The sequence below is a fragment of the Mesorhizobium xinjiangense genome, from assembly GCF_009749525.1.
GTDB lineage: Bacteria > Pseudomonadota > Alphaproteobacteria > Rhizobiales > Rhizobiaceae > Mangrovimarina > Mangrovimarina xinjiangensis.
In genome coordinates this window covers 1-109,591 of sequence record NZ_WOAC01000018.1, presented here as the reverse complement: position 1 = coordinate 109,591, position 109,591 = coordinate 1, and the positions used below count along the sequence as shown (strand labels likewise).

Annotated in this window: 103 protein-coding genes and 3 tRNA genes; 57 read left to right on the top strand and 49 right to left on the bottom strand. The window is 64.2% G+C overall.

The window, feature by feature from the left end:
- Positions 1–466: 466 nt before the first annotated feature.
- Positions 467–543 (bottom strand) — tRNA-Met (locus GM909_RS18930).
- Positions 544–785: 242 nt separating this feature from the next.
- Here GM909_RS18930 and GM909_RS18925 point away from each other — a divergent pair.
- Positions 786–1,739: a Gfo/Idh/MocA family protein gene (locus GM909_RS18925; protein ID WP_157018723.1), complete on the top strand. Its 954-nt coding sequence runs from the start codon at positions 786–788 to the stop codon at positions 1,737–1,739.
- A 179-nt stretch (positions 1,740–1,918) separates the two neighbouring features.
- Positions 1,919–3,064 (top strand): DegT/DnrJ/EryC1/StrS family aminotransferase, encoded by a 1,146-nt coding sequence (locus GM909_RS18920; RefSeq protein ID WP_157018721.1) that lies wholly within the window; start codon positions 1,919–1,921, stop codon positions 3,062–3,064.
- Positions 3,065–3,365: 301 nt separating this feature from the next.
- Here the strand turns inward: GM909_RS18920 and mnmA are convergent, their stop codons facing one another.
- Positions 3,366–4,556 carry a tRNA 2-thiouridine(34) synthase MnmA gene (gene mnmA, locus GM909_RS18915; protein WP_157018719.1) on the bottom strand — a complete coding sequence of 397 codons (1,191 nt, stop codon included), beginning with the start codon at positions 4,554–4,556 and terminating at the stop codon, positions 3,366–3,368.
- Between the two features lie 316 nt (positions 4,557–4,872).
- Between mnmA and sciP the strand changes: the two genes are divergently transcribed.
- A complete protein-coding gene (sciP, locus tag GM909_RS18910) occupies positions 4,873–5,148 on the top strand; it encodes a CtrA inhibitor SciP (protein ID WP_157018717.1) in 276 nt (91 codons plus the stop codon).
- A gap of 506 nt (positions 5,149–5,654) precedes the next feature.
- On the opposite strand, the gene GM909_RS18905 is transcribed toward sciP, so the two are convergent.
- Positions 5,655–6,032 carry a flagellar export protein FliJ gene (locus GM909_RS18905; protein ID WP_157018715.1) on the bottom strand — a complete coding sequence of 126 codons (378 nt, stop codon included), beginning with the start codon at positions 6,030–6,032 and terminating at the stop codon, positions 5,655–5,657.
- 437 nt (positions 6,033–6,469) lie between these two features.
- On the opposite strand from GM909_RS18905, the gene ctrA reads away from it, so the two are divergent.
- Positions 6,470–7,165: a response regulator transcription factor CtrA gene (gene ctrA, locus GM909_RS18900; protein WP_157018713.1), complete on the top strand. Its 696-nt coding sequence runs from the start codon at positions 6,470–6,472 to the stop codon at positions 7,163–7,165.
- Positions 7,166–7,270: 105 nt separating this feature from the next.
- Here the strand turns inward: ctrA and GM909_RS18895 are convergent, their stop codons facing one another.
- Both GM909_RS18895 and chpT read right to left on the bottom strand, forming a co-directional pair.
- Positions 7,271–7,639 (bottom strand): response regulator, encoded by a 369-nt coding sequence (locus tag GM909_RS18895; protein WP_157018711.1) that lies wholly within the window; start codon positions 7,637–7,639, stop codon positions 7,271–7,273.
- A 172-nt stretch (positions 7,640–7,811) separates the two neighbouring features.
- Positions 7,812–8,450 (bottom strand): histidine phosphotransferase ChpT, encoded by a 639-nt coding sequence (gene chpT / locus GM909_RS18890; protein ID WP_157018709.1) that lies wholly within the window; start codon positions 8,448–8,450, stop codon positions 7,812–7,814.
- A gap of 298 nt (positions 8,451–8,748) precedes the next feature.
- Between chpT and GM909_RS18885 the strand changes: the two genes are divergently transcribed.
- Complete coding sequence (locus tag GM909_RS18885; protein ID WP_157018707.1) at positions 8,749–9,333, top strand: DUF1134 domain-containing protein; 585 nt, start codon at positions 8,749–8,751, stop codon at positions 9,331–9,333.
- A 181-nt stretch (positions 9,334–9,514) separates the two neighbouring features.
- Positions 9,515–10,519, top strand: a complete 1,005-nt coding sequence (locus GM909_RS18880; protein WP_157018705.1) for a coiled-coil domain-containing protein — start codon at positions 9,515–9,517, stop codon at positions 10,517–10,519.
- A 14-nt stretch (positions 10,520–10,533) separates the two neighbouring features.
- Here the strand turns inward: GM909_RS18880 and GM909_RS18875 are convergent, their stop codons facing one another.
- The 7 genes from GM909_RS18875 to GM909_RS18845 form a co-directional block, all read right to left on the bottom strand.
- Positions 10,534–11,334 carry a TrmH family RNA methyltransferase gene (locus tag GM909_RS18875; protein ID WP_235911967.1) on the bottom strand — a complete coding sequence of 267 codons (801 nt, stop codon included), beginning with the start codon at positions 11,332–11,334 and terminating at the stop codon, positions 10,534–10,536.
- Positions 11,335–11,453: 119 nt separating this feature from the next.
- A complete protein-coding gene (locus GM909_RS18870; RefSeq protein ID WP_157018702.1) occupies positions 11,454–11,750 on the bottom strand; it encodes an ArsR/SmtB family transcription factor in 297 nt (98 codons plus the stop codon).
- A gap of 155 nt (positions 11,751–11,905) precedes the next feature.
- Positions 11,906–12,673, bottom strand: a complete 768-nt coding sequence (locus tag GM909_RS18865; protein ID WP_157018701.1) for a HugZ family pyridoxamine 5'-phosphate oxidase — start codon at positions 12,671–12,673, stop codon at positions 11,906–11,908.
- A gap of 34 nt (positions 12,674–12,707) precedes the next feature.
- Positions 12,708–13,871 carry a CaiB/BaiF CoA transferase family protein gene (locus tag GM909_RS18860; RefSeq protein WP_157018700.1) on the bottom strand — a complete coding sequence of 388 codons (1,164 nt, stop codon included), beginning with the start codon at positions 13,869–13,871 and terminating at the stop codon, positions 12,708–12,710.
- Positions 13,872–13,881: 10 nt separating this feature from the next.
- Positions 13,882–14,643, bottom strand: a complete 762-nt coding sequence (locus GM909_RS18855) for a 3-hydroxyacyl-CoA dehydrogenase (protein WP_157018699.1) — start codon at positions 14,641–14,643, stop codon at positions 13,882–13,884.
- A gap of 193 nt (positions 14,644–14,836) precedes the next feature.
- Positions 14,837–16,129, bottom strand: coding sequence for an NCS2 family permease (locus GM909_RS18850; protein WP_198174311.1), 1,293 nt, complete (start codon positions 16,127–16,129; stop codon positions 14,837–14,839).
- A gap of 387 nt (positions 16,130–16,516) precedes the next feature.
- A complete protein-coding gene (locus GM909_RS18845) occupies positions 16,517–17,134 on the bottom strand; it encodes a TetR/AcrR family transcriptional regulator (protein WP_157018697.1) in 618 nt (205 codons plus the stop codon).
- Positions 17,135–17,320: 186 nt separating this feature from the next.
- Here GM909_RS18845 and GM909_RS18840 point away from each other — a divergent pair, with 186 nt between their 5' ends.
- On the top strand, positions 17,321–18,391 hold the full coding sequence (locus tag GM909_RS18840) for an efflux RND transporter periplasmic adaptor subunit (RefSeq protein ID WP_198174310.1): 1,071 nt from the start codon (positions 17,321–17,323) through the stop codon (positions 18,389–18,391).
- Between the two features lie 12 nt (positions 18,392–18,403).
- Positions 18,404–21,499 carry an efflux RND transporter permease subunit gene (locus GM909_RS18835; RefSeq protein WP_157018695.1) on the top strand — a complete coding sequence of 1,032 codons (3,096 nt, stop codon included), beginning with the start codon at positions 18,404–18,406 and terminating at the stop codon, positions 21,497–21,499.
- 255 nt (positions 21,500–21,754) lie between these two features.
- Here GM909_RS18835 and choV read toward each other — a convergent pair whose 3' ends face one another.
- From choV to GM909_RS18820, 3 genes are all read right to left on the bottom strand, one after another.
- Positions 21,755–22,936, bottom strand: a complete 1,182-nt coding sequence (gene choV, locus GM909_RS18830) for a choline ABC transporter ATP-binding protein (protein ID WP_157018694.1) — start codon at positions 22,934–22,936, stop codon at positions 21,755–21,757.
- Complete coding sequence (gene choW / locus GM909_RS18825; RefSeq protein ID WP_157018693.1) at positions 22,933–23,787, bottom strand: choline ABC transporter permease subunit; 855 nt, start codon at positions 23,785–23,787, stop codon at positions 22,933–22,935. Before choW ends, choV begins: the two co-directional genes overlap by 4 nt.
- 79 nt (positions 23,788–23,866) lie before the next feature.
- Positions 23,867–24,811 (bottom strand): choline ABC transporter substrate-binding protein, encoded by a 945-nt coding sequence (locus GM909_RS18820; RefSeq protein ID WP_157018692.1) that lies wholly within the window; start codon positions 24,809–24,811, stop codon positions 23,867–23,869.
- A 250-nt stretch (positions 24,812–25,061) separates the two neighbouring features.
- Between GM909_RS18820 and GM909_RS18815 the strand changes: the two genes are divergently transcribed.
- From GM909_RS18815 to GM909_RS18795, 5 genes are all read left to right on the top strand, one after another.
- On the top strand, positions 25,062–25,673 hold the full coding sequence (locus GM909_RS18815; RefSeq protein ID WP_157018691.1) for a thymidine kinase: 612 nt from the start codon (positions 25,062–25,064) through the stop codon (positions 25,671–25,673).
- Between the two features lie 231 nt (positions 25,674–25,904).
- On the top strand, positions 25,905–27,029 hold the full coding sequence (locus GM909_RS18810) for a DUF2333 family protein (protein ID WP_157018690.1): 1,125 nt from the start codon (positions 25,905–25,907) through the stop codon (positions 27,027–27,029).
- Between the two features lie 139 nt (positions 27,030–27,168).
- A complete protein-coding gene (locus GM909_RS18805) occupies positions 27,169–27,384 on the top strand; it encodes a hypothetical protein (protein WP_157018689.1) in 216 nt (71 codons plus the stop codon).
- Between the two features lie 152 nt (positions 27,385–27,536).
- Positions 27,537–27,944: a hypothetical protein gene (locus GM909_RS18800; RefSeq protein WP_157018688.1), complete on the top strand. Its 408-nt coding sequence runs from the start codon at positions 27,537–27,539 to the stop codon at positions 27,942–27,944.
- A gap of 184 nt (positions 27,945–28,128) precedes the next feature.
- Entirely contained in the window at positions 28,129–29,808 is a 1,680-nt protein-coding gene (locus tag GM909_RS18795; protein WP_157018687.1) for a formate--tetrahydrofolate ligase, read from the top strand.
- A gap of 288 nt (positions 29,809–30,096) precedes the next feature.
- Here the strand turns inward: GM909_RS18795 and GM909_RS18790 are convergent, their stop codons facing one another.
- Positions 30,097–30,729 (bottom strand): cysteine hydrolase family protein, encoded by a 633-nt coding sequence (locus GM909_RS18790; protein ID WP_157018686.1) that lies wholly within the window; start codon positions 30,727–30,729, stop codon positions 30,097–30,099.
- A 136-nt stretch (positions 30,730–30,865) separates the two neighbouring features.
- Between GM909_RS18790 and GM909_RS18785 the strand changes: the two genes are divergently transcribed.
- The 3 genes from GM909_RS18785 (at position 30,866) to GM909_RS18775 (ending at position 35,322) form a co-directional block, all read left to right on the top strand.
- Positions 30,866–31,837 (top strand): GlxA family transcriptional regulator, encoded by a 972-nt coding sequence (locus GM909_RS18785; protein ID WP_157018685.1) that lies wholly within the window; start codon positions 30,866–30,868, stop codon positions 31,835–31,837.
- Positions 31,838–32,051: 214 nt separating this feature from the next.
- On the top strand, positions 32,052–34,241 hold the full coding sequence (locus tag GM909_RS18780; RefSeq protein ID WP_157018683.1) for an anthranilate synthase: 2,190 nt from the start codon (positions 32,052–32,054) through the stop codon (positions 34,239–34,241).
- Between the two features lie 172 nt (positions 34,242–34,413).
- On the top strand, positions 34,414–35,322 hold the full coding sequence (locus GM909_RS18775; RefSeq protein WP_157018681.1) for a cation diffusion facilitator family transporter: 909 nt from the start codon (positions 34,414–34,416) through the stop codon (positions 35,320–35,322).
- Positions 35,323–35,343: 21 nt separating this feature from the next.
- Here GM909_RS18775 and GM909_RS18770 read toward each other — a convergent pair whose 3' ends face one another.
- Positions 35,344–35,808, bottom strand: coding sequence for an aminoacyl-tRNA deacylase (locus tag GM909_RS18770; protein WP_157018680.1), 465 nt, complete (start codon positions 35,806–35,808; stop codon positions 35,344–35,346).
- A gap of 228 nt (positions 35,809–36,036) precedes the next feature.
- Positions 36,037–36,666 (bottom strand): methyltransferase family protein, encoded by a 630-nt coding sequence (locus tag GM909_RS18765; protein WP_157018678.1) that lies wholly within the window; start codon positions 36,664–36,666, stop codon positions 36,037–36,039.
- Between the two features lie 181 nt (positions 36,667–36,847).
- Between GM909_RS18765 and GM909_RS18760 the strand changes: the two genes are divergently transcribed.
- Together GM909_RS18760 and GM909_RS18755 are read left to right on the top strand one after the other, a co-directional pair.
- Positions 36,848–37,927: an AbrB family transcriptional regulator gene (locus GM909_RS18760; RefSeq protein ID WP_198174309.1), complete on the top strand. Its 1,080-nt coding sequence runs from the start codon at positions 36,848–36,850 to the stop codon at positions 37,925–37,927.
- A 132-nt stretch (positions 37,928–38,059) separates the two neighbouring features.
- Entirely contained in the window at positions 38,060–38,326 is a 267-nt protein-coding gene (locus GM909_RS18755; protein ID WP_157018674.1) for a DUF6460 domain-containing protein, read from the top strand.
- On the opposite strand, the gene GM909_RS18750 is transcribed toward GM909_RS18755, so the two are convergent.
- Positions 38,310–39,239: a histone deacetylase family protein gene (locus GM909_RS18750; RefSeq protein WP_157018672.1), complete on the bottom strand. Its 930-nt coding sequence runs from the start codon at positions 39,237–39,239 to the stop codon at positions 38,310–38,312. The genes GM909_RS18755 and GM909_RS18750 overlap by 17 nt on opposite strands.
- 139 nt (positions 39,240–39,378) lie before the next feature.
- On the opposite strand from GM909_RS18750, the gene GM909_RS18745 reads away from it, so the two are divergent.
- Positions 39,379–40,737: an MATE family efflux transporter gene (locus GM909_RS18745; protein WP_235911969.1), complete on the top strand. Its 1,359-nt coding sequence runs from the start codon at positions 39,379–39,381 to the stop codon at positions 40,735–40,737.
- 6 nt (positions 40,738–40,743) lie between these two features.
- On the opposite strand, the gene GM909_RS18740 is transcribed toward GM909_RS18745, so the two are convergent.
- Together GM909_RS18740 and GM909_RS18735 are read right to left on the bottom strand one after the other, a co-directional pair.
- Positions 40,744–41,829, bottom strand: a complete 1,086-nt coding sequence (locus GM909_RS18740; RefSeq protein WP_157018670.1) for a quinone-dependent dihydroorotate dehydrogenase — start codon at positions 41,827–41,829, stop codon at positions 40,744–40,746.
- Entirely contained in the window at positions 41,826–42,173 is a 348-nt protein-coding gene (locus GM909_RS18735; protein ID WP_157018668.1) for a DUF952 domain-containing protein, read from the bottom strand. The genes GM909_RS18740 and GM909_RS18735 overlap by 4 nt, the downstream gene beginning before the upstream one ends.
- A 158-nt stretch (positions 42,174–42,331) precedes the next feature.
- Here GM909_RS18735 and GM909_RS18730 point away from each other — a divergent pair, with 158 nt between their 5' ends.
- Entirely contained in the window at positions 42,332–42,769 is a 438-nt protein-coding gene (locus tag GM909_RS18730) for a hypothetical protein (protein ID WP_157018666.1), read from the top strand.
- Here GM909_RS18730 and GM909_RS18725 read toward each other — a convergent pair.
- Together GM909_RS18725 and GM909_RS18720 are read right to left on the bottom strand one after the other, a co-directional pair.
- Positions 42,766–43,587: an acyl-CoA thioesterase gene (locus tag GM909_RS18725; protein WP_157018664.1), complete on the bottom strand. Its 822-nt coding sequence runs from the start codon at positions 43,585–43,587 to the stop codon at positions 42,766–42,768. The two genes, GM909_RS18730 and GM909_RS18725, sit on opposite strands and share 4 nt — an antisense overlap.
- A 176-nt stretch (positions 43,588–43,763) precedes the next feature.
- A complete protein-coding gene (locus GM909_RS18720; protein WP_157018662.1) occupies positions 43,764–44,162 on the bottom strand; it encodes a hypothetical protein in 399 nt (132 codons plus the stop codon).
- Positions 44,163–44,390: 228 nt separating this feature from the next.
- Between GM909_RS18720 and GM909_RS18715 the strand changes: the two genes are divergently transcribed.
- Entirely contained in the window at positions 44,391–45,050 is a 660-nt protein-coding gene (locus tag GM909_RS18715) for a response regulator transcription factor (RefSeq protein ID WP_157018660.1), read from the top strand.
- Between the two features lie 149 nt (positions 45,051–45,199).
- Here GM909_RS18715 and GM909_RS18710 read toward each other — a convergent pair whose 3' ends face one another.
- The gene (locus GM909_RS18710; protein WP_157018658.1) at positions 45,200–48,697 is read right to left on the bottom strand and encodes a PAS domain-containing hybrid sensor histidine kinase/response regulator; all 3,498 of its coding nucleotides are present in this window, start codon (positions 48,695–48,697) and stop codon (positions 45,200–45,202) included.
- Positions 48,698–48,915: 218 nt separating this feature from the next.
- Between GM909_RS18710 and mscL the strand changes: the two genes are divergently transcribed.
- Both mscL and GM909_RS18700 read left to right on the top strand, forming a co-directional pair.
- Complete coding sequence (mscL, locus tag GM909_RS18705; protein WP_157018729.1) at positions 48,916–49,341, top strand: large conductance mechanosensitive channel protein MscL; 426 nt, start codon at positions 48,916–48,918, stop codon at positions 49,339–49,341.
- An 83-nt stretch (positions 49,342–49,424) separates the two neighbouring features.
- Entirely contained in the window at positions 49,425–50,591 is a 1,167-nt protein-coding gene (locus GM909_RS18700) for a pyridoxal phosphate-dependent aminotransferase (protein ID WP_157018656.1), read from the top strand.
- Here GM909_RS18700 and GM909_RS18695 read toward each other — a convergent pair whose 3' ends face one another.
- The 3 genes from GM909_RS18695 to GM909_RS18685 form a co-directional block, all read right to left on the bottom strand.
- Entirely contained in the window at positions 50,592–50,894 is a 303-nt protein-coding gene (locus tag GM909_RS18695; RefSeq protein WP_157018654.1) for a helix-turn-helix domain-containing protein, read from the bottom strand.
- Complete coding sequence (locus GM909_RS18690; RefSeq protein WP_157018652.1) at positions 50,891–51,214, bottom strand: type II toxin-antitoxin system RelE/ParE family toxin; 324 nt, start codon at positions 51,212–51,214, stop codon at positions 50,891–50,893. Before GM909_RS18690 ends, GM909_RS18695 begins: the two co-directional genes overlap by 4 nt.
- A gap of 261 nt (positions 51,215–51,475) precedes the next feature.
- Positions 51,476–51,550 (bottom strand) — tRNA-Thr (locus tag GM909_RS18685).
- Between the two features lie 126 nt (positions 51,551–51,676).
- On the opposite strand from GM909_RS18685, the gene GM909_RS18680 reads away from it, so the two are divergent.
- The 10 genes from GM909_RS18680 (at position 51,677) to GM909_RS18635 (ending at position 57,850) form a co-directional block, all read left to right on the top strand.
- Entirely contained in the window at positions 51,677–51,865 is a 189-nt protein-coding gene (locus GM909_RS18680; RefSeq protein ID WP_157018650.1) for a hypothetical protein, read from the top strand.
- Between the two features lie 168 nt (positions 51,866–52,033).
- Complete coding sequence (gene murA / locus GM909_RS18675; protein WP_157018648.1) at positions 52,034–53,323, top strand: UDP-N-acetylglucosamine 1-carboxyvinyltransferase; 1,290 nt, start codon at positions 52,034–52,036, stop codon at positions 53,321–53,323.
- Between the two features lie 174 nt (positions 53,324–53,497).
- Positions 53,498–53,932: a DUF2948 family protein gene (locus GM909_RS18670; protein WP_157018646.1), complete on the top strand. Its 435-nt coding sequence runs from the start codon at positions 53,498–53,500 to the stop codon at positions 53,930–53,932.
- Between the two features lie 11 nt (positions 53,933–53,943).
- Positions 53,944–55,236: a histidinol dehydrogenase gene (gene hisD / locus GM909_RS18665; protein WP_157018644.1), complete on the top strand. Its 1,293-nt coding sequence runs from the start codon at positions 53,944–53,946 to the stop codon at positions 55,234–55,236.
- 11 nt (positions 55,237–55,247) lie between these two features.
- The gene (locus tag GM909_RS18660) at positions 55,248–55,730 is read left to right on the top strand and encodes a UPF0262 family protein (protein WP_157018642.1); all 483 of its coding nucleotides are present in this window, start codon (positions 55,248–55,250) and stop codon (positions 55,728–55,730) included.
- Positions 55,730–56,209, top strand: a complete 480-nt coding sequence (locus GM909_RS18655; RefSeq protein ID WP_157018640.1) for an arsenate-mycothiol transferase ArsC — start codon at positions 55,730–55,732, stop codon at positions 56,207–56,209. The genes GM909_RS18660 and GM909_RS18655 overlap by 1 nt, the downstream gene beginning before the upstream one ends.
- A gap of 143 nt (positions 56,210–56,352) precedes the next feature.
- Positions 56,353–56,571 carry a translation initiation factor IF-1 gene (gene infA / locus GM909_RS18650; protein ID WP_157018638.1) on the top strand — a complete coding sequence of 73 codons (219 nt, stop codon included), beginning with the start codon at positions 56,353–56,355 and terminating at the stop codon, positions 56,569–56,571.
- A gap of 48 nt (positions 56,572–56,619) precedes the next feature.
- The gene (locus GM909_RS18645; RefSeq protein WP_157018636.1) at positions 56,620–57,252 is read left to right on the top strand and encodes a Maf-like protein; all 633 of its coding nucleotides are present in this window, start codon (positions 56,620–56,622) and stop codon (positions 57,250–57,252) included.
- A 74-nt stretch (positions 57,253–57,326) separates the two neighbouring features.
- The gene (gene yacG / locus GM909_RS18640) at positions 57,327–57,530 is read left to right on the top strand and encodes a DNA gyrase inhibitor YacG (protein WP_157018634.1); all 204 of its coding nucleotides are present in this window, start codon (positions 57,327–57,329) and stop codon (positions 57,528–57,530) included.
- A 244-nt stretch (positions 57,531–57,774) separates the two neighbouring features.
- Positions 57,775–57,850 (top strand) — tRNA-Phe (locus GM909_RS18635).
- Between the two features lie 353 nt (positions 57,851–58,203).
- Here the strand turns inward: GM909_RS18635 and GM909_RS18630 are convergent.
- Positions 58,204–58,587, bottom strand: a complete 384-nt coding sequence (locus tag GM909_RS18630; protein ID WP_157018632.1) for a DUF4168 domain-containing protein — start codon at positions 58,585–58,587, stop codon at positions 58,204–58,206.
- Positions 58,588–58,824: 237 nt separating this feature from the next.
- Here GM909_RS18630 and GM909_RS18625 point away from each other — a divergent pair, with 237 nt between their 5' ends.
- Together GM909_RS18625 and GM909_RS18620 are read left to right on the top strand one after the other, a co-directional pair.
- A complete protein-coding gene (locus GM909_RS18625) occupies positions 58,825–59,157 on the top strand; it encodes an ArsR/SmtB family transcription factor (RefSeq protein ID WP_157018630.1) in 333 nt (110 codons plus the stop codon).
- 10 nt (positions 59,158–59,167) lie between these two features.
- Positions 59,168–60,586 carry an MFS transporter gene (locus tag GM909_RS18620; RefSeq protein ID WP_157018628.1) on the top strand — a complete coding sequence of 473 codons (1,419 nt, stop codon included), beginning with the start codon at positions 59,168–59,170 and terminating at the stop codon, positions 60,584–60,586.
- Between the two features lie 29 nt (positions 60,587–60,615).
- Here the strand turns inward: GM909_RS18620 and GM909_RS18615 are convergent, their stop codons facing one another.
- Positions 60,616–61,788 carry an AI-2E family transporter gene (locus GM909_RS18615; protein ID WP_157018626.1) on the bottom strand — a complete coding sequence of 391 codons (1,173 nt, stop codon included), beginning with the start codon at positions 61,786–61,788 and terminating at the stop codon, positions 60,616–60,618.
- A gap of 162 nt (positions 61,789–61,950) precedes the next feature.
- Positions 61,951–63,891: an adenylate/guanylate cyclase domain-containing protein gene (locus GM909_RS18610; RefSeq protein WP_157018624.1), complete on the bottom strand. Its 1,941-nt coding sequence runs from the start codon at positions 63,889–63,891 to the stop codon at positions 61,951–61,953.
- A 195-nt stretch (positions 63,892–64,086) separates the two neighbouring features.
- Here GM909_RS18610 and nspC point away from each other — a divergent pair, with 195 nt between their 5' ends.
- Together nspC and GM909_RS18600 are read left to right on the top strand one after the other, a co-directional pair.
- Positions 64,087–65,184, top strand: a complete 1,098-nt coding sequence (nspC, locus tag GM909_RS18605; protein WP_157018622.1) for a carboxynorspermidine decarboxylase — start codon at positions 64,087–64,089, stop codon at positions 65,182–65,184.
- Between the two features lie 60 nt (positions 65,185–65,244).
- A complete protein-coding gene (locus GM909_RS18600; protein WP_157018620.1) occupies positions 65,245–66,489 on the top strand; it encodes a saccharopine dehydrogenase family protein in 1,245 nt (414 codons plus the stop codon).
- Positions 66,490–66,534: 45 nt separating this feature from the next.
- Here the strand turns inward: GM909_RS18600 and GM909_RS18595 are convergent, their stop codons facing one another.
- The 3 genes from GM909_RS18595 to gcvA all read right to left on the bottom strand — a co-directional run bounded on the left by GM909_RS18595 (position 66,535) and on the right by gcvA (position 70,886).
- Positions 66,535–67,752, bottom strand: a complete 1,218-nt coding sequence (locus GM909_RS18595) for an MFS transporter (RefSeq protein WP_157018619.1) — start codon at positions 67,750–67,752, stop codon at positions 66,535–66,537.
- On the bottom strand, positions 67,752–69,848 hold the full coding sequence (locus GM909_RS18590) for a TonB-dependent siderophore receptor (protein WP_157018617.1): 2,097 nt from the start codon (positions 69,846–69,848) through the stop codon (positions 67,752–67,754). The genes GM909_RS18595 and GM909_RS18590 overlap by 1 nt, the downstream gene beginning before the upstream one ends.
- A gap of 126 nt (positions 69,849–69,974) precedes the next feature.
- On the bottom strand, positions 69,975–70,886 hold the full coding sequence (gcvA, locus tag GM909_RS18585; protein WP_157018615.1) for a transcriptional regulator GcvA: 912 nt from the start codon (positions 70,884–70,886) through the stop codon (positions 69,975–69,977).
- Positions 70,887–71,004: 118 nt separating this feature from the next.
- Between gcvA and GM909_RS18580 the strand changes: the two genes are divergently transcribed.
- On the top strand, positions 71,005–71,193 hold the full coding sequence (locus GM909_RS18580; protein WP_157018613.1) for a hypothetical protein: 189 nt from the start codon (positions 71,005–71,007) through the stop codon (positions 71,191–71,193).
- A 200-nt stretch (positions 71,194–71,393) separates the two neighbouring features.
- A complete protein-coding gene (locus GM909_RS18575; protein ID WP_157018611.1) occupies positions 71,394–72,731 on the top strand; it encodes an NAD(P)H-dependent oxidoreductase in 1,338 nt (445 codons plus the stop codon).
- Between the two features lie 13 nt (positions 72,732–72,744).
- On the opposite strand, the gene proC is transcribed toward GM909_RS18575, so the two are convergent.
- Positions 72,745–73,557, bottom strand: coding sequence for a pyrroline-5-carboxylate reductase (gene proC, locus GM909_RS18570; RefSeq protein WP_157018609.1), 813 nt, complete (start codon positions 73,555–73,557; stop codon positions 72,745–72,747).
- Between the two features lie 173 nt (positions 73,558–73,730).
- Here proC and GM909_RS18565 point away from each other — a divergent pair, with 173 nt between their 5' ends.
- From GM909_RS18565 to GM909_RS18550, 4 genes are all read left to right on the top strand, one after another.
- Entirely contained in the window at positions 73,731–74,630 is a 900-nt protein-coding gene (locus GM909_RS18565; RefSeq protein WP_157018607.1) for a bifunctional methylenetetrahydrofolate dehydrogenase/methenyltetrahydrofolate cyclohydrolase, read from the top strand.
- Between the two features lie 68 nt (positions 74,631–74,698).
- Entirely contained in the window at positions 74,699–75,661 is a 963-nt protein-coding gene (locus tag GM909_RS18560; RefSeq protein WP_157018605.1) for a GlxA family transcriptional regulator, read from the top strand.
- 1,157 nt (positions 75,662–76,818) lie between these two features.
- Positions 76,819–77,778, top strand: a complete 960-nt coding sequence (locus tag GM909_RS25820) for a retron St85 family effector protein (RefSeq protein ID WP_198174308.1) — start codon at positions 76,819–76,821, stop codon at positions 77,776–77,778.
- Positions 77,775–78,731 carry a retron St85 family RNA-directed DNA polymerase gene (locus tag GM909_RS18550; RefSeq protein ID WP_198174307.1) on the top strand — a complete coding sequence of 319 codons (957 nt, stop codon included), beginning with the start codon at positions 77,775–77,777 and terminating at the stop codon, positions 78,729–78,731. Before GM909_RS25820 ends, GM909_RS18550 begins: the two co-directional genes overlap by 4 nt.
- Before the next feature lie 198 nt (positions 78,732–78,929).
- Here the strand turns inward: GM909_RS18550 and edd are convergent, their stop codons facing one another.
- Genes edd through zwf form a run of 3 tightly spaced genes read right to left on the bottom strand, consistent with a single transcriptional unit; the run spans position 78,930 to position 82,959 of the window.
- Positions 78,930–80,744: a phosphogluconate dehydratase gene (gene edd, locus GM909_RS18545; protein ID WP_157018599.1), complete on the bottom strand. Its 1,815-nt coding sequence runs from the start codon at positions 80,742–80,744 to the stop codon at positions 78,930–78,932.
- A 26-nt stretch (positions 80,745–80,770) separates the two neighbouring features.
- Positions 80,771–81,487, bottom strand: a complete 717-nt coding sequence (gene pgl / locus GM909_RS18540) for a 6-phosphogluconolactonase (protein WP_157018597.1) — start codon at positions 81,485–81,487, stop codon at positions 80,771–80,773.
- Positions 81,487–82,959, bottom strand: a complete 1,473-nt coding sequence (zwf, locus tag GM909_RS18535) for a glucose-6-phosphate dehydrogenase (RefSeq protein WP_157018594.1) — start codon at positions 82,957–82,959, stop codon at positions 81,487–81,489. The genes pgl and zwf overlap by 1 nt, the downstream gene beginning before the upstream one ends.
- A gap of 201 nt (positions 82,960–83,160) precedes the next feature.
- On the opposite strand from zwf, the gene GM909_RS18530 reads away from it, so the two are divergent.
- The 5 genes from GM909_RS18530 (at position 83,161) to GM909_RS18510 (ending at position 88,081) form a co-directional block, all read left to right on the top strand.
- Positions 83,161–84,636, top strand: coding sequence for an aldehyde dehydrogenase family protein (locus tag GM909_RS18530; protein ID WP_157018592.1), 1,476 nt, complete (start codon positions 83,161–83,163; stop codon positions 84,634–84,636).
- A gap of 45 nt (positions 84,637–84,681) precedes the next feature.
- Positions 84,682–84,978 (top strand): nucleotidyltransferase family protein, encoded by a 297-nt coding sequence (locus GM909_RS18525; protein WP_157018590.1) that lies wholly within the window; start codon positions 84,682–84,684, stop codon positions 84,976–84,978.
- Between the two features lie 13 nt (positions 84,979–84,991).
- Complete coding sequence (locus GM909_RS18520; RefSeq protein ID WP_235911965.1) at positions 84,992–85,303, top strand: HepT-like ribonuclease domain-containing protein; 312 nt, start codon at positions 84,992–84,994, stop codon at positions 85,301–85,303.
- 18 nt (positions 85,304–85,321) lie between these two features.
- Positions 85,322–86,071: an SDR family oxidoreductase gene (locus GM909_RS18515; protein WP_157018586.1), complete on the top strand. Its 750-nt coding sequence runs from the start codon at positions 85,322–85,324 to the stop codon at positions 86,069–86,071.
- Between the two features lie 231 nt (positions 86,072–86,302).
- Positions 86,303–88,081, top strand: a complete 1,779-nt coding sequence (locus tag GM909_RS18510; protein WP_157018584.1) for an SLC13 family permease — start codon at positions 86,303–86,305, stop codon at positions 88,079–88,081.
- 3 nt (positions 88,082–88,084) lie between these two features.
- On the opposite strand, the gene GM909_RS18505 is transcribed toward GM909_RS18510, so the two are convergent.
- From GM909_RS18505 to aceA, 6 genes are all read right to left on the bottom strand, one after another.
- On the bottom strand, positions 88,085–89,374 hold the full coding sequence (locus GM909_RS18505; protein WP_157018582.1) for an NAD(P)/FAD-dependent oxidoreductase: 1,290 nt from the start codon (positions 89,372–89,374) through the stop codon (positions 88,085–88,087).
- Between the two features lie 75 nt (positions 89,375–89,449).
- On the bottom strand, positions 89,450–89,818 hold the full coding sequence (locus GM909_RS18500) for a four helix bundle protein (protein ID WP_157018579.1): 369 nt from the start codon (positions 89,816–89,818) through the stop codon (positions 89,450–89,452).
- 61 nt (positions 89,819–89,879) lie between these two features.
- Positions 89,880–91,313: a glutamine synthetase family protein gene (locus GM909_RS18495; protein ID WP_157018577.1), complete on the bottom strand. Its 1,434-nt coding sequence runs from the start codon at positions 91,311–91,313 to the stop codon at positions 89,880–89,882.
- A gap of 31 nt (positions 91,314–91,344) precedes the next feature.
- On the bottom strand, positions 91,345–91,779 hold the full coding sequence (locus GM909_RS18490) for a PleD family two-component system response regulator (protein WP_198174306.1): 435 nt from the start codon (positions 91,777–91,779) through the stop codon (positions 91,345–91,347).
- Between the two features lie 289 nt (positions 91,780–92,068).
- Positions 92,069–92,308 carry an SMc00767 family acetate metabolism repressor gene (locus GM909_RS18485; RefSeq protein ID WP_157018574.1) on the bottom strand — a complete coding sequence of 80 codons (240 nt, stop codon included), beginning with the start codon at positions 92,306–92,308 and terminating at the stop codon, positions 92,069–92,071.
- A gap of 68 nt (positions 92,309–92,376) precedes the next feature.
- A complete protein-coding gene (gene aceA / locus GM909_RS18480) occupies positions 92,377–93,666 on the bottom strand; it encodes an isocitrate lyase (RefSeq protein ID WP_157018572.1) in 1,290 nt (429 codons plus the stop codon).
- 281 nt (positions 93,667–93,947) lie between these two features.
- Between aceA and GM909_RS18475 the strand changes: the two genes are divergently transcribed.
- Positions 93,948–95,387, top strand: a complete 1,440-nt coding sequence (locus GM909_RS18475) for a helix-turn-helix domain-containing protein (RefSeq protein WP_157018571.1) — start codon at positions 93,948–93,950, stop codon at positions 95,385–95,387.
- On the opposite strand, the gene GM909_RS18470 is transcribed toward GM909_RS18475, so the two are convergent.
- Together GM909_RS18470 and GM909_RS18465 are read right to left on the bottom strand one after the other, a co-directional pair.
- Positions 95,381–95,719: a type II toxin-antitoxin system RelE/ParE family toxin gene (locus GM909_RS18470; RefSeq protein WP_157018570.1), complete on the bottom strand. Its 339-nt coding sequence runs from the start codon at positions 95,717–95,719 to the stop codon at positions 95,381–95,383. The two genes, GM909_RS18475 and GM909_RS18470, sit on opposite strands and share 7 nt — an antisense overlap.
- Positions 95,688–95,885: a hypothetical protein gene (locus GM909_RS18465; RefSeq protein WP_157018569.1), complete on the bottom strand. Its 198-nt coding sequence runs from the start codon at positions 95,883–95,885 to the stop codon at positions 95,688–95,690. Before GM909_RS18465 ends, GM909_RS18470 begins: the two co-directional genes overlap by 32 nt.
- A gap of 98 nt (positions 95,886–95,983) precedes the next feature.
- Here GM909_RS18465 and GM909_RS18460 point away from each other — a divergent pair, with 98 nt between their 5' ends.
- A complete protein-coding gene (locus tag GM909_RS18460; protein ID WP_157018568.1) occupies positions 95,984–96,544 on the top strand; it encodes a plasmid pRiA4b ORF-3 family protein in 561 nt (186 codons plus the stop codon).
- A gap of 52 nt (positions 96,545–96,596) precedes the next feature.
- Here the strand turns inward: GM909_RS18460 and GM909_RS18455 are convergent, their stop codons facing one another.
- Together GM909_RS18455 and GM909_RS18450 are read right to left on the bottom strand one after the other, a co-directional pair.
- Positions 96,597–97,472, bottom strand: coding sequence for a LysR family transcriptional regulator (locus GM909_RS18455; protein ID WP_157018567.1), 876 nt, complete (start codon positions 97,470–97,472; stop codon positions 96,597–96,599).
- 270 nt (positions 97,473–97,742) lie between these two features.
- Positions 97,743–98,720, bottom strand: coding sequence for an NADPH:quinone reductase (locus tag GM909_RS18450; protein WP_157018566.1), 978 nt, complete (start codon positions 98,718–98,720; stop codon positions 97,743–97,745).
- A gap of 96 nt (positions 98,721–98,816) precedes the next feature.
- Between GM909_RS18450 and GM909_RS18445 the strand changes: the two genes are divergently transcribed.
- From GM909_RS18445 to GM909_RS18420, 6 genes are all read left to right on the top strand, one after another.
- Positions 98,817–99,101: an acylphosphatase gene (locus tag GM909_RS18445; RefSeq protein ID WP_157018564.1), complete on the top strand. Its 285-nt coding sequence runs from the start codon at positions 98,817–98,819 to the stop codon at positions 99,099–99,101.
- 115 nt (positions 99,102–99,216) lie between these two features.
- A complete protein-coding gene (locus tag GM909_RS18440; protein WP_407941319.1) occupies positions 99,217–100,683 on the top strand; it encodes a glutamine synthetase family protein in 1,467 nt (488 codons plus the stop codon).
- 135 nt (positions 100,684–100,818) lie between these two features.
- Positions 100,819–101,913, top strand: coding sequence for a polyamine ABC transporter substrate-binding protein (locus tag GM909_RS18435; RefSeq protein ID WP_157018562.1), 1,095 nt, complete (start codon positions 100,819–100,821; stop codon positions 101,911–101,913).
- 71 nt (positions 101,914–101,984) lie between these two features.
- Positions 101,985–103,124 carry an ABC transporter ATP-binding protein gene (locus GM909_RS18430; protein WP_157018560.1) on the top strand — a complete coding sequence of 380 codons (1,140 nt, stop codon included), beginning with the start codon at positions 101,985–101,987 and terminating at the stop codon, positions 103,122–103,124.
- Positions 103,125–103,256: 132 nt separating this feature from the next.
- On the top strand, positions 103,257–104,144 hold the full coding sequence (locus tag GM909_RS18425; RefSeq protein ID WP_407941322.1) for an ABC transporter permease subunit: 888 nt from the start codon (positions 103,257–103,259) through the stop codon (positions 104,142–104,144).
- A 4-nt stretch (positions 104,145–104,148) separates the two neighbouring features.
- Positions 104,149–104,970, top strand: a complete 822-nt coding sequence (locus GM909_RS18420; protein ID WP_157018556.1) for an ABC transporter permease — start codon at positions 104,149–104,151, stop codon at positions 104,968–104,970.
- 19 nt (positions 104,971–104,989) lie between these two features.
- Here the strand turns inward: GM909_RS18420 and GM909_RS18415 are convergent, their stop codons facing one another.
- Positions 104,990–106,837, bottom strand: coding sequence for an AsmA family protein (locus GM909_RS18415; protein ID WP_157018554.1), 1,848 nt, complete (start codon positions 106,835–106,837; stop codon positions 104,990–104,992).
- Positions 106,838–107,029: 192 nt separating this feature from the next.
- Here GM909_RS18415 and GM909_RS18410 point away from each other — a divergent pair, with 192 nt between their 5' ends.
- Positions 107,030–108,988 (top strand): acetoacetate--CoA ligase, encoded by a 1,959-nt coding sequence (locus GM909_RS18410; protein ID WP_157018552.1) that lies wholly within the window; start codon positions 107,030–107,032, stop codon positions 108,986–108,988.
- A 340-nt stretch (positions 108,989–109,328) separates the two neighbouring features.
- Here GM909_RS18410 and GM909_RS18405 read toward each other — a convergent pair.
- Positions 109,329–109,591 (bottom strand): ATP-binding protein (locus GM909_RS18405; protein ID WP_198174305.1); only part of this gene is annotated, 263 nt, incomplete at its 5' end.

Sequence of the window (109,591 nt, the reverse complement as noted above, 5' to 3'; positions counted from 1 at the left end):
ATTGATCGGAATCCCGGCCGGCTTCATGTCGGAATGGTGGCCGGCTTCAAATCGGAATACCCGGCCGGTTTGAATCGGAATCCGCAGCGTTCAACACGGCGAAGACACCGAAGCGGGCCTGCGCGAGCAGATTCGCTTTATCCTGAAAGCTCTCGACAAACCGGGCTAAGGCGTGCCGCACGCACTGTGGTTCCGGAGAAGGCAGCCATCCCATCTCCCGCTCCAGCAAGCGTGTCAGCGAGCCTCTGACCCGGTTGGGAGGCAACCGATAAAGCAACCCGTGACAGGATCCGCCGCGGTCGAGAGCCAACATCAATGCGGGGTAGGAGTGCATTTTTGGTAGCGGCCTGCATTGAACCCCCGACAGCTATCCCAAAGAAAATCAACGGCTTAGGCGTTCGTAGGATTAGTCTCCGACATACGTCTGAATTTTTCTCTGAAAAATCAATAAGTTATTGAAGTGCGGTGGTAGCGGAGGAGGGACTCGAACCCCCGACACAAGGATTATGATTCCTCTGCTCTAACCGACTGAGCTACTCCGCCCCATAGGCGTCCGCCGTGCCACGCTGTTGCGCGTCTCGTGCGGGCCTCGCCAAGGCTGGGCGGATATAGATGCGTGGCCGCGAGCCTGTCAAGCGCTCGTTCGCCTCGAAGGCCGTGCGGCGCAAGATTGTGCCGCCGGCGCTTGCCTTCGGGTCATATCTTGGCGCGGCAAATGGTTCCAGGGGTTGAGTTCGCGCCCCGCCATGGCTATGTGTCGCCTGATTTTTCCGGGCAAGCAGAACATGGCGCCACGTATAGCAGTCCTCGGGTGTGGATACTGGGGCAGCAATCATATCCGAACGCTGGACAAGCTCGGCGCCCTGCATGCCGTGTCCGACGCCAATCGGGCCCGCGCCGAAGGCTTTGCCAGCGAGCATGATTGCGAGGCGATCCCGCCGGAGGAGCTTTTCGGGCGCGCCGACATCGACGCCATCGTCATGGCTCTGCCGCCGCAGTTGCATTCCGAAAACGCCATCCGTGCCGTGGGGGCGGGCAAGGACGTGCTGGTGGAAAAGCCGATTGCGCTCAACGTGCCCGACGCGGAAAAATCCGTCGCCGCGGCCAAGGCCAACAACCGGATCTTCATGGTCGGCCATGTGCTGCGCTTTCATCCCGCCTTCCAGAAGCTGAAGGCGCTGATCGACACCGGCGAACTGGGCGAGATCAAATACATCCATTCGCACCGCCTGGGGCTCGGCAAGTTCCACACCGAGAACGACGCGCTGTGGGACCTCGCACCGCACGATCTGTCCATGATCCTGGCCATTACAGGCTCGGCGCCCGTCGAGATCCGCGGCGAGGGGGCCGCGCTGCTCGACAATCTCAGCGATTTCGCCCATCTGCACATGCGCTTTCCCGACGGGGTGCGCAGCCATCTGTTCGCCTCGCGCCTCAATCCCTATCGCGAGCGCCGCCTGACGGTGGTGGGCACCCGCGCCATGGCCGTTTTCGACGACGTGGAGCCGTGGGAGCGCAAGCTCGCCGTCTATCGCCACGCAGTCTGGCAGGACAGCGGCCAATGGGCCTTCACCGCCAACGAGCCGAGCTATGTGGACGTCGCCCAGGGCATGCCTCTGACGCGCGAGCTGGAGCATTTTCTCCACTGCATCGCGACCCGCGAAACGCCGCTCACGAGCGGCGAGGAGGCGATCACCGTGCTGCGCATCCTGACGGCCGGCACGGTGCTGCATGATTGAATCCGTGCGCGGGTCGGGTCGCGTTTCACGCCGGCGAAACGCCGCTTCACCATGCGTTACATGGCGCAGATGTGATTGATCGGAGAGCGGCTGGCGCGGACGGACCAAAACCCATATTTCAACCTGCGGGGTTAACGCAGCCGTTTCGACCAGCCGGTCGGCTTCAGCTTGGGGAAGACATGCAATTCATCGACCTTGGCGCGCAGCGCGCGCGCATCGCAGACCGCATCGAGGCCGCCATCGCGCGCGTCGTGGCGGAAGGCAAATATATCCTCGGTCCGGAGGTCGCCCGTTTCGAGGAACAGCTTGCCGACTATATCGGCGTGAAGCACGCGGTGGCCTGCGCCAACGGAACCGACGCGCTTCTCCTGCCGCTTCTGGCGGCGGGCATCGGCCCGGGCGACGCGGTGTTCTGCCCGAGCTTCACCTTCGCCGCGACCGCGGAGGTGGTGGCGCTTGCCAAGGCCGAGCCGGTTTTCGTCGACATCGATCCCGACAGCTACAACATCTCGGCCGCTTCGCTCGAGGCGGCAATCGCCATGGTCAAGGCCGAGGGGAGGCTTCAGCCGAAGGCGATCATCCCGGTCGACCTGTTCGGGCTCGCTGCCGATTACCCCGCCATCGAGGCGATCGCCGAGCAGGAAGGCCTGATGATCATCGAGGATGCCGCTCAGGCGACGGGCGGCAAGCGCGACGGGCGCATGTGCGGATCCTTCGGCAAGGTCGGTTCCACCAGCTTCTATCCGGCCAAGCCGCTCGGATGCTATGGCGACGGCGGCGCCATGCTCACCGATGACGGCGAATTCGCCGAGCGCCTGCGCTCCTTCGCCTTTCACGGCAAGGGCGAGAGCCAGTACGACAATATCCATGTCGGCCTCAACTCGCGTCTCGATACGATCCAGGCGGCGATCCTGATCGAGAAGCTGGCGATCCTGGAAGAAGAGATGGAGGCCCGTCAGGACGTGGCGGCGCGCTACGGCGCCGGTTTTGGCGATCTCGTCAAGACGCCGGCCATCCCGTCCGGCAATCGTTCGGCCTGGGCGCAATACGCCATCGAGACCTCGCATCGCGACGGGCTCAAGGCGCATCTGCAGGAAAAGGGCATTCCCAGCGTCATCTATTATGTAAAGCCGCTGCATCTGCAGGTGGCCTACGAGAATTTCCTGCGTTCGCCGGGCGGCTTGGACGTCTCGGAAGCCGTGCCGCAGCGCATCCTGTGCCTGCCGATGCATCCCTATCTGGCGCCGTCGGACCAGGACCGCATTGTCGAGGCGGTGCGCGAATTCATCGAATCCCAGGGCAAGCGCGCCGCGGCCGGCGCGTAGTGCCGCGCTGGGTGTGGGTGATGCACATCCTTCATCGTCTCCCGGAAGCCTGAACGAAGCGAAGGCTATCCGGGACCCCATTGCAACATGATCGTCGAGCACGTCCGGTCCTCGTAAAGGGGCTACCGTTGTCGACTGCGTCTTCTGTGGAGACCGGCCGTGCCTACTCAATGGGTCCCGGCTCTCGCTCCGCTCGGCCGGGATGACGCGAGAGGGCGCTCGGCCGGGATGACGTGCGAAGGACGATCGACCAGGATGGTACGCCGGCCGATGGGCGCCGAAGGGTCAATGCCGGCCCGGCTCAGCCGGCGGCCAACTCCGGCTTGTTCTTCAACTTGGCAAGCATTGCCTCGGCCTCGCGGTCGCGCTCGGAGCGCTCGATGAAGCCGCCGCCGAAGACGCGTGCATCGTCGCCGGTGTCGGAATAGAGCACGCAGGCCTGACCCGGCGCGACGCCGGCTTCGCCGTCGACGAGTTCGACCCGCACGCGGCCACCACCGTCATTGTGCAGGCTCGCCGGCTGCGGCGGCCGGGTGGAGCGGACTTTTGCGTAGAGTTCGAGCCCTTCGGCCGGAATGTCGGCGAGCGCAATATCGCCCAGCCAGTTGAAGTCGCGCAGGAAGACGCGGTGCGTCTCAAGCGCCTCGCGCGGCCCGACGATGACACGTCCGCCCTCGGCGTCGAGATGCACCACGTAGAGCGGCTCGCCGGTCGCCACGCCGATGCCGCGGCGCTGGCCGATCGTGTAGTGCATGATGCCGTCATGGCGTCCGAGCTTGCGCCCGTCGATATGGACGATGTCGCCAGCCGTCGCCGCATCGGGCTTCAGCTTGGTGATGATGTCGGAATACTTGCCCTGGGGCACGAAGCAGATGTCCTGGCTGTCCTGCTTGGTGGCCACCGAAAGGCCCATCTTCTGCGCCATCTCGCGGACCTTTGCCTTGGGCAGTCCGCCGAGCGGAAAGCGCAGATAGTCGATCTGCGCCTGGGTGGTGGCGAAGAGGAAATAGCTCTGGTCGCGATCGGCGTCGACGGGGCGGTAAAGGGCGCGATGCGCGCCGTTGGGGCGCGAGCGGATATAGTGGCCGGTGGCAAGCGCGTCGGCGCCCAATTCCTGCGCCGTGACCAGCAGGTCGGCGAACTTGACCGTCTGGTTGCAGGCCACGCAGGGGATGGGCGTTTCGCCGGCCACGTAGCTCTCGGCAAACGGGTCGATCACCGCTTCGCGAAAGCGCTTTTCATAATTGAGCACGTAATGCGGGATGCCGAGCGTTTCGGCCACGCGCTGCGCGTCTTCAATGTCGCGGCCGGCGCAGCACGAGCCGGCACGGTGGACGGCGGACCCGTGGTCGTAGAGCTGCAGCGTCACGCCGACGACGTCGTAGCCTTCCTGGCTGAGAAGGCCTGCGACGACGGAAGAATCCACGCCGCCCGACATCGCCACCACGATGCGGGTATCTTCGGGACGTCCGGGGAGGTCGAGACTGTTCATTGCTCGCAACTTCGATCGTTGATGTTCGTGCGGTCCATATCCCATGTCGGACCGTTTATGCCAATCCCGCCGCTCCAATGCCGTTGGGCGCTGCAAGCCTAAGATAGGTCAGATGTCGTGCGTTCGCCAGTTGCAGGCAGCCACGGCGCGCGCAGCGCTTCAAGACCCGTAGATTACAAAGGGACAATTTGTCCAATTTGAGCAATCCCGAATCGTTACGGACTGCTTACCGGGCGTTTAGACATTTTTTAAAGCTGTCGGATTAGCTTGGCCTTGTTTTCGAGCATGTGTGTGTGGGTGCTGAGTAGAGAGTAACATGACCGAATTGGTTAGACCGCGTGTCAAATATGTCATCGGACCGGATGGCAGTCCGCTGACAGTTGCCGATCTCCCGCCCACCAATACGCGGCGCTGGGTCATCCGGCGCAAGGCCGAGGTCGTGGCCGCCGTGCGCGGCGGGCTGTTGAGCCTCGAGGAGGCCTGCCAGCGCTACAAGCTCACCGTCGAGGAATTTCTTTCCTGGCAGGCTTCCATCGACGAACATGGGCTTGCCGGGTTGCGCACGACGCGTATCCAGCAATATCGACATTGAGGCACCAGCCTTTCCACCTCGTCATCCTCGGGCGTGAGACCCGAGGATCCATGCCGGAGCTGTTGCGACGCGCATGGCGGTGCGGAACGTGTCGCCCTTTTTCACCATCTCGGCAGTCAGGAATGCTCAGGCATGGATCCCAGGGTCTGCGCCGCGCTGCGCCCGGCTCCACCCTGGGATGACGAAGGGGAAGCCGTGTCAGGGCTGACGAGGACCGTCGTGAGAGGGCGTCGGGCTGTTAGTAGTGGGTGTTGGCCGGCATCGCCGGTTGAGGCGCCAACCTGTCGGATGGCGGCCGATGCTGCCGCCTGAGGCGCCAACCTTCCCACCTCGTCATCCTCGGGCGTGAGACCCGAGGATCCATGCCGGAGCGGTTGTGACGTGCGCCTCGCTGCGCCCGGCTCCGCCGTGGGATGACGAAGAGGCAGCGGCCATTGCTCGACCGAATTGCTTCTTCGGAGACTGGCCTATCGCCTCGGGGGCGCTTGCCTCTCCGTGCAAGCGCGTCAGCCGGTCATTGCGCGGCGCATCTCGACGTCGTTGTCGCGCACTCGACCGTCACGGTTCTCCAATTGCTCGGCCTTCTGCAATTCCACCTCGGCCTCGGCCAGCGACGCTTCGGCGGCGGCCTTCTGCTGCATCAGCTCGTTGCGGGAATTGTTGAGATTGTCGCGACGTTGCCGCGCAGCCTTGGCGAATGTGGGATAGGCGAAGTGACTGACATCGGAAATGCCGGATTTCTGCTCCTCGATCTGGATCTGGGCGTCGAGCTCGCCGGCCATGCGATCGAATTCGGCAACCATCTGATCGAGTTGCAGGAGTTGACGGCGTTTCTCGTTCACCTGGAACTGCTTCAACCGGACGAGATTTTCACGTGCCTTCATGGACGACTACTCCCGATGCGTACACCGAACCCTGGGTTCGACCTTCGCTTCCACTAAAATGTTCCCCGCGGCGCACGTTCGGAAACAAAACCCTAATGTTTGGCGTCGCCGGTAACCATTCGTTTACGCGTATTGTTAATCATAGGGGGGAGGGCTTAAGGCCGAGTAAAAATATCGAGGCAGATGCGAGCTATCTGCAAGAGCGGAGTCGAATGAGTCGGTTGCGCCGGTTTCTTAAGTTGAAAGATTAACAAGTTCATCCAGTGAATATCGTTTTGATTCATATGGATGGCTCCGTTTGTTGAATGGTCCAATGGCGCTTGCCAAGCAGAATCAGATTCTGTTAACCAATTGCTGGCAGCCTGTGATTCAGGTAATGGATGCTGCGAGGCGGGTTTGTTGGCGCGTCAGGGCCGATCGCAGAGAAGGGGAAAGAGATGCGTGTCCTGCTGATTGAAGACGACGGTGCCACCGCGCAAAGCATCGAATTGATGCTGAAGTCGGAGAGTTTCAACGTCTACCTGACGGATCTCGGCGAAGAAGGCGTCGATCTCGGCAAGCTTTACGATTACGACATCATCCTGCTCGACTTGAACCTGCCGGATATGTCGGGCTACGAGGTTCTGCGCACGTTGCGCCTGTCGAAGGTGAAGACGCCGATCCTGATCCTGTCGGGCATGGCCGGCATCGAGGACAAGGTGCGCGGTCTCGGCTTCGGCGCCGACGACTACATGACCAAGCCGTTCCACAAGGACGAGCTGGTGGCGCGCATTCATGCGATCGTCCGCCGTTCCAAGGGCCATGCCCAATCGATCATCACCACCGGCGACCTTGTGGTCAATCTCGACGCCAAGACGGTCGAGGTCGGTGGACAGCGAGTGCACCTGACCGGCAAGGAATATCAGATGCTGGAGCTGCTTTCCTTGCGAAAGGGAACGACGCTGACCAAGGAGATGTTCCTCAACCACCTCTATGGCGGGATGGACGAGCCGGAACTGAAGATTATCGACGTCTTTATCTGCAAGCTCAGGAAGAAGCTCGACGCGGCGTCCGGCGGGCAGAATTTCATCGAAACGGTATGGGGCCGTGGCTACGTGCTGCGCGAACCCGAAGAGCTGCGCGCCACCGCCTGACTGTCGGCAGTCCTGATCGCCAGGCCACGGTGGGCGCGTACATGCCCTTGATATGAAAAGCCCGGTCGCGCGACCGGGCTTATCTTCATTGTTCGCGTCGGAAGATCAGGCCGCGGCCTGCAACTCGCGGAACCGTTCCATGAGCTGGGAACGGTTGAAGGGCTTGAGCATATAGCCCTGGGCGCCGGCGCGCTTTGCCCGCATGATCGCGCCGATGTCGAATGCCAGCATGGAGACCAGGATGCGCACGTTCCGGCTTTCCGGCATCGCGCGCACGGATTTGATGAATTCGGTGGTCGCCATGTCCGGCAGGACGCCGTCGACGAGGATCGAATCCGGCATTTCGGCGGCACACATCGCCAGCGCGTCCGACCCGTTGTTGGCCTCCAGAACCGCCATCTCCGGGCTGCCCAGAATGCGCTTGACGACCTTTCTTATGATGCTCGAATCATCGACGACCATACAACGTTTCATAGTCCCTTTCCCCGTGTGATCCCGTTTGCCAAGTCCCCTGCAAACGGCTGTCCCACGGGCCAGACTAGCCACGAGAGTGAAAGAAACGGCAAAGACCGTGTCTAAAATTGTCGGGAAATCGGCGCCGCCTTGCCGGTGGCGTCACAGGGCGTCGGGGAAAACCGGTTCTGTGTTATTCGGCCAGGCTCGCCTTCAGAGTGATTTCCTCGGCACCCGCCCGGATGCTGATGTCCATGGCCGTTTCGCGGGCAAGCAGCAGCGTGTAGTAGGGCTGGATGGCGTGGGCGTCGATCGCCTCTTCCGGCCTGTTGCCACTGTGCATTTCGAGGAATTTGGGCGGCACGCGAACCATGGGACCTGTGGCCGTCAACGTGAAGACCGGCCGCGTTTCCAGATCGGCCAGCTCGACCCTGATGCTGCCGCCGCGTGGAATCGCGCCGGCCGCCACGAGCAGCAGGTTCAGCAGCAGCTTGACCTGGTTCTTCGGCAGGAGCGCCCGTCCGCCGTGCCATTCCACATTGGGTTTCTCGTTGGCGAAATAGCCGGCGGCGACGGTCGCCGCGTCGCCGGTATCGATCTGCATGCCCGCCGATCCTGCGGCGCCGAAGGCGATGCGGGCGAATTGCAGCCTTGCCGAGGCGCTGCGCGCACTCGCCTTGATGAGCATCATGGCGTCTTCGTCCGCGCCACCTTCCTCCAGAAGCTCCAGGCCATTGTTGATAGCGCCGACCGGCGAGATGATATCGTGACAAACACGGCTGCACAGAAGCGCTGCGAGATCGGGTGCTGAAAGTGTGAACAATTCGGCCATCGCCAAAGAACTCCCGCGTGCGTCAGGCGTATCCAGGTCAAGAACAAGGGAAGCCGTGGCGACGAATCACCCGGATACCCCCCTCGTCTTTTCGTTGCACAAGCATCCGGGCGTCGCAAGAAAGGCCGGGCCGAATAGGGCGAAAAGCCATGCTGGCGCCATGTTTGTGCGGATGTTTAATGGTTGAAAAACAATTACGGAATAGTTTCGATTCGAATCAGTCAGGCGGCCGCAAGAGTCGCCGGTGTTGCGCAGCGGAGGCGCCGGCAGGGCCGCTCCCAGAACGAGAGTGGAAAATATGCATCCTATCAGAATCCTTGATGCAGCCACGCGGCTGATCGCAGCTTTGACGATCGCGGTCATCGCGCTTGCGGGGCCGGCCAGGGCGGCAGCGACGGACCAGGGCTATACGGTTCAGGAAATCGTCGATGCCGGCCATGGCTTCTTCGGCGCCACGTCGGGCGGACTGGCAACCGCAATCGAACAGATCTTCTCCAGCTACGGCCTGCCGAACGGCTATATCCTCGGCGAGGAGGGTTCCGGTGCATTCATCGGCGGCCTGACCTATGGCGAGGGCACGCTCTACACCAAGAACGCCGGCGACCATCCGCTGTTCTGGCAAGGACCGTCGATCGGCTGGGATTTCGGCGGCCAGGGATCGCGGCTGATGATCCTGGTCTACAATCTGCAGAGCGTGGACGGCGTCTACCGGCGCTACGGCGGTGTGGCGGGATCGGCCTATCTTGTCGCCGGCGTCGGCTTCAACGTGCTGAAGAACAACGACGTCCTTCTGGTGCCGGTGCGCACCGGCGTCGGCGCGCGGCTGGGTGTCAATGTCGGCTACCTGAAGCTCACACCGCAGGCGACCTGGAACCCGTTCTGAGGCACCGCGCAGGCTTGTCGCCGATCGGTGAGCAAACGAGCGCAGTTATGGAAATGACGTGCCGACATGGCACAATGTCGGCGCGATGCGTGGCGCCTGCTGCTGGAGCGCCCTATGTGCGTCCAAAACGACGCGTAGCGTTCCGGCGCAGCATCTTCCCGCGCCGAAGGGAATAATTGCGGTGACCGAATTCGTCCTCATATTCCTTTTGGGTTTCTGCTGCGCGGCCTTCCTGGCTCTTCTGGCCGCGCCTTCCGTTTGGCGACGTGCGGTGTCGCTCACCACGGAGCGCATCGAGGCCACGGTTCCGCTGACCGTCGGCGAGTTCAAGGCGGAGAACGACCGTCAGCGTGCCGAGCACGCCATGGAGGTCCGGCGTATCGAGATCGCGCTGAAAGCCGAGCGCGAGAAGGTCGCCCGCCAGGAGGCCGAGATCGCCCGTCAGCACGAAGCCATCCGCCACCTCACCGAGGATCTCGAAGGAGCGACGGCACAAGCCGACACTCGGCAATCGGCCGATCTGCATCTTGGCGGCGCCCTCGATGCAGGCGAAGAGGAGGTCGGGCATCTGGCGCATCGGCTCAAGCAGGCGGAGACCGTGCTGCATGAGCGAGAGACGGAGGTCGACAGGTTGACCCGCATGCTGGAGGAGGCCAGCCTGGACTCGAGCAACCGCCAGATCGACCTTGCCGCGCGCGAAAGCGAGATTGCAAGCCTGCACAGCGAGCTTGCCGGGCTGCGCGCAAAGGGCCAGGAGATGGAGCACGACGGCGCCGAGGCGACGGTGGCCGATCCAGAGGCCAAGATGGACGGCAATGACAGAGAGGCCGCGGAGCGGCGCGAGACATCCGCCTCGCCTGACGCCGGTGAGAAAAACCGGCCGAACGGCTCCGGCGACCTGGAGGAAAGGCTTGCCGAGGTCCTGAAGGCGAAGGAGCGCCTGCAGCAGGAACTCGCCGCGCTTGGTGCCCAGCCATCAATGGACAATGCGTCGCGGCAGGCCGAGGAAGCCGAATTGCGCGACCGGATCGGCGGTGTTGCCGCCGAGATCCTTCACCTTGCCGTGACTCTCGATGGGGCCGATTCGCCGATCCACGACCTGCTCGAGCAGGAGCCCGGGCCCGAAAGCGGCAAAGGCCGCTCGCAGGTGCCGAGCCTCGCCGAGAGAGTTCGCGCCCTCAGTTAGCAAAGTTATATTGCTCAGCCGGGCCATAGCCGGTGCAGGGCGATGGCCGAGGCCGAGGCGACGTTGAGGCTGTCGAAGCTTTCCGACATGCCGATGCGCACCGTCTTCAGTCGTGTCATCAGCGACGGCGGCAGGCCGGGCCCCTCGCTGCCCAGATAGAGGGCGGTCGGGCCGCGGCGCGTGATGGTCGCAATGTCGTGCTCGCCGCGGGGCGTCAGTGCATATTGCGCAAAGCCGCGGCCGTCGAGCATGTCGACAAGGTCGTCAGCCGTTCCTTGGCGTGCAAAGGGCACTTTCAGCGCCGCGCCGACCGAAACACGTATTGCCTTGCGGTAGAGCGGATCGCAGCAGGTTTCGTCGAGCAGCACCGCGTCGGCCTCGAAGGCGGCGGCATTGCGGAAGATGGCGCCGACATTGTCGTGGTTGGTGATGCCGACCGGCACCACGACCAGGGGATTTTCGCCGAGAGTATCCAACAGCGCGGCCGGGTCTTCGTCGGTGTGCCGCAGCCCGACGGCCAGAACGCCGCGATGGACATGGAAGCCGGCGAGACTGTCCATCACTTCGGCCGATACGCTGTAGACGGGAACGTCGTCAGGCGCGGGCTCGATGAGTTCCATCGCCCCGGCAACGCGGTTTTCCAGAAGCAGGATCGATTCGGTGGCGAAGCGGTTTTGCCGAAACAGGACGTTGAGGACCACCTTGCCCTCGGCGATGAAGCGTCCCTGCCGGCCGACGAGATCGCGCTCGCGGATGTCGCGATAGGCGGCCAGCCGCGGATCGCCCGGATCCGTGATCGTGATGAGCGGCCGCACGTGGATGATTTCCTCTGTAGATCGCTTTGTGAACGGATCCTGCCGTCGCCAGGGCAAAGCCCATCGGCGCCTTCCCGTCACACGGTGACGGTGGTGCATTCACCTGTCTACCCCAACATCTATTTGCCGGCGACGAATATCTGATCGAGCGTGTCGAACAGCAGGCGCACATCCTTCGACTTGCAAGAATAGTAGATCGTCTGCTTGTCCCTTCGCGTCTGAACCAACCCGAGGCCCCGCAGCCGGGCCAGATGCTGCGACAAGGCCGACTGGCTCAGCCCGACGCGGTCGGCAATCGTTCCGACAGGCAGTTCCTCGTTCAGGATCTCGCAGATGATCTGGATGCGCTTGCTGTTGGCAAATGCCGTCAGGAACAATGCGGCATTGTCGGCCTTTTTCGCCAAACGTGCTTGCACGGTACCGCCTCCATCAGCGGGTTGATACGTCCCCCGCAGCGAAGGTGCATGGCGGTTATCGGCTCACAGTGCCAACACCTTCCTGTATCACTATATTAGTCCAGTTTGAACTTCTGTGAAAGGACCACGTCGATTATTTTATGCCGGGTAAGAACTTATTTGCCCAGAGCCTCGCGCGCGGCGCGCGCCATGTTGACGAGGGCAGGGCGCATCGCGCCAGCCTCGGCAAGCGTTTCGTCGAAGAAGATGCGGCGTATATCATCTCCCGCGGCAATGTCGATGCCCTCGGCATCGATCCCGGTCAGGGTCCAGTTGGACTCCGGCGCGCCGGCGAAATGCGCTGCATAGAGGCGCACGGCATCGCTGTGATCGGCGTTCATGTGGTCGATCGCCGATTGCTCGGCGGCAGCCAGCGCCTCGTTGGCCGGGCTGAGGCTCAGAAGATCGCCGCGCCCGAGCGCATAGGCCTTGCCGAAACCGCCATTAAGGCTCGCCCGCTGCGGCTCCAGGCGAAACAGCGCGAAGTCGGGAAAATCGACGTAGAGCTTCGCCTTGGGCTGGCGGTTGAGGAAGCGCCGGCGGGCGCGCTCGTGATCGGGCGTGGCGCGCTCGAGCTTCGCGGCCTCGCAGATGAGCGTCATGCGCGGATGGGCAAGCGGGTCGCCGCGTCCGGGTTCGCCGATGAGCAGCGAACAGCGGGGATCTGCTTCCAGGCCGCCCGTATGGGCCGAAAGCGCCGAGACCAGGATGAGCGGCGTGCCGTCGATGTCGGTTGCCGTCGCAACGCGGCTGGCGAACGGGACACCGGTCGTCGGCTCCAGCACCGCCAGCGCCGCATAACGCGCTGCGCGCACCAACGTTTTCGCCTGCCGGATCGCCGCGTCATCCGTTTCGCGCAGCAGGTCCTTCTTCTCGGCGCTCATCGCTGCATCCCATCTTGAAACTTGTATCGACGGCTTAATGTCGGATGATGCCTGCGCTGGCAAGGGCTTTGACTTCCTCATCCTCGATGCCGAAGAACGCCAGCGCGGCGCTCGTCGCTTGCGGGCTGGCAACGGCCGGCGCCGCCATCTGCGAAGGGCTGCGCGAAAAGCGCGGCGCGGGTGCCGGGCGTGTCATCGCGCCTGACGAGGCAAATGTCTGCCGCGCCTGATTGTGCGGATGATCCGGCGCCTCGGCGAGCGACAGGACCGGCGCGACGCAGGCATCGGTGTCGGCGAACAGCGCCGCCCAGTCGTCGCGCGGTTTCTCCGCGATCCTGGCGGCAATCGCGGTGCGCATGGCCGGCCATGCCTTGCGGTCGTATTGGGCCGCGGCGAATTCGTCTGCAAGCGGCAGCAGACGTGCGAATTCGGCGAAGAATTGCGGCTCCAGACAGGCGACGGCGACGTGCCTGCCATCGGCCGTTTCATAGGTATCGTAGAACGGGCATCCTGAATCGAGCAGGTTGGAGCTGCGGCTGTCGCGCCAGATCCCGGCGCCCAGAAAGGCGAAGAAGGGTGCGGCGAGCATGGCCGCTCCGTCGATCATCGCCGCGTCGACCACCTGGCCCTTGCCCGAGCGGCCACGTTCCAGGAGCGCGGCGAGCACGCCGGCGATCAGGAACATGGTGCCGCCGCCATAGTCGGCCGCCAGGTTGAGCGGCGGCACCGGTTTGCCGTCCTTCGGACCGATCGCGTGCAGCACGCCCGAATAGGCGAGATAGGTGAGGTCGTGGCCGGCGCGGTGGGCCAGCGGTCCTTCCTGGCCGAACCCGGTCATGCGGCCGTAGACGAGGCTGGGATTGCGCGCCTGCACGGCGTCGGGACCGAGACCGAACCGTTCCATGACGCCGGGACGGAACCCTTCGAGAAGCACATCCGCATTTTCGCAAAGCCGAAGCAGGAAATCGGTTCCTTCCTCGCGCTTCAGGTCGAGCCTGACGGTGTGGCGCCCTTGGCGGTCGATGTCGAATTCGGGTGGGATGTCGAGGAAGGCGCGGGTCGAGGAAAGGCGTTCGACCCGCAGCACCGTGGCTCCCATTTCCCCCAGCATCAGCCCGGCGAGCGGCACCGGGCCGAGCCCGGCCATCTCGATGATCCTGAGCCCGGCGAGCGGGCCTGTGCGCTTTTCCTCCGCCATGGCCGGACGCCTAGCGCGGCGCCATCCGGATGGCGCCGTCGAGACGGATCGTCTCGCCGTTGAGCATCTGGTTTTCCACGATATGGCAGGCCAGCGCTGCATATTCGGACGGTTCGCCGAGACGCGGCGGGAAGGGGACCTGTTGGCCCAGCGAGGCTTGCGCCTCCTCCGGCAGGCCCGCCATCATCGGCGTCTTGAAAATGCCCGGCGCGATGGTGCACACGCGGATGCCGCCGCGCGACAGGTCGCGCGCCACCGGCAGCGTCATGCCGACAATGCCGCCCTTGGAGGAGGAATAGGCGACCTGGCCGACCTGGCCGTCGAATGCGGCGACCGAGGCCGTGTTGATGATCACGCCGCGCTCGCCGCCCTCGAGCGGCTCCGAGGTCTCGCAGCGCACGGCGAACAGGCGGATCATGTTGAAGGTGCCGACGAGGTTGACCTCGATGACCTTCTTGTAGAGGTCGAGCGGATGCGCGCCGTCCTTGCCGGTCGTCTTCATGGCGATGGCGATGCCGGCACAGTTGACCAGGATGCGCGGCTCGCCGAGCTTGTCGGCGACCTCGGCAATCGCCGCCTCGGCATTGTCCGCGCTCGACACGTCGCATTTGACGGCGATGCCGCCGATATCGGCGGCGACCTTTTCAGCCTTGTCCATGCCGACATCGAAAATGGCCACCTTGGCGCCCTTGGCCGCCAGGGCGCGCGCCGTCGCCTCGCCGAGACCCGAGCCGCCGCCGGTGACGATCGCGACCTGTCCGGATGGGTTCATGTGGGGATCCTCCCGAATAATGTTATGAAGCAAAACAATCTTGCATCATCGTAGCGGGTGGAGCGTGGGATAGGCAAGCGCCGAAAAGGGCTCCGGCCGGCCTTTGCACAATGGCCGCCGGAGCGCCGGTCTGGAGCATATTGATCTGGCGCGCATATCCTGCGTCAAACGGTTCCGTTGAAGCGAACGCGCGCTATTCGGCCAGGAAGGCGAAACGGATCACGAACAGGATGGCGACGATCCAGGTCGCCGGATGGACGTCGCGCGGACGCCCCGTGAGCGTTTTCAGCACCGCATAGCTGATGAAGCCGACGGCGAGTCCGTTGGCGATCGAATAGGTGAACGGCATTATCAGTGCGGTGAGGGCGGCGGGAACGGATTCGGTCACGTCGTCCCAGTCGATTTCCACCAGTTCGCGCATCATCAGCGCGGCGACGTAAAGCAGCGCCGGCGCGGTGGCGTAGGCCGGGACGGACCCGGCGAGCGGGGAAAACAGAAGCGCGGCGAGGAACAGCGCGGCGACGACCAGCGCGGTCAGGCCGGTGCGGCCGCCCGCCTGGACGCCGGAGGCGCTCTCGACATAGGCCGTGGTGCTGCTGGTGCCGAGCAGCGAGCCGGCGACGATCGCCGTACTGTCGGCCATCAGGGCGCGGCCCAGCCGGTTCTTCTTTCCCTCCTGCATGAGGCCGGCGCGCTTGGCCACACCGATCAGCGTACCCGTGGCGTCGAAGACCTCGACCAGCACGAAGACCAGGATGACATGCAGCAGCCCGCCATGCAGCGCGCCCCAGATATCGAGCTGCAGGAAAGTCGGCATGATGCTCGGCGGGGCCGACATGACGCCGCGGAACTCGCTGATGCCGAGCGCCATCGACAGGCCGGTGACGACGAGAATGCCGATGAGAATGGCGCCGCGCACCTTGAGCGCATCGAGTGCGGCAATGACGAAGAAGCCCAGGATCGCGAGCAGCGGGCCGGTCTGGGTGACGTCGCCCAGCGTGACGAATGTCGCCGGGCTGGCGACGACGATACCGGAGCTCTTCAGCGCGATGATGGCCAGGAAGAAGCCGATGCCGGCGGCGATCGCGCTGCGCATCGAGGCGGGAATCCCCGAGATCAGCCAGCGGCGCACGCCGGTGACCGTCAGGATCAGGAAGATGACGCCGGAGATGAAGACCGCGCCGAGCGCCTGCTGCCAGGTAAAGCCCATCGCGCCGACGACGGTGAAGGCGAAGAAGGCGTTGAGCCCCATGCCGGGCGCCATGCCGATCGGCCAACGCGCGAAGAGCGCCATGATCAGCGTGCCGAGCGCGGCGGCGAGACAGGTCGCGACAAAGACGGCGTCGCGATCCATGCCGGTCGACGACAGGATCTCCGGATTGACGAAGATGATATAGGCCATGGTCAGGAAGGTGGTCGCGCCGGCGACCACTTCCGTGCGCACGGAGGTGCCGTGCTGCTTCAGTTCGAAAAATTTCTCCAGCACGTTTCCTCCCATGCCGTTTTCGGCCGATCATTGCCTGCGCGGCGCAAAGCCGCCGCAACTGGTCCTTCGCCGCAGACATCCCTCCCGTCCGGCAGGCTCCGGACGTCGGCGAAAGACAATTTGCTCAGTGCCGAACGAATCCGTCCCGTTTGGGTATCGTCTTCGTTCGTGCGGCAAGCTTATGACAGCCGGCTGCGGGAAAAAGGCGGGAAAATTCCGCAGCAGTTTCAAAAAAGTCCGAAAGCAGAACCTCCCGCCCTTGTCGCATGTCTGCGGACCGGTTGGCGCGCTTCGCGGAACTGATTGCGTTGACAGGAAAGTTCGAGCCCTCACAGACCTTCGTCATGCTGACCTCAACTGTCATAGCCGGCAAGTTTCGTCAGTTCGTTAGGCCTTCCCGTCGACCCCGCGCAGGAACACTTCGACGGCCGATTGCACGTGGCACTCGATTTCCCGCTTGCCTGGCTGCCAGCCGGGAACAAGCATCGCGCGAAGATAAATATCCCCCTTGAACATTTCCACGAGTTGACGCGCGGCGAGGTTTGCATCCTCGATCCGCAGATGTCCCGCATCGGCCTGCATGCGAAGATAGTCGGCAACCATGCGGTAGCTGCGTTCCGGACCCTTCTCAAACATCGCGGCTCCTAGTGCCGGAAAGCGGGTTGTCTCGGCGATGACGATGCGGAACAAGGCAATCGCTTCGGGCGCCGTCAGCGCGGTTACAAACGCCGTTCCCGCCATCTGCAGCGCTTGCTCCGGGGTTCCTCGCTTCCAGTCCAGTGACGAAACCTGGTCGAGCAGACGGTCGAGCATGGCTTCGACAGTCGCGCTGAACAAACCTTCCTTATTGCCAAAGCGCTCGTAGATGGTGCGGCGGGAACCGCCGGCCTTGTCGATCACCATGTCGAGTGACGTGCCCTCATAGCCATGTATGAGAAACAGCTCGGTCGCCGCTGTCAGAATGGCGGTTTCGCGCAGGGCGCCGCGGCTCGCTCTATTCTCCATCGTTTCTCCTCACCCAGAATCTTTCCTCTTGACAATGGTATCGATGGGTACCATTTCTGGCAATGGTACTGACTAATACCAAATGTGAGCGGCTTCGACATGCACGCAGATACGCGCAGGCAGGAAAGACATCGTACCGCATTCGCGAAGGCACATGCGGCAGTGATTGTTGCGGCCACGATTGCCATGGCAGGGTGCAGCGCGGAGAGCGAGACGTCCAAGGAGCGGTCGAGGCCGATCGCCTGGACGGTCGTGGAGGCGGCCTCCGGCAAGACGACTCGACGGCTGACCGGCGTGGCGCGGGCCGCACAGCGTACGGCGTTGAGCTTCGAGGTTTCCGGGGTCGTGGAAGACGTGTTCGTGGAGCCTGGGGAGCGCTTTGCCGCCGGCGAGGCGCTGGCGACCATCGACACGCAGAAGCTGGCTCTGATGCTGGAACAGCGCGAGGGCGAGTTGCAGGAGGCGCAAGCGAAGCGTGCGGAGGCTGAGCGCGATCTGGCGCGCAAGCGGCAACTCCATGAGAAGCAATGGATCGCGGATGCCGCGCTGGGCTCGGCGCGTGCCGCGCATGACGCGGCCGGAAGCCGGGTGGCAGCCCTTGCCGCGGCGGTCGAGCGGGCGAAACAAGACTTCAGGGACGCAACGCTTTACGCGCCCTATGAGGGTGTCGTCGCCGAGCGCCTGGTCGAGCCCTCGCAGCAAGTTTCCGCCGGTCAGACCGCCCTGCGGATCGAGGGGCGTGCCGGCGGCATGGAAGTGGTCGTAGCGGCGCCCGAGACGATTGTCGGCCGTCTGAGCCTTGGTGCAAGCGGGCACGAGATTTCGCTGCCGGCGGTGACCGCCCGGCCCTTCAAGGGCACGGTCACTGAGATCGCCCCTCAGTCCACCGAGGGGAACGCCTATCCAGTGACGCTCCGCATCGACGCGGAGGAAGTGGCGTGGCGCAGCGGGATGACCGCCGAGGTTACCCTGCATCTTGCCAATGACGACACAGGGGCAGATCAGCCCTTGCTCAGCATTCCGCTGACGGCCTTCCTGCTCGAGGACGATGCAAAAGCCGTGGCCTTTCGCTTCGACGAGGAAACGAGCACGGTGACGCGCGTGCCGATCACGATTGCGAAACTGACTGGCTCAAGCGCCATCATCTCGAAGGGGCTTGTGACCGGCGACATCATTGCGGCCCAGGGCGTCGCCTTCCTGCGCGACGGGCAGGCGGTCACGCGGCTGGGTGTGGGCATCGCCCTCTTCAATCCCTGAACCGGTGCAGACATGACCATCTCCACTCTCGCACGGCGCTACCAGCCCGTCGTCTTCACGTTCGTCGTTCTCCTGATGGTGCTCGGCGTGCGCAACTATTTTACCCTGCCGGCGCAGGAAGACCCTAAGATCACCATCCGTGAAGCCGTCATCACCACGCGTTATCCTGGCCTGTCGCCCGAACGCACGGAGCTTCTGATTACCAAGACGCTCGAAGAAGCGATCCGCCAGATCCCGGAGATCAAGGAGATCCGCTCGAGCACCCGCGCCGGCGTCTCCATCATCCATGCCGTCGTACAGCAGCGCTATTTCGAACTCGACCAGATCTGGGACGATCTGCGTGAAAAGGTGGAGGAGGCGAGCAGCCGCCTGCCCGAGGGAACGCAGACGCCGATCATCAACGACGACTTCGGCGATGTGGCGGTCGTCACCGCGGCGCTCACCGCCGACGGCTTCTCGATGGGCGAGATGCACGACATCGCCAAGCACGTGCGCGACCAGCTATATGGTGTGGAGGGCACGAAAAAGGTCGAACTGCACGGCGTCCAGGACGAACGCATCTTTATCGGGGCCTCGAACACCCGGCTGGCCGAGCTCGGCCTTTCGACCGATCAGGTGATCGCCGCCGTGAGGGCGCAGAACACCATCCGGCCGGGCGGTGAGATCGACGCGGGCGCGCGCACCTTCATCGTCGCGCCCACCGGCAATTTCGATTCACTCGAGCAGGTGCGCGAGACGCTGATTGCGCTGCCCGACAGCAGGGGTGCCGTACCGCTGCGCGATCTGGCGTCCGTCACGCGCGGCACGGTCGATCCGCCGCAGCGCACGGCCTACTACAACGGCGCGCCCGCCATCATCTTCGCCGTCTCCATGCTCGACGGCCATCGCGTGCTGGAATACGGCCCTAAGCTGCGCGAGAAGCTGCAGGAGATCGAGGCCACGCTGCCGGTCGGGTACAAGCTCGATATCGTCACCTTTCAGGCCGACCAGGTGGGCAACGCCGTCTACGGCGTAACCAGCAATGTTTTGCAGACACTCGGTATCGTGCTGGCTGTTGTCGTCCTGTTCCTCGGCGTGCGTATCGGCCTGATCGTCGGCTCCATTGTGCCGGCCGTCATGCTCGTCACACTGGCGATCATGGGATTTGCCGGCATTCCGCTGGAGCGCATGAGCCTCGCCACGCTGGTGATCGCGCTCGGGCTTCTGGTCGACAACGGCATCGTGATCGCCGAGGACTTCAAGCGCCGCATGGAGGAAGGTGCGTCGCGCGACGAGGCGCTTGAGCGCACCGGGCGCGAGCTGGCGCTGCCGCTGCTTTCCTCAACGCTGACGACGATCCTCGTCTTCCTGCCGCTCATGCTGGCTGAACACGAGGCGGGCGAATACACGCGCTCCATCTCCCTCGTCATCCTGATCTCGCTCACGACCTCCTGGGTGCTGGCGATGACCGTCACGCCCGTCCTGTGCCATCGCTTCATGAAGGCCCCTGAGCGGGTGGCGGATGCCGGGTCGACGGGCAGCGTCTTCGCCGTATTCGAGCGAGGCTATGCAGGCCTCCTGCGGTGCACTCTGCGCCTGCGTATCCCCTTCCTGATCCTCATGTTCATGGCGCTTGCGGCCGGCGGCTGGGCGATGAGCAAGGTGCCGCAGCGCTTCTTCCCGGCAAGCGATCGTGCGCAAGTGCTCATCACCCTCGACCTGCCCGCCGACGTCTCTCTCAACACCACCGACGCCACGCTTCAGCGCCTGTTCCCCATCCTCGCGGACAAGGAGCGCTTTCCCTATCTCGACGATTTCGCCGCCTATGCGGGCTATGGCGGGCCGCGCTTCGTGCTCTCGCTGGCGCCGCTCGACCCGGCGCCCAACAAGGCCTTCATCGTCGCCAATCTCGACACCATCAAGAATATGTCCCAGGCGCTCGGCGATCTGCGTGCGATGTTCCGTGCCGAGTTCCCGGCGATCCAGGTGCGCGTGACCGACATGTTCCTCGGTCCCTCGGATCCTGGCGTCTTCCATATCCAGCTGAAAGGGCCGGACGCAGAGGTCATCTACGCCGAGGCGCGGGTGGTCGAGGCCGCCCTTCGCGCCATTCCCGGCACCATCGACGTCTTTCAGGACTGGGAAAACCGCATCCCCAAGCTCGTGGTCGACATCGACCAGGCCCGCGCCCGCCGCAACGGCGTCACCTCCTCCGACATCGCCGACACGCTGTCGGCCTATTTCTCCGGCCAGCGCATCTCCGAATACCGCGAAGGCGACGATATCTTCCCCATCGTCGCACGCGCCGTCGACGTCGAGCGCCGCGACGTTGAACGCATGGAGACGATCGGCATCCAGCGTTCCTCGGGATCGGGCACGGTGCCTCTCATTCAGGTGGCCGACATCAAGCTTGCCAGCGACTTCGCCGTCATCCAGCGCGAGGACCTTACCCGCACGGTGACTATCGAGGGTCGGCCACTCGCCTTTTCGCCGGAAGATCTCGTTCCCCGGATCGAACCGGCGCTGGAGGAACTGCGTGCGACGCTGCCGCCTGGCCATGTGATCGAATATGACGGGATCGTCACCCACTCGAGTGAAGGCAAGGCCGCGCTCGGCGCCAATGTGCCGCTGTGCATCGGCGCGATGTTCCTTCTGCTGATCGCCCAGTTCAATTCCTTCCGCCGGCCACTGATCATCGTCGCGTCCATTCCGCTCCTGATCGTGGGCGCGGCAATCGGCCTGCATGTCATGCGGGCGGACTTCGGCTTTATGGTGATTCTCGGCATCCTGTCGCTCGCCGGCATCATCATCAATAACGCCATCGTGCTGATCGACCGCATCGACGTCGAACGACTAGAGGCCAAGTCGAGCGATATGGAAGCGATCGTCACCGCCTCGGCACGGCGTCTCCGGCCCATCCTGATGACGACGGTGACGACGATCCTCGGCCTGCTGCCGCTGATCCTGACCAGGGACCCGCTGTTCTATGGCATGGCAAGCGTCATCGCTTTCGGACTCGGCATCGGCACCGTCATGACGCTTGGCGTGACGCCGGTGTTCTATTCGCTGTTCTTCGACCCCGGGCCTTCACGTGTTCCCGTTTCTGCTACCGTCGACCCGTCATTGTGAGCATCTACTGCATCTGATGCAGCACCTTAGATCGGTTGTCGGACGACCCTGCGATTGAACCGGACCACCTATCGGTTGTCGGCGGCGCTGCGCGGATCGATTGCCACGACCGCGATTGAGGATTGAGATTGTTAGTTGGCATCCACGACGGAGCGGCTTGGAAACGCGGCCTCACCGGTTGGGCAACCGGTTCTCTACAGAGGATGCTCGTTGCGCGGTGTGTCCTTTCGGATGCGCAAAGGACACACCGATGCGTCAACGCCGCAGCACCGAGCCCAGCACGTCCCTGACCCCGATCGCGCCGAGAAAGCGCGACTGGTCGTCGAAGACGGCGACGGGCGCGGTCTGCGAGCGGTGCATGGCGAGCATCACCGTCTTCAGCGGCGTTCCGGCCTGGGCCCAGAAGACGGTCGGCTCTTCGGGGGCGGTATCGCCGATGCCGTCACACGAGTCCCAGCTGGCGGGCTTGCCGTTGCGCTCGGCGCCGATCACCATGTGCTTGTCGTCGAGCCGGAAGCGCGTCGTCTTGCGCCGGTCGAGCCAGACCCAGCCGTCCTCGCCCTGGTCGAGGTCGCGCCGGTCGCGCATGATGTTCCAGGCCGTGAGCACCGAAAGCGGATTCACGTTGGAGATGAAGTCGCGCACATAGTCGTTGGCCGGCTCGAGCACGATCTCTTCCGGCGTGCCCGACTGGACGATGTAGCCGCCCTCCATGATGGTGATCCGGTTGCCGATCTTCAGCGCCTCTTCCAGGTCGTGGCTGACGAACAGGATGGTCTTCTTCAGGTCGGCCTGAAGCTGCAGCAGTTCGTCCTGCAGCTTGGTGCGGATCAGCGGGTCGAGGGCCGAGAACGGCTCGTCCATCAAGAGGATCGGGGCTTCCGTGGCGAATGCGCGGGCGAGCCCGACACGCTGCTGCATGCCGCCGGACAGCTCGTGCGCGTATTTGTCGGCCCATTGTTCGAGATGGACGAGCTCGAGCTGCCTGGCGACGCACTCCTCGCGCTCCTTCTCGGGCACACCGGCCAGTTCGAGGCCGAAGCCGACATTTTCCGCCACCGTGCGCCAGGGCAGCAGCGCGAACTGCTGGAAGACCATGGCGACGCATTCGCGGCGGATCTTGCGCAATTCCTGCTCGCTGCACGAGACCACATCGGCCGACCAGTCGCCGTCATGGACGATGACCTCGCCGCGCGTGACCGTGTTGAGCCTGTTGACGGCGCGCAGCAATGTCGACTTGCCAGAGCCCGAAAGACCCATCAGAACCGAGATCTCGCCCTCAGCGACGGTCATCGAGCAGTCGGCGCAGCCGAGCACATTGCCGGTCTTTTCCAGGATCTCGTCGCGGCTGGCGCCCTTGTCGAGCAGCGACAGCGCATTTGCCGGCTCCTCGCCGAAGATGATGTCGACATGCTTGAATTCGACCGCCGGCTTCATTTGGCGTCTCCCCTGGAAACCCGGCTCATGCGGTCAAGCACGATGGCCAGCACGACGATCGCCAGCCCCGCTTCGAGCCCGAGCGGGATGTTGACCGTGTTGAGCGCGCGCACCACCGGCTTGCCCAGGCCGTTGGCGCCGATCAGCGCGGCGATGACGACCATCGACAAGGACAGCATGATGCATTGGGTCAGCCCCGCCATGATGGAGGGCAGGGCGGCGGGAAGCTCGACCTTCCACAGCAATTGCCGCTTGGTGGCGCCGAAGGCCTCGCCCGCCTCCAGCATCGGAGCGGGAACCGAGGTGATGCCGAGATAGGTCAGCCGGATCGGTGCCGGCGAGGCGAAGATCACCGTGACGATCAGGCCGGGCGCGATGCCGAGCCCGAAGAGGATCAGCACCGGGATCAGATAGACGAAGGTCGGCATGGTCTGCATCAGGTCGAGGATCGGCTGCAGCACCCGATAGATCCGGGCGTTGTGGGCGGCCCATATGCCGATCGGCACGCCGATGGCCATCGAGCATGCCGCCGCGGCCACGACCAGGACGAGCGTCTCGACCGTCTCGTCCCACAGATCCTGGTTGATGATGAAGACAAGGCCGAGGAGGGTCGCCAGGGCGAGCTTCCAGGACTTCTGCAGCCACCAGGCCAGCGCCGCTACGGCCGCCGCCAGCACCACCGGCGGAATGAACAGCAGGGCATCGACCAGCCCGTCGAGGACGGTGGCCAGGCTGTTGGCGATCGAATCGAAGAACCATGCGAAATTGTCGGTCAGGAAGTCGAAGAACTGCCTTCCCCAGCGGCCGATCGGTATCTTCGTGTCGGCGATCCAGGTCGATACAGGGTCCATGATTGTCAATTCCCCTCAATGCAAACGGCGGCCGGCAATGGTCAGCCGGCCGCCGCGCGATCTCATCCGGACGGCTCGATTAGCCGCCGATGGCCGACTTGACCGCCGCCATCGCGTCGCTTCCGTCGAAGGTGGTCACGCCCGCGAGCCACGGCTCCACTGCTTCGGGATTGGCCTTCAGCCATTCCCTCGCCGCGTCCTGCGGGTCCTTGCCCTCGTCGAGGATGGCGCCCATGATCTCGTTTTCCATCTCCAGCGAGAAAACGAGGTTGTTCAGAAACGCCCCGACATTCGGGCATTCCCCGGTATAGCCCTTGCGCACATTGGTCAGGACGGTGGCGCCGCCGTAATTGGGACCGAACACCTCATCGCCGCCCTCCAGATAGGCCATATCGATATTGGCGTTCATCGGATGCGGCTCCCAGCCGAGAAAGACGACATCCTCCTGGTTCCTGCCGGCCCTGGTGACAGCCGACAGCATGCCGGCCTCGGAGCTTTCGACGAGCTCGAAACCGCCGAGGCCGAACTGGTCGTTGGCGATCATGTCGAGGATCAGCCGGTTGCCGTCATTGCCGGCCTCGATGCCGTAGATCTTGCCGTCGAGCTGGTCGCTGAACTTGGCGATGTCGGCAAAGGATTTCAGACCGGCGTCATAGGTGTATTGCGGCACGGCGAGGGTGTATTTGGCGCCTTCGAGATTGGTCACCACCGTCTCCACCGAGCCGCCCTCGCGATAGGGCGCGATGTCGGCTTCCATGGTCGGCATCCAGTTGCCGAGAAAGACGTCGATGTCGCCGTTCTTGAGCGAGGTGTAGGTGACCGGCACCGACAGGATCTCCACCGAAGGTTCGTAGCCGAGCGCCTCCAGAATGACCGAAGCGGTGGCCGTGGTGGCGGTGATGTCGGTCCAGCCGACGTCGGAGAACCTGACTTCCCGGCAACTGTCCGGATCGGCGGCAACGGCATTGCCGCCGAGCGTGGAGGCTACACCAAGCGCCAGCACGGCGGTCTGCAAACGGTTCATTGATCGTCTCCCGATTCTTGTTGTTGAGGCCAGACGGCAATCGTTCCGACGCGTCCAGCGTAAGGTGCCTTGAACCAAACACCATTTGTCATTCGATTCAAGCACCTTGGCCGAGGAAGGGCCGGCATCGCGCCAAGCGGCGGCGCTAGGAACCGTTTCGACGGATTTTGGTGGATGCCGCGCCATTCGCTCTCCCCAGGCGGGCCCGGATGCGGTTAATGACCCGGTCCGACCAATCGCACGTGCAACAATGGCCAAGCTCTATTTCCACTACGCAACGATGAACGCCGGCAAATCCACCTTGTTGCTTCAGGCGTCCTACAATTACCGCGAGCGGGGCATGACGACCATGCTGTTCGTCGCCGGACACTACCGCCGGCACGACCAGGGCTACATCTCCTCGCGCATCGGGCTTGAAAGCGAGGCGGCGATGTTTCGCGACGGCGACGACCTCCACGCGCAAGTGGCCGAGCACCACGCGCACACCGGTGTGCATTGCGTGTTCGTCGACGAAGCGCAGTTTCTCGAAGACGAACAGGTCTGGCAGCTCGCCCGCATCGCCGACAGGCTCGACATTCCAGTCATGTGCTACGGCCTGAGGACCGACTTCCAGGGAAAGCTGTTTTCCGGTTCGCGGGCTCTGCTGGCGATCGCCGACGAACTGCGCGAGGTCAGGACGATCTGCCGCTGCGGGCGCAAGGCGACGATGGTGGTGCGCCTCGGGCCGGACGGAAAGGTGGCGAAGGAAGGCGAGCAGGTGGCGATCGGCAAGGATGTCTATGTCTCGCTGTGCCGCCGGCATTGGGAGGAGGAGATGGGCCGCATTCCGCCCGAAGACATGGTCGGTTTTGCCCGTAAATGAGCCGCATCGCGTGCATCTCGCGACGCGCAAGCAATACGTGACTTTGCTCCCGCCGGCCGGTTTCCGTCTCGCTTTCAATCCCGACCTTCGCTGCCTATAGTCTCCATGCCTTGCGTTCGTTCTTTGAGGTTTGCGGGCGTCAGCTTGTTGCGACGCTCAAGACCGCATATCTGATGCATTGGGCGGCGTTTCGGGGACGCCTGTGGGAATTGTCAGTTTGGAGAGGAACCCATGCTCGAACCGATCGTCGCCTTCATGACGCGTGTCTTCTACTGGCTTGGCCGGGGCGTCGGATTTGCGATCGGCGTTCTGCTGTGGCCGTTCATGTGGCTCGGCCGCTGGTATTGGCGCAAGGGCTGGATCGTGAAGACGGTGGCCGGCGCTGCCGTCGTCGGTTTCCTCGGGCTTTACGGCTATTTCGCCTACCAGACACAGCATTGGGCCGGCTTCGATCCCGATTATGTCGCGGCGTATGGGCTGGAGAACCGCAACGTCTCCGCCGGCGAACAGGTGTCGACCGCCGATGGGGCGGACACGGCCAGGACCTGCGGGCGTTCGGCCATTGCCGACGTGACAGCCGACCTTGTCGACGTGAACGTCAATCAGAATGCATGGATCTCGTCGATGATCCTCTACAAGGTCGGTTTCTTCGGCCTCGACTGGGACGATACGCCCTTCTTCGACAACAAGGCGTCGTTCCAGCGCGGCGTGAACCAGGCGATCCGGCGGACCTCGATCGAATTGGTCGACACGCTCGGTCGTGTGCGCGGGACCTCGCAGATCGACAGCAATCTGCAGGACGCGCGCGGCAATCTGCAATTCGACGAGTCCACCTGGTATTTCGGCATCAATCCGTTCGGACCGAAGACGCCGACGCCGTCTTTCTATCGTGCGGCGATCCGCGACCTGAGGTCGTTCAATGACCGCCTGGAGCGTTGCGACGCCGTATTCGACGCCCGGGCCGACAACCTCATCGCCTTCATCGACCGCATCTCGAGCGATATCGGCTCGACATCGGCAATCCTGCGCGAGCGCTCGGAGAACTACAATCTCGGCTGGTTCGACACGCGCGCCGACGACCGGTTCTGGTTCTCCTACGGCCAGCTCTACGGCTATTACGGCATCCTCCATGCGGCCAGCGCCGATTTCGAGGACGTCATCAAGCAGCGTTCGGTCGGGCCGTTATGGCAGACGACCGAGCAGCAGTTCCGCGCTGCGCTCGACATCCGCCCCTTCATCGTCTCCAATGGCAACGAATCCGGCTGGATCATGCCGACCCACCTTGCGACGATGGGCTTTTATGTGCTGCGCGCCCGGTCCAATCTGGTCGAGCTGCGATCGGTTCTCGATCGTTAACGTCGCCCCGTCCCGGCTGGAGGAGCCCGCACCCGCCCATGGCGGGATGCGCGGCCCACGTGTAGGACTTCTTTCTTAGCGCATTTCGATATAGTTTCCGGGATGGGGCTCGGGGGCAACGGTAGGACTTCGAGTAAGAATGAAAAAAGCAGCCAAGATCAACCCGCCGGAACAGGAACCGACGGATGCGGACTACCAGGCGCATTGCCAGTTCGCGCTCGAGCCGTCGGTCACCAGGCTTCTGAAGATGGCCGAGGATGCCGGATGGGAGCCCCGCCAGGCGGCCTATGCGATCATGGTGCTGGCCGCGACCTCGGTCAGGCAGGACGAAACCAGGCAGGACGAAACGGAATAGCCGGCTTCGGCGAGCGTGCGGGATAGACGCAGGCCGGCGGACGTTGTCCCGTTAAGCCGCGGTTAGGAGACATGCCGCACTATCGCTCCTGCGGCGGCGGGCCCCGAGTCGGCTGATGGGTAATGATAAGAAGCGCTTCGATCGCGTGTGTAATGCTGCTTTGCCTTTCTGGCGGCGCTGCGGCCGAGACCTATCTGTGCGTCGGCCAGCTATCCACCGGCTTTGAGTGGCGCGACGGCCGCTGGCACACCGGCGCGCTCGAGGTGCAGGACAAGGTGTTCGTCGTGCAGCCTTCCGCCGATCGCGCCCGGGAATATGCGGTGACGCGGATGGGCGACCATGAGCCAAGCCACTATTGCCCGAGCCTGGCACGTCGGGACGCCTCGATGCTGCTTACATGCGGCGGACTTGGCAACGGCTTCACCTTTTCGTCGAAGACCCTTCGCTTTCAGGAAAATTATGGTATCGGATATACCAGTGGCGGGGACAGCAACGCCAATGCGCCGCATCTGACGATCGGCAAATGCGCCGAACTCGAATTGCGCGGCAGCGTGGATTGAGCGGGCGGTTCCCGCCGTCGCGTCGGTTCCGGTATCCGGTCATCCATGGCGGCCCTGTCGCAATCGCTGCATTGGGCGGCTGATATGGGACGACGCATTACGGCCTGTCGCGTTTTCATGCCGACGTTTGGGAGGCCGTGCCAAGGCATGCGCATCGAAAATTGAGCTAAGGGGAAGGAAACGCATGGCCGAGACGAAATCCGACATCGAGATCGCGCGTGCCGCGGCAAAAAAGCCGATCCAGGAGGTCGGCGCGACGCTCGGAATTCCCAGCGAGCATCTGCTGCCCTACGGGCACGACAAGGCGAAGGTCTCGGCCGAGTTCATCCGCTCTCTCGACAGCCGGAAGGACGGCAAGCTGATCCTGGTCACGGCGATCAGCCCGACGCCGGCGGGGGAGGGCAAGACGACGACCACCGTCGGCCTCGGCGACGGACTCAACCGCATCGGACGCAAGGCCGCGGTGTGCATCCGCGAGGCCTCGCTGGGGCCATGCTTCGGCGTCAAGGGCGGCGCGGCGGGCGGCGGCTATGCGCAGGTCATCCCGATGGAGGACATGAACCTGCATTTCACCGGCGATTTCCACGCCATTACGTCCGCGCACAATCTCCTGTCGGCGATGATCGACAACCACATCTACTGGGGCAATGCGCTCGAAATCGACACGCGCCGCGTTGCCTGGCGCCGGGTCATGGACATGAACGACCGCGCACTGCGCCAGATCGTCTGTTCGCTCGGCGGCGTGACCAACGGTTTTCCACGCGAGGGCGGGTTCGACATCACCGTCGCCTCGGAGGTGATGGCGATCCTCTGTCTCGCCCGTGATCTGGAGGACCTGGAGCGGCGGCTGGGCGCCATCATTGTCGCCTATCGCCGCGACAAGTCGCCGGTTTATGCCCGCGATCTGAAGGCCGACGGGGCCATGGCGGTGCTCTTGAAGGATGCCTTGCAGCCCAATCTCGTCCAGACGCTGGAGAACAATCCGGCCTTCGTGCATGGCGGGCCGTTCGCCAATATCGCGCATGGCTGCAACTCGGTCATGGCCACGCGCACGGCGCTCAAGCTTGCCGATTACGTGGTCACCGAGGCCGGTTTCGGGGCCGATCTGGGGGCGGAGAAATTCTTCGACATCAAGTGCCGCAAGGCGGGGCTCAAGCCGGCCGTGGCGGTGATCGTGGCCACGGTGCGGGCCATGAAGATGCATGGCGGCGTGCAGAAGGACAAGCTCGGCACCGAGAATGTCGAGGCGGTGAAGGCGGGCTGCGCCAATCTCGGCCGGCATATCGAGAACGTGAAACAGTTCGGCGTGCCTGCGGTGGTGGCGATCAATCATTTCGTCACCGACACGCCGGCCGAGATCGAGGCGATAAAGGATTACGTTGCCTCCTTCGGCGAGGAAGCGGTCGTGTGCCGGCATTGGGCCGAAGGCTCGACGGGCGCCGAGGAGCTGGCGCACAAGGTGGTCGAGATCGCCGAAGGCGGCGGGGCGCAGTTCTCGCCGCTCTATCCCGACGAAATGAAGCTGTTCGACAAGATCGACACGATCGTCAAGCGCATCTATCGCGGCTCGGAGGCGATTGCCGACAAGCCGGTGCGCGACCTGCTCCACCAGTGGGAAAACCAGGGCTATGGCGATCTGCCGGTCTGCATCGCCAAGACGCAGTATTCCTTCTCCACCGATCCGAGCCTGCGCGGCGCACCGGTCGACCATGTGGTGCCGGTGCGCGAGGTGAGGCTGTCTGCCGGCGCGGGCTTCATCGTTGCCATCTGCGGTGAGATCATGACCATGCCCGGCCTGCCCAGGTCGCCCTCGGCCGAGCGCATAGTCCTCAACGAGGCCGGCCAGATCGAAGGCCTGTCCTGAGGCAGGCGAGCCGCGTGAGGTGAAACCGGCAGGATGAAGCGATTGCCAACGCCTTCCTGCCGGAACCGCCGGCTTTAAAGCAATTCCAGGAGAAGTGGAAACCGGTTCTCCGTCCGGAATTGCGTCGAATCAAAAGGTTAGATCGGCGAACCGATTCCGTGAAACGGTGAGCCGATCTAGCGCGCATTCTCTTCAAACGGAACGTTTGAAGCAAAGATATGCGCGCCAGATCAATATGTTGGAGCATGTGCCTTTCGCTCAAACGTCACCGTTTGAGCGGGACATGCTCTACGCCGCCGCGCTCTGCCTCAGCGCCCGCTGGTTCGAGGCATAGGGATTGTCGCGCTCGGGCAGCGCCCCGGATTTCAGGCACTCGATCCATTCGCCGGTCGTCAGCACCGCTGCGAAGCCGCCTTGCGCGATCACCGTCACGACGCGGTGGATCTCCTCCGCCGAGGCGGCGCCGGCCTTGTTGGCGTAAGGCAGCGTCCCTGTCGCGTCGGACAGGAACTCGACCGCAAAACCCATATGGACCGCCTGGATGGTGGTCGACAGATCGCAATGATGCGTCATGTAGCCGGCGATGGTGACGGTGTCGATGTCGTTGCTTCTCAGCCACTCCTCCAGATCGGTGCCGGCAAAGGCGCTCGGCATGGCCTTTTCCACGTAATGGTCCCGCGGCCTGGCCTTGATATCGTCGTGCAATTCGCCGCCCCGGCTGCCCTTGGCGAAGACGGGTGCCGCTTCTGGTGCCACGTGCCGGACGACCACAATTTTGACGCCGGATTCGCGTGCAGCGTCCATGGCATGCGTCACATTCTTGATGCTCTGGCTGAACGGTGGATGCTCCATCGGCAGATTGCCGCCGTCATAGTCGTTCTGGACGTCGATGACGATGAGCGCGCGCTTGGGCTGGGACATGGTCTTGCTCCTTCATTCATGCTTGTCGCGGATTGCGATTGGCATCGTATCGGGCCTATGACGGCGCGGATACTGGCCCGATTGACAATATTCGAAAGAATTGGGACATTCCGGCGCTGCAATGAGAGTGCGCTGCATGTCGAACCCCGTCATTGCCGTCATCGCCTTCGACGGTATCAGTCCGTTTCACCTGTCGGTCCCCTGCCTGGTCTTCGGCGAAGATCATCGTGGGCTCGGTTTGCCGCGCTTCGACTTCCACGTCTGCGCGCTCGATGAGGGCCCGTTGCGCACCGGGACGGGGCTCCAGCTGGTCGCACCGCAGGGGCTCGACGCCGTCGCCGGGGCCGACATCGTCATCGTGCCGAGCTGGCGCGATCTCGACCGGCCGCCGCCCGCGGCTTTGATGACGGCGCTTGCCGATGCGCACCGACGTGGCGCATTGATCGTCGGCCTGTGCCTCGGCGCCTTCCCGATCGCGGCGGCCGGCCTGCTCGACGGGCGCGAGGCAACGACGCATTGGGCCTATGCCGAACGTTTTTCCGCCCTTTATCCGAAGGTCGGGCTGCGGCCGGACGTGCTCTATGTCGACAATGGCGACGTGATGACCTCGGCCGGGGTGGCCGCCGGGCTCGATTGCTGCCTGCACATCGTGCGCTCGCGCTACGGCGCCGAGGCCGCGTTGCGCCTGTCGCGGCAACTGGTGCTGGCTCCGCACCGCCAGGGCGGCCAGGCCCAGTTCATCGAGCCGCCGGTGTTGAACGCGCCGGTGGCCGACGGGCTCAACCGTGCGGTGGAAAAGGTGCGCGTGACGCTCGGGCAGGCGCACAGTCTCGATTCGGTCGCCGTTGAGGCAGGCATGACGCGCCGCACCTTCACGCGCCGCTTCCAGAAGGCGTTCGGGACGAGCTTCGGCAACTGGCTCACCGACCAGCGGGTGATCCTGGCCCAAAGGCTGTTGGAAGCCAGCGCCAGCTCCATCGAGGAGATCGCTTTCAAGGCCGGCTTCGGCACCTCGGCCTCGCTGCGCCAGCATTTCGCCGCCCGCCTGAAGACCTCTCCGGCCCAATACCGGCTGGCCTTCTCGAAGCATCGCCCTGCCGCGGCCTGATCTGCGACAGCGCATTGTTGCCCCTTGCCGGACGATCCGTTCGCCGCTATGGAGAATGCTATGCGCAACATGTCGAACGCACAGGCTTGGTGGTGGGGCTGCTAGGAGCGGCCTGACTTCGCACGTGCGCGAGAAACAGGATGATGGCCGCTTCGGATGTTCCGGGCGGCCTTTGTGTTTGGCCCGGCGCGTCCGCTGGAAATTGGAGAAGGCGATGACGGTGGAAGTGCTGGACAATGGAAGTGAACGCTTCGTGACGGCCGGGGGGGTGACGATTACCCGCGAGCGCGTCGAAACCCCTTATGAGGGCGCGATCGAGGCCTATATTGACGGGCTCAATTCGCACCGCGGGGCGGTCTTTTCTTCCAATTACGAATATCCGGGCCGCTACACGCGCTGGGATACCGCCACCATGAAACCGCCCGTGGTCATCTCGGCCTCTGGGCGCAATATGACGATCGAGGCGCTGAATGCGCGCGGCGAGAAAATGTTGCCGGCGATCGCCACGGCGGTCGGCAGGCTCGACGACGTCACCATCGAGGAAACGTCTGCGACGCGGGTCGCGCTCGCCGTCGCCGCGCCGGGCCGCGTCGTTTCCGAGGAGGAGCGCTCGCGCGCACCGTCCGCCTTCACGGTGCTGCGCTCCATCGTGTCGCTCTTCAAGACCGATCATGATTCCAATCTCGGGCTCTATGGGGCCTTTGGTTACGATCTCGCCTTCCAGTTCGATCCGGTCGACCTGAAGCTTGAGCGCGACGCCGGCCAGCGCGACCTCGTGCTCTACCTCCCCGACGAGATCCTAGTCGTCGACCACCACGCCGCCAAGGCCTGGTTCGACCGCTACGACTTTTCGGGCGAGGGCTGGACGACGGCGGGTCTCGAGCGCGACGGCGTGGCCGAACCCTTCACGCCGTCGGAGCGGATTCCGCCGCGCGGTGACCACGAGCCGGGCGAATATGCGGAGCTGGTGCGCAAGGCGATGCAGAGTTTCCGGCGCGGCGATCTCTTCGAGGTGGTGCCGGGGCAGATGTTCTACGAGCGCTGCGAGACGCCGCCTTCCGAGATCGCGCGGCGGCTGAAGACGATCAATCCCTCGCCCTATTCCTTCTTCATCAATCTCGGCGGCGGCGAATATCTGGTCGGCGCCTCGCCGGAGATGTTCGTGCGCGTGTCGGGGCGGCGCGTCGAGACCTGCCCGATTTCCGGCACCATCAAGCGCGGCGAGGACGCGATCTCCGATTCACAGCAGATCCTGAAGCTGTTGAACTCCAAGAAGGACGAATCCGAGCTCACCATGTGTTCCGACGTCGACCGCAACGACAAGTCGCGGGTCTGCGAGCCGGGTTCGGTGCGCGTCATCGGGCGCCGGCAGATCGAGATGTATTCGCGCCTCATCCATACGGTCGATCATATCGAGGGCCGGCTGCGTGAGGATATGGACGCCTTCGACGCCTTCCTCTCCCATGCCTGGGCGGTGACCGTCACCGGCGCGCCGAAACTGTGGGCCATGCGCTTCATCGAGAACAATGAGAGGAGCCCGCGGCGCTGGTATGGCGGCGCCATCGGCATGATCCATTTCAACGGCGACATGAACACCGGGCTGACGCTGCGCACGATCCGTATCGAGGACGGCATTGCCGAGGTGCGGGCGGGGGCGACGCTGCTCTATGATTCCGTGCCCGACGACGAGGAGGCTGAAACGGAGCTCAAGGCCGCCGCGATGCTCTCGGCGATCCGCGAGGCCGGCTCCACCAACGAGGCGTCGGCGCAGCGCGACGCCGCGCGGGTCGGGGAGGGGGTGACGATCCTGCTCGTCGATCACGAGGACAGCTTCGTTCACACCCTGGCCAACTATTTCCGCCAGACGGGAGCGAGCGTCACCACGGTGCGCACGCCGGTGCCCGAGGAGGTCTTCGATCGCCTGGAGCCCGATCTCGTCGTCCTGTCGCCGGGCCCGGGCAATCCGAAGGATTTCGACTGCGCGGCGACGATCCACCGGGCGCGCAAACGCGAACTGCCGATCTTCGGCGTGTGCCTTGGCCTGCAGGCGCTGGCCGAAGCCTATGGCGGCGAATTGCGGCAGTTGCACATTCCCATGCACGGCAAGCCGTCGCGCATCCGCGTGGCGAAGCCGGGCGTCGTCTTTTCGGGCTTGCCGAAAGAGGTCACGGTCGGCCGCTATCATTCGATCTTCGCCGACCCGGTGCGCCTGCCGGATGCGTTCGAGGTCACGGCGGAGACGGAGGACGGCATCGTCATGGCATTCGAACACCGCACGGAGCCGGTGGCCGCCGTGCAGTTCCATCCCGAATCGATCATGACGCTCGGCCAGAATGCCGGCATGCGCATGATCGAGAACGTGGTGGCCCATCTGTCGCGGCGCGCGAAGGAGAAGGCGGCGTGAGAGGGGCAGCAATATCCCTCCCCCTTGAGGGGAGGGTGGCGGCAAAGCCGCCGGGTGGGGTCCTTGCGGCCGCGCGCGGCGCGAAGGCTTGGCCGAGTTCTGCAATTGCCAACCCCCTCTGGCCGCATGGCGGCCGTCTCCCCCTCGAGGGGGGAGAGTAGGCAGCGCATCCATGTCCTCCAAGCAAAAGGTTCAGCGTCTGGCCGCCTGGTCGATCATCGTCGCGCTTGTCGTGACGGCGCTGAAATTCGTCGCCTGGCGGGCGACGGGCTCGGTGGCGCTGTATTCCGATGCGCTGGAATCGATCGTCAACGTGATCGCTTCGGCGGCGGCATTCTGGGCCATCCGGGTCAGCCACATGCCGGCCGACGCCGACCATCCGCACGGCCATCACAAGGCGGAATATTTCTCCGCCGTGCTGGAAGGCGTGCTGATCGTCATCGCCAGCCTGATGATTTTCCGCGAGGCATGGTCGGCGTTGCAGAATCCGCGCCTGATGGATCAGCCGGCGCTCGGCCTCGCCGTCAATGGATTGGCAGCGCTGATAAACGGCCTGTGGGCGGGGCTGCTCATCCGCACGGGCAGGGCGGAGCGCTCGCCTGCGCTGCTGGCGGACGGCAGGCACATCGTCACCGACGTTGTCACATCGGTCGGCGTGATCGGCGGCCTTGCCGCCTCGCTCGCAACCGGCTGGGCCATACTCGACCCGCTGCTGGCCGTCATCGTCGCGCTCAATATCCTCTGGCAGGGCTGGAAGGTCATCGCGGCTTCGGTGGACGGCCTGATGGACCGGGCGGTGGAGCCGGAGGAGCACATCAGGATACGCGACATAATCTCGGCCAATTCGGCCGGCGCCATCGAAGTGCACGACCTGAAGACGCGCATGGCCGGCCGCGCCACCTTCATCGAGTTCCACCTTGTCGTCGACGCAGCGATGAGCGTCAGCGATGCGCATGCCATTTGCGACCGCATCGAGGAGGCGCTGAGAGCGCAAATGCCGTCGATGCGCGTTACCATTCACGTCGAACCGGAAGACGAGGCCAAGCTGCCCAAGGGCACCAGCGCCGTTCCCTTCGCTTGAGCGTGCGCCTGCCGACGGAACTCAGGCGCAGATGCTGGCGTGCGGCATGCCGTACATCAGACGGCTGAAGTCGTTGCCGTCGAGATGCACCAGCGTACGGTGGTCTCCGCCCTCGAAATAGACGTCCTGGCGCTCCTCGAGATGGTCGTCCACGACACAGGCGACCCGATAGGGCACGCCGAGTATCGGCACGGCGCCGGTGTCGCAGTCGGGAAACAGCGCGCTGGCCTCGTCCTCGTTCGCCAGGAACACGGGGCCGCCGACGATCCGCCCGACCTTGTCGATATCGACATGGCGCGATGCCGGCAGGACGGCCAGCAGATAGCCCTCGTCCCATTTCAGCACGACACCCTTGGCCAGGCATCCGCCGGGCACATGGCTGGCCTGTGCCGTCATCGCCGAGGTGGCGGTCTTCCTGTGCTTGGCAAGGTCATAGGCGAGGTGGTTGTCTTCGAGATATTCCTGCATGGTCAACGCGATCCCCATGGCCGTGCTCCTTTCATGGTCCGATCACAATGTGCGGCCGACCACAGCATGCAGCGGCGGGGACGTTCGCGAAGGAGCCGCCGCAGCGGCTCTGACTATGCGCGGACCAGCACCTCGCCGTTGCGCCGGCCGGTCGAGCCATTCGCCCTCTAGGGCCGAATATTCAGGCGGACAAAGGATACACCTGCGGCATCCGGCCAGCAAGTTGGCCTGCGGATGTCGTCCTCCTCAGTAAAGGTGCAACAGCGACGGCAGGTAGCTGTTCGTGTGCAGGTTCTCGATCAGTTCCAGCAACGGGAATAGGGCAATGAAGTAGATCCCGTCGACGAGCGTCCTCTTGAGGGCCAGCGGTGAAAATGTCACCTCGACTTCGTCGCGGTAGAGGCGAAAGTCGGGCCAGAACAGGGGCGTGCGCGCAGCATAATTGTCGTAGGCGCTGCCGAACTTGCCGCGCAAAAACGCCTCCTCGCGCGCTGCCGTGGCGACGAACAGCCAATAGGTCAGAAACGCGAGAATGGCAGCCATCACTAGCGAACCGAACATCATCCCGACGCCGGCAGCGCCAATGGTGGAAAAGAGATACAGCGGATTGCGCGTGACCGAGTAGGGACCCGAGGTTGCCAGTTCCATGTTCTTGCGCGAGCCGATGTAGAGGATGCTCCAAAGGCGTCCCAGAAGGCAGACGAAGACGAGACCCAGTCCCGCAATCTCCACGGCCTCGTGCGCGCCATTCGTTTCGCTCCACGCGGAGGTGGTGAAGAACATCGATCCGGCGATCAGTGCCGCGCCTATCCACAGCGCGCGGATGCGCAAATGCTGGTCAACGGGTCGTGTTTCGGTGGTGGTTGTCGTTGCCATAGGCATCTCCACTGGCCACATCGATCCTGGACGGCCAGCAATAGGGGCCTTTTAGTTGATCAGCAATAAAGCAATTGTGTGGTCATCGCACCGCGTCAACGCGGTCAGGGTTGTGGCCCATTGTGCCGTCGTTCGGCGTCGTCCATAGAGGCGGCGTCGACCATCCATGACGAAGCGCGCAATGACCGTCCCCGAAAAGCCAAGTCGTCTGGCACGTCTGCGCCCACCCTTCCAATGGGGCGCGCTTTTGGCGTTGTCGGCGCTGTTCGTGGCCATACTGGAAGGCCTGGGCTTGCCGGCCGCGCTCCTCGTTGGGCCGATGCTCGCCGGCATCGCCTGCGGCGTGAACGGGGCGAGCGTGCGGGTGGCGCCTGCCATTTTCGTTGCCGCCCAGGGCGTCATCGGCTGTCTCATCGCCGCGTCCATCGCGCCCGAAGTGCTCGGCGGACTGCTGTCGCGCTGGCCACTGGTGCTGGGCGTGGTGGTCGGCACCCTGTCTGCCTCCAGCCTGCTGGGGGCCATGATCAGCCGGTGGGGCTCCTTGCCCGGCACGACCGCAGTCTGGGGCTCGGCGCCGGGCGCGGCGAGCGCCATGGTCCTGATGGCGGACGCGTTCGGCGCCGACGCCAGGCTCGTGGCCTTCATGCAATATCTGCGCGTCATCATCGTGTCGCTGAGTGCGGCGGTTATCGCGCGGCTCTGGGTCGATACGTCGGGGATGGAGGCCGCGCCGATCGTCTGGTTTCCGCCGCTCCTCTGGCCCGGTTTCCCCGCCGCCGTCGCCGTCGCGCTCGTCGGCGCCTTCGGCGGGCGCATGACGGGGATCGCCGGCGCCACCTTTCTCGGGCCGATGATCCTCGGCGGCCTGATGCATCTGGGAGCGGGCATCGACCTTCAACTGCCCGAATGGTTGCTCGCGGTCAGCTATGCGATGATCGGCTGGACGATCGGGCTCAAATTCACCCGGCCGGTCCTGATGCATGCGGCGCGGGCGCTGCCGCAGATCGTCGCTTCCATTCTCGCCCTGATCGCATTCTGCGCCGGTGTCGGCGCCATCATCGCGCCCATCTTCGAGGTCGATCGGTTGTCTGCCTTCCTGGCTACCAGTCCCGGCGGGATGGATTCGGTCGCCATCATCGCGGCGGCAACCGACGGCGTGGACATCTCCTTCATCATGAGCCTGCAGTTGGCGCGCTTTCTCGTCGTGCTCCTGGCCGGGCCGGCTCTGGCCCGCCTCATCGCCACGCGCATGAACCGATGAAGGCGCGCAGTGGGCTGCGGGCTTGAAGCGGCTGCCCAAAGGCTCTATCTGGCGGACCGGAACACGGGATCGCCGGAACATGTCCCGCTCAAATTGATCTGGCGCGCTAGCCACAAACAGCGGAAGAGAACCTTGTCTGGACCCGTCACACGTTTTCTCGGCGACAGCCCGCTGCGCATCGCGCTCAAGCTGATCGTGGTGTCCTTCCTCGTCGGCATCGTCATGAGCACTTTCGGATGGTCGCCGATGGACGTCTTTTACGGCATCCGCGACTTCTTCATCGATATCTGGCGCATGGGCTTTTCGGCCATCGACCGCTTCCTCGGCTACCTGCTCCTGGGTGCAGCGATCGTCATACCGGCCTTCCTGATCCTGCGGCTCATCAGCTATCGGCGCTGACGGCCGGTCTGCCGGCAAATTCCGCCGCCGTGGCAAACAGCGTCGCATGGCGTTCGGCGAGCGCCGGCACGTCCTTGGCATAGCCGCCGCCGATGACGCCGCAGACGGGGACCCCGCGTTCGTTGAAAAAGCCGATGACGGCGCTGTCGCGGGCCATGAGCCCGTCGTCCGAGAGCGCCAGCTTGCCCAGCCGGTCGTCGGCATGGGGATCGACCCCGGCATTGTAGAAGACGATATCGGGGCGGGCATAGTCGAGCAGCAGCGGCAGGATTTCGGCCACCTTGGCGAGATAATGGGCGTCGCCGGTGCCGTCGGGCAACGCGATGTCGAGATCGGAGGGGATCTTGCGCACCGGGTAGTTCGTCGCGGCATGCATGGAGAAGGTGAAGACGCGCGGCTCCCTGGCAAAGATGTCGGCCGTGCCGTCGCCCTGATGGACGTCGAGGTCGACGACGAGGACGCGGCGCACCACGCCTTCGGCAATCAGGATGCTCGCCGCCACGCCGACATCGTTGAACGTGCAGAACCCCGCGCCATGGGCGCGCTTGGCGTGATGGCTGCCGCCGGCCGTGTTGCAGGCGATGCCGTGGTGGAGCGCCAGGCGGGCCGCCAGTAGCGTGCCCGAAGAAGCCAGATGCGCACGCCGCGCGACGCGATCGTCGACGGGAAAGCCGATTTCGCGCTCGATCTGCGCCGGCACGCTGCGCGATAAGACCTGGTCGACATAGGTTGTGTCATGGGCCAGCGCGAGCAGCTTCGGCGCAAGCGGCTGCGGTACGTGAAGCGCGGCCTCCTCGACCAGTCCGCGCTGGCGCAGCGCCTCCATCAACAGGCTGTACTTGCCCATCGGGAAACGGTGATGGGCCGGGAACTTCGCGTCATAGTCGGGATGGTGCACGATCGGGAGAGCCATGACTGACAGCTAGGTAGCGCATGGCCCGAGGAAAAGGCCGCGATGGCACTATTGTGGCCGCCGGCCTGGCTGATTAGAAATCACGGTCTTTTGCCGTGCCTGCCGGTGCGGTCGCAACCGGGTGTGGGTTTTGCAGACAATCGAGGACATACAGGCCGAAGGAGCGGTGCAAAAACGCGAGGCGCAGCGCGCCTTTGCGGTGACAAACCGGCTCGTCCTGTCGATCGCCGTGCCGATGACGCTCGCCTATCTGACGACGCCGCTGCTCGGGCTGACCGATACGGCCGTCGTCGGCCAGTTCGGCGATGCCGCGCTTCTCGGCGGGCTCGCGGCCGGGGCGATCGTCTTCGATCTCGTCTTTTCCACCTTCAACTTCCTGCGCTCCGGCACGACCGGTCTCGTCGCGCAGGCCTTCGGACGCGGCGACGCGCGGGCCGAGCAGGCCTGGTTCTGGCGCGGGCTCGTCGTCGCCATATTGAGCGGGTTTGCCTTCATCGCCGCCGCGCCGCTGATCGCCGGGGCGGGCGCCTGGTTCATCGACGGCGGCCCGGACGTGACCGCGGCGTTGCGTGGCTACGTCTTGATCCGGCTTTTGTCGTCGCCCTTCGCGCTCGCCAATTACGTCATACTCGGATACGTGCTCGGCCGGGGCGAGGGCTATCGGGGCCTGTTTCTGCAGGTCATGCTCAACGGTGCCAATATCGCGCTGTCGATCTGGCTCGGACTCGGGCTCGGCTGGGGCCTGGAGGGCGTCGCCTGGGGAACGGTCGGCGGCGAGCTGTTCGCCTTCATCGTCGGCATGGCGATGCTTTGGCGCCGTTTCAGGCGCCTGCCGCGGCCGCGCCGGGCCGAACTGCTCGACCGGACCGCGCTTATGGCCATGTTCGCGATCAATCGCGACATCATGATCCGTTCCTTCGTGCTCCTGTCGTGCTTTGCGCTGTTTGCCCGGCAGGGCGCGCAACTGGGCACGGTGACGCTGGCAGCCAACGCGGTGCTGATGAACCTCTTTCTCGTCGCGTCCTATTTTCTCGACGGGTTCGCCACGGCCGCCGAGCAGTTGGCCGGGCGCGCGCTCGGCGCGCGCCACAAGCCGGCCTTCGTCAGCGCCGTCTGGCACTGCTCGGTCTGGGGCTTCGTCTTGGCCGGGCTGGTCACCGTGGTCGGCCTCGCCTTCGGCGATCAGCTCATCGCATTCCTCACGACGGCTGAGGACGTGCGCGCGCTCGCCACGCAATATCTCCCCTGGGCGGCGCTGACCGCGGTCTCGGGCGTGCTCGCCTTCCAGATGGACGGTGTCTATATCGGCGCCACCTGGTCGCGCGAAATGCGCAACCTGATGCTGGCCTCCTTCGCGCTGTTTCTGGCGGCGCTGGCCACGCTTCCCGCCTGGTTCGGCAATGACGGGCTATGGGCGGCGCTGCACGTCTTCCTGTTGGCGCGCGGGCTGACCCTTCTGGCTGCCTTGCCGCGCAGGCTCGGCCGAATCTTCGGCTGAGCAGCGTCAATCGATGGGCGTGTCGGCCCATTTGTCGACATGCGCGTCGCGGATCTCGGCGATCGAGCCGAGCCCTTCTCTGGCCGCAAAGCGTGACAATTCGCCGACGATCCTGCCCGGCAGCGACGGGCCCGCATAGATCATGCCGGTATAAAGCTGCACCAGGTCGGCGCCGGCGCGGATCTTCTCAAGCGCTGTAGCGCCGGACTCCACGCCGCCGACGCCGATGATGGCCCGCTTGGGCCCGAGCCGCTTGCGCATGCGGGCCAGAATTGCCGTGGAGCGGGCAAAGAGCGGCCGGCCGGACAGGCCGCCGGCTTCGCTGGTCAACGCCGTCGATTTCAATCCGGCCCGCGACAAGGTGGTGTTGGAAACGATCACGCCATCAATGCCGTGCGCCTCGATTTCGGCCGCGATGTCGTCGAGATCGTCCTCGTGCAGGTCCGGCGCGATCTTCAAAAAGACCGGCACGGCGGGATTGGAAGACGCGGCGCGTGCCGCCGCCACGCGCGACAGGAGCCCGGCAAGCTCCTCGCGGCCTTGCAGATTGCGCAGCCCCGGCGTGTTGGGCGAGGAGACGTTGACGGTCAGATAGGAGGCGAGGGCGGCGAAGCGGGCAACACCTGCCTCGTAGTCGGCGATGCGATCGGCGGCGTCCTTGTTGGAGCCGATATTGATGCCGACGATGCCGGGCCGCCCGCGCCGGGCGGCAAGCCGCGCGAAGGCCGCGTCATGGCCCTCATTGTTGAAGCCGAGCCGGTTGATCACCGCGCTGTCGGCCGTGAGACGGAAGATGCGCGGCTTCGGATTGCCCGGCTGCGGCTTGGGCGTCAGCGTGCCAACCTCGGCAAAGCCGAAGCCGAACGCCAGGAGTGCGTCGGGCACCTCGGCGTTCTTGTCGTAGCCCGGCGCCATGCCGAGCGGGTTGGGGAAGTCGAGGCCCGCCACGCGCACGGCCAGCCGCTGGTCGTCAGAAGATCGCGGGCACGGCACGAGGCCCGATTTCAGCGCCTTGATCGACAGGCCATGCGCGGTTTCGGGATCGAAGGCGAAGAGGGCGCGCTGCCCGATCCGATCCAGAAGTCCGTTCATGGCTGAAGCGGCGGAAAGACGTGGCGGCCGTCCTCGCCGAGCGGCAGGGGCTTGACCCACAGCGCGAGCGCCGGGTCCAGCGTGGCGTAGAGATGCGGAAACAGCGCACCGCCGCGCGAAACCTCGTATTTCAGCGCCTTGCCCAGCCTGTCGCCGTCGACCGCGACGAGCACCAGTCCGCCCTGGCCGGCAAAGTGCTTTGCCGCCGTTTCGACAGCCTGGCCGGCGGTGGAGAAATGGATGAAGCCGTCGGCAAGGTCGATCGGCGCGCCTTTGAAGACGCCGGCCTCGACGGCCGACTGCCACATTGCCTCGGGACAGATCTTGTAGATGGTGGAGCTCATGGCCCGGGCAATAGCGGCAAACGGGCCCAAGGGGAAGGGGTGGCTCGCTGGTCACGCGGAACGATTGAACGTCCTGCACAAAATGTCTGCATCAACCGACTGGTCTGCTATGGTGTGGAAACGAGGCCACAGGGCCCAGCCAACCGGGAAAAAGGCCAATGCATTTCAGATCCATCATCGTGATATCCGCCACCCTTGCATTCGGCGTGGCGACGGCTTCGGCGCAGGACAGCGGTCGGTATCAGCTTGAAAAGACCAACGAGGGCTATGTCCGCATGGACACCGAGACCGGCCAGATGTCGATCTGCGAGGAGCGCTCGGGTCAGCTCGTCTGCAAGCTTGCCGCCGACGACCGCGATGCGCTGCAGGACCAGATCGAGGCGTTGCAGGACGACGTCGCCGCGATCGACAAGCGGCTGAGTGCGCTCGAGGGCGAGACGCCGGCCACCAACGACGGGCTTCCCACCGAAGAGGAATTCGAGAAATCGATGAGCTACATGGAGCGCTTCTTCCGCCGCTTCATGGACATCGTCAAGGATTTCGACGGCGCGCCCGAGAAAAGCACGCCGCAGGAGGGGACGCCCGAGAGGACCTAACCCTGGCTTGTCTGCGGCAGCGCCACGGTCTTGCGTGTCGTCAGGTCGAGCACGACGGCGACGACCTCGCCGGTGGCGATCGGCGCGTTGTCGCAAAACCTCACGATCTCGTGGCGCAGGCGAAACGTCTTGCCGCCGGGCGTCGAGGGCACCGAATATTGCACCAGGGCATCACCGGCCAGTGCCGGCCGGTGATGGGTGATCTTCATCTCCAGCGCCACGCGCCCGTAATTTTTCTCGCGTAGCCAGCCGGTGCCGATGCCGGCCAGTTCCCACACGAATGGCGCGCCGTCGGAGAAGCGGGCGACGTGGAATTGTTCGAGCATCTCGCCCCGGGCGTTGCATTCGCCGGGTTGCACGATGCAGCGATGGCTCGCCAGCCCGCCGGCGCGGAGCATCTCGTCCGGCGTCTTCGCTGTCGCGGCAACGAGGTCGAGGCTGCGCGGCAGGGCTTTCTCGATCTCCGCCTCTTCGACGGTGGCGCCGGGCACGGGCAGCGGATCGCTGTCGAGCGCGGTGGCCGAAAGCGCACCCGTCTCGGTGCTTTCCATGAGATGGACCGGGCACCCGGCATGGGGGCCGGCGGCCACGGTGGCGGAGCGGATGCGGGTCGTTGCTGCCGCGTGCAACTCGCCATGGTAGCGCACCAGCCGCACGCGCGGCGGCGCGCCGTCAAACGCTCCGTTCGCCGTCATTGCGGCGTGGAAGCGCGCCGCCTCGTCGAAGCGCTTCAGATAGAACTGGACGTTCATATGGGCGTTTTCATCGCATTCCCACGTGTTGACGAAGGCGCGGTGTGTTTCGACGAAGCTGTCCATCGGGGGCGGCTCTCCGGACGGTTTGCGGCATGGCCGACGCAAGCTGCGCACTTGAGCATCGGCGGACCGCTTTATGGCGCGTCTCTGTGCGGAATGGAAATGCCGGCCGGCAATGTTCTGTGGGTATCGCCCGACGCTGCTCTGCGCCAGGCAGACACAATGGCGGTTTCAGCTTTTCACAAGCCGTCGAAGCGAGCTCCGGGGATGTCCGCGGTCGCGGTGGCAACGATCAGCGAGATGAGGAACAGCCCGCACGCCACATAGAGCGTGCCCAGCGCATAACGGCCGTAGATCTCGCGCAGGATCGTGCCGAAGACCTTTGCCGATTGCGGACCCGACGGTCGGCTCTTCTCGTCGAGATGGAGCCACACCTCGGTGTTCCTGGGATTTTGCGACGGCGCGAAAATGGCTTTCCACAACAGGACCGCGGCCATCAGGAGCATCATGTGCGCCCCGGAGCGGAAAACCGCCACCGGATCATAGGCAAATCCGATCATCGCGCAGCCGATTGCCAGCGTTCCAAAGAATACGGCGCGACCGACGCAGATGATGGCGACCTGCCTGATGCGATCCATGGCAAGGACCCTACCGACGAATATGCCTGCACGTCCTTCGACAGAGACTATGTGGAGCGGTGCTCGGGCGGAGCAAGTCACATTTTGCGCCAGCGGCGATTTTGCCGTCCGGTGCGCAGGTTGCGCCGGCGCATGCCGCATTGCGCTTGAAATGCGGCGGTATCCCCGCATAATCAGGTCAGACAGGCCAAAAGCAGATAAAAAACGTTTCCTGGGGGAGGAAATCCAGTGCCGTCAGGCTGCAAATTTCTGATCGCGGATGATCATCCGCTGTTTCGTGGCGCGCTCAAGCAGGCGCTGGCCGGGTTCGACGCTCCCGAGATCATGGAGGCGGGGAATTTTGCCGACACCAAGTCGCGCGTGCTGAAGCACGACGACATCGACCTGGTGCTGCTCGACCTGACCATGCCGGGTACGAGCGGCCTGTCGGGGCTCGTTGCCTTGCGTGCGCTCAACAGCGCCGTTCCCGTGGTCGTGGTCTCGGCGCATGACGATGTGGAGACGATCCGCCGTGCGCTCGGCCTTGGCGCGTCGGGCTTCATTTCCAAGTCGGCCAGCATGGAGGAAATCCGCCGGGCGGTCGATGTCGTGCTCGAGGGAGGCATCTTTGCGCCGCCGCAGGCCGAGCTCGGCACGGAAGCCGATCCCCTCGTTTCCGATCTGATCCAGCGCCTGCACACACTCACGCCGCAACAGGCGCGTGTCCTGAGCATGATCGCCGAGGGCCTCCTCAACAAGCAGATCGCCTATGAGCTCGACGTGTCGGAAGCCACGGTCAAGGCGCATGTGTCGGCCGTGCTGCAGAAGCTCAACGTCGACAGCCGCACTCAGGCGGTCATCCTGTTGTCGCGGATCGGCAGCGAACCGATGCAGCCGACTGCGCTTTAGCTAGACATGTCCCGCTCAAACGGAATCGTTTGAGCGAAAGGTACATGTTCCAGCCTATTGATCTGGTGCGCATAACTTTGCTTCAATCGTTTCCGTTTGAAGCGAATGCGCGCCAGGGGGTGACCCTTGAGAGGCCTCTCGCGAAGTCCCTACTCAGCCGCGGTCGCCAGCTTGCGGCAGCGCGACAGGACGGCGCGCAGGGCGGCGGGCTTGACCGGCTTGTTGACGACTGGAACCTCGAACCGCGCCGCGGCCTCGCGCACTTCGTTCGACCGGTCCGCCGTCAGCAGAACGGCCGGCGTCTCGTTGCCGAAAGCCGCGCGCATCGACATGATGACGTCGAGCCCATTTTCGCGATCCAGGTGATAGTCGGCGAGGATCACGTCGGGCCGCTGCGGCGCGTCCGATCCCCCGGCTGTAAAATCGGGCAGGCCAGCGTAATTGTGCACGTCGCACCCCCAGCCCTCCAGCAGACGACGCATGGCGTCGAGAATGCGCGGATCGTTGTCGATGCAGATGACCTTCAGGCCGTGGAGGGAGAAGGCAGATCCGTGCTCGGCATGGGCCGGGCCGGGGGCTTCTGTGGCAATCGCTTCGGCCACCGGAAGGATGACCGAAAAGCGTGTGCCGCGTCCCTTGTGCGACTGCAATTGTATCTCCAGGCGCAAAACGCGGGCGATGCGGTCGACGATCGACAGGCCGAGGCCCAGGCCCTGGGCTTCCCGCGCGCCTTCGTCGAGCCGGGTGAACTCGCGGAAAACCGTGTTGAGCTTGTCGCCCGGTATGCCGATGCCCGAATCGAGAACCTGGATCTCGACCAGTTCGCCGCGCCGGCGTGCACCGACCAGCACCCGGCCTTTCGGCGTGTATTTGATCGCGTTCGATACCAGATTCTGGATCAGCCGGCGCAACAGGTTGCGGTCGGTGGAGACTGTGAGCGAGCAGGGCACGAAACTCAGTTCCAGCCCCTTTTCTTGCGCCATGGGCTGAAAATCGGTCGCGATCTGGCGCAGCAGCGCCTCGAGCCGGAAGGTGGAGACGACGGGCTTCATTGCGCCCGTGTCGAGGCGTGAAATGTCGAGCACGGCCCCGAGGATGCCCTCGACGGATTCGAGCGAGGACTCGATGCTGACGGCCGTTTCGCCGAGCGCACCGGTGCCCGTCTTTTCGATCAGCGTCGAGCAATAGAGCCGTGCGGCGTTGAGCGGCTGCAGGATGTCGTGGCCGGCGGCGGCGAGAAACTTCGTCTTGCCGAGATTGGCCTCCTCGGCGATCGTCTGCGCCTGCGCCAGTTCCTCGTTGACGCGCATCAGTTCGGCTGTGCGGCTTGCCACGCGCTGTTCCAGCGTCTCGTTGGCCGCCTTCAGCGCAAGATCGGCCTGGACGCGCGCCGTGATGTCGGCATAGGTCGCGACGATCCCGCCGTCGGGCATCGGATTGGAACGCAGTTCGATGATGCGGCCAATGGTCTTGAGTTCCAGTTGCCACGGCTTGCCGAAGGTCGTCATGCGCTCCAGCGTCGCCGCCTCACTGCCATGGGCGATGTCGCCGCGGACGGCCAGATGCTCCAGGATCTGCCCCAGCGAGACGCCGACCTGGCCCAGTTCGTCCGGCAAATCGAACAGCAGGCGGTACTGGCGGTTCCAGCATGTCAGCCGGAAATCGGGGTCAAAGACCGTGATGCCCTGTTCCATCTGGTCGAGCGCGATCTGCAGCAGGTCGCGATTGTGCTGCAGCGCCTCGGAGGCGTCGTCGAGCAGGCGGAAGGCGTCCTTGGCCGTGCGGTCATGGCGCTGGAAGAGCAGCGAAAGGATGAGCCGGGCCGAGGACGAGCCGACTGCGCTGGTCAGCAATTGCTCCGAAAAGCGGATGAGCGCCATGCTGGCCTGCTCGTTGCCGGCGAGCCGCCGGCCCTCGCGGCGCATATAGGTTTCGAAGGACCGTTCCGTGCGCTCGACGCCGAGATAGCGCGCGATCGTGTCCTTCAGGTCGTTGACCGTCACCGCGGTGCGGAAGCGGCGCAGGCTCGGCATCGGGCCGACCTCGCGCGGCACGAAGATCGACGCCTGGATGCGCTCCAGCGGCAGGGCCGGGCGCGACAGCGAGCCGAGCACGAAGCCGCCCGCATTGACGAGCATGCTCCAGAACACGCCATGCGTCAGCGGTTCCGCCTCCAGCCCGAACAGGGCCTGTGGGCGCAGCGCCTCCAGGCCGAAGAGGCCGTGGACGACGAGCGGCAGGTCCGCCGGCGCGAGCGAGGGAAACAGAAGCGTGTAGGCCCAAACGCTGATGCCGCCGACCATGCCGATGATGGCGCCGCGGGCGTTGGCGCGGCGCCAGACGAGACCGCCGAGGAAGGATGGTGCGAACTGGGCGATGGCCGCGAACGACATCAGCCCGATCGAGGCGAGGCGTGTGTTGCCGGTCGATTCGCGGTAGTAAAGGAAGGCCGCGAAGAGGATGAAGATGATCGCCGCGCGCCGCACGTTCAGGATGAGGTTCGACCAGTCTTCCTTGTCGCGGCTGTCGGCCATCAGCATGCGGCGGAACAGGAGCGGGATGACGAGATCGTTGGAGATCATGATCGCCAGCGCGACGCTGGCGACGATCACCATGGCGGTCGCCGCCGACAGGCCGCCGATGAAGGCGGCCATGGCAATGAAGTCGTGGCCGGTGAGCAGGGGCAGCGACAGAACGTAGAGGTCAGCGCTGGTGCGGTCACCGACCACCGCCAGTCCGGCAAAGGCGATCGGCAGCACGAAGAGATTGATGAGCACCAGATAGGCCGGGAACACCCAGGTCGCCTTGCGCAACTCGCCTTCGCCGCGGTTTTCCACGATCATCACGTAGAACTGGCGTGGCAGCATGATGATGGCGAAGGCGCTCAGCATGGTCATGACGAACCATGTGGCGGGCGTGGTGGGGTAGGAGGACGCCGCCTCGACCTGCGGATTGCCGCTGATCGTCTCGATGAGCCCGGCCGGGCTGCCGAACAGGAAGAAGGCGACAAGGCCGCCTATGGCCAGGAAGGCGGCGAGCTTGACCACCGATTCCACCGCCACGGCGAGGATGATGCCGTCCTGGTGTTCTGTGGCATCGGTGTGGCGGGTGCCGAAGAGCACGGCAAAGGCGGCCAGCAATGCCGCGACCAGCAGCGAGATGTCGCCCAGAATGAAGTCGAGCTTGGGTGGGGCGCCATTGTAGTGGGTCACCATCAGGTCGACGGAATCGGAGATCGCCTTGAGCTGCAGCGCGATATAGGGCAGGGCGCCGACCGTGGCGATGATGGTGGCGATCGAGGCCACTGCGAAGCTCTTGCCGTAGCGCGCGGCGAGAAAATCGGCAATCGAGGTGATTCGCTCGGCCTTGGCCAGCCGGATGATGCGCCGCAAGAGCGGAAAGCCGAACAGGAAGACCAGGATCGGGCCGATATAGATGGTCAGGAATTCCGGCCCGCGCTCGGATGCCAGGCCGACAGAGCCGAAGAAGGTCCACGACGTGCAGTAGATCGCCAGGCTGAGTGAATAGATATAGGGCCGGAGCCGGCTCGGCTCGCCTCTCGCGGCACGCCGGTCGCCGATGCTCGCCACGGCGAACAGCATGGTGACATAGGCGATCGCGATGATGACGACGACCCAGCCATGCATGGACAATGATTCCTCCCAACCGGCAGACTATGTCGCAGATCGCCGCCATGGCAATCCACGCTGCGGGACATTAGACAGTATCGGTCGCACCCGGACGCCCAGTCGATGCGACCTCGGTGCAACTTCCACGTTTCCTTTTGTCCCGGCGCGGCTATAAATTCGGTAGTCGCTGGCGCAATTTGGAACGCCAACCGGGATGAAAAGGAAAGGCCATGTCCATGCTGAAGGAATTCCAGGAATTCGTTTCCAAGGGCAATGTGATGGATCTGGCGGTGGGCGTCATCATTGGCGGTGCCTTTGGGCTGATCGTCAAATCGCTGACCGACGATATCATCATGCCGCTCGTCGGCGCCATCTTCGGCGGTTTCGATTTCTCTAATTATTTCATTCCCTTGTCATCGCAGGTTACAGCATTGAGTCTGGACGCGGCGCGCGAGCAGGGCGCAGTCTTCGCCTATGGCAGCTTCCTGACCGTCGTCATCAATTTCCTTATTCTTGCCTGGATCATCTTCCTGATGATCAAGTTCGTGAACAATCTTCGCCGCAAGCTGGAAACGGAGAAGGAGGCGCCCGCGGCCGCACCGCCGCCAGCCGATGTCCAGCTTCTCACCGAGATCCGTGACTTGCTTGCCAAGGGCAAGTAATCCGGCTTTTCTCGACAGTTTAGCGCCGGCCGCCGATTTGGCCGCGGCCGGCTCCCTCCCCATTGCGTCAAACGGTATTGTGTATGTCCCTTATCGACCATCTTCGCCTGGACGCCCGCCAGGCCCCTGAAAGCGGTATTACCGAAATCATGGATCATGGGCGCGGGCGCGAGGGACTGATTCCGCTGTGGGCCGGCGAGGGCGACCTACCGACGCCGGACTTCATCTGCGAGGCCGCCACGGCGGGAATGACCGCCGGCGAGACCTTCTACACCTGGCAGCGCGGCATTCCCGAATTGCGGCAGGCGCTGGCCGATTATCACGCGCGCCATTTCGGCCGGGCATTCGCTCCCGAGGAATTTCTGGTCACCGGGTCGGGCATGCATTCCATCGTGCTGGCGCTGCAAGCGACGGTGGGGGCGGGCGAGGAAATCGTCTATCTCTCGCCTGCCTGGCCAAACCTTGCCGCCGCGGCCGGCGTCGCCGGCGCGCGACCCGTGCCGGTGGTGCTGGAACGTTCGGACAATGGCTGGTTTGTCGATGTCGACGCGATCGAGGCGGCGATCACGCCGAAGACGCGTGCCATCTTCGTCAATACGCCATCCAATCCGACCGGCTGGACGGCCGATCCCGACACGCTGAAAGCCATTTTGGACGTCGCGCGTCGTCACGGTCTGTGGATCGTGGCTGACGAGATCTACGCGCTGTTCCATTATTCCGGCGGACGGGCACCCTCCTTTTACGACGTCATGGAGCCCGAGGATCGCGTCCTTTTCGTCAACAGCTTTTCCAAGAACTGGGCGATGACCGGCTGGCGCATCGGCTGGATGCGGATCCATCCCGATTTGCAGCGCGTGTTCGAGAACCTCGTGCAATATTCCAACTCGGGCGTGCCGGCCTTCCTGCAGCGCGGTGCCGTGGCGGCGCTGGAAAAGGGCGAACCGTTTATCGCCGAGCAGGTTTCCCGCGCCCACCGTGCGCGCGACATCGTCGCCCGCGGGCTCGCGGCCACCGGCCGGGTCCGATTCACGCCGCCGGCCGGCGCGTTTTACATGTTTTTTGCCGTCGACGGTCTCACCGATTCGCGCCGCGCCGCGCTCGATATCGTCGACAAGGCCAATGTCGGCCTGGCGCCGGGCACGGCCTTCGGCCCGGGCGGCGAGACCTGCCTGCGGTTTTGCTTCCACCGCCGTCTCGATCAGGTGGAAGAGGCGACCGAGCGTCTGGCGCGGTGGATTGAAGGGCTGTGATCAGGATGGCGGCGCCGAGTGGGGGGTGTCAGGCTCGAAGCTGATCCGCAGGCGCATGCCGGTGGCCTGCGCAAATTTCTTGAGGGTGCGCGTCGACGGAAGCGACCCGCCCCCCTCGAGGCGCGCGATCACGGCCTGGGTTGTTCCCATCGCCCTGGCGACCTCTTCCTGGGTCATATGTGCCTTGGCCCGCGCATCAAACAGCGCTGCCGCTACGGCGAATTCTTCTTCCATGGCATCGTACTCGGTCTTGAATTCAGCGTCCTTCATCCATTTTTTCTTCAGTTCCTTCAAACTGGTCATTTGACCTCCTTTGCCCGTTTCAGGGCAATCTCGATTTCCCGGCGCGGCGTTTTTTGGGTTTTCTTGTGGAAAACGCGAACAACCACAACGCGCTTACCCTTCACCGCCACATAGGCCGCACGGGCGATACCATCTCGGCCCTTCATCCGCATTTCCCAGATGGGGCCGTCCAGATGTTTCACATAGGGTTCGTGGACGTTCTCAAGTCCTCTCGATTCGATCAGTTCGCCAATCCAGAGGAACTTGGCTCTTATATCGCGTGGTAACGCCTCCAACTCTTCGTCGACGCGCCGATCCAGTGTTTCAACCGTCCACCCCAATTCGACAATATATCATATTTGCAATATTTGTCGACATTGCTCGCGGCTGTGAAGCACGGCGGCCGAATAACCCACACCCACACAGCTACGCTGCTTGTGCAGATCCGATCTGGTGTCGGGAAGGCAATGATGCACCATCTTTTGCCCGACGGACCGGCGCCCGTGATCGAAAATAGAACATCTGTGGACGTTTCGCGCAGCAATGCGGCACAAATGACAATCTTGCTGGGTGGTTGGAACGGGCCAAGTGTTTGATCTTTATGGTGCTGCCGGAGAGATTTGAACTCTCGGCCTCTCCCTTACCAAGGGAGTGCTCTACCCCTGAGCTACGGCAGCCCTTCCCGGAACGCGGCGGACTTCTGACATATTGGATTGGCGAGCGCAAGCACTGTATGACATATCCGGTGCGATGCGCGAGGGATTTCACTGCGTGCGTCTGTCGCCGAAGATGGATAGGTTGGAATGACGAGCGAAAAGGACAGGCAGGAAACGCAAAAGCAGCGCCGCAATGCGCGCCTGGCCGAGCAGTTGCGGACCAATCTGCAGCGCCGCAAGGGGCAGGCGCGGGCCCGGCGCACGGGCGAGGCCGACAAGCGGCAGGGGATCGATCCTGCCGCGGGGAGTGATCCGTCTCCGTCCGAAAAGGGCTGAGGTCTTCGTTTTGAGACCTGATCGGCCGAATCTGTCCCGTCGCCCGAATTTCGCCGCCTTGCGCGGCCCACAAAGGCGCGCGCCGTTTCTTGAATGGCGGGGACAATTCCACTAGACGACGGCTTTTATGCCGGACTTTGGCAAGGCGGGGCGGCGGAAGGGGACACCATGGATCGAATCAGGATAGTCGGCGGCAATCCGCTGAGCGGCGCCATTCCCATCTCGGGCGCCAAGAATGCGGCTTTGCCGCTGATGATCGCCTCGCTTCTGACCGACGATACGCTGACGCTCGACAATGTGCCGCGTCTGGCCGATGTCGAGCAGCTTATCCGCATTCTCGGCAATCACGGTGTCGACTATTCGGTCAATGGCCGCCGCGAGAGCCAGGATTCGGGCTATTCGCGCACCATCCATTTCACCGCGCGCACCATCGTCGACACCGTTGCACCCTATGAACTCGTCTCCAAGATGCGCGCCAGCTTCTGGGTCATCGGGCCGCTGCTTGCGCGCATGGGCGAGGCGCGCGTGTCGCTGCCGGGCGGCTGTGCCATCGGCACAAGGCCGGTCGACCTCTTCATCGAGGGCCTGCGGGCGCTCGGCGCCGATATCGACATCGACAATGGCTATGTCGTCGCCAGGGCAAAGAAGGGGCTTGCCGGCGGGCGCTACCGCTTCCCGAAAGTGTCGGTCGGCGCGACCCATGTGCTGATGATGGCGGCGACGCTCGCCAAGGGGCAGACGGTGCTCGAAAACGCGGCCCGCGAGCCTGAGATCGTCAATCTCGCCGACTGCCTCAACGCCATGGGTGCAAAGGTTTCCGGCGCCGGCACGGACACGATCACGATCGATGGTGTGGCGTCGCTTTCCGGTGCGCGCCATCGCGTCATTCCCGACCGCATCGAGACCGGAACCTATGCCATGGCGGTTGCAATGACCGGGGGCGACGTCGTTCTGGAAGGCGCGCGCGCCGACCTTCTGGAGGCGGCCCTCGACGTGGTGGCGCGCAGCGGCGCCGAGATCAGCCAGACCAATGAGGGCGTGCGTGTGACGCGCAACGGCGCCGGCATCGCGCCGGTCGATGTCGTCACCGAACCCTTCCCCGGTTTCCCGACCGATCTGCAGGCCCAGTTCATGGGCCTGATGACCATGTCGACCGGCCAGGCCACGATCACCGAGACGATCTTCGAAAACCGCTTCATGCACGTCCAGGAACTGGCCCGGCTCGGCGCCAGGATCAGCCTTTCCGGTCAGTCGGCGGTGGTCGAAGGGGTCTCGAAGCTCAAGGGCGCGCCCGTCATGGCGACCGACCTGCGCGCCTCGGTCTCGCTGGTCATCGCCGGCCTGGCGGCGGAAGGCGAAACGGTGATCAACCGCGTCTACCATCTCGACCGCGGTTTTGAGCAGCTGGAGGCCAAGCTGTCGCGCTGCGGGGCAACGATCGAGCGGCTTTCCGAATAGGGCGCGCCGCCCGGGGTGCCCGGGAACCTACCATTCGGGCGGCTGCGAGCCGGTTTTGAAAGGCGTTGGATCGGCATATCGCTTCCATGAAGCGATGAACCGGTCGAGGTTGCATTGCGAAACGCGGCAAGAGCGCATAACACAGGCTCGAAGCCAACCGCAGCGGAAGCGCCGATGGAACCTCTCAAGCTGGCAGCTCTCGACGCCGACGATTTGCAGGTCATATCTGCCCATGTGCAGGATGCCGTTGCACGGGTCGAGGACATCGACTACCGGCCGGGCGAGAAGCGCTTCCTGCTCCCTATGAACCGCTTCGTGTGGAAGAAGAAGCGCTCCTTTTTCCGGCTGCGCAACGAAAGGCGGCGCGCCGTCCTGCATGTCGACCGGGTTCTGTCGGTCGCCACGGCCGGCATCGACCGCTCCAAGCCCGACGACGTCCTGTCGCTTCTGGCAATCGAGTTCAGCGAGACCGAGGCGCCGGCCGGCACCGTCACACTGATCTTTTCGGGCAATGCCGCGATTCGCCTCGAAGTCGAATGCATCGAGGCGCGGCTGGCCGATCTCGGTGCCGCGTGGGAGACATCGTCGCGGCCCGCTCACGACATTTGAGAAAGACGCACATGGCCACCACGCTCCATCATCGCGATTCCGATTTCGAGGCGCGCTTCGCCGCCTTTCTGTCGACCAAGCGCGAAGCGTCGGCGGATGTCGATGACGCCGTGCGCGCCATCATCGCGCGCGTGCGCGCCGAGGGCGACGCGGCCCTGATCGACTATACGGCGCGTTTCGACCGGTTCGACGTGGCGCGTTCCGGGCTCCGCGTGAGTGAACAGGAGGTCGAGACCGCCCTGGCCGCTGCCGATCCCGAAACGGTCGAAGCGCTGACACTGGCGCGCGACCGCATCACCGCCCATCACGCCCGCCAGCGCCCGGCCGACGAGCGTTATGCCGACGACCTCGGTGTCGAGCTCGGCTCGCGCTGGACGCCGATCGACGCAGTCGGCCTATACGTGCCGGGCGGCACGGCGAACTATCCGAGTTCAGTGCTGATGAACGCCGTGCCGGCGAAGGTGGCCGGCGTGGAGCGCGTGGTGATGGTCGTTCCGACGCCAGATGGCGTGCTTAACCCGCTGGTGCTTGTCGCGGCCCGGCTGGCCGGCGTTTCGGAGATATACCGCATCGGCGGTGCGCAGGCGATCGCCGCGCTCGCCTATGGCACCGAAACCGTGCATCCCGTCGCCAAGATCGTCGGGCCCGGCAATGCCTATGTCGCCGCGGCCAAGCGGCAGGTCTTCGGCACGGTCGGCATCGACATGATCGCCGGGCCGTCCGAGGTGCTGGTCGTCGCCGACGGCGACAACGATCCCGACTGGATCGCTGCCGACCTTCTGGCCCAGGCCGAACACGACGCTGCCGCGCAGTCGATCCTGATCACCGACGACGCAGCCTTCGGCCAGGCGGTGGAGGGCGCGGTCGAACGCCAACTGAAAAGCCTGACGCGCGCCGGGCGGGCGGCGGACAGCTGGCGCGACTACGGCGCCATCATTGTCGTCGACAGCCTCGATGCCGCGCCGGCGCTTTCCGACCGGATCGCGCCCGAGCACCTGGAACTCGCCTTTGGCGACGCCGAGGCGATGCTGCCCAGCTATCGCAATGCCGGCGCCATCTTCATCGGCCGCCACACGCCGGAAGTCATCGGCGATTATGTCGGCGGCTCCAACCACGTTCTGCCGACGGCGCGCTCGGCGCGCTTTTCTTCCGGGCTATCGGTGCTCGACTTCATGAAGCGCAGCTCGATCCTGAAGCTCGGACCGGACCAGTTGCGCGCCCTGGCGCCGGCGGCCATCGCGCTGGCCGAGGCAGAAGGGCTCGACGCCCATGCCCGTTCGCTCGCCATCCGGCTCAACTTGTAGGACGGTTGCCGATGTCGGGAGGCCTGCCGAAAGACCGTCTGATCGATGTCGAACTCGACGAGTCCATCGGCCGGGCAACGCCCGACATCGAGCATGAGCGAGCGGTGGCGATCTTCGACCTGATCGAGGAAAACAGCTTCCGGCCGGTCGGCCACGGAGAGGGCGGTCCCTACAAGCTCGGGCTGTCGCTTGTCGATTCCAAGCTCGTCTTCGCCATCAGCCGCGACGACGGCGCGCAAGTGGTGACGCATATCCTGTCGCTGGCGCCGTTCAGGCGCATCGTGAAGGACTATTTCCTCATCTGCGAGAGCTATTACGAGGCGATCCGCACCGCCACGCCGAGCCAGATCGAGGCGATCGACATGGGCCGGCGCGGGCTGCACAATGAGGGCTCACAGACGCTCAAGGAGAGGCTGGCGGGCAAGATCGAGGTCGATTTCGACACTGCGCGCCGGCTCTTCACCCTGGTCTGCGTCCTGCATTGGCGCGGGTGATGAACGCGGCGCCGGGGCAGCCGCGGGAGCCGGGAGCGCCGCTTGGCGGCGAAGGCGACAAGCCGCCCGGCTCGATCCTGTTCGTGTGCGGCATGAACGCCATCCGCTCGCCGATGGCCGAAGCGCTGGCGCGCCGGGACCTGCCGTCGACGGTCTTCGTGGCCTCGGCGGGTGTGCGCGCCGGAGAACGCGATCCCTTCGTCGATGCGGTGCTGGCCGAATGGGGCCTCGGCCTGGCCGAGCGCCAGCCGCGCACGCTGGACGAGCTGGAGGACGACTATTTCGATCTCATCGTGACCCTGGCGCCGGAGGCCCATCACGCCGCACTCGAACTGACGCGATCGATGGCCGTGAACGTCGAATACTGGCCGATGCCCGATCCGTCGATCGTCGGAGGAACGCGCGAGCAGATTCTCACAGCCTATCGCGATCTGCGCGATCGGCTGGCCAAACGCATCGCCGGGCGTTTCAAAGTCTGACTCGGGGTCCGACTTGGGCTGACTTGAGCCTGAGCATGCGAGACGAATATGCGTGTTCACAAGGATCACATTATCATATAGGTTCCGCGCAAACTCCGGCGGGCAGCGTTCCCGCCAGGTCACGTTCAACGAAAAGGTACCGAATGCCGAAGGAAGAAGTCCTGGAATTTCCGGGCACCGTCACGGAATTGCTCCCCAATGCGATGTTCCGCGTCAAGCTCGAAAACGATCACGAAATCATTGCTCACACCGCCGGACGCATGCGCAAGAACCGCATCCGCGTGCTGACCGGCGACAAGGTGCTGGTCGAAATGACGCCCTATGACCTGACCAAGGGCCGCATCACCTATCGTTTCAAGTAAGCCATTGGCGGCACGAGTCGGCGATTCTCACGTGGCGGCAGGAAATCGATGAGCGTCTTCCAGAAGCTGGTGCTTGCCTCGGGGTCTCCGCGACGCGTCGAACTGCTCCAGCAGGCGGGCATAGAGCCCGACCGGTTGCTGCCGACCGACATCGACGAGACGCCGGCGCGTTCGGAACATCCGCGCTCGCTCGCCAAACGCCTGGCAAAGGCCAAGGCGGAGGCCGCGGTCGATGCGTTGAAACGCGAAGCCGAAGCCGAGGCCGCCTATGTGCTGGCCGCCGACACGGTGGTCGCGGTCGGCCGGCGTATCCTGCCCAAGGCGGAAATGCTCGACGAGGCATCGAACTGCCTCAGGCTTTTGTCGGGCCGCGCGCACCGTGTCTATACCGGGGTCTGTCTGGTCGCGCCGTCCGGCAAGCAGCGCCAGAAGCTCGTCGAGACGCGCGTGCGTTTCAAGCGGCTGTCGCGCGAGGAGCTGGAAAGCTACCTGGCCTCCGGCGAGTGGCGCGGCAAGGCCGGCGGTTACGCCGTGCAGGGGCTGGCCGGAACCTTCGTGGTCAAGCTGATCGGCTCCTACACCAATGTGGTGGGACTGCCGCTCTACGAGACCGTGGGGCTTCTTGCCGGCGAAGGCTACAAGGTGCATTTCAACTGGCTGTCGGGCACCCGCGTCGCCTAGCGCGCATTCGCTTCAAACGGAAATGTTTGAGCGGGACATGCTTTAAGCGGTGAACCGATCCAGGACGAACGGGAATGAGCATGACGACGGATCCAACTGCCAAGGTCACGCCGCTGCGCCCAAAGATCGGCTGCCCCGAATGCGGCAAGCCGTCCCTGCGCGAGACCTATCCTTTCTGCTCCAAGCGCTGCAAGGACATCGACCTGAACCGCTGGCTGTCGGGGTCCTATGCGATCCCGGGCGAGCCGCTCGACAGTTCATCGGAAGCGGAGGATTAGATCGGCGCCTCGCCAGGCGGAAGCGATGGGCGATCCCGCTTTGTGCACGCGCTGCGCGCGCCATAAGGGCGGCGAAGCCGCGGCAATCCACTGCTTGCCGGGCGGCAAGAAGGAGGGATGATCTTTTCTGTCGGAAATATGCCGTCGCGCGCTGGACAGGCTAAAATCTCGTGCTATAACCCACGCGCTTTCGGCGGACCGGACGGACGTTCCGAAACGCTTCGGACCCGCTTGCCGCGGTCCTGCCCAGGTAGCTCAGTTGGTAGAGCAGCGGATTGAAAATCCGCGTGTCGGTGGTTCGATTCCGCCCCTGGGCACCATCAATTTTCCAAGAAAATTCAAATTGTTGCAGACATTAGGCAGGCATTCGAGGTGACATCACAACGTTGCCGGACGTGGCACAGATTCTGCTGGCGATACGGAAGAGGTAAGCCCGGAGGGGGGCGTCAAGGCCGGCGATTGCGGAACTCTATCGCGCGTTCGCTTCAAACAGAAACGTTTGAAGCAAAGATATGCGCGCAAGATCAATATGCTGAAACATGTCCCGCCCAAACGATTCCATTTGCGCGGGACATGTTCTAAGCGCAAGCCCGCCGCTCGGGGAGAGCGACGGGCTGCGGGTGGTGATCAAGAGGCTGTTCGGCCTTCGCCGTAGCGCAATGGCGCAACGGCGTTATTCCGGTTGTTTCATGAAGTCCGTTATACGCTGGGCCAACTCGGGATCGGTCTGGGCAGCCGTGATGACCTGATTGTATTCATCGACGGAGATGCCGTCCGTCGTCTCGACGGCTTCCATCATTTTCCCGGTGGCTTCCTGCTGCAATGTCGCTTGCTCTTCTTCTGAGCCGGTCGCTTGCAGCTTTTGGGCATATTCCTGCTGAACGGACTGAACCTTTACCAGCGCAACAGCGAAGGATTGCAGCTTCTCGTCGCCGAATTCCGCTGACTGAGCCGCCGGCGCTTGTGTTTCCTGCGCCATCGCTTGGGTCGCAAGACCGGCGGACATCGACAAGCAAGCCGCCGTGAGCAAGATTTTGAGACTGGTCCGAATTTTCACGAGTCAGATCCTTCCTGGGTAAGATGAAGATTTCAGTCGGGCCATTGTCCAGCACGCCGCGATGACAATGTGACGGTCCTTCTCAGTTTTGATTTCCGGCAAAAGGAAACCGTGACCGTTATGTGATCCGTTCAATTGAAAGCGCTCCGCACCGAAGCGGATATCTGTGCCCGTTGCGGCCTTTACATCGTGGCGATCCGCTCTTATAGAAAGCGATAAATCGGGAATTGCAGATATATGGAAAAGAAGACTGCGCTTGCCGCGCTCGCCGCACTCGGCCAGGAAACCCGGCTCGAAATCTTCCGGCTGCTGGTCAAGGCGGGGGCGGAGGGCATTCCGGCGGGCGAGATCGCTGCGTGTCTCGACACCGTGCAGAACACTGCCTCGACCCATTTGAAGATCCTCTCCCATGCAGGGCTGGTGCGGGCCGAGCGCGAGGGCCGTGTCATTCGCTATTTTGCCGACATGACCGGGTTCCGCGACCTGCTCGCCTACCTGATGGAGGACTGCTGCAACGGGGCGCCCGAGCTCTGCCGTCCTGTGATCGAAGCCGTAACGTGCAAATGTTAGGAGTTTTCCGATGAGCGACAGCCCGCTGAACGTCCTTTTCCTGTGTACCGGAAACTCGGCCCGGTCGATCCTTGCCGAGGCGATCGTGAACCGGGTGGGGGGAGACAGGTTCAAGGCCTTTTCCGCCGGCTCGCAGCCCAAGGGCGAGGTGCATCCCTACGCTCTGCAGCTTCTCGAGACGCTGAACCATGACACATCCGGATCGCAGAACGCTCAAACAGGCGCAGGTTGGCTGATCACGGCGCTGGGCATTGCCCAGATATGCTCGTGGGGGTCGCTCTTCTACAGCTTTCCCCTGATCGCCGAAGCCATGCGCGTCGACCTCGGCTGGTCGAAGCCGCAGATCTACGGCGCAGCAACCCTCGGCATGGCGCTGGCGGGTGTCGCGGCCTATCCGGTGGGCGCGGCGATCGATCGCGGGCGAGGGCGCTATGTGATGAGCCTTGCCGCCGTTGCCGCCGGTCTTTTGCTTCTGGCCTGGTCGCAGGTGGCCGACATCGTTGTCTTCTACGTCATCTTCGCGGGGATCGGCTGTCTTCAGGCTGCAACGCTCTACGAGCCCGCTTTCGCCGTGATCACCCGGCGCGTCGGCGCGGACAGGTCGCGGCGCGGCATAACCGCCGTCACGCTGTGGGGCGGCTTTGCCTCCACCGTCTTCATCCCCCTGATCCAGTTTCTGATCGATGCCTATGACTGGCGCGGCGCCCTCATGGTGCTCGGCGTGATCAACATCGTCGTCTGCGGCGGGCTTTACGGCTTTGCAATCGATCCGGCCAGGGACTTTCGGCTTCCGCCCCGCCATTCGCATGACGCGCCGGCGCTGGCCGGGCGCGAGGCCGTCGCCTGGGCCATTCGCCGGCCTGTCTTCTGGGCGCTGATGCTGGCCTTCGTCTCCTATGCCGCGGCCTTCTCGACGCTCACATTCCACCTTTACCCTTTGCTTCTGGAACGCGGCTTGAACGCGGCCGGCGTCGTCACCGTCATGGCCGTCATCGGGCCGGCCCAGGTGGCCGGCCGCATCCTGATCTGGCTGTTCGCGCCGCATGCGCCGGTCCGCTCGATCGGCTCGATGATCGTCATCATCTTCCCGCTTGCCGTGATCGGCTTCGCCTGGGCGCCGCCGCAGGTGGTCGTCCTCGCGGCGATCGCCGCCTTCTACGGCGCGGCCAACGGCATGATCACCATCGTGCGCGGCCTGGCGGTGCCGGGGATGGTCAGCCGCGAGGCCTATGGCGCCATCAACGGCGTCCTGGTCGCCCCGATGAACCTGATGCAGGCGCTCGCACCGCTGGCGGCCGCCTGGCTGTGGTCGCTGACAGGGGGCTATGGAGTCGTTCTGATCGCGGTGGGCATCGGCGCGACGACGCTGTGTGCCGGCTTCTGGAGCGCAGCGGCCCTGGCGCAGCATAGAAGCCGCATGGCGGTTTGATCCGCCCGCGGCGAACGCGCGCAAACTGTTTAGTCGCCGGCTTCTTTCGGATCCGGGGAGGGATGCTTCGAGGGCGTGCTTTCCGCGGCAAGCGCGATCTCGGCCTCGCGCACCCATTCGCGCCAGATGGCGACGAGCAGGGCCATCAGCACCGGACCGATGAACAAGCCGAGAAAGCCCATCGTCTTCACGCCGCCGATGAGGCCGAAGAAGGTCGGCAGGAACGGCAGGCTGATCGGGCCGCCGACCAGTTTCGGCCGGATCGTCTTGTCGACGACGAAGAGCTCGAGGCTGCCCCAGGCGAACAGTGCGACGCCGGCGATCGGCGATCCGCTGGCCACCAGATAGACCGACACCAGCGTCATGGAGAGCGGCGCGCCGCCGGGCACGAGCGCCATCAGGCCGGTCAGCACACCGAGCGTGACCGGGGAGGGGACGCCGGCGATCCAGTAGGCCGTGCCGAGCACGATGCCTTCGCCGACGGCGATCAGCGTCGTGCCCGTCACGGTCGAGCGGATGGTGGCCGGGACGACGCGTGATATGCGTTCCCAGCGCGCCGGCAGGATGCGCTCGCCCAGCCGGTCGAGCTGATCGGCGAAGGTATCTCCGTCCTTGTAGACGAAGAAGAGCACGATCATCATGAATAGCAGCGTCAGCACGATGTTGAACGCGCCCGAGCCGGTCGCCAGCAGGGCGCGGTAGATGTTGCCGATATTGGCGCCGCTGACGATCTGCGCCAGTTCGCCCAATGCGCCGGGATGGCCGATATGGCGCGTCCACTGCGCGTTGAGCCATTCGCCGACGATCGGCAGGTTGACGATCCAGTCCGGCGTCGGCGCACCCGTTTCGTTGGCCTCCACGGCCCAGCGGATCCAGACGCCGATCTCCTCGGCCGTGTAGCTGACGGCCAGCGTGATCGGCACCACGAGAAACAGCAGGATCATCAGGATGGCGAGGGTTGCCGCGAGCGCGCGGTTGCCGCCGAGCCGCTCCGGCAATGGACGGTAGAGCGGCCAGCTTGCAAAGCCGATGACGAGCGCGGCCAGCACCGGCACGAGGAAATCGTGGAAGAAATAGATCCCGGCTGCGACGACCAGGACGAGCAGCCAGCGGGCAGCCGAAAGCGGCGGGATCAGCGCTACCCGTTTCGAAATCGATGAGCCGAGCCAGGGTGGCTCCTGGGGGAGGACCGGACGATCCATGGTTGAGGGCCGCATTCCTGAACAGTCGCGACGTTGTCACGCAACGTCCGCCATTTGGCAAGCTGTGCCTGCCCGAAAGCGGCACCGGAGTCAAATGGCTTGCCGCGCTGCGCGGCCGCGAACTGGGGCTAACGGTGGGAGGATGGTCCTCTTGCGGGGCGCCTACGCCGTCTCCGGTGCCGCGCCCGTCACCTCGTAGATCCTGACCGCGGCGGTGCGGCCCTTGGCCTTGGTCGCACCGAGCGGGCGAAAGACGATGGCATCGCCGCAGCGCTTCACCGTCGCCTCGCTGGCCAGGATCACTGTTCCCTGCTTCTTGTTCATGCCTTCGAGCCGCGAGGCGAGATTGATCGTGTCGCCCATCGCCGTGTATTGCAGGCGCTCCTCCGCGCCGACGCTGCCGACCAGGGCCTGCCCGGTGTGGATGCCGTAGCGCGTGCGAAATTCCGGCAGGCCCTTGTCGCGCTGGTCGGCATTGAACTGTTTCAGCCGCTGCTCGACATCGAGCGCGCAGCGGCAGGCACGTTCGGCATGGTGCTCGTCGGCGACCGGAGCGTTCCACATGGCAAAGACGGAATCACCGAGGAACTGGATGATGGTGCCGTTATGCGCGTTGACCACCTCGCTGAAGATGTCGAAATAGTCCGACAGCATCGCCACCACGTCCTCGGGCGCATTCTTCTCGCTGATCGTCGTGAAATCGTAGATGTCGGTGAACAGCGCCGTCACCTCCTGGCGCCGCGCCGAGCGTCCGGAAAAGCGGCCGCTCTCCATGCCGCGGCGCACGAACTCCTTGGGCACATACATGGCGAAGCTGTGGATCGCATCGCGCGCCCGGTTCATTGCGCTGCCCAGCGTGTGGATCTCGCTTATGCGGGTCGGTACCTCGATCGGCGTGGCGAAATCGAGCTCCTTCAGCCGGTCGGCGCTGGCCGTCAGCGCGTCGAGCGATCTCGAAATGAGCCGCGCCAGAAAGAGCGCGATGACGACCGCCGCCGCGATGATTGCGGCCGACACCGCCAGGCCCTGGCGCAGTGCGGCAATGGTCGGGCCGAGCAATTCGTTCATGGGCGCGGCGATGAAGACGCGGTGACCGGAAAGCAGCACGCTGTCCTCGATCGCACGCGCCGTGACCAGATAGGGCTGGTCTCCGGCCGTCAGGTGAACGGGGTCGTCGCCGATATTGGCCTCAAGCACGGCGTGGACCAGCGGGTCCTCGATCACGCGTGCAACGGGCGCGTCCTGGCGCTCGAGGTCGATGCGGCGCATCATCGGCGGGTCGGAGTGGATGACGACGCGGCCATCCGGATTGGCGATGAAGATCGCCGTCTCCGGTGTGATGCGCTCGGCGTCGAGGAAGTCGAGAATGGTCTCGATCACCACGTCGGCGCCGACGACGATTTGCCGATTGCCGCGATGCGCCCGTGCGATCGCCATGCCGAGCGCCCCGGTGGTCGCCATGCGGTAAGGCCCGATGGAAACAGTCTCGCCGGAGCTGGCGCTGGCCTTGTACCATGGCCGCTGGCGCGGATCGAAGTCGGAGGCTGGCGGGCTGCGTTCGCCCATCGCCGTGCCGGCACCATCGAGAAAGACAAGTCTTTCGCGCCGGTCCGGATCGATCGCCGTCATCGTGCGGATGGCGATGCTTGCCTTCTGCGGCGCCTCGAGCGCCTGTTGCCAGGCAGGTGAAGCCAGCCGGATGGCGTGGAAGAAGGCGCCGTCGGGAAAGCCGACATAGATGCCGTCGAGGTTCGGCGCCAGGGCCAGCCCCTCGCGCACGATGTCGATCTTGCCCTGCATGAGGTCGGGCGGCGGTGCGAGAAAGGCCGCCGCCAGCTTGCTGATCAGCGTCACCGGCATCTGCGAATTGGCGGCGATCACGCCGAACCGGTCGACGAGGCGCGACGACAGCGCATGCATCGCCGATTCGGCGTTGGCGATCGCCTCGGCGCGGTTGCGGCGGTAGTCGAGCTGCACGAGCATGCCCGACACCGCCACGATCAGCGCCACCATGGCGAGGCCGAGCAGGGTGCGCAGCGGCCGGTTCCACACCTTTCGCGCCGGGCGCGCGCGATGCGTCTCGCCGTCTTCTTGTTCCTGCATCCTTGCGACACCTCAAGCACAACCCCAGGGCGGCGAATGATAGCCGACTGAAGGGTTGTCGGCGAGCCGTCGAATGCGCTTGTCCGCCTTTGCACAAGCAATGCTCGGCCGCCCAATACGGGCTGGCACTATTGCCGGACGGCGCTTGCTTGCATATTTACGCGGCCCGTCAAACACCAATCCCGGATGCGCGCGATGATCCAGACCCCCTATTACCTGATCGACAAGGCGAAGCTCGCCAGGAACATGGAGATCATCGAGCGCGTGCGCAGGGACTCCGGCGCCAAGGCGCTGCTGGCGCTCAAATGTTTCGCCACCTGGTCGGTGTTCGACTTCATGCGCCAATATATGGACGGCACCACCTCGTCGTCGCTCTACGAGGTTCGCCTCGGCCGTGAGAAGTTCGGCGGCGAGACGCATGCCTATTCCGTTGCCTATGGCGACAACGAGATCGACGAGGTCGTCTCGCATGCCGACAAGATCATCTTCAATTCGATCAGCCAGCTCGAACGTTTCGACGCACAGTCGGCCGGCATCACGCGCGGCCTGCGGCTCAATCCGCAAGTGAGCTCGTCGAGCTTTGACCTTGCCGACCCGGCCCGGCCGTTCAGCCGCCTGGGCGAATGGGATGCGGCAAAAGTCGAGCCCGTCATGGACCGCATCAGCGGCTTCATGATCCACAACAATTGCGAGAATGCCGATTTCGACCTGTTCGATCGCATGCTGGGCGACATCGAGGACAAGTTCGCGCCCCTGATGGCGAGGGCCGAGTGGGTGAGCCTCGGCGGCGGCATCCATTTCACCGGCGAGGGCTATCCGGTCGAGGCCTTTTGCGACCGGCTGAAGGCCTTTGCCGACCGCCATGGCGTGCAGGTCTATCTGGAGCCCGGCGAGGCGGCGATCACCAACAGCACGACGCTCGAAGTGACGGTGCTCGACCTGCTCGACAACGGCAAGGATCTGGCGATCGTCGACAGTTCCATCGAGGCCCATATGCTCGATCTGCTGATCTATCGCGAAAGCGCCAAGGTGACGCCGAACGAGGGCGCACACAGCTACGTGGTGTGCGGCAAATCGTGCCTTGCCGGCGACATATTCGGCGAATTCCGCTTTCCCGAGACGCTGAAGGTCGGCGACCGCATCTCCATCCAGGACGCCGCCGGTTACACTATGGTCAAGAAGAACTGGTTTAACGGCGTCAGGATGCCCTCGATCGCCATACGCGAGCTTGACGGCAAGGTGCGCCTTGTGCGCCAGTTCGACTACAAGGACTACGCGGAAAGCCTTTCGTGAAAAGTTTGACTAGGCACGGTAGAGCACTAGGCACGGTAGAGCAGGAGACAGAGCCCCGAAATGAAGAAAAACGTCCTCATCATTGGCGCCGGCGGCGTGGCGCAGGTCGTGGCCCATAAATGCGCCCAGAACAACGATGTGCTTGGCGACATCCATATCGCTTCGCGCACCAGGGAGAAGTGCGAGCGCATCATCGCCAGCATCAACGAGAAAAAGGCGATGAAACAGCCCGGCAAGCTGGAAGCGCACACGCTCGACGCGCTCGATATCGAGGCGACGAAAAGGCTGATCGAGCAGACCGGGACGCAGATCGTCATCAATGTGGGTACGGCGTTCCTCAACATGTCCGTGCTCAGCGCCTGTATCGACACGGGGGCGGCCTATATCGACACGGCCATCCATGAGGAGCCCGGCAAGATCTGCGAGACGCCGCCATGGTATGCGAACTATGAATGGAAATGTGCCGCCGAGTGCGAGGAAAAGGGCATCACGGCTGTTCTCGGGGCCGGCTTCGATCCGGGCGTGGTCAACGCCTATGCCCGGTTGGCCAAGGACGAATATCTCGACAAGGTGACCGACGTCGACATCGTCGACATCAATGCGGGCAGTCACGGCAAGTATTTCGCCACCAATTTCGATCCCGAGATCAATTTCCGCGAGTTCACCGGCGTCGTCTATTCCTGGCAGAACGGCCAGTGGCAGGAGAACCGGATGTTCGAGATCGGCAAGGAATATGACCTGCCGGTGGTCGGCAAGAGCAAAGCCTATCTGTGCGGCCATGACGAGGTCCACTCGCTTGCCAAGAACATGGATGGCGCGGATGTGCGCTTCTGGATGGGCTTCGGCGACCACTACATCAATGTCTTCACCGTCCTGAAGAATATCGGCCTCTTGTCGGAGAAGCCGGTCACGACGGCGGAAGGTCTCGAGGTCGTGCCGCTCAAGGTGGTCAAGGCGTGCCTGCCGGATCCGGCGTCGCTGGCGCCCGAATATGAGGGCAAGACCTGCATCGGCGACTTCGTGAAAGGCACCAGGGACGGCAAGGAGACCGAGGTCTTCATCTACAACGTTGCCGACCACAAGGACGCCTACAACGAGGTCGGCAGCCAGGGCATTTCCTATACGGCCGGCGTGCCGCCGGTCGCCGCCGCCATGCTGATCGCCAGGGGCGACTGGGATGTCGGCAAGATGGCCAATGTCGAGGAACTGCCGCCACGGCCCTTCCTCGGCCTGCTCAACCGCATGGGGCTGCCGACGCGCATCCGCGACGCCCAAGGCGACCGGGCGCTCGAATTCGAGGTCTGATCTAGCAGCGGCCGGCGAGGAAAGACCTCGCCGGCTTGATTGTGCTCACCGCCGGTCGGCGACCATGGCGATGGCCGGTGCGGCGGCGAGTGCCACGGTCGCCGCACAGGCGAAAAACACCCCGTAGCCGAGATATTCCGCCGCATAGCCGGCGAGGATGCCGCCGACCATGCTCACCAGCGCGTCCATGCACTGAAAAAGCGTGAAGTCGATGCCCGCCTGCCTGGGATCCGACCAGCGCATGAATTGCGCATAGAGTGCGACGAAGCCGAGAGCAAGAAAACCGGAGGAACTGGCGATCGCCACTGCGGCGAGCACGGGTCTTGGAATGCCGGCGACGAGGTCGTAGGCGGAAAAGAAGAAGAGCGCCGCGGCCTGCAGAATGACGGCCGACACCAGCACGGTGCGCATGCCCAATGGCCTGATCAGCGCGCCGCCGAGAAGGGCGGCGGCCACGCCGACGAACATCGACCCGACGCCGTTGAGCAGGCCGACGGTGGCGAGATCGAGCCCGGCATCGATCAGGAACGGACCGAGCATGCCGAGCGAGACCTTCTGGGCCACCACATAGAGTGCCGCAACCGTGAGACCGCGCCGGATTTCGGGGCGTTTCAAGGCGGCAGCAAGGGAGGGGATATGCTCGCGCGTCTCGACAATGTTTGCGCTTCTCGACCGCAGCATGAACGGCGTGCCGAGAACGACGAGCAGGCCCGCCATCGCCCATACGCCGGCCTGCCAGCCGAAATGGGCGACGAGCACCAGGAACAGGCCGGCGCCGATGGCCGAGCCGAGATAGGCGCCGCCGACCTGCGCGGCGTTGCCCCAGCCATGATACTGCTTGGCGAGGTTTTCCACCGCATAGCCGTCACAGGCGATGTCGACGGTGGAGGCGGCGAAGGCGACGATGGTCAGGGCAATCAGAACCGCGCTCAGCATGCCCGGTCCGATGGCGCCGACAACGAACAGACCCGCGACGCAGATCAACCCGCCGGCAAGCACGATCGTGCCGGAGCGGTTGCGGCCCAGGCGCGGCAGCCGGTAGCGCTCGACGAGCGGCGACCAGAGGAATTTGAGCGCCCAGGGCAGGGCGATCAGCGACAACAGGCCGACCCGGTCGAGCGAATAGCCCTGATCGCGCATGACGGCCGGCAGGCCGGACCAGGTGATGCCGCCGATGACGCTCTGGGCGACATAGAGTCCGCCGATCGCCGTGACCAGGGCGACCGGCGAGGCCGGAAGGCCGCTCTTCGGCGCGTCGTTCATCAGAAGCGGTAGCGCAGGCTGGCGAAGACCGAGCGGCCTTCGTCACGATAGCAATAGCCTGCCGAGCAGGTCTGCTTGCGTTCGTCGAACAGGTTCTTGGCATTGACCTGCAGCGACACGCCGTCCATCTCCGGCTTGAGATAGCCGAAATCATAGGACAGTGCGGCATCGACGAATGTGCGCGCCTCGTTCTTGAACGTGTTCTGGTCGTCGCCGTAGCTGTCGCCGACATAACGCACGCCGGCACCGAGCCCGAGACCTGCGAGCGCGCCGCCTTCGAACTTGTAATGGCCCCACAGCGAGAAGATGTCATTGGGTGTCGCGGACAGTTCCTTGCCTACGGTGCCTTCGGGGCCTTGCTCGATCTTCACGCGCAGATGTGTGTAGGAGGCAATGAGGCTCAACCCGTTGCCGAGCGAGGCGTTGGCCTCCAGTTCGAACCCGCGCGAGTTCATGTCGTATTGGCGTTGAATCTGAATGCCGTCGCCCGATGCGTCGAACACGCTGCCGTCTTCCTGGTCGATATCGAAATAGGCGGCGCTGACGACGGCGTTCATGCCGGGAATTTCGTACTTGACGCCGATTTCCTTCTGGGTGGCGATCGTCGGCCGGGCGGGCTGTCGACCCGACGCGTCCGTGACAAATCCGATATTGGGAGCGAACGAGGTGGAATAGTTGGCGTAGGGGATGATGCCCCATTCGGTGCGGTAGGACAGCCCGATCCTGCCCGAGAACGCGTCATCCTCTTGCCGGGTTTTGGCCTGTCCGGCCTCCGACGAGTCCGTCGCGACCCAATCATAGCGGCCGCTGGCGAACAGGGTGAAGTTGTTCCATTCCATCTGGTCGTGGAGGTAGATGCCGGTCTGGTTTGCCTCCTGGCCGCTATACGGAGCGAATGTTGCACTTCGAACGTCGTCCAGTGTGCCTGTCGCCGGCGTCATCTGGGCGTCATAGTACGTCCAGGCGTAGTCGACGCCGGCCACTGCCGTATGGCTGACCGGACCGGTATCGAATTCGATCTGCGCCATGTTGTCGACGATGAAGTTCTGCATGTCCTCCTTGTAGTGCTGCCAATAGCGCTGCAAGGGCAGGCCCGCGCCGATCGAATACAGGCCGCTATATTCGAGATCGGCGTCGATGGCGCTGTAGCGCAGGTTCTGGCGCAGGGTGAGCACATCGTTGACGCGGTGCTCGAATTCGTAGCCGATGCGTCCCTGCGTCTGGGCGAAATCATTCCAGGCCGGATCGCCGACATATGTGTCCGACAGGACACCCGAACCATCATAATGATAAATCGCGGTGCCGCCGGTGACCGAATGCGATATCGCGCCGAGCACCGTCAGCTTCGTGTCGGCGTCGGGCTGCCAGGTGACGGCAGGGGCGAGATAGAGCTTGTCGTCGGGATATCCGGGAAGCTCGGTGTCGCTTGAGCGACCGAGCCCGGTCAGACGATATAGAAGTGTGCCGTCCTCGTTGGCCGGCCCGGACAGATCGAACGCTGCCTGGTAGCGGTCATGCGAGCCGCCCAGCAGTTCGATTTCGCGGAACTGTTCTTCCTTGGGGCGCTTGGTGACGAGATTGACGATGCCGCCCGGGCCGCTGATCCCGTAGAGCGAGGAGGCGGGTCCCTTCAATATGGTTGCGCCCTCGATCCCGTAAGGCTCGGTCTTGAACCAGGCGGACAGGCCGTTGTACTGGCGCAGCCCGTCACGGAACACGCCGTTGTAGCCAGCCGGAAAGCCACGCAGGAAGAAGGCGTCATACCGGGTGTCGAAGCCGAAGGTGTTGGGATTGGCGCTCGCCGTATAGGTGAGCGCCTCGTTGAGCGTGCGCGGCTTCTGGTCCTCGATCTGGTCCTGCGTGATGACCGAGATTGCCTGCGGAATTTCGACGATGGGGGTGTCGACCTTGGTGCCGATGCGGTCTTCCATCGCCACATAGCCGTCCTGCACCAGAATGTCGTCGCTCTCGGCCTCGACGGTCAGCCGTTCGAGAACGGTGGTGTCCTGAGCGTAGGCTGCACCGATCGAAGCGATTATTGCGGCACTTCCCAGCAACACGATTTCGAGCCGGCTCATAGTCGAGCGCTTGCGCATATTCGAACCCCTGAATTGATATAAGCATGCTGCCGATGCCAAATTTGAGTGTTGTTATCAAGTTTAATTGCGGCCGGCCGCCTCATCCGGACGCCGGTGTTGCATATGGGCGACAGCGAGGTCGGTTCAGCGCGGTGTGACCATCGCCCTGTCTTCGGCGACGGCTTTCGTGATCCAGTCGCGAAAGGCGCGGATTTTCGGCACGTGGCGGCGGCGTTCGGGATAGACGAGCCAGTAGGCCAACCCGTCCGAGCAGGTGAGTTCGAAAGGCTGGACGAGGAGGCCCTGTTCGATCTCGTCGCGATAGAATGCCGGCGTGAGGATGGCGACGCCGCGGCCTGCGATCGCCGCGCGCGCTTCCAGGGCCTGAACGCCCATGACCGATGGTGGTCCCTTGTGCAGGCGTTCGGGCGCAACACCTGCAGCCTCCAGCCACAGCGTCCACCAGGGATCGTTGGCATCGAGGATCGGCAGGCGCAGCAGGTCGGCCGGTTCACGCACGCCGCCGATCGATTCGGCCAGGCGCGGGCTCAGCATTGGCGTGAAATTGGCCCCGACCAGCATGTGCCGGGCAAGGCCCGGCCAGTTGCCGGCGCCGGATCGCACGGCGAGATCCACGTCCTCCGTTTCGAAATCCGCCATGCGCTGGCTCGATTCCAGCCGCACGGCAAGATCGGGATGGAGCGCTTGAAACGTGCTCAAGTTCGGCGCCAGCCAATGCGTGGCGAAGGTCTGGGCCACCGAGACGGTCAAGACGCCCTCACTCGTGCCGCGCGCCTGTGCGTAAGCGGCGGCTATGCGTTCGAAGGCGTCGCTGACCGCGGGCGCCAATTGCCGTCCGGCAAATGTCAGGCTGACCTGCCGCGGTCGGCGCGTAAAGAGCGGCCGGCCCATGCGGTCTTCCAGAACCTTGATCTGATAGCTGATGGCGGCCTGGGTCATGCCGAGTTCGGCGGCGGCCTTGGTGAAGCTGCCGTGGCGCGCGGCGGCCTCGAAGGCGCGCAGAGCCGCCAACGGGGGAAGGTCGATCGCTCTCATGAATTAATTAGCCTTATGTATCCTGATCGATATTCAATTGGAACATAGGCGAAATCATACGCATCTTTGCGCAATCGGATCAATTGGCCTTGTGCCGAAACGAATGGGAGATTTCCCCATGAACACGATTGCGCATACGATCCACTGCAGGACGGCAGCATTGCTGGGCTCGCTTTTCCGGTGGCCGCAAGCGCGCCGCCGCAAGGCTGGACGGGTACCCGACGTCAGCTCGTTTCCGCCCGGCCTGGAATATGACATCGGCCTGCGCGATGTCCGTCCATCGCGGATGAAGAACTTTGTCGACTGATGCCTTGGCACCAGAATCGAGAGCCGTCTCAACCGGCCTGCAAAAGGTTGACGTGCGCCACAATCGGTTCCACGGTCGCAATTGCCCGTATGGCGCGGCCGTGGCGCGACGCAGCCGCGCATTGACAATGGAAGTGGCCGGCAGTCTATGTCCACGCGCGGCACGACCGCCGAGAGGAAACGACAGGCAAGGCAACTTCAGTGACGTCAAACATCGCCCTGACGGGGCTTGCCCGCGACCTGGCCGAGCGGGCGGAGCGAGGAAATCCGGTGCGCATCGGTGTCATCGGCTCCGGCGAAATGGGCACGGACCTGGTGACCCAGGGCATGCTGATGCCCGGCATCGAGATCTGCGCCATTTCCACCCGCAGGCCGCACACCGCGCGCGCCGCGATCCGCATCGCCTATGGCGATGAGGGCAGGGCGCATGAAGCCGGCACGGCCTCGCAGCTCAGTGCGGCCATCGAAGCCGGCAGGATCGCGGTTACATCCAACGAATTGCTGGTCACCAATCCGCTGATTGACGTCGTCATCGACGCCACCGGCAAGCCCGGCGTGGCGGCCGATTTCGACCTGATGGCGATGGAGCACGGCAAGCATGTCGTGATGATGAATGTCGAGGCCGACGTTACGATCGGCCCCTATCTGAAACAGGCCGCCGACCGGTTGGGCGTCGTCTATTCGCTGGGCGCCGGCGACGAGCCATCGTCCTGCATGGAACTGATCGAATTCGCCACCGCGCTAGGCTACCGCGTGGTCGCAGCCGGCAAGGGCAAGAACAACCCGCTCAACCATGACGCCGTGCCCGACGACTATGTCGAGGAGGCCACCCGGCGCAACATGAACCCGCGCATGCTGGTCGAGTTCGTCGACGGCTCGAAGACCATGGTCGAGATGGCCGCGATCGCCAATGCCACCGGGCTGGTGCCGGATGTTCCCGGAATGCACGGGCCGAAGGCCGACCGCGACGAGATGGTCAAGGTGCTGATCCCGCGCGAAGACGGCGGCATCCTCTCGCGAAGGGGCGTGGTCGACTATACGGTCGGCAAGGGCGTGGCCCCCGGCGTCTTCGTCATCGTCGAGGCGACCCATCCGCGCATCATCGAGCGCATGGACGACCTGCATATCGGCACGGGGCCCTATTATGCCTTCTTCCGCCCCTATCACCTAACCTCGCTGGAGGTGCCGCTGACGGCGGCGCGCATCATGCTTTCCGGCAAGCCCGACATGGTGCCGCTCGCGCGTCCGGTGGCCGAGGTCTGCGCGGTGGCCAAGCGCGACCTTGCGCCCGGCGAGACCTTCGATGCGATCGGCGAGACCTGCTACCGCTCATGGACCATGACGGTCAAGGATGCGCGCGCGGCCCGTGCGGTGCCCGTCGGCCTCCTGGAAGGCGGCAGGGTGACGAAGGCGGTGAAGAAGGGCGAGGTGCTGACGGCGGACAATGCGACGCCCGACACCACGACGCGGCTCTACGCGCTGCGCAAGATGCAGGACGAGATGCTTTACGGCGAGCCGGCCGCGCCCGTCGACGCCTGACCGGCAGCCTTGCTTACCCCAGTTCCACGCTGCGCTTGCGCGCCGCTTCCACCGCCTCGGTGACGAGGTCCGTCAGCCTGTCTTCGCCCATCAGCACGGCGAGCGCGGCGGCGGTCGTGCCGCCGGGGCTGGTGACCTGTTCGCGCAGCCTGCCGGGTTCCTCGCCGCTTTCGGCGGCGAGCGATGCGGCACCAAAGACGGTCTGCATGGCGAGCAGCTTGGCGATGTCGGCCGGCAGGCCGGCCTTCCCGCCCGCCGCCGTCAGCGCTTCGATGAAATGGAAGACATAGGCCGGGCCGGAGCCCGACACGGCCGTCACCGCATCCATCAGCGCCTCGTCGTCGACCGTCGCCACGCGGCCATTGGCCGACAGCAATTCGCCGACGAATTCACGGGCCTGTTCGCCGACATTCTTGTTGGAATACAGGACCAGCATGCCCTTGCCGATGGCCGCCGGCGTGTTGGGCATGCAGCGGATGACCGCAGTGTCGTTGCCCAGAAGATCCTCGAAGACCGCCACGCCGGTGCCGGCGGCGATCGACAGGAAGGTCGCGCCCTTTTTTGCCAGAGGGCGATAGGCGGGGACGACGTCGCGCATGACCTGCGGCTTGACGGCGAAGATGACGAGCAGCGGGCTGATATCCGAGGGCGCGTCACCGGCCGACGCGGCGGCGGCGACGCCGAGCCCGGCGGCGCGCTGGCGCAGATCGGCATTGGGCTCGACGACGAGCACCTCGCCCGCCTCGAGCCGGCCCGCCTTCAGCCAGCCGTCGAGCATGGCGAAACCCATATTGCCGCAACCGACCAGAACCACCTTCACCGACATGTTTCTCTCTCCCTCAAGATTGCGGCTTGTTCGCCCGTCCTTTTGAAGCGCACGGCCGGCAAAGGCAAGCTTTGACGGGGAACGGCACGGCATGGCGCAATTGAGGGGATGGTCGCCGGGCGATTTGTCGGATAAGGCGGGGCGCGCAACCGGGACTGAGCAAGGGGACGCCCATGGCCGAGATCATCGACGGCAAGTCAATCGCCGAAGACGTGGTGGCGAAGGTGAAGGAGGGCGCGGCCGCGCTCAAAGCCTCCAGCGGGACGGTGCCCGGCATCGCCGTCGTCATTGTCGGCGAGGATCCGGCGAGCCAGGTCTATGTCGCCTCCAAGTCGAGGAAGGCCAAGGAATGCGGCTTTCACTCCGTCCAGCATTCGCTGCCGGAAACGACCACCGAGGACGCGCTTCTCGGGCTTATCGGCGACCTCAATTCCGATCCGGCGATCCACGGCATCCTGGTGCAGCTTCCCCTGCCGGACCACATGAATTCGGGCCGCGTCATCCAGGCGGTGGCGCCTGAAAAGGATGTCGACGGCTTTCACTTCATCAATGTCGGCAAGCTCGGCACGGGGGAACTCGAAACCGCCTTCGTGCCGTGCACGCCGGCCGGCGCCATGGTGATGATCGAGCGTGCGCGCGGGCGCGACCTCTCCGGCCTCAACGCCGTCGTCGTCGGCCGTTCCAATATCGTCGGCAAGCCGATCGCCAACCTGCTGTTGAAGGCCAACGCGACCGTCACGATCGCCCATAGCCGCACGCACGAACTGCCTGCGCTCTGCCGCACTGCCGATATCCTGATCGCCGCCGTCGGCCGGCCGAAGATGATCGGCGGCGACTGGATCAAGCCCGGTGCCACCGTGATCGATGTCGGCATCAACCGCGTGCCGGCGCCGGAAAAGGGCGAGGGCAAGACCAGGCTCGTCGGCGACGTCGATTTCGTCGCGGCCGAGAAGGTCGCCGGCGCCATCACGCCGGTGCCGGGCGGGGTGGGTCCGATGACGATCGCCATGCTGATGGCCAACACGCTGACGGCGGCGGCGCGGGCGGCGGGCGCGGAAGTGCCGACGTTCTGACGCATGCCGGCGGGCAGGGGGCGAATGCCCATTGCGCCGGCGGCCGATTGCATTAGAACTTTCTATTCATGTCTGATCATGTGCTGCCCGAGCGGCAATTCGCCTTCCTGTTGGTCGACAAGTTCTCGATGTTCTCGCTCGCCGCGGCAATCGACGTCTTCCGCTCGGCCAACCGCCTGGCCGGCCGCGACTATTACGCCTGGATGACGGCCTCGCCCGACGGCGACCCGGTCGTCGCCTCCAACGGACTTCCCTTGAAGGTCGACTATGCGGTCGGCGACCTGCCGCCGGTCGACATCCTCTTCGCCTGCGTCGGGCTGGCGCTGGAATTTCCCGGCAAGAGCAAGGTGCTCGGCGCGCTGCGCTCGCGCGGCCGGCGCGGCGCTGCGCTCGGGGCGCTGTCGGTCGGCTCCTACCTTCTCGCAGAGGCCGGCCAGCTCGAGGGCCATCGCTGCACCATCCACTGGGAAAACCGCGCCGGCTTCGTCGAGCGCTTTCCCGAAATCGAGTGCACGGGCAATGTCTTCGAGATCGACCGCAAGCGCTATACCTGCGCCGGCGGCACGACCTCGATCGATCTGATGCTGGAGATCATCCGCTGCGATCTCGGCGCCGACCTCGCCAACCAGGTGGCCAACCAGTTCCACCACGAGCGCATTCGCGGCGACACCGACCGCCAGCGTGTCGGGCCGGAGCGCGATCTGACGGGAAAATCGGAGAAGCTGAAGCGGATCGTCGCGCTGATGGCGGAAAATCTCGACGAGCCGTGGTCTGCGGTCGAGCTCGCCAAGGCGGCGGGGCTCTCGGTGCGCCAGGTAGAGCGGCTGTTTTTGCGCCATCTCAACATGACGCCGGGGCGCTATTACATGCGGCTTCGGCTCGAACGGGCGCGCGAGCTTTTGCGCCAGACCAACCTGCCGATCCTCGACGTGGCAATCGCCACCGGCTTCACCTCGCATTCCTATTTCGCCCAGAGCTACCGGCTGCAATTCGGACGCCCGCCCTCGGAGGAACGCCGCACGACGTATTGAGGCCTCGGCAGGCTCGGCCCCTCGAGGGGCTCGGGGTGAGGGGACAATATCCTCGCGTCATCCCGGCCGGGCGAGCATCGCGAGCGCGAGCCGGGACCCATTGAGATGCGCGGCCGGGCGCTGTCGGCTCTGACACGTGCCAGGATGAGGCCCTTCGACACGCTCAGGAGGGCCGTGCTCGACGGGGTTCTTCCAATGGGTCCCGGATAGCCCTTCGGGCTTCCGGGATGACGGTGGTGGGGTATTCGCAAGGCGCGTCATCCCGACGGCGTACCCATGCCTATTCGTTCCCGCGCCTTTTCCGGCCGGGTGATGTCAAAGAACGGGAAGACGGGCGGTCGTCGAAACGCGTCCGAATTCTATTTTAATGCGATCCGAAGACCGCCCGTTCGGCGTCTTTTCCGGAGGTCCGCCGGGAATTCGTCCCGAGGCGGGGCAGCCTGTATCCAGAAGGATACTGGCTGCCCGGAGAACGGCCCAGCGCGCCCCGGATGGTTGGGGCCGCTGTTTGCGCCCGGCCGAACGTTACCGCCCGGACGGACGCTTTTTAAAACCGCCTCCTCAGCGGAACAACACTCCGGCCGCAGGCCCGGCTACGTCCTCCGGACCGGCGGCGCCGTCCCGCCTCCGCACCCGCACCGTCGCGCCGGCGCGATCCCGAAGAGACGGGCAGGTCGAGGATATGGCGGGTGGAAAGAGCGTGGAAATAATTGGGCAAATTTTGGTGCAATCACGAGGAGTTAGGACTGGAATGCGGCTGTCCTCGGGATTGGCTGAAATGCATAGAGGCCATCCAGTAGGCCAATTTCGGGTGGTGCCGGGGATGCCGCGACTGGAGTCGGGAAGCGCTGGGGACGGATGCAGTGTGTCTGGGTTCAGCGCTGATGGGTTGAAGAAATGTGCATAGAGGCAAGCAATGCCTCCCGCAAATGTTGCGAACTTCAGCGTCCAGATGCAAATTACTTGACAGAATCACTGGAGGGTGGGAGCACATGTACAGCTTACGCGAGAAGCACAGTTCGTGCTTGGTCCGACGCTCCGTCAGACCTCAATTGATTGCTAGGTTTTTTCCGGTGTGGAACAACGCGGTGTCTTACCGCCTTGATAGGACGCTCCGCTCGGTAAAACCCCTCGTTCTTCCACACCTCCAAGGGTAAGTGATAGTCGGAGGCGACATAGTCGACTTAGTCGACCGGATCGACCTTGGTACGATCCATGTCAAAGCGCCGAGTTCGCTGATCTTTCTGTGTGGCGGAAAGACGGACGTGACTCAGCCAAGGCCCATTTCTCTGCGTGAAGCCTTTACGCGCATCTATACCGCGGCAGACTTGCGGCAGTACTACACTATCATGCCCGAAGATCTCAGAATCTTTCCCCCTCACGGGCAATACAAGGACATACTGAGTTTCGAGACTGAATTCGCTGAGATTGTAGACTTGGTCATCCTCTTCTCCGAGAGCAACGGCAGCTTTACCGAACTCGGCGCTTTCGCGATGATTGAGGAGATCGCGGAGCGCCTGCTCGTGGTCATTGACGACGAAAGCTACAACGCGGACTCATTTATTCGGCTTGGCCCAGTCCTTTACCTTCAAAACAATATCGGTCAGTCGTCCGTCTGCGTGGTCGACCGCAACGATATCAGCATCAGGAGCATCCGGGATGTAAGCGACCTTAACCTTAGGGTGTTCGAAAACCGCATTGTCACGGCAATCAATGCTCGGAAGAGCGAGGTAAAGGAGCCGACCACTTTCGACCCCGAAAGGCCGGGCCACATAATTAAGCTCATTGTCGGCCTCATCCAACACTACTCGGCGCTGACATTTGAGGAGATCGAGACGCTCGTAGGTCCATTCCAGGTCAACCTGAAAGCGGGGAAGCTGGACGACTACCTCCTCTGCGCGACAAGCGCAGAATGGATCAAAAAAGATCGAAGGGGCTTTATCGACTACTACTGCGCCGTGCCCAACAAGGGGAACGCGATCGAATACAAGCTGAAGAAAGATGCTTCGGTCGAGCCGCGAGACCGTTGGCGAGCACAGATAAGCGAATACTGGAAGGCGCACGACGACGCGCGCTTCAGCGCGATCCAAGCTGCATTGAAAGGTGTTGCCAGATGAGCATCATCGACATCCTATCCTTCGAATCGGGACTGGAAGCGACAACAGTCGAGCGAATCATCCGCAATGCTCCCCTCCGGTACAAAACATACCAAATCCCGAAGCGCTCTGGTGGCTCTAGAACGATCTCCCAACCGGCGCGCGAAGTAAAAGTCCTACAACGGGCGCTGAGCGACGTATTACTCCGCGTATTGCCCGTGCACGAAGCAGCGACGGCATATCGACCGGAGATGTCTATCAAGGACAACGCCTTGCGGCATGCTGGGGACGGGCCGATCCTCAAGATGGATTTCAAGGACTTCTTCCCATCGATCAAGCCGCGTGATTGGACATTGTACTGCAAAGAGACTGGCGCTCTCACCGACCCGGTCGATGTACGGCAAACTGCCCTTCTGCTGTTCCAGCGTCCAAAGGGCAGCGCTGTCATGCGCTTGGCCATCGGCGCCCCCTCATCTCCATTCGTATCAAATGCCCTACTTTACGAGTTCGACAAGCGAATCGCGGCCGAAGTGGCAAGAGATCATGTCACCTATACGCGGTACGCCGACGATCTGACCTTCTCCGCGCCTAGGACGGGCTACCTGGTCAATGTGGAGAAGATGGTCAGAACGACGCTCGCCGGACTGGAATACCCTAAACTGCTCATCAACGGTCAAAAAACCACCCGCATCACTAGGAAGTATGGTCGGCGAGTCACTGGCCTGACGCTCACCAATGATGGCCGTGTCTCGATAGGACACGAGCGCAAGCGTATCCTCCATGCGCAAGTCCACAGCGCCACTAAAGACCTACTCGACAACGACCAGATCGCTGAATTGAAAGGCATGCTCGGCTTCGTGAACAGCGTCGAACCGCAGTTCCTAGACGTGCTGCGGCGTCGCTACGGTCATTCCATCATAACATTTATCCAGCGCTTCGAATCCAACCCGCCGACCTTGGATTTGCTCGAATGAGCTTCGGGTCAGGAATTGGCTATTAGAACCCGACGAGACCCATCTTCCACCCTAAGTTTCCTTTGGTCTAAACGTTGCGGGCAGCAATTTGGCGTTGAAATGGCTGCTTTTTCGGAGCCTCGTCCGTTAGCAGACAGTCCCCTCCCAGCCCCAAACACGACGCCGATTTTCAGGCCCTCAACGTCCTCACGCTCCCCCTCAAAACACCGCCGCGCCTTCGTCTGCCCGTCCGGCCAGCTCCCTGAACCCGGCGAAGAGCTCGCGGCCGAGGCCGTGTTCATTGGCCGAAAGATCCGGCGCCGGGGCCGGGCGGCGCTCGAGCTCGGCCTCATTGACGAAGGCTTCGAGGATGCCCGCCTCGCCGTCGACGCGGATCATGTCGCCGGTGTCGATCCGGCCGATCGGCCCGCCGTCGATCGCCTCGGGTGTGACATGGATCGCTGCCGGGACTTTTCCGCTGGCGCCCGACATGCGGCCGTCGGTGACGAGTGCAACCTTGTGCCCGCGGTCCTGCAGCACGCCGAGCACGGTGGTCAGGCGGTGCAGTTCCGGCATGCCGTTGGCCTTTGGCCCCTGGAAGCGCACCACGGCGACGAAATCGCGGTCGAGGCGACCCTCCTTGAAGGCGGCGTTGAGCTCTTCCTGGCTGTCGAAGACGATGGCCGGCGCCTCGATGACGCGGCGCTCGGGCTTGACCGCCGATGTCTTGATGATGGCGTGGCCGAGATTGCCCGACATCACCTTCAGCCCGCCCGTCGCCTGGAAGGGCTTTTGGTGCGTCGTCAGCACTTTTGCGTCGCCGCTTTTCTCCGGCGAGGGCTGGCGGATGACCTGGCCGTCCTTGCCGAGCTTCGCCTCCACCGTATAGGGCGCGAGGCCTTCGCCCCAGACGGTCGAGACGTCCTCGTGCAGGAGCCCGGCGGCGAGCAGTTCGCGGATCAGGAAACCCATGCCGCCGGCGGCGTTGAAATGGTTCACGTCGGCCAGCCCGTTCGGATAGACGCGGGCGAGCAGCGGCACGGCTTCGGAAATGTCGGCAATGTCCTGCCAGGTGAGCTTGATGCCGGCGGCGGCCGCCATGGCGATCAGGTGGATCGTGTGGTTGGTCGAGCCGCCGGTGGCGTTGAGGCCGACGACGCCGTTGACGATCGAGCGCTCGTCGATCATGCGCCCGGCGGGGCGGTAGTCGTTGCCGAGCGCGGTGATTTCGAGCGCGCGTCTGGCGGCTTCCTTCGTCAGCGCGTCCCTGAGCGGCGTGCCCGGATTGACGAAGGAGGCGCCGGGCAGGTGCAGGCCCATGATCTCCATCAGCATCTGGTTGGAATTGGCCGTGCCGTAGAAGGTGCAGGTGCCGGGCCCGTGATAGGACTTCGATTCGGCCTCAAGCAGTTCGTCGCGGCCGACCTTGCCCTCGGCATAGAGCTGGCGGATCCGCGCCTTCTCGTCGTTCGGCAGGCCGGAGGTCATGGGGCCGGCTGGGATGAAGATGGCGGGCAGATGGCCGAAGGTCAGCGCGGCGGTGACGAGGCCCGGCACGATCTTGTCGCACACGCCCAGATAGACGGCGGCGTCGAACATGTCGTGGCTCAGGCCGACGGCGGCGGCCATGGCGATCAGGTCGCGCGAAAACAAGGACAGCTCCATGCCCGGGCGGCCCTGCGTGACGCCGTCGCACATGGCCGGCACGCCGCCGGCGACCTGGGCCACGCCGCCCGCCTCGTGCGCGGCGGCCTTGATGAGCGCGGGGAAGGTCTCGAAGGGCTGATGCGCCGACAGCATGTCGTTATAGGCGGTGATGATGCCGAGATTGGCCACGCGGTCGGCCGAAAGCGCGGCCTTGTCGGCCGGGCCGCAGGCGGCGAAGCCGTGGGCGAGGTTGCCGCAGGACAGCACCTGGCGGTGCGGGCCGCGGCCGGCGGCCTCGTCGATGCGGGCGAGATAGAGCTCGCGCGAGGGTTTCGAGCGCTCGCGGATGCGGGTGGTGACGGCTTCGATGGCGGCTGTGGCGGTCATTTTGGCTGAGCCTCCGGGGCTTGTTGTCAGGCGGCGTGGGAGGGCGCCCAGACTATTGTGACGGGAAATTGGGCACGGTCGATGACTGTGCGGATCGGCAGGTCGGAGCCGGCCGGTGAAAGGGCCTCGTCGAGAACGGCCTTCTTGGCCGTGCCCTCGATATGCAGCACGACGAGCCGTGCGGCGGCGATCGTCGGCAGCGTCAGCGTCAGGCGCGGCTCGCCGCCGGCCTTTGTGTCGACGGCCATGACGCGGGCGGGATTTTGCGGCGAAAGTAGCGTGTCGAGATTGGCCGCGTCGGGAAAGAAGGAGGCGGTGTGGCCGTCGCTGCCCATGCCGAGCACCAGCGCGTCGAAGGGCAGGGGAAGGGCGGCGATCGCTGTGTCGGCCACAAGGGCGGCGGCGTCCGGTGTCGGCGCGTCGGTGAAGAGCGGTACGAAGCGGGCGGCGGCGGCCTTGCCCTGAAGCAGGATGCGGCGCACCAGGGCCTCGTTGGAGCGCGGCGAGGCGGGCGGCACGAAACGCTCGTCGACCAGCGTGACGGTGACCTTCGACCAATCGATCGGCTGTGCGGCAAGGGCGGCGAAGAAGCGCTCGGGCGTCGTGCCGCCGGAAACGGCCAGCGTTGCGTGGCCGCGTGCGGCGATCGCCGTGTCGAGCTGCCCGGCGATGCGTTCGGCCAGCGCCTGCGCCAGTCGTTCGGGCGAGGGGAAGGTCTGAAGCGTCGCTTGTCCGTCGGGCATCACACGCTCTCGTGCCATGTCCTGCCGTCGCGCTCGATCAGCGCGATGGAGCCGGACGGCCCCCATGTTCCGGCGGTGTAGCCCTGGGCGTCCTGGTGCGAGTCCTCCCAGGCGCCGAGGATCGGATCGATCCATTTCCACGCCGCCTCGACCTCGTCGCGGCGCATGAACAGCGTCTGGTTGCCGCGCACCACATCCATCACCAGCCGCTCATAGGCATCCGGGTTGCGCACGTCGAAGGATTCGGCAAAGCTCATGTCGAGCGGCACATGGCGCAGCCGCATGCCGCCGGGGCCGGGGTCCTTGATCATGATCCACTGCTTCACACCCTCGTCGGGCTGCAGGCGGATGACGAGCTGATTGGCGAAGACCTCGCCGGCGCCCTCGCCGAAGATCGAATGCGGGATCGGCTTGAACTCGATGACGATCTCGGAGACGCGCGCGGCGAGCCGCTTGCCCGTGCGCAGATAGAACGGGATGCCGGCCCAGCGCCAGTTGGCGATCTCGGCCTTGATGGCGACGAAGGTCTCGGTGGTGCTGGAGCCGTTGGCGAGTTCCTCGACATAGCCCTTGACCGCGCCGCCGGCCGACGCGCCGGCCCGGTATTGGCCGCGCACGGTCAGCTTGCCGGCCTCGGTGTCGCGGATCGGCGTCAGCGAGCGCAGGACCTTGAGCTTTTCGTCGCGCACCGCGTCGGCCTCCATCGAGGCGGGCACCTCCATGGCGACGAGGCAGAGAAGCTGCAGCAGGTGGTTTTGCACCATGTCGCGCAGCGCGCCGGCCTTGTCGTAGTAGCTGACGCGGTCTTCGAGCCCCACCATCTCGGCCACGGTGATCTGCACATGGTCGATATGGGCCGAGTTCCACAGAGGCTCGTAGAGCGCATTGGCGAAGCGCAGCGCCATCAGGTTCTGCACCGTTTCCTTGCCCAGATAATGGTCGATGCGGAAGACCTGGTGCTCCTCGAACACTTGGCCGATCGCGTCGTTGACGTCGCGGGCCGAGGCGAGGTCGCGCCCGATCGGCTTTTCGACCACGATGCGTGCCTGGGGCGTCGCCAGGGCGTGCGTCTTGAGATTGGCGCAGATGTCGCCGAACAGCGCCGGCGCCACCGCCATGTAGAAGACGCGGATGCGCGGGCTGTCACCGAGCGTGGCCGCCAACGCCTCGAAGCCGTCGCCCGATTTGGCGTCGATGGCGACATAGGAGAGCCTTGCCAGGAAGGCGTCAAGCTCGGTCCCGTCGATCTCGTCGGCCCTGACATGCTCGGTGATCGCCTTGCGGGCGAATTCACGGTAGTCCTCGTCGCCCAGCTTCGAGCGCGAGGCGCCGATGATGCGCGTCGGCTCGGAAAACTGCCCCGCCTTCTGGCGCTGATAGAGCGCCGGCAGAAGCTTGCGCTCGGCCAGGTCGCCGGTGCCGCCGAAGGCGATGAAGTCGAAAGGCTCGACGGGTATGGTCTGGCTGGTCATGTCATATCCAATCCTGCGGCAACGCTGCCGGCTCGTATAGTCTAATCGATTTAAGATGGCCAGTCCTGGCCTGCTCGTTCTTGTCCCTTGACACTGTCGGGCCCGTCCCGTTTGTCATAGATCGCCGTGCCTGCACACTGTGCATGAGGCCAGCCGCATTGGGCCCGACAACGGGCCGCCATGCAATATGGGAGAACCGCCATGGGAACACATCTGTCGCGTACGGTCGCGCAAGGACTTGCGGTGATGAACTTGATCGACGGCAAGCAGATGGAGGCCTTGTCGGGCAAACGCATCGACGTTGCTTGCCCGTCCGACGGCAAGGTCTTCGCCTCCATCCCGGCATCCGCGGTCGAGGATGTCGACATGGCCGTGCAGGCGGCGCGGCGCGCCTTCGACGAGGGCCCCTGGGGTCGCATGCCGGCGGTCGAGCGCGGCCGCTGCCTGACGCGGCTCGGCCTTCTGATCGAGCAGCATGGCGACGAACTCGCCGCGCTCGAATCGCGCGACACCGGCAAGCCGATCCGGCAGGGCCGAGCGGACGTGACCGCGACGATGCGCTACTACGAATTCTACGGCGGCGCGGCCGACAAGATCCATGGCGACACGATCCCGTTCCTTGACGGCTATACCGCGCTCACCCTGCGCGAGCCGCACGGTGTCGTGGCCGGCATCATCCCGTGGAACTATCCGTTGCAGATTCTCGCCCGCGTGGCCGGTGCGGCGCTCGCCATGGGCAATACGCTGGTGGTCAAGCCGGCCGAGGACGCATCGCTGAGCGCGGTGCGCATTGCCGAACTGGCGCTGGAGGCCGGCGTTCCGGCGGGCGTCTTCAACGTCATCACCGGCTATGGCCGCGACGCGGGTGCTGCGCTTTCGGCCCATCCGCTGGTCGACTACGTCACCTTTACCGGCTCGACGGCAACGGGCACCGCCATCCAGCAGGCGGCCGCGACAAACAATCGCGGCGTGACGATGGAGCTTGGCGGCAAGTCGCCGCAGATCGTCTTTGCCGATGCCGATATCGAAGCGGCCCTGCCGGTGCTCGTCAACGCGGTCATCCAGAATGGCGGCCAGACCTGCTCGGCCGGCAGCCGGATCCTGATCGAGCAGCCGGTCTATGAGCGCGTCGCTTCGGCGCTGGCCGACCGCTTCTCCAAGCTGGTGGCCGGGCCGCACGACGCCGATCTCGATCTCGGTGCCTTGATCAACCCGATGCAGAAGGAGCGCGTCGCGGGCATGGTTGCGGCCGCCGAGGAGGCCGGCGTCACTCTCCTGGCGCGCGGCACCGTGGCGAGCGATGCGCCGTCTGATGGCTACTATTTCGCGCCGGCGCTCTTCGGCTCGGTCGATCCCGGCCAGGCGATCGCGCAGGAAGAAGTGTTCGGGCCGGTTCTGACCGTGACGCCCTTTGGCGACGAAGCCGACGCTATCCGCATTGCCAATTCCACCGAATACGGGCTCGTTGCCGGCGTGTGGACCAAGGACGGGGCGCGCCAGCACCGCGTGGCCAAGCGGGTGCGCGCGGGACAGGTCTTCGTCAACGGCTATGGCGCGGGCGGCGGCATCGAATTGCCGTTCGGCGGCTTCAAGAAATCGGGTCACGGGCGCGAAAAGGGTTTTGAGGCGCTCTACGACATGTCAGCCACCAAGACGGTGGTGTTCAATCACGGGTGACGATACAAAATTGAACCGGCGATCCTTCCGAGGTACCTTGGCGCCATGGATTGTAAGCAAATCATCAAGACGCTCCAGCGGCACAAGGGCGAGTTGCGCAAGCAGGGCGTAACCCATGCGGCCCTCTTCGGCTCCGTTGCCAGGGGAAATGCGCAACCCGACAGCGACATCGACATCCTGATCGATCTTGATCCGGATGTGCCTCTGAGCGTCTACGACTATGTCGGCTTGAAGGCATACATTGCCGGGATGTTCGAGGGGCCGGTGGATGTGGTGAACGCAGAAGGATTGAAATCCGATCTGAGGCAAGCCGTCCGGACTGGGTCCGTCCATGCCTTCTAGGGATACGTCCCGTGTGCTGGAAGCTATCCGCGATAACATTACTCTCGCGCACCGGTTCGTCGATGGATTGTCCTATGAGGCGTTCGCCGAGGACGAGCGGACCCTGTACGCCGTGACGCGCTGCCTTGAGATCATCTCTGAGGCGTCGCGACGGCTCCCGGACGTCCTGAAGGCCCGCCATCCAGAAGTGCCATGGGATCGGATCGCGGGCGCGGGCAATGTCTATCGCCATGACTACGAGGATGTTCTGCCGCGCTTTCTGTGGAACACAGTCCTCAATCATCTGGACGGGCTCGAAGAGGCCGTTCGCAAGGAAATTGAATGACATGAAGTGGAGGCACGAGTGGGCCGTCTAGCAGACAAGGTAGCAATCATCACCGGCGCGGCGTCGGGCTTCGGCGAAGGCATGGCGAAGCGTTTTGCCGAGGAGGGTGCCATGGTCGTCGTGGCGGACCTCAACGCCAAGGGCACCGAGCGGGTGGCTAGTGAAATCGGATCGGCGGCCTACCCGGTCACCGCCGACGTCTCCATCAAGTCCGACATCGATGCCATGGTTGCCGCCGCGCTCGACCAGCACGGCCGCATCGACATCCTGGTCAACAATGCCGGCTACACCTATCGCAACGGCGACATGCTCGATGTCGACGAGGCGACCTTCGACCTGATCACCGCGGTCAACATGAAGGCGATCTATTTCGCTGCGCTTGCCGTCGTGCCGGTCATGGAAAAGCAGGGCGGCGGCTCGATCATCACCACCGCCTCGACCGCCGGGCTCAGGCCGCGCCCGGGGCTGACCTGGTACAACGCCTCGAAGGGCTGGGCGGTGACGGCGACGAAATCGATGGCCGTGGAACTGGCGCCGAAGAACATCCGCGTCAACTGCCTGTGCCCGGTCGCCGGCGAGACGGGCATGCTCGCCCAGTTCATGGGCGAGGACACGCCGGAAAAGCGCGCCCAGTTCCGCGCCTCGATCCCGCTCGGCCGGTTGTCGACGCCGCTCGATATTGCCAATGCGGCGCTGTGGCTTGCCTCCGACGAGGCCGAATTCATCACCGGCGTGGCGCTGGAGGTCGACGGGGGAAGGTGCGTCTGAGCCGTGGCGGCGTTCCAATGAACTCGGCAATCCGTCTCCACGTCGATTTTGTGCCTTGAATTCGCGTTGAAGTTGAGAAACGATTGCAGCTGCTAGATCGGTTCACCGCTTCGCGGAATCGGTTCGCCAATCTAACCCTTTGATTCGACGCAATTCCGGACGGAGAACCGGCTGCCACTTCTCCTGGAATTGCTCTAGCTCTCCTTGCCGATTGAGAAGGCCGGAATTTCAATGACCTATGAGCAAGTATTCATCTTCGCACTATTGGGTCTTGTCTTCGTCTTTCTGGTCTGGGGACGCGTGCGCTACGACCTCGTTGCGTTCGGCGCGCTTGTGATCGGCGTTGCCGGGGGCGCCGTACCGGCCGAAAATGCATTTGCCGGCTTCGGCCATGAGGCGGTCGTCATCATCGCCCTGGTGCTGATCGTCTCGCGCGCCCTGGTCAATTCCGGCGCGGTCGAACTCATCGCCCAATATGTCGTCGATGCGGGACGCGCGCTTTCGGCGCATATCGGCGTCATGGCCGTGGTCGGGGCGGTGTTGTCGGCGGTCATCAACAATGTCGCCGCGCTCGTCATCCTGATGACTCTGGACATGGAAACGGCGCGCAAGGCCAAGCGTTCGCCTTCCCTTTCCTTGATGCCCTTGTCCTTCGCCACCATACTCGGCGGGATGATCACGCTGATCGGCACGCCGCCCAACATCGTGATCGCGCAATATCGCGAGCGTGCTTTCGGCGAAGCCTTCTCGATGTTCGATTTCACTCCGGTCGGACTGATCTGCGCCATCGTCGGCATCGCCTTCGTCGCCGGGTTCGGCTGGCGGCTCATCCCGCAGCGCGGACAGGCGGTGCAGGAGAGCGAAAAGGAGTCGGGGCTGTTCGTCGCCGAAGCCGGCTTTTCCGACAAATCGGATTGGGTGGGCAAGACGCCGCGCGACCTCGTCGATCTGGCCGAGGAAAACGACGTGGCGATTCTCGGGCTGGTGCGGCGCGGAAAGCGCCTGCCCGGCTTCGCCCTGCGCGAGGAGATCAAGAAGAGCGACCGGCTGGTGCTGGAAGGCGATCCGGCCTCCATCGAGTCGTTCATCGGCAACGCCAAGCTGAAGGTGTCGAGTGGCACCAAGAGCGACGGACTGGCCGGCAAGTCGATGACGCTGGTCGAGGCGATCGTGCCGGACGGCGCGCGCGCCGTCGGCCGCTCGGCACAGGATATGCGGCTTTTCCGCGGGCGCGACGTGTCGCTGCTCGGCGTTTCGCGGCAGGGCCAACGGTTTCGCGAGCGGGTTCGCAAGCTGGCGATCGAGCCGGGCGACGTCCTGCTGCTGCTGGGTACGGAAACCCGCATCGCCGATGCGGCCGACTGGATGGGCGTGCTGCCGCTGGCCGAAAAGAGCCATACGGTCATCCAGCGCCGCAAGGCGGCGCTGGCGATCGGAATTTTCGTGGTCGCGATTGCCCTTTCGGTGTTCGGCTTGTTGCCGCTGGCCGTCTCGCTGGCCGGGGCTGTCTGCCTTTACGCCATCTTCAACATCGTCAGCGCGCGCGCCGTCTATGATTCCGTAGAATGGCCGGTCATCGTGCTCCTGGCCTCGCTGATCCCGATCGGCCTGGCGCTGGAGGATTCCGGGGGCACGGCGCTGATCGCCGAAACCATTGTCGAGCAGACCGCCTCGTGGCCGACCTGGGCCATCCTGACCGTGGTCATGATCGTGACGATGACCATGTCGGATTTCCTCAACAATGTCGCCACGGCACTTATCACCGCGCCGATCGCGGTCGGCGTGGCCGGGTCGATCGGGGTGTCGGCCGATCCCTTCCTGATGGGTGTGGCGGTGGCGGCATCCTGCGCCTTCCTCACGCCCATCGGCCACAAGAACAACACGATCATCATGGGGCCGGGCGGCTACCATTTCGGCGACTATTGGCGCATGGGCCTGCCGCTCGAAGTGCTGATCATCGCCGTGTCGGTGCCGGCGATCCTGTTCTTCTGGCCGCTCAATCCGGCTTGAAAGTCAGATCCGGTCGCGCAGCGCGTACCAGTTGAGCGCCAGGAAAAGCAGCGGCGCGCGCAGGCTGCGGCCGCCCGGGAAGGCCGGGACCTTGAATTCCTCCAGCAGCTTCAGCCGGTCGCGATTGCCGCCGACGGCCTCGGCATAGAGCTTGCCGGTGAAGTTCGACAGCATGACGCCGTGGCCTGAAAAGCCGCCGGCGGAGATCACGTTCGGCATGACCTCGCGCACGAAGGGCTTGCGCGGCATGGTGATGCCGACATAGCCGCCCCAGGAATGGGTGATCTCGACATCGTTGAGCGCGGGATAGAGCTCGGCGATCTGGCGGCGGATGTGATTGGCGATGTCTTTCGGGTCGTTGGTGTTGTAGACCTCGCGCCCGCCGAACAAGAGCCGCCCGTCCTTCACCCGGCGGAAATAGCGCACCACGAAACGCGAATCGTCGACGCTTTCCAGCCCCGGCAGCACCGGACTGTCGTCGCCCAGCGGCACGGTGGCGCCGATGAAGGAGCCGATCGGCATGACATGCGCCGCGCTCACCGGCTCGAGATTTCCGCCATAGGCGTTGACCGCGATGAGGCATTTGTCGGCCGTGATGGTGCCGCGCGCCGTGGTCACGCGGACCTTGCCGCCGGTGGATTGAAGGCCGGTGGAGGCGGTGTTCTCGAAGAGCCGGGCGCCGGCGGCCGCGGCGACCCGCGCCGTGCCGACGACCAGCTTGAGCGGATGGATATGGCCGGTGCCCGTGTCGCGCACACCGCCGAAATAGTGCTTGGAGCCGAGGCGGCGCTCGGTCTCGGCTGCATCCATGAAGCTGATGTGCGGATAGTCGAAGCGCGTCGCCATGATCTCGGCATGCGCCTTGAAGTCGTCGACGAAACGCTTCTTGTGGGCAACCGACATCTGGCCGGGCATGTAGTCGATCTCGATGCCGTTGGCGTCGGCGAAATCGAGCAGATGGGTCTTGGCCTCCTCTGCCAGCCCAAACAGCGCCTTGGCGCGCGAAAGCCCCAATTCGGCTTCCATCTCTTCCGCCCAGGCGCGCTGGCCGGTGCCCATCTGGCCGCCATTGCGCCCCGAAGCGCCGTCGCCGAAGCGGTGCGCCTCGATCAGCACGACGTCGCTCCCCGCCTTCGCCAGATGCGCCGCCGCCGAGAGCCCGGTGAAACCGCCGCCGACGATGACGACATCGGCCCGCGTGTCGCCGTCGAGCGCGGGGTATTCGGGCCGTTCGCCGAGGCTCGCCTCATACCAGGAATAGCCGGGGGAGATGGGGGATTGGTAAGGGGGCATGGGATGCTGAGGGAGTAGGGGATTAGGGGAATAGGGCAGTAGGGCAGTAGGGCAGTAGGGCAGTAGGGCAGTAGGTTATCCAGCGGAGAGCTTGCGGATGAGCAGGCGTAACAGCTTTCCGATGCTTTCGCTGAGCTGCAGCAAGGGGCGAACTGAGCCTTCGCCGGCTATGCCGACGCGCTGGGAAATCAGAAGATGCGTTTCAAGCTCTTTTAGGGAGCCCTGGGCAATGCGCAGAAATTGCTGATAGGAGCCACGATTTTCCCTGCCGAAATCCTCGGCAATGTTGGCGGGCACGGAACTGGCCGCACGTCTGGCTTGCGCAGTGAGGCCGTAAATCTCGTCCCTCGGCCAGGCTCTTGTTGCCTCGTAGACCGCAGCCGCGAGATCCATAGCCTGCTGCCAGACGACAAGGTCCTTGTAGGGTTCAATCTTTCCAGCCATTTTTCCTACTGCCCTACTGCCCTACTGCCCTACTGCCCTACTGCCCTACTGCCCTACTGCCCTAAACATTCAACAACAAATACTCCCGTTCCCACGGGCTGATGACTTCCATGAAGGTCTCGAACTCGGCCTTCTTGATCGCCGCGTAGGTGGAACACAAGGATGTCCCGAGGATGTCGCGCAGCGCCTCGTCCTCCTCGAACAGCTGCACGGCTTCCAGCAGGCCGCGCGGCAGGTCGATCTCGTCCTGGTTGGCCGCCGTGCCGACCGGCGCGTCGGGCTTGATCTTTTGCAGCATGCCTATGAGGCCGCAGGTCAGCGAGCCGGCGAGGGCCAGATAGGGGTTGGCGTCGGAAGACGGGATACGGTTTTCCACGCGGCGCGCGCTCGGATCTGAGCGCGGCACGCGGAAGGCGGTGGTGCGGTTGTCGTAGCCCCATTTCGCATTGACGGGCGCCGCCGCCGCCTGGGTCAGCCGGCGGTAGGAATTGACATAGGGCGCCATCATCACGAGCGCATTGGGCATGTGGCGCTGCATACCGCCGATGAAATGATGGAATGCTTCGGATTCGCTGCCATCGGCATTGGAGAAGATGTTGCGGCCGGTCTTCTTGTCGATGACCGACTGGTGGATATGCATCGCCGAACCGGGCTGGCCCTGGATCGGCTTGGCCATGAAGGTGGCATAGGTGTCGTGCTTGAGCGCGGCCTCGCGGATCGTGCGCTTGAACATGAAGACCTGGTCGGCCAGTTCGATCGGATCGCCATGGCGCAGATTGATCTCGAGCTGGCCGGCGCCCTCCTCGTGGATGAGCGTGTCGATCTCCAGGCCCTGCTTTTCGGAAAAGTCGTAGATATCGTCGATCAGCTCGTCGAACTCGTTGACGCCGGCGATCGAATAGCCCTGTCCGCCGCCGATCGGGCGGCCCGAGCGGCCGACCGGGGGAGTGAGCGGGTAGTCCGGGTCGGGGTTCTTGTCGACCAGGTAGAACTCGATCTCGGGGGCGACGATCGGCTTGAAGCCGTGCGCGTCATAGGCGCGCATGACGCGCTTGAGGACGTTGCGCGGCGTGAACTCGACCTCGCGGCCGTCCTGGTGCACCAGGTCGCAGATGACCTGCGCGGTCGGGTCCGATTCCCATGGCACGACGGACAGTGTCGAAAGGTCCGGCAGCAGCTTGAGGTCGCCGTCGTCCTCGGGATAGGTGAAACCGCCGCTGTTTTCGGGGTAGCCGCCGGAGATGGTCGTCATGAAGACAGCCGACGGCAAAGCGAGCGAGGTGTTGGAGGTGAACTTCTTCGACGGCATCATCTTGCCGCGGGCGACGCCGCCCTGATCGGGCGTGATGCATTCGATGTCCTCGATGCCGCGCCACTCCAGCCAGGCGCTGACTTCCTTCCAGTTGCGCACACCTCTGAGATTCATGACGAATGCTGGAATTCTGGCGCGGCTTCTGCGGCCGGCGGGACGGACTTCCTTCTTGTCGGCTGACATCAATCACCAAACTGTCGTTGCGGTGCCGCGACTATAAACGCCCCGTATCGGACATGGGAAGGGGACAGGCCGGGTGGCGCGCCAGCAGCTTCTCGACCGCGGGCTGCAGTCGGTCCTGCGTGACGGGTTTCGAGATGACGAGATCGGCCACCGCAAGGGCGTTCGCCAGCTTGGTGTCCGGCTTTTCCGTCACCAGCGCGATGACGCCCGGAGCACTGGACGGTACATTCACAGCCCTGTCCGAAACCGCCTGGAGCACGTCGTTCCAGTCCCGGTCGGAGCGCGAAATGTCCAGTATAACGAGCCCGGGCGCATGTCGCTGCAGCATGGTCGCCGCCTGTTCGGGCAATCCGCACACGGCCCGCAGTCCCATATACTCAACAATTTTCGAGATTACGACATAATTGACCTTGGAGCGGCCGACTACGACAACCAGCGCATTGCTGCCGCCTGTCCTTCTTGCCATAGAAAACTGTCCCCCGCGCGATGGCCATTCAGAATAGATGGCCGTCACCGCATGCATTTATATATCTTTTTGTACGATCTGACGTGGCGTCATACGCGTAATGCGCGTGGATGCAAGAGAAAATTGATACGAAGTGCAATTTTTACTTCGCGCGCCAGATCAATATGCTGGAAGATGTACCTTTCGCTCAAGCGAGGCAGTGCGGCATGCAAGAAGGGGCCGGCGCATGATATGCGTCGGCCCCGAATAGTGTGCTGTCTGTCGTCAGGTCTTGCCGGCAAGCCCCGTCTCAGCCGTGTCCCTGGGTCACGACGACCGGGATCATGAGATCGCCCCAGTTTCCATTGCCGGCATGATGGCGCGCGGAGCGCACGAGCTCCACCGACACGCCAGCCTCCACCGCCTTCATCACCGACTGGTTGAGGCGATGCAGATCATTGGCCACCATGCGGATGATGGCTTGCTGGTCGGCGTTCATGCTGCTCGCCTGTTCTTCGGCGCGTTCCTTGACGCGTGTCTTGGGAGCCATGGGTCCACTCCTTTCTGGGTTGCCTGGCCGCCGGGAACGGTGCCCCGGCGGGATGCTCGCTCGATCGACTACTCGGCCGCCGGGCGGAACTGGTCGTGCTCGGTCGATTCCTTCATGGCGGTGGTCGACGACTGGCCGCCGGTGATCGCCATCGACACGGCGTCGAAATAGCCGGTGCCGACTTCGCGCTGGTGCTTGGTGGCCGTGTAGCCGTTTGCCTCCGAGGCGAATTCGGCCTCTTGCAGCTCCGAATAGGCCGCCATCTGGCGCGTCTTGTAGCCGCGGGCCAGTTCGAACATGCCGTGATTGAGCTGGTGGAAACCGGCCAGCGTGATGAACTGGAACTTGTAGCCCATCGCGCCCAGCTCGCGCTGGAACCTGGCGATCGTCGCGTCGTCGAGGTTCTGCTTCCAGTTGAAGGACGGCGAGCAGTTGTAGGCGAGCATCTTGCCCGGATGGGCCTTGTGCACCGCCTCGGCGAACCGGCGCGCCTGCTCCAGATCGGGCTTGGAGGTCTCCATCCAGATCAAGTCGCAGAACGGCGCATAGGCGTTGGCCCGCGCGATGCAGGGTTCGATGCCGCTGCGCACATTGTAGAAGCCTTCCATAGTGCGGCCGGCATCGTAATCGACAAAGGGGCGGTCCCGCTCGTCGATGTCGGACGTCAGCAGCTTGGCGGCGTCGGCATCGGTGCGGCAGATGATGAGAGAGGGCACGCCCATCACGTCGGCGGCGAGCCGTGCTGCGGTCAGGTTGCGGATATGCGCCGCGGTCGGGATCAGAACCTTGCCGCCAAGATGGCCGCACTTCTTCTCGGACGCCAGCTGGTCCTCGAAATGGACGCCGGCCGCCCCCGCCTCGATATAGGCCTTCATCAGTTCGAAGGCATTGAGCGCGCCGCCGAAGCCGGCCTCGGCGTCGGCGACGATCGGCGCGTACCATGTGTCGACCGAAAGCCCGTTGCCTTCGGAAGCCTCGATCTGATCGGCCCGCTGCAGCGTCTTGTTGATGCGCCGGCAGAGCTCCGGCCCGGCATTGGCCGGGTAGAGCGACTGATCGGGATACATGGCGGACGCCGTGTTGGCGTCGGCCGCGACCTGCCAGCCGGAGAGGTAGATCGCCTTCAGCCCGGCGCGCACCATCTGCATGGCCTGGTTGCCGGACATGGCGCCGAGCGCATTGACGAAATCCTCTTCCCGGATGAGCGTCCACAGCCGGTTGGCCCCCATTTCGGCGAGCGTGTGCCTGATCTGGACCGACCCGCGCAACCGCGTCACGTCCTCCGGCGAATAGGGGCGCTCGATGCCGTCATAGCGGCCTTCGACAGCCGAGGGAACGAGATTGTAAAAATCGGTCATAACTATCTCCGCAGGCTCTTTCGTGTCACATTCACTGCGCCGCCGGGCGGCGTGTCGGATATGACTGAATTTACATTGCGATGCGGTAGGGAACGAGTGAAACCCGTATTTCAGGGCCAAAAATCAGGTCACGCTGTATTGTCTTTGACCAGAGGCGGCTGTAAATTTGTGAAAATTGTAAAGGGAGGGTGAGGTGCCTGCTCCGCAACCTCTTGTCAAATTCAGTAAAGTCGGGGAAGGGGGCGCTGTCCCGCCATCGTTTCAGCCAAGGGCGATCCGGCATGGCTGAGCAGAAGATATTCGCCGGACCGCGCATCCGCCGCATCCGCAACGCCATGGAACTGACCCAGACGGCGATGGCCGAGGGGCTGGGCATCTCGCCGTCCTATCTCAACCTGATCGAGCGCAACCAGCGGCCCCTGACGGTTCAACTCATCCTCAAGCTCGCCTCGGTCTACAAGGTCGAGCCGGAGCGGTTGCAGGGCGAGGCTGGCGGTTCGCTTTCGGCGCTCAAGGAGGCGTTTGCCGATCCGCTGCTGGCAGGGGAACTGCCGGGCGACCAGGAGTTGGTCGAGATCGCCGAGGGGGCCCCGAACGCGGCCGCGGCCATGGTGAAGCTCTATCGGGCCTATCGCGAGCAGGCCAAGCGGCTGTCGGATCTGAGCGAGATGCTGGCGCGCGAGGGCAAGGCGACGGCGCTCTCCGGGACAAGCCTGCCGGTCGACGAGGTGCGCGAGGTCTTCGAACGCCGGCCCAACCATTTCGCGGCCATCGAGGAGGAGGCCGGGGCATTCGCTACCGTACTCGAACTGGGCGACGATCTTCTGGCGGCGCTGAAGGCGTGGCTGAAGCGCGAATACGGCATCACCGTGCGGGTGCTGCCGGTTGCCACGATGCCCAATTGGCGCCGGCGCTACGACCGTCACTCACAAAGGCTGTTCATCTCTGAGCGCCTGTCGCCCTTCGACCAGTTGCGCGAGGTGGCAATGGAAGCCTGTCTGATGCGCTGCCAAGTGGCCATTGCGGCCGAGATCGAGGCGCTGAAGCTTTCCTCGGACGAGGCGCGGCGGCTGGCGCGTTTCGAGATCGCACGTTACGCGGCGCATGCGCTGATGATGCCCTACGAGGCCTTCCTGTCGGCGGCACAGCGCGCGCGCTACGACATCGACGTGCTGCGTTCGCGCTTTTCCGTCTCCTTCGAGCAGGCGGCCAACCGGCTCACCATGCTGCAGCGGCCGGGCGCTGCCGGGGTGCCGTTCTTCATGCTGGAAATCGACAATGCGGGAAATCGTTTCCGCCGCGCCGGCGCGCAGGGTTTTCCGCAGGCCCGCTTCGGCGGCGGCTGCCCGAAGCTCGCCGTGCACGCCGCCTTCGCCCAGCCGGGCCGGATCCTCGTCGAAGCCGTCGAAATGCCCGACGGGGCGGAATTCCTGACCATTGCGCGCACGCTCGAAGGCCCGCAAGGCGCCTTTTCGGAACGGCCGCGCCGCACGGCGATCCTGATCGGCTGTGATATCGGCTTCAGGGACGAGATCGTCTATGCGCAAGCCTTGCCTGCAGGGATGGGCGACGGCAAGGCGGGGCGGGCGGCGACGCCGGTCGGGCCGGCCTGCCGGCTGTGCGAACGGGCCGGCTGCCTCGCCCGTGCCGAGCCGCCGGTGACGCGGCCGCTGGGGCTCGACGAGATGGTGAGCGGGCTCAGCGCTTTCGATTTTCAGTGAGGGTGGCCGTTTTTGGACAGCAGTTGCAGGAGTTCTTTGATGTCGCGCCGGCCATCGAGTATCGCAGAAATGATGACGATGTCGCGGTCGCGATCGTGACGATAAAATACCAGGTGATTGCGGAACACGAGGGCGCGGTATTCCTTGGAGTAGGACCGAGCCTTTTCTGGAAAGGTGCCGAGATCGAGACAGGCGTCGGAAAGCCCGACAACGTAATTGTCTGCAGCCACCGGGTTGCGTTGTTGTAGATAGTCGTGGATTTCCTGGAGGTGCCGGACAGCGCGGCTGCGCCAGACAACCTTAGCCACCGGCTCTGAGGCGGAGGCTGCCAATCACCTCCTCATGCGGAATTTCGCCCCCCTCCGTTTCCGAAGCGGCCAGTTCCGCATCGATCTTCTTGCGCAGCGCCATGGCCATTAGCGCCTGCGCGAGTTCCTCCTGCTCCTGTTCGGGCAGGGCTTCGATTTCCTTGATGGCGTCTTTCAGCGTCTGGTTCATCGGCATGCTCCCATACAGTCAAATAGCACGATCGGCGGGTTGAACGAAGCCCGTTGGGTTCATAGACTTCGCCCGGAATCGCACTGAGCGGAGCGGCCATGCCCAAGCATTATGTAACGCGGATCGAGCTTCTCGACGTGGAGCCGGCAATCTGGCGCCAGATCCTGATACCGGACGACATGCCGCTCTACGAGATCGGCGCCGTCCTCATCGGGGCGATGGGATGGCAGGGCTATCACATGTTCGCCTTCGAGTTCGACGGCCAGCGCTACGATATGAAGTTCGACGGCGGGCTCGATCTGGAAGACAGCAAGGACATGGAGGGCGTGATCGCCCGCGATGTCTTCCGGCCCGGCGTGGAAGCCGCGTTCCAGTACGATTTCGGCGACGACTGGTGGCACGGGATCAAGGTTCTCGAGCATCGGGCGACCGAAACGGGCGACAAGCCGCCGCGCTGCACGGGCGGCGAAAATGCCTGCCCGCCGGAAGATACCGGCGGCCCGTTCGGCTTTGAGGAAATGCGTGCGGCGGCAGGAGACCCGGCCCATCCCGATCACGACGAGATGCGCGAATATCTGGGCGATTTCGATCCGCATGCCTTCGACGCCAAGAAGGCGGACCGCAACCTGAGGAAAGTGCTCAAGGCCTTCCGGAAATAGGCCGCGACCGCTCCGCCTGGAAAACGCGGCGATCCCGGCACGGAGTGTCCGTTCATGTCTCGCCGAGCGGCCGTTTGCCCGCAAAAAGCGCGGCATGGGCGGTGGTGAGCGCGACGATGCGGTCGATGACACGACGCACATCCGGTCGGTGCCGGTCGTCATTGTGGACGACGATCCACTGGCCGTCATGCAGCTCGTCGATCAGATCGCCGGCGCGCTCGAGCAGCGGGTCGCGGTCGCCGGCAAAGCAGGGCAGGACACCGATGCCGGTGCCGGCGCGGATCAGGTCGCCCAGCGTGCGCGGGGCGTTGGCCCAGGCGACGACGTTGAGTGCGGGGTGGGCATTGACCCAACGGGCCGAGCGGGTCGCCGCATGTTCGGGCGCGATCGCCACCCATTCGTCCGGACCTGCCGCCGAGCGGCCACGGGCACGAAACGGCGCGAAGGCCACGTCGGCGGTCTTGCGCGAGGCCAGGTTGCCGCTTTCGGCCTGCCGGTTGCGGATGCCGATCTCGACTTCGCGATGGGCGATGTCGAGTTCCGCCTCGGAGGCCTTGAAGGCGATCCGGAAGGGATCGTCCGGCGTCCACAGGCGGGAAAAATTCTCGGCAAAGAAATTGGCCGCCCAGGTGCCGGCCGACACCCGCACGACGCTGCGCCGGCCCTCGGCTTCCAGCCATTCCTCGATGGTGTGTGCGCCGGCGGCCATGGACCGGGCGCGCTGCAGGAGCGCGCGTCCGTCGGCTGTCAGCGTGTAGCCGGTCTGCCGGCGCACGAAGAGCGGGCGCCCGACGGCCTGCTCAAGCGCCACCATGCGCCGCCCGACGGTTGCCGGGCTGGATCCCAGCGTGGATGCCGCCGCCGACAGCCCGCCGCCATCGGCCACGGCAATGAAGACCTGGAGGTCGTTCCAGTCGATATTTGTCATTTTTGAAAAATATGCTGCGAAATCCGGTCGATCAAGTCCGGCATCGCCACTCCTATATTTCATTCATGAAATCCAAAGGAGGCGATGCGTTGGACTATCTGCAGGGATTTGTGTTCCTTCATCATGAGATGACGCGCGCGGCGCGGCAGCGGCGCGCCAAGAGTTGGACACTCGGCACGCCCGTTCCCGCGGAGGACGGCGGGCACCCATCGGCCTGGAGCCGCATCTGGCGCCGGCTGCGCCGCCCCCGGATGCAGCGGGCCGGACGCCTCAGTCCATCTCCAGAACCACATTGCCGGTGATGCGGCCGCTCTCGACGGCCTCGTGCGCCTCGGCGATCGCGTCGAGCGGGAAGGTCGCGCCGATCGAATGGCTGAGTTCGTCCCTTTCGAGCATCAGCATCAATGCGGCGGTCGCCGCCTCGCGTTCCTCGGCCAGCAATTCGTAGACGACGAAGACCTGCAGCGTCAGGCTGTTCCACAGCATGGCAGGGAAGGAGACGGGAATGTCGGCGGCGACGTTGGACCCGTAGCAGACATGCTTGCCGTGGGGCGCCAGGATGCCCTTGTCGATGAGGCGCGCGGTCGACGACAGGTCCATGTCGATGATGGCGTCCACGCCCTTGCCGCCGGTCAGTTCCTTCACGCGGGCGGCGACGTCCTCGCGCAGATAGTCGACCACCTCGGTGGCGCCGGCCTGTCTGGCATGGTCGGCGCGCGAGGCGGACGCCGTGCCGATGACCCGGGCGCCGCGCAGCGTGCCGATCTGGGTGGCGTAATGGCCGACGGAGGAAGCCGCGCCGGTGACCAGGATCGTGCGCCCCAGCGCCGCGCCGGCGAGCCCGGCGGCGTGGGTGGCGGTCAGGCCGGGGATGCCGAGGCAGGCGCCGGCGGCGAAATCGACATTGTCGGGCAGGAAAACCGCCTGGTCCGCCGGCAGCACGACATGATCGGCCGCCGTGCCGAAGGGACGCTTCCATTGCGCGTTCCAGGTCCACACGCGCTCGCCGATGCGCGAACGCGGCACGCCGTCGCCGACCATGTCGACGATGCCGGCGCCGTCGGAATGCGGGATGATGCGCTGCGCGGACAGGGGGCGGCCGCGCCGCGCTTTCACGTCCGACGGATTGACACCGGAGGCATGCAGCCTGACGCGCACCTCGCCAGGGCCGGGCTCCGGCGTTTCCATCTCGCCGACGACGAGCACGTCGCGTGCTTCGCCATTCGTCTCGTACCAGGCCGCTTTCATGGCGATCATCTCCCTTGGTGCAACCGTACGCGATCCCTACACGCCCCTTGCACAGATGGCCACCACGTCCCAGAATCGTCAATGAAGGGAACGGGAATGACGAAGAGCCGCAGGGCACTTCTGGTCCGTGTCACGGGCCGTGTCCAGGGTGTCAGCTTTCGCTACTGGACAATGAAGCAAGCCGAGGCGCTCGGCCTGGCCGGCTGGGTGCGCAACGAGCCGGACGGGTCGGTTCGGGCGCTGCTCGTCGGGCCCCAGGGCAAGGTTTCCGAGATGGTCGACCGGCTGTGGAAAGGGCCGCCGGCGGCCCGCGTGACCGGCGTCGTCGCCGAACAGGCTGACGGCGCGGACGTGCCTGCGGGGTTCGACATCGTTTCTTGAGGCGCCCCGGCCCTGCATGCCGGCGCACGCGAAGCTGCGGCAAAAACATCTCCATTGACAAGTTCGTCAGGGCACTGGCAGCTTAAGACGTCGTCAACAGCAAAACAGGCTTATCTTGCCACTTTCAGAACCCGGCGCGACCCTGGCCGGTCCAACAAATCCAGACGTCAACTCCGCTGCGGCAAGCGCCGCCGACAAGGCGCACACTACGGCCGATACCGGCGATCCCCGTTTCGTTTCCCCCGATCACGAGGCCGAGTACCGGGCCTTTGTCGAAAAACATCCCGATCTGGAGGCGGTCGAGTTCCTGCTCGTCGATCCCAATGGCGTCATGCGCGGCAAATGGGCGCCCGGAGACGCCTTGAAGAAATCCTTCCAGGAAGGGGTGAACTTCCCCATGTCGCTGCATGGGCTGGACGTGTGGGGGCGTGAGGTCGAGGAAACGGGCCTGCACATCGAGACCGGCGACCAGGATGGCTATTGCCGCGCCACCCGCGGCACGCTTTCCATCGTGCCCTGGGCCAAGCGCAAGACGGCGCAGGTGCTCCTGCAAACCTTTACGCCGGAGGGCGAGCCGTTCCTTGCCGACCCGCGCCAGGTGCTGAAGAAGAAGATCGCCGAGGTCAACGCCAAGGGTCTGTTCCCGGTTGTCGCCTTCGAGCTCGAATTCTACCTGCTCGATCCCGAGGTCGACTGGGACGACGGCATGCCGGGACCGGTGGGCGCAGGTGCCGGGCCGGACCGGCTGCGCATGTACGGGCTCGACGATCTGGCCGAGCATGCCGACCTGATCGACATGATCCGCGATGCCGCCGACGAGATGAGCCTGCCCATCGACACGATCATCAAGGAGGCCGCGCCGGGCCAGTTCGAGGTCAATCTGAAGCATCGCGCCGACCCGCTGAAGGCGGCCGACGACGTCATCATGCTCCGGCGCATCGTCATTGGCTGCGCCCGCGCACACGGGCTGACGGCGACCTTCATGGCCAAGCCCTTCCTCGAATATGCCGGCAACGGCATGCACGTGCACGCATCGGTGCTCAACGCCGACGGCGAGAACATCTTCGGCGGCGCGGATGGGCGCAGGACGCTCGAATCGGCCGTGGCGGGGCTGTTGAAGACCATGCCGGAATCGCTCCTCCTGTTCATCAATACCTGGAACGGTTTTCGCCGCATCACACCCGGTTCCTATGCGCCGACGCGCGCTGTGTGGGCGGAAAACAACCGGTCGGTGGCACTCAGGATCCCGGTTTCCAACGATGCCAACCGGCGCGTGGAACACCGCATCGCCGGTGCGGACGCCAATCCCTATCTGGTCATGGCCGCGATCATTCAGGGCATGATCGAAGGTATCGAGAGCGGCGCGGTGCCGCCGCCGCCGATCGAGGGGAGCGCCTATGACGAGGATGGGCTGTTCCTGCCCGACGATATGGATGACGCGCTGCAACTGATGGAGAAGAGTGCTTTCGTCGACCGTGCGCTGGGGCCGCTTCTGGCCAAGGTCTACCGTGACCTCAAGCGGGCGGAGATCATCGCATTCTGGAGTGAAATCACGCCGCTCGAACGCACGACATATCTGTAGCCGGATCAGGCGATTTTGCCGCTTGCCGCACCGCAAAATCGCCAATAGGCTTGCCCGCAACAACAAGTCACAACCCGGCCGTGATGGCGTGCCGCACGAGCCGGGGAGGGGTACAAAACAGAGGAGAACATTTTCATGTCAGGCAAGGGGCTTCTGCTCGCGACCACGGTGCTGGCGACGGCTGTATCATTCGGCGCATCGGCACAGGATCGCGTCGTCAATGTCTACAACTGGTCCGACTATATCGACGAATCCATCATCGAGGATTTCACCAAGGAAACCGGGATCAAGGTCGTCTACGACGTTTTCGATTCCAACGAGATCCTGGAGACGAAGCTCCTGGCCGGGGGCACCGGCTACGACATCGTGGTGCCGACCGGCACATTTCTGGCGCGGCAGATTCAGGCCGGGGTGTTCCAGAAGCTCGACAAATCCAAGCTGCCCAACATTTCGAACATGTGGGACATGATTCAGGTGCGCACCGAGAAGTACGATCCGGGCAACGACTATTCGATCAACTACATGTGGGGCACCACGGGGATTGGCTACAATGTCGAGAAGGTCAAGGAAGCGCTCGGCATCGACCGCATCGACAGCTGGGACGTGGTCTTCAATCCCGACAACGTCGCCAAGCTCGCCGACTGCGGCGTCTACATGCTCGACGCGCCGGCCGAGATGATTCCGGCCGCGCTCAACTATCTCGGAGAGAACCCGGACGGCAAGTCGGCGGAAGAGATCGCCAAGGCGGAGGAGCTTCTTCTGTCGATCCGCCCCCATATCCGCAAGTTTCATTCCTCGGAGTACATCAATGCGCTGGCCAATGGCGACATCTGCCTGGCAGTGGGCTGGTCGGGTGACGTCTTCCAGGCGCGCGACCGGGCGGCCGAGGCCGATCAGGGCGTGACGGTCGACTATTCGATCCCCAAGGGAGGCGCGCAGATGTGGTTCGACCAGATGGCGATCCCGGCCGATGCCAAGCATGTCGAGGAAGCGCACGAGTTTCTCAACTACATCATGCGGCCCGAGGTGATCGCCAAGGCGTCGAATTATGTCTTCTACGCCAATGGCAACAAGGCGTCGCAGGAGTTTCTCGACGAGGAGGTGATCGGCGACCCGGCGGTCTATCCGGATGAGGAGACGATGGCCAAGCTCTTCACCACCACGCCCCCCAATCCGCGCGAGCAGCGGTTGATGACGCGGGCCTGGACCAAGGTCGTCACCGGCCAGTGAGACTTTTCGGCCCCGGCGGCAATGCCGGGGCCGTCCGCGTTTCGGGGATGTGCGACCGGTCGGGGTGAACCATGAAATCGCTTGGCAGCATTCGCAGAAGCTTCGCTCCCTGGGCCGATCCTGCGGCCAAGCCCTATATCCTGTTCGAGAACGTCACCAAGAAGTTCGGCGACTTCGTTGCGGTCGACGATCTGTCGCTGAGCCTGTTCGAGCGCGAGTTCTTCGCCCTACTGGGGGCATCCGGCTGCGGCAAGTCGACCCTTCTGCGCATGCTCGCGGGCTTCGAGGAACCGACATCGGGACGCATCCTGCTCGATGGGCAGGATCTCAGGGGCATTCCGCCGTACCGGCGACCGGTCAACATGATGTTCCAGTCCTATGCGCTGTTTCCGCACATGACGGTGGAACAGAACATTGCCTTCGGACTGAAGCAGGACGGCATGCCGAAGCCCGAGATTGCCGAGCGTGTGGGCGCGATGCTGAAGCTGGTCAAGCTCGAACCCTTCGCCAAGCGCAAGCCGCATCAGCTCTCGGGTGGCCAGCGCCAGCGCGTGGCGCTTGCCAGGTCGCTTGCCAAACGGCCGAAGGTATTGCTCCTCGACGAGCCGCTCGGCGCGCTCGACAAGAAGCTGCGCGAGGAAACGCAGTTCGAGCTGATGGATCTGCAGCAGGAACTCGGGCTCACCTTTGTCGTGGTCACCCACGATCAGGAAGAGGCGATGACCATGGCCGACCGGATCGCCATCATGGACAAGGGCAAGGTCAAGCAGGTTGCCACGCCGGCGGAAATCTACGAGGCGCCGAATTCGCGCTTCGTGGCCGACTTCGTCGGTTCGGTGAACCTGTTCGAGGGCCAGGTGTCGAAGGCCTCGAACGGCGCCATGCAGATCGCCAGCGGCGACCTCGTCCTCAAGGCCCGCAACGGCGCCGATGCCGACACGGGAAACACGGTGTGGTTCGCGATCCGGCCGGAAAAGATCCGGGTGACGCCGCAGAAACCCGAGGGCGGCGATGCCAACGCCATGGAGGGCGAGATCTACGACATCGCCTATCTCGGCGACATGACGATCTACAACGTGCGGCTCGATGACGGACGCATCATCAAGGCAAGCACGATGAACAGCGCCCGGGTGAACGAAAACATCCTGTCCTGGCACGACCGGGCCTGGATTTCCTTCAACAGCGATGCCGGCGTGGTGCTGACGGCTTAGGAGCCATGGAACGCGGCAGAAATCGTAGGTTCAGCCCGGGAGACCGATATGGCGGACATGGCGGCCACGACAGAAAGCGCTCCCGCCGGGAGTGACAGGCCGGGTGTGGCACGCGCCCTGCTCAACGCTGTCATGGGCCGCCTGGTGATCGCCATTCCCTATCTGTGGCTGTTCGTCTTTTTCCTCGTTCCCTTCCTCATCGTCTTCAAGATTTCGCTGTCGACCACGGCGATCGCCATGCCCCCCTACATGCCGGCATTCGGCTTCGAAGACGGCGTGGCCGGTTTCATCGCCAAGCTCGGCGAGATGAGCCTCGACAGCTATGTCTGGCTGACGGAGGATACGCTCTATTTCAACGCTTATGTCTCGAGCATCGTGATCGCGGCCGTGTCGACGGCCATCACGCTCGCTGTCGGTTTCCCGATCGCCTATGGCATGGCGCGTGCCCCGGCGAGCCTGCGTCCGACGCTTCTGATGCTGGTCATCCTGCCGTTCTGGACCAGCTTCCTGATCCGCGTCTATGCCTGGATCGGCATCTTGAAGCCGGAAGGGCTGCTCAACCAGTTCCTGCTCGCCACCGGTATCATCGACGAGCCGCTCATCATCCTGAACACGCATGCGGCGATCTTCATCGGCATCGTCTATTCCTACCTGCCCTTCATGGTGCTGCCGCTCTATTCGTCGCTGGAAAAGATGGACTATTCGCTGATCGAGGCGGCGCAGGATCTCGGCTGCCCGCCGATCACGGCGTTCTGGAAGATCACCTTCCCGCTGGCGCTGCCCGGTGTGCTGGCGGGCTGCCTGCTGGTCTTCATTCCGGCCGTCGGGGAGTTCGTCATTCCCGATCTTCTGGGCGGTTCCAGAACGCTGATGATCGGCAAGACGCTGTGGAACGAATTCTTCAACAATCGCGACTGGCCGGTCTCCTCGGCCGTCGCGATCATCCTGCTTCTCATCCTGGTGGTGCCGATCATGGTGTTCCAGCAGGCGCAGGCCAAGGCTCAGGAGCGGGGGCGGTAGGAAGATGACCGGAACGTGGAGCCGCTTCAATATCGTCTCGATCGTGCTGGGCTTTGCCTTTCTCTATCTGCCGATCGTGCTTCTCGTCGTCTATTCCTTCAACGAATCGAAGCTGGTCACGGTCTGGGCCGGCTTTTCGACCCGTTGGTACGGCGAACTCATGCGCAACCAGGGCATTCTGGACGCAGCCTGGGTGACGGCGCGCGTGGCCTTCATCTCGGCCAGCGTGGCCACCGTTCTCGGCACATTGGCGGCGCTGGCGCTGACCCGCTACACGCGCTTTCGCGGGCGCGTGCTTTTCACCGGCATGGTGTTCGCTCCGCTTGTCATGCCCGAGGTCATCACGGGCCTGTCGCTGCTTCTGCTCTTCGTGGCCGTGGGGCTCGATCGCGGCTTTCTGACGGTGACGCTCGCCCACATCACCTTTTCCATGTGCTTCGTCGCCGTCGTCGTGCAGTCGCGGCTGCTCACATTCGACCGGTCGCTGGAAGAGGCGGCGATGGATCTCGGCGCCACGCCGGTGAAAACCTTTTTCCAGGTCACCCTGCCGGTCATCCTGCCGGCCATCATCTCGGGCTGGATGCTCGCCTTCACCCTGTCGCTCGACGATCTCGTCGTGGCGTCCTTCACCTCCGGTCCGGGCGCGACGACCCTGCCGATGAAGATCTACAGCCAGGTGCGGCTGGGCGTGACGCCGGAGATCAATGCGGTGTGCACGATCCTGATCGGCATCGTCGCGGTCGGCGTGATCGCCGCCTCGATCATCAACAAGCGCCGCGAGGTGCAGCGCTTGCGCGACGAGCAGGCGGCCCTGCAGGAGGGATAGGTTTCTCGGAGATGGATGCCTACTCGACCGGGTTTGGCGGCAGGACGAGCGAGATGAAGGGGGCGCTCCACGAGCCGCCGACGAAGAAGCCGGTGACCTCGCCGCCGCCGTCCGTTTCGTCGTCCGTCTCCTGCGGCGCGATCAACCCCGACAAGGCAAGGCCGCGCCCGACATAGGGGATGAGGCCGCCGAGCGAGATGGTGCGCTCCCCGGACACGATGCGCGCCATGTCGAGGCGCGCCACGCCGCTCGAGACGGTGGCCTTCAACTCGGCGCTCTGTATGGGCAGGCTGCCATCGGAGACCTCGGCCAACGGAAAGAAGCCGCCCTCGCGGGCCCGCGCCATGAATGCGGCGAGATCGATGCCGTTGATCGAGCCGGGACCCAGCATGAGCGAGATCGAGCCGTTGGCTCCGGCGAAAAGCGTGTCCCAGGTGGCCACCGGACCCTTGAGAATGACCGAGGTGACACCCTTGGCCTGCGGTGCGGGACCGGTGAAACCTGCGGCCTTGCCGAACTGGCCCATATCGACATCGGTGGCGAGCAGCCGGACCTCGCCCTCGTTGCCGTTGTCGCGCCGGTCGATTCTCAAGCCGACCTGAAGCGTGCCGCCGAAGGCGGCCGCGTCGGAAATGTCGAAGGCGGCCAGCCCGTCCTTGACCTGCACGGTTGCGGCGACCTGCGTCAGGGCGAACGGCCCCGCGGAGGCGTTGGCCGCCGACAGACGCAAATCGAGATTGAGCTCGCTGGTGAAGCTCGTGTCGACGGCGCCCGACCAGCCGTTTTCGCCGCCGGGCAGGGTCGTGAATGCGCGCAGGAATGTCCGCAGGTCGAGCGTCTCGAAGGCAAGCGTGCCCGATATCGCCGGAACCGGCGTGCCCGGTGAGAATTCGAGCACGCCCGTTCCCGGATTGCCGTCGATCGAAATTGCCGCGTTCTCGACTTTCAGCCGCTGCATGTCGCCGATCAGCCGGCCGTTCAAGGAGACCGGGCCGATGGCGGTGCCGGCGGCGATCTCCGTTTGCGTCCATTCCAGGATGCGCTTGAGCGACGGCGAGGACAGCTCCGCCTGGCCGTCGAGGAAACCGGCTTGCGAAAAGGTGGCGGCACCCGAATAGCTGACATTGACGGGATTGGATTCCAGCTTTGCGGAGAGCTGGGAATTGCCGCCGGCCAGCAGCGCCAGTGGGTGCTCGGCCGTGATGTTCAGCTTGACGTTTTCGCCGCGCCATATCGCCGTGCCGGCCAGTGTTCCACTGCGATTGAGGCTCGGCCAGTCGAGGCGTCCGGTGACGCTGGTGAGGATATCGTGGTCCTCCGGTGCGCCGGGCGTGACGACCCGTCCGTCGGTGAAGTGGATCGCACCGAAGGTGTCTGTCGGCAGGGCTTCTGGACCTGATTCCGAGCCGTTTGCCTCGATCGCGCTGCGCGCGGCGTTGATCGCGCGCACCATGCGCCCGCCGCCGGGTGCGGCCGGACGGGGAACCGCGCCTTCGCCGCCGTCGATGACCCGCAGGACCGGGCGGACAAGCGAGACGCGCGAATAGACGACGTCGCCGCGCAAGGCGGCAATCGCCGAAAGGTCGATCTCGATGCGCTCGGCATAGAGCACCGGCGGTGCGTCCGGCCGGCTCCAGGCAATGAAGGTGACGTCATGCAGCACGGCCCTGAAGGAGGGCCAGACGTCGATGCGAGGCGCGCCGCCGAGTTGTACGCGGTAGCCGCTCCAGGTGCCCATTTCCTGGGCGATCCGGTTGCGCACGATCTGCGTTGAGGCGACCCAGGGAACCAGGGCGACAAGCGCCAGCAAAACCAGCCCCGCCGTGACAAGAACCCAGATCGTACGTCGTGCAGCCTTGGACGGCATTCTACCTCATCACTTGTCACGCCGGGGGTCGAGGATTGCCGGAAACATCGAAACAATGCGGGTCGAACCGGCAGGTTCCAGTCTTCTACATGATTCGCGGCCAAAGGACTTCCCGAACCCGATTATGCCGACCATCTTGCCCGCCGCCGGGCCAGGATGCATAACCCGAACGACAAGATGTGGAGGTTTTTGATGTCTCACACCGCCCCGCTGTGGTCTCCCGCGCCCGAAGCCGTCGCCAGGGCCCCGATCACGGCGTTCATGAAACAGGCGTCCGAGCGCTCGGGACGCCGGATCGAGGACTATGAAGCGCTCCACGCCTGGTCGGTCGACGATCGGGAGGGATTCTGGACCCTCGTCTGGGATTTCTGCGGCGTCGTCGGCGAGCGCGGGCAACGCGTTCTGCTCAACGGGGACCGCATGCCGGGCGCCGCCTTCTTTCCCGACGCGCGGATCAATTTCGCCGAGAATTTTCTGCAGAAATCGGGTTCGTCCGACGCCATCGTCTTCCGCAGCGAGGACAAGGTGGAGCGGCGCATGTCGTGGGACGAGCTGCGCGCGCTGGTTTCCAGGATGCAGCAGCTTCTGCTCGAGCAGGGCGTGAAGGCGGGCGACCGCGTGGCGGCGATGATGCCGAACATGCCCGAGACCGTGGCGGCGATGCTGGCGGCGACCTCGATCGGCGCCATTTGGTCGTCCTGTTCGCCCGATTTCGGCGAGCAGGGTGTGCTCGACCGGTTCGGCCAGATCGAGCCCGTCATCTTCATCGCCGCCGACGGCTACTGGTATGCCGGCAAGCGCATTGAAGTGGGCGAAAAGGTGGCCCGCGTGGTGGAAAAGCTGCCCAGTGTGCGCAAGGCGCTGATCGTCGACCTGCTCGGCGCGGCAAAGGAGGTTGCGGCGAATGTTTCGCGCGCCGAGGCGCTGGAGGAGGCAATCGCCCCCTACGAGGCCACGGAACTCTCCTTCGAGCGGCTGCCTTTTTCGCATCCCGTCTATATCCTGTTTTCCTCCGGCACGACGGGCATTCCCAAATGCATCGTGCATTCGGCCGGCGGAACGCTGATCCAGCACCTCAAGGAGCAGCAGCTTCATGCGGGGATCGGCGAGGGCGATCGCTTCTTCTACTTTACCACCTGCGGGTGGATGATGTGGAACTGGCTGGTCTCCGGACTGGCATCGGGCGCCACGCTGCTGCTCTATGACGGCTCGCCGTTCCACCCGGACGGCAATGTCATCTTCGACTATGCGGACGCCGAAAAGATGACCTATTTCGGCACCTCGGCGAAATTCATCGATGCGGTGCGCAAGTCGGGTCTCGAGCCGATCAGGACGCATGACCTTGCAAGCGTCAGGCTGATCTCATCGACCGGCTCGCCGCTGTCGCCGGAGGGGTTCGACTTCGTCTATTCGGGCATCAAGAAGGATGTGCATCTGGCGTCGATCTCGGGCGGTACCGACATCGCCGCCTGCTTCGTTCTGGGCGTGCCGACGCGGCCCGTTTGGAGCGGGGAGATCCAGGGCGCCGGGCTCGGCATGGCGGTCGATGTCTGGGACGACGACGGCAAGCCGCTGGCGTGCGGAAAAGGCGAACTCGTGTGCACGCGGGCCTTTCCGTCCATGCCTGTCATGTTCTGGAACGATCCCGACGGCGCCAAGTACCATTCGGCCTATTTCGAACGGTTCGACAATGTGTGGTGCCATGGCGATTTCGCCGAGCGCACGGAGCATGACGGCTTCGTCATCCACGGCCGCTCCGACGCCACGCTCAACCCGGGCGGCGTGCGCATCGGCACGGCGGAAATCTACAACCAGGTCGAGCAGATGGACGAGGTGGTCGAGGCGATCTGCATCGGCCAGGATTGGGACGACGATGTGCGCGTGGTTCTCTTCGTGCGCCTGGCGCCAGGCGTGAAGCTCGGCGAGGACCTGATCAAGCGCATCAAGACGAAGATCCGCACCGGCGCCAGTCCGCGCCACGTGCCGGCCAAGGTGATCGCGGTCAACGATATTCCGCGCACCAAGTCGGGCAAGATCACCGAACTGGCCGTGCGCGACGTGGTCCACGGGCGCTCGGTGAAGAACAAGGAGGCGCTTGCCAATCCGGAAGCACTCGACCTGTTCGCCGGGCTGGACGAGTTGGAGAACTGAGGGGGAAGCGGATCCTTCGCGCGTCATCCCGGAAGCCCGAAGGTCAGCGAAGGCTGTCCGGGGCATTTCTGGTGGCGCTGTACCACGCCTCGGCCGTTCAGGCATGGATCCTCGGGTCAAGCCCGAGGATGACGAGAGTGGTGAGGATGGCGACCGGTCACCGGGAACGGTCCGGCTTCCGGAATGAGGCCTGCGCATTCCGACGAAACCGGCCAGTGATTCCGAACAATCGCCGGCCACCCTTTCCAATTTCATTCCGGCCGGAATTCCAATTTGAAACCGGCCACCTTTTTGGATCACCTGGGTCGTTGTTGAGGTTTGGTTCGAGTTTCGTTTCTGGTCAAGCCTGAGCTGTTTCTGGGTTTTCGGGCGCGCGCCGTTTTCGCATGCTGTCGCCGGTCAGTTCGATGCGGTAGGCGTTATGCACGAGGCGGTCGAGAATGGCGTCGGCGATGGTGGGATTTCCGATGATCTCATACCAATGGTCGACGGGCACCTGGCTGGTGACGATGGTCGAGCGCCGCTCATAGCGGTCCTCGATGATCTCGAGGAGATCGCGGCGCTGTTCGTCGTTGAGCTTTTCGGGTCCCCAATCGTCGAGGA

What these genes read in the sequence shown, in the direction of transcription:
- GM909_RS18435 (WP_157018562.1), top strand. Translation starts at nt 100,819, where the DNA reads ATGTCAGGCAAGGGGCTTCTGCTCGCGACCACGGTGCTGGCGACGGCT.
- GM909_RS18465 (WP_157018569.1), bottom strand. Translation starts at nt 95,885, where the DNA reads ATGAACCAGACGCTGAAAGACGCCATCAAGGAAATCGAAGCCCTGCCC.
- GM909_RS18695 (WP_157018654.1), bottom strand. Translation starts at nt 50,894, where the DNA reads ATGACCAGTTTGAAGGAACTGAAGAAAAAATGGATGAAGGACGCTGAA.
- GM909_RS18600 (WP_157018620.1), top strand. Translation starts at nt 65,245, where the DNA reads ATGAAGAAAAACGTCCTCATCATTGGCGCCGGCGGCGTGGCGCAGGTC.
- GM909_RS18595 (WP_157018619.1), bottom strand. Translation starts at nt 67,752, where the DNA reads ATGAACGACGCGCCGAAGAGCGGCCTTCCGGCCTCGCCGGTCGCCCTG.
- GM909_RS18730 (WP_157018666.1), top strand. Translation starts at nt 42,332, where the DNA reads ATGCATTTCAGATCCATCATCGTGATATCCGCCACCCTTGCATTCGGC.
- aceA (WP_157018572.1), bottom strand. Translation starts at nt 93,666, where the DNA reads ATGACCGATTTTTACAATCTCGTTCCCTCGGCTGTCGAAGGCCGCTAT.
- ctrA (WP_157018713.1), top strand. Translation starts at nt 6,470, where the DNA reads ATGCGTGTCCTGCTGATTGAAGACGACGGTGCCACCGCGCAAAGCATC.
- GM909_RS18815 (WP_157018691.1), top strand. Translation starts at nt 25,062, where the DNA reads ATGGCCAAGCTCTATTTCCACTACGCAACGATGAACGCCGGCAAATCC.
- GM909_RS18855 (WP_157018699.1), bottom strand. Translation starts at nt 14,643, where the DNA reads ATGAACCCATCCGGACAGGTCGCGATCGTCACCGGCGGCGGCTCGGGT.
- infA (WP_157018638.1), top strand. Translation starts at nt 56,353, where the DNA reads ATGCCGAAGGAAGAAGTCCTGGAATTTCCGGGCACCGTCACGGAATTG.
- GM909_RS18460 (WP_157018568.1), top strand. Translation starts at nt 95,984, where the DNA reads ATGCCCAAGCATTATGTAACGCGGATCGAGCTTCTCGACGTGGAGCCG.
- GM909_RS18490 (WP_198174306.1), bottom strand. Translation starts at nt 91,779, where the DNA reads ATGGCAAGAAGGACAGGCGGCAGCAATGCGCTGGTTGTCGTAGTCGGC.
- GM909_RS18655 (WP_157018640.1), top strand. Translation starts at nt 55,730, where the DNA reads ATGAACGCGGCGCCGGGGCAGCCGCGGGAGCCGGGAGCGCCGCTTGGC.
- GM909_RS18485 (WP_157018574.1), bottom strand. Translation starts at nt 92,308, where the DNA reads ATGGCTCCCAAGACACGCGTCAAGGAACGCGCCGAAGAACAGGCGAGC.
- pgl (WP_157018597.1), bottom strand. Translation starts at nt 81,487, where the DNA reads ATGCCCGACGGACAAGCGACGCTTCAGACCTTCCCCTCGCCCGAACGA.
- GM909_RS18770 (WP_157018680.1), bottom strand. Translation starts at nt 35,808, where the DNA reads ATGGGGATCGCGTTGACCATGCAGGAATATCTCGAAGACAACCACCTC.
- yacG (WP_157018634.1), top strand. Translation starts at nt 57,327, where the DNA reads ATGAGCATGACGACGGATCCAACTGCCAAGGTCACGCCGCTGCGCCCA.
- zwf (WP_157018594.1), bottom strand. Translation starts at nt 82,959, where the DNA reads ATGACCAGCCAGACCATACCCGTCGAGCCTTTCGACTTCATCGCCTTC.
- GM909_RS18430 (WP_157018560.1), top strand. Translation starts at nt 101,985, where the DNA reads ATGAAATCGCTTGGCAGCATTCGCAGAAGCTTCGCTCCCTGGGCCGAT.
- GM909_RS18805 (WP_157018689.1), top strand. Translation starts at nt 27,169, where the DNA reads ATGAAAAAAGCAGCCAAGATCAACCCGCCGGAACAGGAACCGACGGAT.
- GM909_RS18445 (WP_157018564.1), top strand. Translation starts at nt 98,817, where the DNA reads ATGACGAAGAGCCGCAGGGCACTTCTGGTCCGTGTCACGGGCCGTGTC.
- sciP (WP_157018717.1), top strand. Translation starts at nt 4,873, where the DNA reads ATGACCGAATTGGTTAGACCGCGTGTCAAATATGTCATCGGACCGGAT.
- GM909_RS18495 (WP_157018577.1), bottom strand. Translation starts at nt 91,313, where the DNA reads ATGTCAGCCGACAAGAAGGAAGTCCGTCCCGCCGGCCGCAGAAGCCGC.
- GM909_RS18590 (WP_157018617.1), bottom strand. Translation starts at nt 69,848, where the DNA reads ATGCGCAAGCGCTCGACTATGAGCCGGCTCGAAATCGTGTTGCTGGGA.
- proC (WP_157018609.1), bottom strand. Translation starts at nt 73,557, where the DNA reads ATGTCGGTGAAGGTGGTTCTGGTCGGTTGCGGCAATATGGGTTTCGCC.
- hisD (WP_157018644.1), top strand. Translation starts at nt 53,944, where the DNA reads ATGGCCACCACGCTCCATCATCGCGATTCCGATTTCGAGGCGCGCTTC.
- GM909_RS18670 (WP_157018646.1), top strand. Translation starts at nt 53,498, where the DNA reads ATGGAACCTCTCAAGCTGGCAGCTCTCGACGCCGACGATTTGCAGGTC.
- GM909_RS18865 (WP_157018701.1), bottom strand. Translation starts at nt 12,673, where the DNA reads ATGAGCGCCGAGAAGAAGGACCTGCTGCGCGAAACGGATGACGCGGCG.
- GM909_RS18760 (WP_198174309.1), top strand. Translation starts at nt 36,848, where the DNA reads ATGACCGTCCCCGAAAAGCCAAGTCGTCTGGCACGTCTGCGCCCACCC.
- gcvA (WP_157018615.1), bottom strand. Translation starts at nt 70,886, where the DNA reads ATGAGAGCGATCGACCTTCCCCCGTTGGCGGCTCTGCGCGCCTTCGAG.
- edd (WP_157018599.1), bottom strand. Translation starts at nt 80,744, where the DNA reads ATGACCGCCACAGCCGCCATCGAAGCCGTCACCACCCGCATCCGCGAG.
- GM909_RS18420 (WP_157018556.1), top strand. Translation starts at nt 104,149, where the DNA reads ATGACCGGAACGTGGAGCCGCTTCAATATCGTCTCGATCGTGCTGGGC.
- GM909_RS18735 (WP_157018668.1), bottom strand. Translation starts at nt 42,173, where the DNA reads ATGAGCTCCACCATCTACAAGATCTGTCCCGAGGCAATGTGGCAGTCG.
- GM909_RS18700 (WP_157018656.1), top strand. Translation starts at nt 49,425, where the DNA reads ATGTCCCTTATCGACCATCTTCGCCTGGACGCCCGCCAGGCCCCTGAA.
- GM909_RS18710 (WP_157018658.1), bottom strand. Translation starts at nt 48,697, where the DNA reads ATGCATGGCTGGGTCGTCGTCATCATCGCGATCGCCTATGTCACCATG.
- GM909_RS18415 (WP_157018554.1), bottom strand. Translation starts at nt 106,837, where the DNA reads ATGCCGTCCAAGGCTGCACGACGTACGATCTGGGTTCTTGTCACGGCG.
- GM909_RS18925 (WP_157018723.1), top strand. Translation starts at nt 786, where the DNA reads ATGGCGCCACGTATAGCAGTCCTCGGGTGTGGATACTGGGGCAGCAAT.
- GM909_RS18905 (WP_157018715.1), bottom strand. Translation starts at nt 6,032, where the DNA reads ATGAAGGCACGTGAAAATCTCGTCCGGTTGAAGCAGTTCCAGGTGAAC.
- GM909_RS18800 (WP_157018688.1), top strand. Translation starts at nt 27,537, where the DNA reads ATGCTGCTTTGCCTTTCTGGCGGCGCTGCGGCCGAGACCTATCTGTGC.
- GM909_RS18530 (WP_157018592.1), top strand. Translation starts at nt 83,161, where the DNA reads ATGGGAACACATCTGTCGCGTACGGTCGCGCAAGGACTTGCGGTGATG.
- GM909_RS18780 (WP_157018683.1), top strand. Translation starts at nt 32,052, where the DNA reads ATGACGGTGGAAGTGCTGGACAATGGAAGTGAACGCTTCGTGACGGCC.
- nspC (WP_157018622.1), top strand. Translation starts at nt 64,087, where the DNA reads ATGATCCAGACCCCCTATTACCTGATCGACAAGGCGAAGCTCGCCAGG.
- GM909_RS18680 (WP_157018650.1), top strand. Translation starts at nt 51,677, where the DNA reads ATGACGAGCGAAAAGGACAGGCAGGAAACGCAAAAGCAGCGCCGCAAT.
- GM909_RS18550 (WP_198174307.1), top strand. Translation starts at nt 77,775, where the DNA reads ATGAGCATCATCGACATCCTATCCTTCGAATCGGGACTGGAAGCGACA.
- GM909_RS18840 (WP_198174310.1), top strand. Translation starts at nt 17,321, where the DNA reads ATGGCAGGGTGCAGCGCGGAGAGCGAGACGTCCAAGGAGCGGTCGAGG.
- GM909_RS18610 (WP_157018624.1), bottom strand. Translation starts at nt 63,891, where the DNA reads ATGCAGGAACAAGAAGACGGCGAGACGCATCGCGCGCGCCCGGCGCGA.
- GM909_RS18740 (WP_157018670.1), bottom strand. Translation starts at nt 41,829, where the DNA reads ATGAACGGACTTCTGGATCGGATCGGGCAGCGCGCCCTCTTCGCCTTC.
- GM909_RS18660 (WP_157018642.1), top strand. Translation starts at nt 55,248, where the DNA reads ATGTCGGGAGGCCTGCCGAAAGACCGTCTGATCGATGTCGAACTCGAC.
- GM909_RS18475 (WP_157018571.1), top strand. Translation starts at nt 93,948, where the DNA reads ATGGCTGAGCAGAAGATATTCGCCGGACCGCGCATCCGCCGCATCCGC.
- GM909_RS18410 (WP_157018552.1), top strand. Translation starts at nt 107,030, where the DNA reads ATGTCTCACACCGCCCCGCTGTGGTCTCCCGCGCCCGAAGCCGTCGCC.
- GM909_RS18500 (WP_157018579.1), bottom strand. Translation starts at nt 89,818, where the DNA reads ATGGCTGGAAAGATTGAACCCTACAAGGACCTTGTCGTCTGGCAGCAG.
- GM909_RS18835 (WP_157018695.1), top strand. Translation starts at nt 18,404, where the DNA reads ATGACCATCTCCACTCTCGCACGGCGCTACCAGCCCGTCGTCTTCACG.
- GM909_RS18645 (WP_157018636.1), top strand. Translation starts at nt 56,620, where the DNA reads ATGAGCGTCTTCCAGAAGCTGGTGCTTGCCTCGGGGTCTCCGCGACGC.
- GM909_RS18580 (WP_157018613.1), top strand. Translation starts at nt 71,005, where the DNA reads ATGAACACGATTGCGCATACGATCCACTGCAGGACGGCAGCATTGCTG.
- GM909_RS18620 (WP_157018628.1), top strand. Translation starts at nt 59,168, where the DNA reads ATGAGCGACAGCCCGCTGAACGTCCTTTTCCTGTGTACCGGAAACTCG.
- GM909_RS18725 (WP_157018664.1), bottom strand. Translation starts at nt 43,587, where the DNA reads ATGGACAGCTTCGTCGAAACACACCGCGCCTTCGTCAACACGTGGGAA.
- GM909_RS18920 (WP_157018721.1), top strand. Translation starts at nt 1,919, where the DNA reads ATGCAATTCATCGACCTTGGCGCGCAGCGCGCGCGCATCGCAGACCGC.
- murA (WP_157018648.1), top strand. Translation starts at nt 52,034, where the DNA reads ATGGATCGAATCAGGATAGTCGGCGGCAATCCGCTGAGCGGCGCCATT.
- GM909_RS18425 (WP_407941322.1), top strand. Translation starts at nt 103,257, where the DNA reads ATGGGCCGCCTGGTGATCGCCATTCCCTATCTGTGGCTGTTCGTCTTT.
- GM909_RS18525 (WP_157018590.1), top strand. Translation starts at nt 84,682, where the DNA reads ATGGATTGTAAGCAAATCATCAAGACGCTCCAGCGGCACAAGGGCGAG.
- GM909_RS18810 (WP_157018690.1), top strand. Translation starts at nt 25,905, where the DNA reads ATGCTCGAACCGATCGTCGCCTTCATGACGCGTGTCTTCTACTGGCTT.
- GM909_RS18885 (WP_157018707.1), top strand. Translation starts at nt 8,749, where the DNA reads ATGCATCCTATCAGAATCCTTGATGCAGCCACGCGGCTGATCGCAGCT.
- choV (WP_157018694.1), bottom strand. Translation starts at nt 22,936, where the DNA reads ATGAAGCCGGCGGTCGAATTCAAGCATGTCGACATCATCTTCGGCGAG.
- GM909_RS18765 (WP_157018678.1), bottom strand. Translation starts at nt 36,666, where the DNA reads ATGGCAACGACAACCACCACCGAAACACGACCCGTTGACCAGCATTTG.
- GM909_RS18625 (WP_157018630.1), top strand. Translation starts at nt 58,825, where the DNA reads ATGGAAAAGAAGACTGCGCTTGCCGCGCTCGCCGCACTCGGCCAGGAA.
- chpT (WP_157018709.1), bottom strand. Translation starts at nt 8,450, where the DNA reads ATGGCCGAATTGTTCACACTTTCAGCACCCGATCTCGCAGCGCTTCTG.
- GM909_RS18750 (WP_157018672.1), bottom strand. Translation starts at nt 39,239, where the DNA reads ATGGCTCTCCCGATCGTGCACCATCCCGACTATGACGCGAAGTTCCCG.
- GM909_RS18615 (WP_157018626.1), bottom strand. Translation starts at nt 61,788, where the DNA reads ATGGATCGTCCGGTCCTCCCCCAGGAGCCACCCTGGCTCGGCTCATCG.
- GM909_RS18785 (WP_157018685.1), top strand. Translation starts at nt 30,866, where the DNA reads ATGTCGAACCCCGTCATTGCCGTCATCGCCTTCGACGGTATCAGTCCG.
- GM909_RS18720 (WP_157018662.1), bottom strand. Translation starts at nt 44,162, where the DNA reads ATGGATCGCATCAGGCAGGTCGCCATCATCTGCGTCGGTCGCGCCGTA.
- GM909_RS18775 (WP_157018681.1), top strand. Translation starts at nt 34,414, where the DNA reads ATGTCCTCCAAGCAAAAGGTTCAGCGTCTGGCCGCCTGGTCGATCATC.
- GM909_RS18845 (WP_157018697.1), bottom strand. Translation starts at nt 17,134, where the DNA reads ATGGAGAATAGAGCGAGCCGCGGCGCCCTGCGCGAAACCGCCATTCTG.
- GM909_RS18510 (WP_157018584.1), top strand. Translation starts at nt 86,303, where the DNA reads ATGACCTATGAGCAAGTATTCATCTTCGCACTATTGGGTCTTGTCTTC.
- GM909_RS18820 (WP_157018692.1), bottom strand. Translation starts at nt 24,811, where the DNA reads ATGAACCGTTTGCAGACCGCCGTGCTGGCGCTTGGTGTAGCCTCCACG.
- GM909_RS18505 (WP_157018582.1), bottom strand. Translation starts at nt 89,374, where the DNA reads ATGCCCCCTTACCAATCCCCCATCTCCCCCGGCTATTCCTGGTATGAG.
- GM909_RS18450 (WP_157018566.1), bottom strand. Translation starts at nt 98,720, where the DNA reads ATGAAAGCGGCCTGGTACGAGACGAATGGCGAAGCACGCGACGTGCTC.
- GM909_RS18860 (WP_157018700.1), bottom strand. Translation starts at nt 13,871, where the DNA reads ATGGCGGAGGAAAAGCGCACAGGCCCGCTCGCCGGGCTCAGGATCATC.
- choW (WP_157018693.1), bottom strand. Translation starts at nt 23,787, where the DNA reads ATGGACCCTGTATCGACCTGGATCGCCGACACGAAGATACCGATCGGC.
- GM909_RS18560 (WP_157018605.1), top strand. Translation starts at nt 74,699, where the DNA reads ATGTCTGATCATGTGCTGCCCGAGCGGCAATTCGCCTTCCTGTTGGTC.
- GM909_RS18455 (WP_157018567.1), bottom strand. Translation starts at nt 97,472, where the DNA reads ATGACAAATATCGACTGGAACGACCTCCAGGTCTTCATTGCCGTGGCC.
- mscL (WP_157018729.1), top strand. Translation starts at nt 48,916, where the DNA reads ATGCTGAAGGAATTCCAGGAATTCGTTTCCAAGGGCAATGTGATGGAT.
- mnmA (WP_157018719.1), bottom strand. Translation starts at nt 4,556, where the DNA reads ATGAACAGTCTCGACCTCCCCGGACGTCCCGAAGATACCCGCATCGTG.
- GM909_RS18895 (WP_157018711.1), bottom strand. Translation starts at nt 7,639, where the DNA reads ATGAAACGTTGTATGGTCGTCGATGATTCGAGCATCATAAGAAAGGTC.
- GM909_RS18790 (WP_157018686.1), bottom strand. Translation starts at nt 30,729, where the DNA reads ATGTCCCAGCCCAAGCGCGCGCTCATCGTCATCGACGTCCAGAACGAC.
- GM909_RS18565 (WP_157018607.1), top strand. Translation starts at nt 73,731, where the DNA reads ATGGCCGAGATCATCGACGGCAAGTCAATCGCCGAAGACGTGGTGGCG.
- GM909_RS18795 (WP_157018687.1), top strand. Translation starts at nt 28,129, where the DNA reads ATGGCCGAGACGAAATCCGACATCGAGATCGCGCGTGCCGCGGCAAAA.